Below are 115,343 nucleotides of genomic sequence, written 5' to 3' on the forward strand. Positions count from 1 at the left end.
GCCTCATCCCGGCGTCGCCCTCGACCTTCAGACCATCGCCGAGGGCCTCGATCGGCCGCTCTTTCTCACCGGTCCCAGCGCCCTTTCAGACCAGTTATACATCGTCCAGCAAAGTGGCGTGATTCGGCTCCATTCGGGCGGTGAACTGCAGGAACAGCCCTTTCTCGATCTGACCGAGACGATGGGAAGCAGCAGCGGTGAGATGGGCCTGCTGGGCATGGCGCTCCATCCCGATTACCTGCTGAATGGCTTTTTCTATGTCCACTATACGAACGACGACGGAAACTCGACCATTGCACGGTATCGCCGTTCCCTGCTCGATCCGAATGTGGCCGATCCCGGCACGGCCACAATCCTGTTGACGGTGGAGCAGCCCTTCTTCAACCACAAAGGCGGGATGCTCGCCTTTGGCCCGGACGGCTACCTCTACATCGCGCTGGGTGACGGCGGCGGCGCCAACGACCCGAACAACAACGCCCAGTCTCTGGAAACGCTGCTCGGCAAGATTCTTCGCATCGACGTTGATGGCGACGCGCCCTATGCAATACCAGAGGACAACCCTTTCATTAACACGCCCAACGCCCGCCCCGAGATCTGGGCCTATGGCCTGCGCAATCCCTGGCGCTTCAGCTTCGACCGCCAGAGCGGCGACCTCTGGATCGGCGATGTGGGCCAGAACGCCTTCGAGGAAATCAATTTCCAGGATTCCACCAGCGGCGGCGGCATCAACTACGGCTGGCGTCAGCGCGAAGGCTACGTCTGCCGAACGGGAGAAGACAACTGCGAACTGCCCGGCGCAACCGACCCCCTTCTGGCCTATTTCCGCCTGGGTGGACAGTCTATCGCCGGAGGCTACATTTACCGGGGCAGCGCCATTCCGGCCCTGAATGGCACCTACTTCTTCTCCGATTACAGTGCGAAGGCCATTTTTTCTCTCACGCAACCCGGCGGCGAGATTGAAGTGCTGAATGAGACCCAGAATCTTGAAGGTGATACCGTAGACCTCGGCGCGGTCGCTTCCTTCAGTGAAGACGCCAATGGGGAGCTTTACGTGCTCGATTATGAAAATGGGGATGTCTACAAAATCGTCGCGGCGGAGTAAGGCGGCCTGCGGCAGACCTTCGAACGAACTCGAAAGCAAACGGGCCAGCGCACAAGCGCTGGCCCGTAATTCATTTGTATCTGTCGGGGTCGACGGACTTTCGGAGGGCTGATCGATGCCTATCGAGATGACCTGCGCATACAGCGCGCGGCAAGTCCGACCAGGCCCAGGCCCAGAAGGCTCACGGTCGCCGGTTCCGGTATCGGCAGACCAACCGGATCGTAGTCGTCCCGGTATTCCCAGCTCACGATGTCGTGGTTGCCCCAGTCCGCGCCCGTGCCGGAGGTGAAGCCGACGAAGGCCGATGACTGGCCCAGCAGACTCACGATGTCGAGGTTATAGCTCAGCGTGCTCGTGCCGGGGCGAACGCCCGTCTGGTTGGTGCGCACTTCCAGCGTCGTGCCGTCGTAATCCACCCAGGCGTGCCAGAGATTCTCATCGTCGAAGCGCGTTGCGATGCTTTCAGTGGCCACCGATACCATGTTGCCGTTGGTGTCGATACCCAGGTGATTGGAATCGGGATCGTTGTAAGCGGAATTGTGCCACGTATCAAACTCGATGCCCACGCTGGTGCCGATGCCCTCATAGCCAATGCCCTGGCCAATACCGCCGATGCTGCTGGAAACCGACTGGATTACAAACACCAGACCGTCCGCGCCCGAATCCGTATTCCCGTCGAAGGGTGAACCGCCCGGTTCGGTAATACGGAACGTGAAATAGGAACTGAAGGAACTCGCATTGATCGCGGTCGAGCTGAAAAAGCTGCCACTTTGCGAGGGCGACGCCGGGGTGAGCCGGAGGACGTCGCCGTCCGACGTATTGACCACGGCGGCACTGCCGTTCAGCGTCAGGCCCGTGGTCGAACTGAAATCGCTGAAACTCACGGTGAGCGCGGACGCGGTCGAGCCACACGCGGCCAAGCCAAGGGCCAACATTGCCGCGAGCGGTTTACGGGAATTCATTGACAGGTTCATTGGAGATGCGTACTCCTTATCTGTTGAGGGGTTAAAGGACCTGAGCTGTCCCTCTGTGGAGCAAGTCATATGCCACAAGCAAAATCCCGCAAATCCCGCAGTGAATGCGGCATAAAACCCGAATGTGTACTTGTACGCGGCGGGCGAGAGTTTTTCAGCACTTGAGATTGGTCAAAACCGACAATTTTCTGTCGCCGATTCAGTCAACGCCACAGCGATGGGCACGAGTCGCCCTACCCCGCCACCACCCGGAGCTTCACCTCGCTCCCCTCGATCTCCACGACTTTCGCGCCTTCGCCCGCCGGACCGCATTCGAGCGCGCTGGCGAGCACTTCCTGGGCGATGTAGTTCTGGAATTCGGCGATGGCACCGTTCAGCGCGGCGTCGGCGGTCTCGATGGTCACGCTGATCCGCGCATCGTAGGCGAGATTCTGCTCCTTGCGGATGTCCTGCAGTGCCCGGACGACTTCGCGCACGAGGCCTTCGCGTTTGAGGGCTTCGGTTATTTCGGTGGAGATCACCACCACGAGGCGGCTGCCCTGCGCGGCGGCGAAACCTTCCTTCGGGGTGAGGCGCACGTCCACTTCTTCCTGGCTGAGGGCCTCCTGCTTGCCGTCGATTTCGATGTGGATGCCGCCGCTCTGCAATTGCGCGAAGAGCGCGGCGCCGTCGGCGTTGGCCAGGGCCTGGCGCGCCTGCTGCACATTCTTGCCGAAGCGCGGGCCGAGCACCTTGAAGTTGGGACGGATCTCGTAGGAAACGTATTCTTCCGGACTGTCGGTGAAAGCCACTTCCTTGATGTTCAATTCTTCCTTGATGAGGTCGAGGTGATTCGTCAACGCGGCGCGGTGCTCGGAGTTGGCAACCACAAGCTCGCACAGACCCAAAGGCTGGCGTACTTTGATGTTTTCCACGCGGCGCGCGCTCAAGCCCAGATTCACCGCTTCGCGCGTGAGGGCCATCTGATCGAGCAGCGCGCGGTCGATGTTGGCCGCATCGGCCTGCGGATACACCGCAAGGTGAACGCTCTCCGCCGCACCCGCGACGGGCTTGGCCAGATTGCGCCAGGTCACTTCCGCAAAGAAAGGCACGAAGGGCGCCGCCAGGCGTGCGAGTTTTACCAGGCACTCATAAAGCGTCCAGTAGGCGTCGGCCTTGTCCGCACTCCAGCCGCTGGCCCAGAAGCGCGCGCGGCTCCGGCGCACGTACCAGTTCGACAGACTGTCCACGAAGCCCGAGATCTCGCGCGCCGCCGGATAGGTCTCGTAGGCATCCAGCGATGCGCGTGCGTCCACGATCACGCGATCCAACTCGTTAAGGATCCAGCGATCCAGTTCCGCCCGCTCGGCGGCCGGTCGCCAGGGCGCATCGCCACCCGTGCCGCCTGCGGGGGCCGCTTCGGGATCGGCAAAGAGCTCGCGCAGCACCGCATTCGGCGCGGTGGCGGGATCGAAGCCGTCGAGGTTCGCATAGATGACAAAAAAGCTGAAGACGTTGTACCAGCGCATGAGCAGTTCGCGCTGGGCCTCTTCCACGATGCGCTCGGACAAACGGCTGCTGTTCGTGGGCGGGTTCTTCGCGATAAAGCTCCAGCGCAAGGCGTCTGCGCTGAACTTCTCGAAGAGCAATCCCGGCTCGCTGTAGTTTTTCAGGCGCTTGGACAGTTTCAGGCCGTCTTCGCCGAGGATGTGGCCGAGGCAGATGCAGTTCTTGAAGGGGTGGGGCCAGCCGCCCTTTTCCTTGCCATGGACCACGGTGCTGATGGCCAGCAACGCGTAGAACCAGCCTCGGGTCTGGTCGATGGCTTCGCTGATGAAGTCCGCCGGGAAGCGGTCGTTGAATTTCTCCTCCGAGCCCGGCACATGGGGATAGCCCCACTGCGCGAAGGGCATGGAGCCCGCGTCGAACCACACGTCGATCACTTCCGTGACCCGGCGCATGCGGCCCGCCGCATCGTAGGGGCTCTGGTAGGTCACCGCGTCGATGTAGGGCTTGTGGACCTTCAGGTGCTCGCTCAATTCGGGCGATTCCGCCTTGGCCTTCGCCCACACCTCCGTGCCTTCCACGCCCGGCTTCGCCAGCAGTTCCGCGTAAGACGAGATGCAGTCCATCTGGCCGGTCTTGTCGCAGATCCACACCGGCAACGGCGTGCCCCAATAGCGCTCGCGCGAGAGCGCCCAGTCCACGTTGTTCTCCAGGAAATTGCCGAAGCGGCCATCGCGGATGTGCGCGGGCTGCCAGGTGATCTCCTTGTTGTTCGCCACGAAGTCGCCCTTGAATTGCGACGTCTTGATGAACCAGCTCTTGCGCGCATACTGGATGAGCGGGTCGTTTTCCGCGCGGGGACAGAAGGGGTAGCTGTGCTTGTATTGCTCGTGCTTGAAGAGCTGGCCGCGCTCTTTGAGGATGCGGATGATGCCCTTGTCCGCCGCCTTGCAGAACTGTCCGGCGATCGGGGCCTTGTCAAAGGGATCCACATCCGTCACGCGCGCGTCGAAGGTGCCGTCCGGCTTCACGAAGCACAGGAAGCCGATACCCTTTTCCTTGCATACGCGATAGTCGTCCTCGCCGAAGGCGGGCGCCATATGGACGATGCCCGTACCCGTTTCGAGATCGACAAAGTCGCCCGCGATCACCACCCAGTGCTTGCCGGAGGGCTGGTCCGCCGATTCCATGGAAACGGGGCCGTCATAGTTGAAAAGGGGCTTATAACCCAGGCCGAGGAGGTCCGTGCCCTTGAAGGTGTCCAGCACTTCCGCGTCCTCGCCGAAATACTTCGACACGAGTGCGCTCGCGAGAATCAGCACTTCATGGCCGCCCTCCGTCGCGTGCTTCACCGCCGCATAGTCCGTGTCCGGACCTACGCAGGCCGCGCAGTTGCTCGAAAGCGTCCAAGGCGTCGTAGTCCAGATCAGCAGACTCGCGTTTTCGCCTTCCAGGTTCAGCGCCTGCTTCGCCGCGTCGGTCAATGCGAGGCGCACGGTGATCGCGGGATCGTCCACATCGCGATAGCCCTCGCCCACCTCGCCCGAAGAAAGCGCCGTGCCGCCCTGCGCCCACCACCACACCACCTTGTGGCCCTGATAGAGCAGGCCGCGATCGAAGAGCTGCTTCAAGGCCCACCACACGCTCTCCACATAGCTCTGGTGAAACGTCACATAGGCCTCGTCCAGGTCCACCCAGAACCCGATGCGGTCCGTGAGCTGCTCCCACTCCTTCTTATAGCGAAAAACCGACTCGATGCACGTGCGGTTGAACTTCTCCACGCCGAAGGCCTCGATGGCCTCTTTCCCGCCGTCGATGATGCCCAGCTCCTTGCAGACCTCGATCTCCACCGGCAGCCCGTGGGTGTCCCAGCCCGCCTTCCGCTCGCAATAATAGCCCGCCATCGTTTTGTAGCGCGGGAAAATATCCTTGATCGTCCGCGTCAGGCAATGCCCAGGATGCGGCATCCCATTCGCCGTCGGCGGCCCCTCATAAAACACAAAACGCGGCGCCTCGGAACGCTGCGCCAGACTCTTATGGTAAGTCTGGCCCTCCTTCCAGAACGCAATAATGTCCTTCTCCGCCTGTGAAAAATTAAAGGGCGACGGGACCGGATCAAAAGCGTTTGTACTCATCGAATCATCTTCCTTCGCAAAAGTGCGGCGGGGATCACAGCTATAAGTCAAGGCAGAATGCGCACTTCCGAAGAAAAAGGCTGAAATCCGCAACGGGGCGAACGAATAGCGCGGAAAGAACGCAGTGAGGGCTATATGATCGCCTTTTAGGGCGAGGAGGTGCAAATTTTGGGTGGGATTCCTGCGTTCAGTTATACGCATTCACCCCGAACGCCGCCGAGACCAAAGCGAAAAGCGATTCGCACTGCTGCGATAGGCCGAAAAATCGGTTCGCGTAGATTTTTATTGACAAGCGATGTTAAGCTTGCCAAACTTATCAGGTCAGGACGGGAAGACAATGAATCGACTACAACTAGCAACACTATTATCCTGGGCTGGAGAGCCCGGAATCCAAGGGCGCAAGCGCTTGCAGAAGGTGGTCTATTTCCTGCAGCAAGCAGGCTGTCCGCTCGGATGCGCGTACACGCTCCATCACTTTGGCCCGTATTCGCGCGACGTCGCGGATGCCTGCGACGAGATGGTGGCTGCCCGTCTGATTGATGAAACCGTTAGTCTTCAACAATGTGGCCCACAGTATGGCTACAAACTCAAGCCCCAGACGCAAGAGTTTCTAAATCAGGCCAACGATCAGTCCATGGAGTCTTATAGGACACTTGGAGCCGACTTGATCTCACAGGAAATCTGGCCATTGGAACTTGGTTCGACGATCCACTTTTTTTTCACGCAGACGGGAGACTGGACCGCCGCACTCGAAAAGGCCTGTGAATTTAAGAAAGTGCGAACCAGCGACGAGGGTAGCCAAAAAGCGCTGGCGTTGGCAAAGCGGGTGCGGGCGCAATCGGAAAATTAGCGACGGAGGGGCAGCATGGCGGCCAAGCTTTTTCGCGACCCGCTTTATAATTACATAGCGATTGATCGAAAGAAGGATGGTTGGTTGATCGATCTCATCAACTGTCCAGAAGTCCAGCGGCTCAGGCGCATTCATCAACTGGGCGTAAGCAACATCACCTATCCGGGCGCGGATCACACGCGCTTCGCCCACAGTCTGGGCGTCACCCACCTGATGCAATTGGTTTTGGATCACCTGATCCGGCAGAGCGACAAGGAAAGCATCAGAAAAGCGCGCCAGGCACTGCTCGCCACCGCGTTGTTGCACGATGTGGGGCACGGCCCATTTTCTCACCTGTTCGAGACATGTCTGAACATCAACCATGAGCAATGGTCGATTGCAATCATCCGGGACGAAAATTCCAAAGTCAATCAGGTCTTGAAGGGGCAGGACACCTACCTTCCCAACCATGTCGTCGACCTGATTGATTCCAACGATACGAAACATCCCGAATGGCAGCGCGCTTTGATGTCGAGCCAGCTTGATGTGGATCGAATGGACTACCTGCGCAGAGACAGTTTGTTCACTGGTGCGGGATACGGGCACTTTGACTGGCACCGACTTCTGACCACGGTGGAGTTCTACCATGGCGAAACCGACCTGGTCTGGCCGGAGAAGTCGGCGCTGGCGATTGAAGAGTACATATTCGCCCGGTACTACATGTATCAAAATGTTTACCTGCACAAGACGACCCGTGGCTTTGAGCAATTGTTACAGGCGATGTGGACCAGAGCCAATCAACTCAGGCTCGACGGGATACACATCGACGCGAATCCGGTACTTGACCGTTTCTGGAAAGTCGACAACCCCGAGCCGGGCACGCTCCCAATCGAAGACTACCTCAGATTGGAGGAGTTCACGGTGCTGGAGCAGATCCAGCGCTGGAAAGGGCATTCCGACAAGTCGCTGGCGGATTGCGCAACGCGATTTCTTGACCGAGATGGCTTCGCCATGGTGGAGCCACCCCCGCCCCCAAATCCGCTCAAAGCTGATGATTTCGGTGAGTGGGAACCTGAAATGCACAAACTCTTGCGTCGAAATGGGTATGAAGAGCCGACGATGTATTGTCTGAAGGATTGTGTGAAAGGCAAATATCGCCAGCCCTACCGGGAGGAGAAGGAGGCAGAAAACCAGTCGGCGGTCAATACAATCCGGGTAATTGTTGATGGCGAGCCTGTGGCGATTGGCGAGCATCTACCCCGACTCCGCGCAGTTATCAAGCCACCCGAGGATCGTATTCTCTACTACGTCCCGAAAGAAATCCGCGAGGACGCAGTGAATTTGAGTCGACGCTTGAAAGAGTCCGCAAACCATTCATCCGTGTGAACAAGATTATGAATGAATCCATTTAAAGGCCTCTCCAAACAAAAAAGGCTGTTGCATGTGACCGGAACTAGCGGGGTTGTGTAGGAATGATTCAGATTACTGATAAAGATATCGAGGGCACTACTGGAACAGGCGATTGCCTCAACCTTCCCACTGCGGGCGAGTATCATGTCAATGGCCTAAGCAAGATAAACATCGTTATGGGCAAGAATGGATGTGGCAAGAGCACGCTCCTTCGCAATATCGAGGATAGTCTACAAACCGGCACGGAGTACATCGGCAGGACTAGATATATCACTCCGGAACGAGGGGGGGCCCTAATATATGAGGCAGGTATAGAACAGAATATAGTCGGCAACGACAATTGGCTTCAAGGCCAGCGCAGAAGGAATCAAACGATCAATTTCCGACAGCAAAGCGTTGCCCAATACCGTAAGCTTGAACTACTTGTGCTTCGCGAAATTGAAAAGCCTAAACGAAGCGATACGGAATACACTTTTGATGCCTATATAAAAGAAATAAATACGCTCTTAGATAATATCGAAATTCGACGCCATCACCAGTCAAGCTTCAAGATATTCGAAAAGAACACAGAAAACGAACTCCCTCCGGATAGGATAAGCAGTGGTGAGAGCGAACTTATATCACTCGGGATAGAATGTTTGATATTCAGCAAAGAGCTCGATGAGTCTAAGCATAACTTGTTGCTCTTGGACGAGCCCGATGTTCACCTTCACCCCGATCTCCAGGTTCGCCTAATGCAGTTTTTGCATAAGCTGGTATCTGCAAGCTCGTTTCGAGTGGTTGTTGCTACTCACAGTACAGCAATTTTGGGCGCGATTGAGAGTCTTAGCCACACTCGGATTGTGTTCCTCACATTTGGCCAAAAGGAAATTTTTTTCAAGTCAATATCGGCAATCTACAAAAAGATCCTACCGGTATTTGGTGCACATCCCCTTTCAAACGTGTTTAATCAGGCACCATTGCTGCTGCTGGAAGGAGAGGATGATGAGCGGATCTGGCAGCAAGTAGTTCGTTCGGCGAATGGTCGAATAAGTTTATACCCATGTTCTGTCGATGGGTTGGGAGATATGAACAAGTTTGAAACTGAAGCGATTACGGTTATGCGCTCAGTCTATGACAATGCACGTGCCTTCTCGCTACGGGACATGGATCTGACGAGTGATGAGATCCAGTCTATGGCCCCAATGGTTAGGATGCGGTTGTCCTGTAGAGCAGCGGAAAATCTGATGCTGACTAACGAGTCTTTACAATCGATGGGGTTGTCATGGGAGGATTTGAAATCAAGAATTGAGCATTGGCTACAAACTAACCGTGAGCACGTTCACTTTGGCGTCATGGAGAAGTTCAAGTTAGGAGGATTTGATAGAAGAACCTTTGATCTTAAAGTCATTCGAAACGACTTGATGGGTGTCATGGGCAGTTGTAAGCCATGGGAAATCGTAGTTGGCAAAGTTATCGCAAAAGTGGAATGGGATGGAACAACTACGTTTGACCAAGAAGGAACTATTCTTGCGTATCTTGGCGAGAAAGTTGTAAAGCATCTGTTGCCCAACAAGTCCGATGCGTGATGTTTTCCAAATTCTCGTGCGCCAAACAATCCAGAGCAGTGATCTCCGTGATTCATACGCGTATTTGCAAGACGAGCGTTATAAGACAAAATTGACCAACGGCTCGGAGCGAATGCATTCTGATTTACACAGAGAGCATTCTCGATCCTCTACCGCATCAGCCCGCGCAACATCTCCGCATCCTCCGCAGCGCCAACGTAGACCAGCACACCCGCTCCCGCCGCGATACTAACCTTGTACCCACCCTCGCCCGAGATCTCCGCCCCCGTTTTCAGGTCGTAGACACCGCCCCCAGCCCCCTTCTCCGACACCGAAAACCGAACTTCCATGTGATCGGAGAAAGGTACATACCCCACCATATTTCCATCGTCGTCGACTTTAATCGGGTCGTCGTCTTTGAACATCGTCCGGCTCTCGGCGGGCCAGATGCCGACGTTGGCATTCTGCATCACGATAACGCGCCCCTTGAGTCCGGGGAAGGTGAAGGCGTTGGCGTGGATGTTCTTGTCGTCGGTCTGGACGGGGCAATCGGGGGCCTTGGCCATCCGGGTGATGATCTTTTCGTAGGCGCGGATCTCGCGCGATGCTTCCGCGAACTCCGCGAGCTGGGGGTTGTCCATGTCGGGGCGTCCGGCCAGGGTGACGTATTGGATCTCTCCGAGGCCGGAGCGCGCGGCCTGCTCGGCATTCAACATCCGATCCGGATTGCCGACGGGCTCGTAGTGCCACAACAGGAACAACTTTGCGCCTTCCAGCACACCGGTCCAGGCCATGGCCTTCACGCAGTTCTTCGGGGCGCGGTAGTATTTCCATACGTTGTAGAAATCGCCGTCGGGCGTCGTGAACTTCCGCCAGCCCATGCGGCCTTCCTCCGCAAAGGCGAGGACCTTCTTCTGCATGGCCAGTTGCTCGTCGGGCGTCGTGGGGTAGGCCACTTCATGGGGCTTGTTGGCGAGGGTGTTGGCCCATTGGGGCATGAGCATGCCGCTGGCCGTGGTCACCAGCATGAAGTCCGCGCCGCGCCTGGCCGATTCCTCGTAGTACACCGCCGCCTCGCGCCGCGTCCAATCCAGGGCGAAGGCGGGAGAGGCAAGATAGCCGCCACCGGAGAATTCCCACCAGAACGCATAGCGGTCGGTCCCCGAGATGATCGGATCGGGCACGGGTTGATCCTTCGCCGCGCCCAGAGCATTGTGGAGCGTGAAGAATTTCGTATCCGGCGCATGCTGGAGAATCTGGAAGTAATACTTCGCCAGGCGATTCACATCGGCGCGGAAAACTTCCTCCTTCACGCTCCACGCGAGTACGCGCGGATCTTTGGCATGTTCAAGCAGGAACGCGCCCGCCTGTTGCGCCCTGGCCTCCTGGGCTTCGTCGCTTTCCGCCGCGTTGAAGTACACGAAATCCAACTGGGGCAGGAGCTTGATGCCGTACTCTTCGGCCAGGCGCAGATGCTCGCCAAACTGAGCGGGCTTTGAAACCGCCAGGTGGATCACGTTAACGCCATGGTCCTGGAGGATTTTGAGGTGTTCTTCCAGAAAGGCAAAGTAGTCTTTCCCCACGCTCTCGGCCGCGGCGGCCAACTGGTAATCGTACACGTACACGCCCATATAAAAGGGCTTCGACTCTTCCGCGTGGCATAGACTGGCAACGATAAGAACGGTCAAGACCAAGAGGTGCTTCATCATACTCTTATATACTCCAGTCTTGAGAAAGTTTGTGCGCTGTTCCGTCCCCTGCATGCGTGTCACCGCTTCGCGTTGGATAGTGCGCTGGAGGAAACCCCTCACAGGCCCTCCAGCAACTTCGCAATTTCCTCGGGCGACGGCAATTGTCCCTTAAGCGCTTTGGGCAAGGTCTTGCGTATTTCATAGGTCGCCACGCCGATGGGCTTCCTCGCATCGTGGAGCGCGTATTCGACGACGGTGCGGTTCTTTTCCTTACAGAGAATGATCCCGATGGATGGATTCTCGCCTTCCTCGCGGACCAGGCGGTCCAAAGCGGCAAGGTAGAACTGCATCTTGCCGACGTACTCCGGCTGGAACTTACCGATCTTTAGATCAAGCGCCACCAGTGCCCTCAATCGCCGGTGGAATAGCAGGAGATCGATAACGTATTCATCACCGTCCACGTCCAGTCGAAACTGGCTCCCAACGAAAGTAAACAAGCCGCCCATGGCGCGGAGAAAGTCTTCGATTCGAGAGATGAGCGCGCGTTCCAGGGTCCGTTCGCTGTGTTCCTCGGCCAGATCGAGAAAGTCGAAGGTGTACTCATCCTTGACCGCCAGTTTGGCCTGCGCGCGCAACTCCGGTGTCAGCGCTTGATCAAAATTCGTCTGGCCAAGCAGCGATTTCTCATAGCTCTGGTTTTCGATCTGGTGGATCAGGACATTCTTCGACCAGCCGAACTTGCGCGTCATACGAAGGTAAAATTCGCGTTCCTGAGCGTCCTCGCAGCGCTCCAGAATGAGCAAGTTGTGGCTCCAGCTAATTTCTCGCACCAGTGGTGCGAGTTTTTCTATCCGCGCATAGGCATCGAAGAAGGCCCGCATGCGCCACAGATTGGAAGTCGAAAACCCTCCGACGCCCGGGAAGGCCGACCGGATGTCTGAGGATAGTTGTTCAACGACCGCCTTGCCCCAGCCCTCGTTGGCCTGCCGCGTCACAATCAAGCGCCCGATATCCCAGTACAGTCCGACCAGCTCCGTGTTCACCGCCTTCAGCGCCTCGTACTGCGCCTTGCGGATGCGCTCCTTCACCTCGGCCAGCAGACTTGGGTAGTCGCCGTTCGTGTCGCCTGAGTTTCTCGATACGGGTTTCCGCTGCTTCATGATTGCCCTCCAACTCTTATTATTACACCTCGCCACGGCAGCCGAGTATATCAGAATGTTCCACCGCGTAGACGTTTCGAGTGTCAAAGCGTCGTGGAATCGGGGGGCGAGACGTAGACCCTACTCCCCCTCATCCACCCGGTCCACCACATACACCGGTCGACACTTCACCTCATCGTAGATCCGCGCGATGTATTCACCCAGCAGCCCGATGCCGAAGAGGTTGATCCCGCCCAGAAATGACGTGGCGGCAAGGATGGCCGGCCAGGGGCCCACGTCGTTGCGGGTGAGGTGGAGGTAGACGGCGATGGCGATGAGTACCAGACTCAGGAGTATGCTGAGCACGCCCGCGATGCGGAAGACGAATAGAGGCACATAGGAAAAGGAGAAGATGGCGTTCATCCCCAGGGTCCACAGGCCGCGCAGGCCCACGCGCGTGTGGCGGTCATAGCGGGCGCGACGGGGAATGGGCACGCCCGTCTGGCGAAAGCCCACCCAGGCGCGGAGCCCGGGCAGATATCGGTTGCGTTCGGGCAGCTTGCCGAGCTGATCGACCACGCGGCGGTCCATCAGGCCGAAGGTGCCCGCGTCCAGGGGCGACTGGGTGGCGGCCACCCACTTGAACACGCGATAGAAGAGCCAGAAGGCACCGCGCGCCAGCGGGTTTTCCTGACGCGACGCCCGCTCGACATAGACCACGTCGTAGCCTTCGTTCCACTTCGCCAGCAGCGGCGCAAAGGCGGCGGGGTCATCCTGGAAATCGGCGTCCATCAGGATCACCGCATCGCCCCGGGCGTGATCGAGCCCGGCGGCCACGGCGGCGCCATGGCCGAAATTGCGCGCGAGATGGACCACGCGAATCGCACCGTGGTCGGAAGCGGCCAACCGATTGAGGATGGCCCCCGTGCCGTCGGTGCTTCCGTCGTTCACCAGCACCAGCTCAACCCGTCCGCCACATTCCAGCGCCGCCGCGTGTTCCCGCACTTCCCGCACGAAGCCCTCAATGCCCTCGGCCTCGTTGTACACGGGCGCAACGATCGACAGCAGGAATTCAGGTCCGCAGGCGCGGCTGGTGTTGGGCGGTGGCGTGGTCAAGGGGAATCCTTCCCTGGCGGTAGTGCCGCATTATAGGGAAAGTGCGGTCGCAGTTGGAAGCAGGCAGGTGTTTAGTGACCGTGGTGGCAAATGGGTCGTATGGGACCAATGAGTCATAGGACATCGACTCCCATACGACTCATACGACCCATACGACCCATAAGAACCCTTGCGCTATCCCTGATTCGCGCGGATGTATTCCGCCGTTTCGCGCAGACCGGCTTCGAGGCCGACTTCCGGTTTCCAGCCCAGCACCCGCGCAGCCTTATCGCCGGTGATGTAATTCTCCTTCACTTCGCCGGGGCGCAGATCCGCCAGCACGGGCTCGCCCTCGAAACTGAGGGCATCTTTGAAAATATCGAAGAGTTCCCGCACCGAGGTGCCCCTGCCCGAGCCGAGATTGATGATTTCGCCATCGCCCTTGTCCAGGGCCAGCAGCGCGCCCCGGGCGATATCCTTCACGAAGACATAGTCGCGCAGGGGCGTGCCATGGCCGAAGAGGGTGGGCGTCTTGCCCGCGAGCATCAGCCCCGCGAGGATGGAGCATACACCCGCTTCGCCGTCGGGGCGCTGCCGTGGCCCATAGACATTGGGGAAGCGCAGTACCGTGTAGCGCAGGCCGTAGAGGCGCTCATAAAGCGCGATGTAGTATTCGTAGGCGAGCTTGCTCGTGGCGTAGTGACACTCCGGCTTGGGGACGGATTCCTCCGAAGCGGGCAGATGCTCCTGCTCGCCGTAGATCGCGCCGCCGGTGGAGGAGAAGAGGAACTTCGTAACGCCGTGCTTCACGCTCAGTTCGAGGAGATTCAATCCGCCGAGTATATTAATCTCCGCGTCGAAGATGGGCTCGCGAATGCTCCGCCGCACGTCCATTTGCGCGGCAAGATGAATAACGTAGTCCGGCTTCTCCGCCTCGAACAACTCCGCCACGGCGGGCGCGCGCAGGTCCATTTCATAAACCGTAGCCGCAGGATTTACATTGGCCCGCGTTCCCGTGCTGAAGTCGTCCAGAATCGCCACGTCGTGACCCGCGTCGATACACGCGTCCACCACGTGGCTGCCGATAAATCCGGCACCGCCGGTTACAAGAATCTTTGCCATGAATTGCTCCTGTCGATTGCCCTGCAAGTTTTCCGTAGTCTACCCGATGGGCCGCCAGCCATGCTATCCGTGACGTGGTCCCGCCGCGTTCTTCAAGATCAGGGACATCTCCTCCACCATGCGGTCCAAAGAAAAGCGGGTCGTCGCCCGGTTCCTTCCCGCTTTTCCCATCGCCCGTGCCCGGTCGGGATTGGCGAGGAGATCGTGAATCGCGGCGGCCAACGCCGTTGCATCGCCCGGTGCCACCAGCACGCCGTTCACGCCCTCCTCGATGATTTCGAGCGGTCCGCCGGCCGCCGTGGCGATGGGCGGACAACCCGCCGCCATGGCCTCCACCAGGGTCCGCCCAAAGGGCTCCGGGTCCACCGAAGGCAGCACCAGCAGCGTGGCCATGCGTAGAATTTCAGGAACATCCATTCTTGGTCCGGTGAAGATTACCCGCGCCACGATGCCCAACTCGGTGCAGCGTGACTGCAGGCCCGGAAGATATTCGGGCTTGTTTACCGCCGGGCCACCGACAAACCAGGCCCGCGCATCGGGGTGTTTTGCAAGAATCTCCGGGAGTGCCTCCACCAGCACATGCTGCCCCTTCCACGGTTCCAGGCGCCCCACACAGGCGATAAGTGGCTCCCGTGGCGTCGTGCAGTCCGGATCGGGATATTCGCAGAGATCGATGCCGTTGTAAACCACGCGGACTCGATCACCACAGGCCGCGAGACTCTCCGCCACGGCGTTTGAATTGGCCACGGCGATGTGGGCCAGCCGCTCCACAAGCCCGCGCATGGCGCGGCCAATCCGGCCCTCGCCCGCGATTTCCCGCACATGCCACACCAGTGGGCGGCCCGCCAGCCTCGCCGCCACCGGCCCCTGGAGATTGTTAATCGTATTAACGTGGACGACCTCAATCCGCCATTTTCGAAGCAGCCGCGCCGCACGCAGAGCATGGGGGAGGAAGGTGATGAAGAAGGCCGCGAGCTTTCGAAACGCCAACGCTTTGCGCGGCGGAACGAACGAAATCTCCGCCACCGTGCAGCCCGCCTTGCGATAGGCACCCGCCAGGGGATCGCCCGAGCGCAGGATCATGAACGGGGTGAACTGAGTCCGGTCCAGGTGGGTTACCAGATCGAAAAGGGAGCGGTCCGAGCCGCCGCCGACATCCGAGGTGTAATGACAGAACGCAACGCGTAACGGTGCCTGGGCCATGGAGCGATCCTCATGCGCCGCCGGGCGCGGGCTTCAGGGGGTGCCCTGTCGCGCCGCATCGGCGGCGATCTGTTCCAGCAAATGCCGCCCGGCCCCCTGAAGTGTGGGGCTGTCCGTATTCTTTACCAAAGCCTCCGCATGTGTCCTGGCCTCTTCGAGTTTGCCCTGGCCGCGCAGGATCCTCGCGACAGTGACGCGCGCGTCGCTGCCCGGCTCCAGCGCGAGTATCGCGTTGCCCTGGGCGAGCGCGCCTTCCAGATCGCCCCTCGCATTCGCCACCTGCATGAGCACATTCCGCGCCCAGACCTCTTGGTCCCGCTGCGCTTCTTTCTCGGCCAATTCGAGCCAAACCTGGCCCAGGCGCGCCGCATCGTCCAATTGGCCCGCGCGCCACAGCGATGTCACATACCCCGTGTAGGCCCCCGAACGACCGTACGCCTCCTCTGGCAGGGCCTGATAGGCCTCCAGCGCCTCGCCGAAGCGGTCCTGCCTGAAGAGTAGGTCACCGATAGCCAGACCGCACTGGGTGCGCAGGTCCTCGCTGGCAAACTGTCCCTCCATCGCCTGGCGATACTTCTGCACGGCGGGGGCGAGGTTACCGCTCGCCTCCAGTTTCTGGCCCGCGTCGAAAGCGGCCTCCGCGCAGGCTTCATCCAGCCCGGCGGTCAACTGCGCCCCAAAAACCCGGTAGACGCCCAGGCAGAGAATCATGGCGACAAAGGCGAAGCCGCCCAGGCCCCAGAAAATTTCCTGGGCGCCCTTTGGCGCGATCGGGGCCTGTTCCGTCGGCATTTCATGGTCCAGCTCGGTCATGGTTCTCAGGTGTCCGGAGATTGAAGGAAAAACCGGGGCGCGGCCCGATACGACGCCGCCGATCCTAGCAGATTCATCCCGTGTGTTGAAAGGCGAAGTGGCGAAATACGACCCGACGGGCGTCTCCTCCGGCCGGGCGAATTGCGATGCCGCCGGGGCCAGTGCTAGCATGGGGCACCGATTCCCCCGCAACCCGCTTCAATGGAAGTCTCCCGTCGGGCGTCTCGGGCGCATCCAATTCATTGCCGCCATCCGGTTGGAGGCGTGCCCGCGCAGGGCCGGCCCCGTTCCAGAGCGGCCACCCCCAACAGGAGATCCACGTGAGCCAGCGGCATTTCACGGTTCAGCGTTTCTATCGTTTCGCACTTGGCACGTATCTTTTCGTGCTGGTGCTGGCGCTCTACGCCGGCACGAACGACCCCACGATCCATGTCAAGCACCTGCTTACGGCCTGGGCGGCGGGGCTCCTCGCGGGCAGCTACCTCCTCGTCGCATCGTTCCTGCGCATCCCCCTGCGCAGGCCGGCCGTCTTCCTGGAAGTGAGCCTCTGCCTGCTGGCCTTCTTCCTCATCAGTTCCCTCTTCTCCGAGTTTCGCGCCATCAGCCTGCTGGAGACCAGCCGATTCTTCTCCCTCTTCGCCCTGTACTGGCTGGCCACCCAGGTCTACGGTTCCACCGCCCAGGTTCTCCGCCTCTTCGCCGTTTTCTGCTGCGCGGTATTTTTCGCCGCCATCTATGCCGTCATGCAGGCCGCCGGACTCGATCCCTTTCCCTGGACCGACACCACCAGCGACACCTACACCAACCTCCCCGCGACCTACGGCAATCCGAACTTCGCGGCCCACGCGCTGATTCTCGCCTTTATCATGCTGGCCTGCCTCATTCGCTCCAATTTCCGCTGGGGCTTCTGGATCGCGCCGCTCCTTTTCTTCCACTTCTACAGCACCGACCAGCGCGCCGGTTGGATTGCCCTTGCGGGGGCCGCCCTGCTGGTCGGTCTCGGCGTACTTCTCCTGCGCCGGCCCCGGCGTCCCGTGGCGCGCGTCGCGGCGCTTCTGGGCGTATTCGCCCTGTTGGGCGTAGCGGGACTCGGTGCGGCCATGTTCCTGGTTCACGCGCGCACGGGGCACATCTTTCCCCTCGATCTCTCCCTGCTCCTGCGCTATCAATCCTACGTAAGCGCCACCCGAATGCTCTTCGACGCGCCCATCCTCGGGCACGGCCCCGCGGTTTATGGCCTGGCCTACGCGCCCTACTGGACACCCTTCGAGCAAGCCTGGTTCGCCCAGGAAGTGCGGATGAACGCGCACGTGCACAATGATCTGCTTGAGATCGCCATCGACGGCGGACTCGCCGCCGCCGGGCTCTATCTGACCCTGCTCGTACTCGGTATGGCCTATGGGCTTCTTCTTGCGGCCCAGTCCAGCACCCCGGAACAGCGCCGTGTCGGTTTTACCTTCGCCGCGCTGTTTTGCGCCTTCGCCATCGACGGGCTCTTCGGCTTCAACCTCCGTGTGCCGGTTACCGCAGCCCTCTTCTTCCTGATGATGGGAACACTGGATGGAATCTGGACCGCGGGGCGACCGGTCCAAGTGCCGGCGCGGGCGCTTCGGCCCGGTCAGTTGTTTCGACTGGCCTTTCTGGCCCTGCTTGTCGTGTGCACCTGGTTTGAAACGCGGACCTTCGCCTCGGAGTACCACATGTACGCCGGCATGAAAGCGCAGGGCAAAGAACAATACGAAATCGCCAGGGTGGAATTCGAAAAGGCGGGCAAGCTGGCCCCGTGGAACTGGCACTATGCCCGGCGGCTGGGCCTCGTCGCCCTGGATCAGGGAAAACTGGACGAAGCCCTGGCCAACTTCGATCGCGCCCTGGTATTGAATCCGCACTATGTGCTGACCCACCTGCCCATGGCTCGCGCCAATTTGATGCTCGCCCAGCAGGCCGTCTCCGCAAAAGGTGCGGGGGCCGACGCGGCCATTGAAAAGTTAAATCTGGCCCGCGCCCATGCGGAAGCGGTGTTGAAGATTGCGCCGGACTTCCCCTCCGCCATCGACGTACTCGGGCGCATAGAGTCCATCGCGGCGATCATCAACCGCGATCACTCGGCGAGCCCGGATCCCGCGGTCCAGGCAAAGCACTGGGAAAACGCGCGCCAGTATCTGCGCCGCGCCATCGATCAGGGGCCGGAAAATTCCGGTGAGCTCTACCGCATGCTCATGCAGGTCGAGCTGGGGCTCGGCAATGTGGAAGCGGCCGAATCGGCGCTCATCGGCGCCATTGAGGTGGCCCCCGAGGATCCCAGCCACTGGCCCGCTTTCCTCAAATTCGCCCGCCAGCATAAACGCTTTGATCGCCTCCGTGACGTCCTCTTTCAGCAGATCGATCGCCTTCTGGCCGTTGAAACACCCACCGACGAAGCGCGCGGGCAGTTGGCCACCGCCTATGGCTGGCTGGCTGTGGTTCTCGATACCGGCTTCGCCGATGTGCAGGGCGCGATGGATGCCTACAATGGGGCCGTCCAGCATGGTCCCCTGCGTCCAGAACTCTGGAGCAATTTTGCCGCCTTCGCCCGAAAGAATGATCGCCTGGCGGATTTCAGCGGCCACTTGCGTGCATCCTGCGCCCGTGTTCGAGAGCAGGGCGGCAAACCGCTACCCCAGGTTGAGGCGGTCGACGCCGTCCTGAAAGATCCCGGGGCCCAATTGGACCAGGCAAGCCGTGTGCTCCTGGCCGGCGTTCGCTCCCATCCGCGCGACGGCGGACTATCCATAGGGGCCGCGTATCTCTGGGCCGCTCAAATGTTGCAGGAGGCCTACGATACCCTCGCCGCGCAAGGTGCGGCCCCCTGCGAAAGCGCCCTGAATCTCGGGGTTACGGCGGCGGGGCTGAACGAACTCTCCCTGGCCAACATCCTCTTCGAGAAGGCCATGGCCTGCCTCTCCGACGAGCGGCGCGCCTCCGCCGCGGTCCATTGGGCGGACACCCTCGTCCGGCTGAATCAGCGGGACAAGGCACTGGCCATTCTGGAGGAGGTCGAAGCGCAGTTTCCCGGTCATTTCGACACGCGCTGGGCGAAGGCGCGCACCCTCGTCCACCTGAAGCGCCCCGATGAAGCACGCGTCATCTACGAATCCCTGCTGGGAGAAGCGGACCTGCCCCAGGAGGGAAAAAATCAACTGGAAGCCGAATTGAAGGCGCTTCAGCCCGCGAAATAGCGCCTCGGACTCACCCCGAAAGGGGATCAGGAAAGTCGTTCAGGTCCAATTCCCGCCCGGAGATGCCACTGATACTCGTAGGTCAGTCGGCCAAGCCGGGTTACCTTGGGAATTTCCTTGCGTTGAGTCACCGTATAGCCCCGGAACCGAACCAGGTACCAGGCCCGCAGCCAGGACGAGGTTTTAGTTTCCGTAGTCTGCGACAATTGAAAATTGTCCAACCCGTGCTGCACGTCAATCTCCTGCCAGAGGGATAGTGATTGTCGCCCAAGGACCGTTGCGCCCCTGCCTGGGAGCGTACGATCAAAGGCTCTCTCTGGAGGAAAGAGCAAGAAGCAGGCCACCGGATAGTCCATCACGGAAGGCGCCAAAACCAACACAAACCGATTGGGCCGGGGTGAAAATCCCAAGAAAGTCGCGCAGGGCGCACGACGGAGAGTCCCGATTCTGGAATATCAAATTCCCATTTTGAGAATCCGCCCCAAAAATTCCATCAAATCTAGACCGCTAGAGCATGATATTGTAATCGCTCACCTTCCGATACAGCGTGCTCCGACCGATGTCGAGCAACTCCGCCGCAGCCTTAATGTTGCCGTCGCAACGGCGCAGGGCTTCGCTGATCTGGCGCTTCTCGGCTTCCGCCAGACTCAGGAATGGTTCCCCGTCTTCCTGGTTCGTTGGACGTCCACCGTCCCGCTCCAGGTCCTCGGGCCGAATCGCGTCGTAACGGGCCACGACCATCGCGCGTTCCACCGTGTTCTTCAATTCGCGCACGTTACCGTTCCAGGGAAGCGTGTTGAGATACTGGAGGGCTTCCGGGCTGAATCCCGCGGTGCGGTAGCCCTGGCGTTCCCGAGCGCCGCGATGGAAATGCTCGGCCAGGAGTGGAATGTCGCCGCGCCGCTCCCGGAGCGGGGGGATGACGATTTCAAACATATTCAAACGGTGGTACAGATCGCGGCGAAACAGGCCACGCTCCACCTCTTCCTTGATGTCTTTGTTGGTGGCCGCAATGACGCGGACATTCACTTTGATATCGGCCTTGCCCCCGAGGCGCCGGAAGACACCCGTTTCGATGGCGCGGAGAAGCCGCGCCTGATTGGGCAGGCTCAAGTCGCAGAGTTCGTCGAGGAAGATGGTGCCCCCATCGGCTTCTTCGAAGACCCCCGTTTTCTGGCTATGTGCGCCGGTAAATGCGCCGCGCTCATAGCCGAAGAGCTCGCTCTCCAGGAGTTCCGCCGGAATGGCGGCGCAATTGACCACGGTCAGCGGGGCCTCCGAGCGGGCCGAGAGGCGGTGGATAAGCTTGACCACCAGCTCCTTGCCCGTTCCGGTTTCGCCGAGTATGACCGCATTCAGATCGGAGCGGGCACAGTCCCGGGCGAGGGTACGCACCCGGTTAATGGCGGGGCTGTCGCCGATGATGGCCGCGCCCTCCGCCGCGCCGGATACGAGCAGGGTATTTTCCCGCTCCAGCAGCTCCATCCGTTCGAGAGCGCGAAAGTAAGGGGCCGCCACTTGCGCCTGGGCAAGCAGAAATTCGAGATCCACTTCATCGTAAATGCGGTGGGGTGATTCCGTCTGCACCACCAGCGCGCCGATGGCGTCCTTCCCCAGTATCATGGGGGCCGCCGCCGTGGTGCGGATACCGGCGCCACCGTCTATCCGGCAACTCTCCGGAATCAGGACGCCCTGTTGTTGCTCCAGAATCTGTTTGACGGTACCCCGAATTGAGTACTTCGGCCCAAAGATCGATTCCGCCCGCCGGGGATAGAGGGAGAACCCGTTGTCGCTCGGATGATTCGAGGCGATACACACGGCGCGCGGCTCGAAGCGCTCGGTGATCCGCTGGACAAGGGCCGTAATCAGTCCTGACATCGTGCTGGCTTCGCTGAGCGCCCGGCCCAGGGTGAAGAGGTCCGCCAGGTCTTCCGCCGTCCTCGGGCGGCCCTGCGCCACCAGGGCAACCCGGTCCCGCGCCATGTAAAGGGGCTCGCCAATGACCAGCGAGCAGGTGGCCGGGGGCGAGTTGGGCGGCAGGGGGGTATTCATGCCCACTTCGCGTACACGGGTGACGAGGAAGATGGCGCTGCCGACGGCGACCTCGTCTCCGGCCCGGAGCACGGCCTGCGTCACGGGATCGCCGTTGACGAAGGTGGCGTTGCTGCTTCCCAGATCCGTGAGAACCACCGAATCGCCGTCCAGCGTAACCTCACAGTGGCGCCGGGACACGAGGGGATCGCTTACTTTAATATCACACAGGATATCGCGTCCGAAGACAAGGGCGCTGGGTGTGACAACCCAGGAAGTGCCCTTGGCGCTCCCAGTTTTGGCGGTGATCTGGTACAACGGACCCTCCTTCTTCCCGTCTATCTTAGCACATCTACACAAATAGAATACACGCTACCATTCCGCTTGCCGCCACGGGAATGGGGTGCCGTTCCCGTGGCGGCAAGCGGTGCCGTCTGAGATCCGAAATCCTGGCAGGTTTTCGCGCCGGGGAGATAGTGATGCCATCGGCGGGATTCGTGTCGGTTCCGGCGGCGGCGCGCGAGATGGCGACGCGCGTAAATCGACCTTGCGCCCCTCGCCTCATCGGGGTACACGGGGGCCAAACGCCGCGGGCGGGGAGGGAAAACCCGAAGGTCCCGCTCCCCGCCCGCGGCGGCAATGTTGTTCGAACCGGTGGGAGTTCACGAGGCCCCGCGCCCGGCAAAGACGGCCCGGAAAGTCATGAAAAGAATCTTGATATCCAACCAGATGGACCACTGGTCGATATAGTTCAGGTCCAGTTCAACCCACTCCTCAAATCCGATGTTGTTGCGGCCGCTGACCTGCCAGAGCCCGGTCATTCCAGGGCGTACGCTCAAGCGGCGGCGCTGGCTCCAGGTGTACTGTTCCACTTCAGAGGGGATGGGCGGGCGGGGCCCTACAAGGCTCATCTCGCCTTTCCACACGTTAAAAAGCTGGGGGAATTCATCCAGGCTGTACTTGCGGATAAAGCGCCCAAGACGGGTAATGCGCGGGTCGTTCGTAATCTTGAACACCGGCCCGTCCTGCTCGTTCAGGGCCATAAGCGATGCCTTGATCTCTTCCGCGTTCGTCACCATCGAGCGGTACTTTATCATCTTGAAACGGCGCTGGTTCTGGCCGACCCGTTCCTGTCGGAAGAAGATGGGCCCTTTGGAATCCAGCTTGACCAGCAAGGCCAGCAGGGCCAGCATGGGCGAGAGCCCCACAATCAACAGGCTCGAACCAATAAAGTCCACCGCCCGCTTCATGAAAACTTTCCCGTGCGCCTCCGGAATGGTGGAAAGGTTCAGCAGCGGTATGTCTTCCAGGTGCATCAGTCGGCTGGTGGCCACCCGCATGGGGAACAGATCCGCCACCATGTGAACCGGGAGCGCGGCCCCCTCGCAGAGGTGGGCGATGCTCTGAATTTCCTCATACCCGGAGCGGACCGGCAAGGCAATGTAGACCTCGTCCACCTCCCCGTTTGCGATCATGTCTTTCAACCGTTCGACCGAACCCAGAAAGGGTATGCCGGTGCCTTCCAGCAATCCGGCGCGATCCAGTTCCTTATCCAGAACCCCGATGATGGCATAACCCAGCCCGGAGTTTTCCTGAAGTACCTCGATTAAATGGCGGCACCGCTCATTCGCGCCCACGATGACCGCGCGCTGCTGGTTATAGCCCAGATTGCGCAATTCATGAATGGCCAGACGAAGCCCAAAGCGGAAAACCAGCAGGAACACCAGCGTGAACAGGCAGAATACCACCAGAAAGGTGTGATCCAGCCCCTCCCGCGAATTCTCCGCATCGCTTCGAGTAAACAGCACCATGACGAACACGCAGAACACGCAGGCGTCGCCCACAGCCTTGGTTACCGTCGTGAGATAATGGACCACATCCTGGCGATTGCGCACCCCCCACAGATTACGCTCGACCGCCGCGCTGTACCAAACCAGAATGACCACGATGAGATAGGGGAGATTCTGGAGGATGGGCGGCATCAGCGGTTTCGTCATCGGCGTCGACCAGTGAATGGCCAGCGCAAAGGCTCCCACAATGCAGCACGTGTCTAGAAACACCAATACGGCAGGCGGCACAATTCGCTTTCGCGGTTTATTTGAGATCTCCATGTCCCTTCCCTTGGGCCTTCCGCTAAACCGGGCTGTCCATCTTTGAAGCCTGACCCCGATCATGGACCGGTCCGGCCAGGCTGATCTCCCCAGAAAGAACGTTTAACAACTGGGGTAGCTCGTCAATTCCATATCGTCTCAGGACACTGCCCACCCGGGTCAAATTCTCCCCACCGGGTTCCCATGATGCTCCATGGGAAGTGCGAAATACAAGATCACTGAAAATAGCGCCGCCCGGCGCCCGCCGGGGGCGGCGGATCAGCAGGGGACCGCGAGAATCCACTTTGATGGCCAGCGCCACCGCCAGAAGCACCGGGGAGAGCACCACAATCAAAAGCAGCGACACACCCATATCCACCGCACGGTGCAGGGCAAACTGAGGGCGGCTGTCGGATTCTATCGAAAGGGAGAGCAGGGGGATGTCGCCCAGCCGGCTCAACTCGCTCGTGGCCATGCGGAGCGGAAACAGATCCGCCATGAAACGGACCGGCACACCGACGCCTTCGCACAGGTGGGCCGCGCTTTGAATCTTTTCATAGTACGAGCGAACGGGCAAGGCGATGTATACCGCGTCGATCACCCGATTCACCAGAATCTTGTCGAGCTCGTCCAGGGCCCCGAGATAGGGGACGCCTCGGGCTTCGAGCATTTCCCGCCGCTCCGGCTCGATTTCCAGAAAGCCCTCAATGTGGTAGCCATATTGTTCGTTCGCGTGGAGAATGTCCACCAGCTTCTGCGTCCGCTCGTTGCTGCCCACAATGAGGATCCGCCGCGCGTTGAAGCCGCGCCGGCGCAGGTTCCACAGGCTCAGACCCAGGCTCAAGCGGAACAGGAGAAGCCCACCCAGCACGAAGATTCCAAATACAAACAGGAAGGTGCGGTTCAGTTCCTCGCGCTTAAAAAGGGCCACGATGAACACCGTGAAAAGAAACGCGGTGAAGAACGCCTTGGCCACGGAAAAAAGGAGCGCCACCAGGGCCTCGCTTCGCCGCGAGAGGAAGAGTCGCTGGTCGGTTGCCACCATGAACCACACGGTCACCAGCGTGAAATAGTAGGTGAGGTAGCTCTGGAAGATTTCGACCGTCACGGTCGGGGCGAGCAGCCAAATGGTGGCCACAAACACACCGGTGATACAACTCAAATCGAGGAGCACGCGCATGATGGCGTTGAGGAATTCATGGCGTCTGGAATATAGGCCCAATGGAGGACTCCCGTGAGTCCACCGCAGCAATGCGGTGGCTGGGCGTTGCCGCCCGCCCGGACGGGCGAGCAATTACAAGCTTGAGACAAATCTCATGTTCAAATAATTCCCCGAGTACGACGAGTCGCCGGGGTGTACCGGAAGTATGGAACTCACTCTACTGCGAACGTTAGATTCCTGTCAAGAATTTACCGACGAATCCAGTGCCAATTCAAGCGCTGGCCCGTGCTTCTAAATCGAACAAATCGGCAATACTGCTGAAATTGCCGCCGCGATTTCCCTTGATCGAGGCCTGTTTGACGAACACCATCCGTCTCAATCCTTCGGGCTGCCCTGTTCCAACCAGTAGCGGCTCGGCAAGTGGAAATAGGTTATCGCAAAGGAGAGACCGCAAAGCAAACCGCCATAGAGCATATTGCCCGTGAGCAGCATCAATACGAGCCCGAGCACCGCGCCGGATTCCGATAAGGCCATGCAAATCAGCGTCGCCTTGAAACGGGCCGCGGCGTCCTGTGTCTCAACCCCCAGTTTTTCCAGAAGAACCTTCTTCAGCACCATGGAGGTCAGCGAACTTGTCGTACCGAAGGCCAGCAGGGCCAGTGAAATGGGGGTGACCATCGCGGGGTCGAGTTGCCCGATACCGGATGCCGGCAAGGCGCCAGTGATTTTCATGATGTTGGCCACGGCGACATAGACCAACGGCATAGCCGCGATGGCGCCGGAGACAATCCGGTAAGAGGTAATGGGGTCATTCGCCTTATGGGCGGGCATATTGGGAACTCCCTGGGCACGGTTCAGTTAAGGGTGCGCGATTGAGTTGGGATTATATCATTTTTGTCATTAACATCACGAGCACCAGGACGCCCAATATGATGCGGTACACCCCAAAGGCGCTGAACGAGTGCCTCTTTATGAAGGCCATGAGAAAGGCGATGACGCCATAAGCGACAAGGAAAGAGACCACGGAGCCCAGCGCGATGAGTGCCCACTGATGCCCGGAAAAGCTCAGTCCGTTCTTCAGAATCTTCAGGGTAGTAGCACCCACCATGGTGGGGATGGCAAGGAAAAAGGAGAATTCCGCGGCGACCACCCGGTTGGCCCCGAGGAGGAGCCCGCCGACGATCGTGGCGCCCGAGCGCGAGGTGCCCGGAATCATGGCAAGGCACTGTATCAGACCGATACCCACGGCCTGCTTATAACTGAGTTCCTGGATGGAAGCCGTTTCCCCGGCATGTTTTCGGCGCTCAATTAGAATCAGGATGATACCGCCGAGGATGAGGGTGACCGCCACGACGGTTTCGCTGTCGAGGAGGGACTCAATGTAGTCATCCAGGAGCAGACCCAGTACGGCGGCGGGAAGAAAGGCGACGACGACCTTGATCCACAGGGCGATGATGTCCCGGTCCAATCGGCCTTCGCGCACGGGCCAGAGTTGCCGCCAGAAATAGAGGCACACCGAGAGGATGGCGGGGAATTGTATGATGACGATGAAAGCCTTGTTAAAGGCTTCGTCATCTCCCAGACTCAGGAGCGATTCCACGAGAATGAGGTGCCCGGTGCTGCTGATGGGCAAGAACTCGGTGATCCCCTCCACCACCGCCAGAATGAATGCGTTTACGAAATCCACCAGGTACTCCCGGGTCAAGAGGGTTGCGCTGCGACTACCCGCAAAGGGTAGCACACGTCATGGCGGTTGCGCCATACGGCGGTTATTCCACAGGGGCCTCGGCTTCGCTTTCCGGTTCCGCCTTTTCGGTGCCGGGTTCCGCGGCACTGGAATCTCCTTCGGTCGGCGCCTTGGAAGCTTCGCCCTTCTGTCCCCGGCCGAAGCGTCGCTCCTGGGCCTGCTTCAGCAGGCGCCGCATGTCGCTCTCGAAGTCGACGATGAAGAGATACAGCTTGGCCTTCTGCCAGGTGGTCAATTCAAAGCCGTCGAAATCGATGATTTCGCGGCGCGCTTCCGCGGCTTTCGCTTCGTGGGCGACCACCTCTTCCAGTACCTTGGCGATGGCCTCTTCATCTTTGCCCTCGCGCACGGCCTGGCGGAGATTACGCGCAAGCGTCAGGCGTTCGCGGCGCAGGGCGGCCATTTTGTCTCTGAATTCCGCCAGGTGACGCACCATCAGAACGGTCTGTTCCTCGTCCAGCGCGAGTTCCCGGGTGAGCCGGGCCATGAGGACTTCCTCCAGAAGCTTCCGGCTCTCGGTCGATCGTTCTTCCCGTGCGGCGCTCTCCGCGCTTCCGCCCTTTGGGGCGGGCTCATCCGCGAACGCTGGCGCGACGGCCAGGATCAGGGCCAGCGTACAGCAACAGCGATTCCACCAGCGCATTTTCATACCTCGTTTCCGGCTGTTGCCAGCAAGTTGTCCAATAGCTCCACGTCTTCTCCTTCAAAGGCGTCCATCATGCCATCGAGATCATGGTGGGCAAAGGGGTCGACAAAGTCCGCTTCCGAAGAGGCGTCCGCGAGGGCTTCCAGCACGGAATCCAGGGCGACGTCGGGCTCTTCACCCTCGGCAGTCTCATCCAGATCGCCAAAGACATCCACCGGGATGCCGGCGTCCATCAAGCGCCCCAGGGCTTCCACCACCTGGGCATCGTCCTGCCAGGCGATATTGACGCGCTGTGCCGCGGTGGGCGTCTGCGCGCGGGGCGCGGACTCGGGAAGCCATCGCCAGCCGCCGGCGGCCGCAAGGCCGATCAGGCAGAGCGCCGCGGCCCATCGCGGGGCGAAGGCGGGGAACCAGACCCGGGCGCGGGGTACCTCCGCGGTATGGGCCATGACGCGGGTCACGAAGGCGGGATGCGTCTCGGGGGCCTCCAGGGCTTTCAGATGCCCGGACAGTTTCAGAAGCTGGAGATGGTGCCGGGCGCATTCCGGGCAGGATTGGAGGTGCCGGGCGATGTACTCGGGATCGCGGCTTTCGCCGTCGATGTACGCCGAAAGCTCATCCACCACGTGGGGTGACTTTTTCATAGCAACTCACCTCCTTGTTCAATTAGAACGATGCGCAACTGCTCGCGCGCCCGCGCGAGCCTGCTTTTGACCGTGCCCTTGCGGCAGCGCAGGACTTCGGCAATCCCGTCATAGTCCATCCCCTCCACTTCGCGCAGGTGGATGATCATGCGGTGTTCGGGGGAGAGGCGCTTCAAGGCCGCTTCCACGTGGGATTCAATTTCCTTCATTCGTGCTTCGTGCGCCGGACGACCGGACTGGGACTCCAGTTCCGCCATGCCGTCCAGGGGCTGACTTTTTCCCCGACCCCGGCGTTTCATATCGCGCAGGTAATTCAGGGTCAGGTTTCGGGCGATGCCGAAGAGCACCGTGGAAAACTTCGCCTGCGGGTGCAATCGGTTCAAGTAGCGGTGCAGCCGCAGAAAGACCTCCTGGGCGACATCCTCCGCGTCCTGCCGGGATCCCGCCATGCGGAAGCAGAAGTGGATAATCGGGGCATGATAGCGGTGCACCAGGAGCGCGAAAGCATCGCTGTCACCTGATTGCGCCCGCGCTACAAGCGCCCAGTCATCCAAATCCCTCATGCGGGGGGAACCTCGTTGTCATAGGCTTCAACCCGAAGGCGGAAAAAAAGTTCCACGTCGTCCACGCCGAGGCGAAACACCTCGCTCAGGCCCGCTTCACCCTGGGGCCGCCGGGGGTGTCCTCCAGGATCCAGCCCTGCGCCGCCAGGGCGTCGCGGATCTCGTCGGAACGGGCGAAATTCTTGTCCCGGCGGGCCTGCTGGCGCTGGCTGACCAGATCCAGGATGTCGGCGGGGATTTCACCCGCGCCCGAACCCGCAAAAAGCCCCGTGACCTCATTGAGCCGGTCCAGCAGGGCCAGGGCGTTTCTTGCGCCCTGCTCCCCCGTGCCGCCTTCGTCGAGTTGTTTGTTGGCGGCGCGAACAAAGTCGAAGACCGCGCCGAGCCCGCCGGAGATGTTGAGGTCGTCGTCCAACGCCTCGATGAACCGGTTTTCGCATTCCTGGCACAGGGCGGTGAGGTCCTCTCCCGGCCCCCGGATCTCCTCGAGGCGCTGGCGGAAGTCCCGGATGCGTTGCAGCGCGTTACCCGCGTCCTCCACCGTCTTGAGAGTGAAGTTGTTGGGCTGGCGGTAGTGAATGGCCAGCAGGGTCCAGCGGATGGCCACCGGGTCGATGCCCTTTTCCAGCAGGTCCCGCAGGGTGTAGAAATTACCCAGAGACTTGGACATCTTCCGACCGTCCACCATCAGGTGGGCGCAATGGAGCCAGTAATTCACGAACCGCGCGCCGGTGGCGCAGCAGGACTGGGCGATTTCGTTTTCGTGGTGGGGGAAAATGTTGTCCACGCCACCGCAATGGATGTCGAAATGGTCGCCGAGAAATTTCATGCTCATGGCGGAGCACTCGATGTGCCAGCCGGGGCGGCCCTTGCCGAGTTCCGTTTCCCAGAATACCTCGCCGTCCTCCGGCACATAGGCCTTCCAGAGCACGAAGTCCCGGGCGTCTTCCGCCTCATACTCGTCGTTGTCCACCCGACCGCTGGCGCCGTCCTGGAGTTGGTCCAGATCCATGTGACTGAGCTTGCCGTAGTCCTTGAAGCTGGACAGGCGGAAATAGATGCTGCCATCGGCCTCGTAGGTGTGGCCCTTCTCACGGAGCTGCTTGATCATCTCCACCATCTCGGGGATGTGATCCGTTGCGGCGGGGTAGGCCTCGGCCGGTTTAATGCCCAGGGTCTTGAGGTCCTCAAAGAAGGCCGCGGCATAGCGTGCCGTGACGGCCTTGAGGGGTTCCCCGGTTTCTCGGCAGGTGCGGATCAGCTTGTCTTCCACGTCCGTGAGATTCATGATATGCCGGACCGCATAGCCTCGAAAGCTGAGGTAGCGGCTGAGCAGATCCTCGAACATGTAGGCCCGCAAGTTGCCGATATGGGCGAAGTTATAGATGGTGGGGCCGCAGGTGTACAGGCCGACCTTTCCCGGAACCAGCGGGGTAAAAGGTTCCTTCGTTCGGGTAAGGGTGTTGTGGAAACACAGGGCCATGGAGCTTCTCCTTGGGGCTTGGGGTAATCGAATCGGCGCGGCCCATAGTTTAGCGCATCAGAGGTGGCGGGATCACGTGGGGGACGGAAATCACGGCGGGAACGCCCATCTCCGAGAGTCGCCACCGTGCTGCAAGCGAAAATGTTCAAGGCGGTGTTGCGTCCGGCGCGCGCTACTCCATCACCTGAACGCCCTTTACGCGGGCAAATACACGGGCGCCCTGCGCCAGGGCAAGGGCCTCGCAGGATCGGGAGGTCACCAGGGCCATCAGCACCGGTCCGTCGGGCCTTCCCGGCGGCGTCATCTCCACCAGGACCTGGCCGGGGCCACGCCCCGAAATCGTCGCGATCTCCGCCTCAAACTGATTGAGTATGCTGCACTCGCGGTCAAAATGCCGCCCGAGAGAAACATCCCGGGCCGCTATCTGGAGGCGGCGCGACTCTCCCGCGCGGGTGTCTCCGGCGGGCAATTGGAACTGGCCGAAGCCGGTTTGGATCGTGCTTAAGTGATAGTGGCTGTCGTGCGCGATGATCGTACCGTCCAGAATCGCCACCGGGTCATCTTCGTGGTCTGGTGATCGGGCGATATGCCGCAGCACGGCGGAGGCGGGCCCCACCGCAACCACGACGCCATCCCGAATCTCCACAATGGCCCGTGACAGCCGCGCCACCTCGCGGAGATTGTGGCTCACATACAGAATGGGCAATCCGGCACTGGACTGCAATCCTTCGATGCAGGGCAGGACTTCCGAGCGGCTTGCCTCGTCGAGGCTGGCCAGGGGCTCGTCCAGGAGCAGCAGGCGGGGATTGGACAGGAGCGCCCGCGCCATGGCCACCCGCTGCCGCTCGCCACCGGAGAGGGTCGCGGTGTCCCGCTCGAGCAGGCCGCCCAGGCCGAGGTGATCCACGGCGCTTTCGAAGGTGATGGTCTGGATTCCCGGGCGCGCGCGCCGGCGCGCATAGTGGAGATTTCCACGCACATTCAGATGGGGAAAGAGGCTCGCTTCCTGGAAAACGTAGCCCGCCCCGCGCCGGTGGGGCGGCAGATCGACCCCGGCATCGGAGTCCAGCCACGTTTCGCCGTTTACACGGATAGTCCCCCGCGCGCGGCGCTCCAGCCCGGCGATCGCGCGCAACACGGTGGTCTTGCCCGCACCGGAGGGGCCGAAGAGGCTGGTAATGGCGCCGTGCGGCGCATCGAAGCGCGCGTTCACGGTGAAGGCCGACAGGGCCACGCGGATATCGATGGAGATCGGGCTCATGGGAAGGGCCGCGCGCGCCGGTTGAGCGCGTAGACCGCGGTCAGCACGGCGAAAGAAAAGACGACAAGCGATGCGGCCATGGCATGGGCGGCGGGGAAGTCCAGGGCTTCCACCCGCTCGAAGACCGCGATGGACACCACCTTTGTCTGGCCCGGGATGCTCCCGCCGATCATGAGCACCACCCCGAATTCCCCCACCGTGTGGGCGAAGCCCAGCACCGCGCCGGTGAGCAGACCGCGCCGTGCGAGCGGCAGCGCCACGGTGAAAAAGCGGTCCAGGGGCGAAGCCCCCAGGGTGGCGGCGACTTCCATGGGGCGTGGTCCCATGGCGGCGAAGGCATTTTGAATGGGCTGGACGACGAAGGGCAGGGAAAAGAGTACGGAGCCGATGACGAGACCGGGAAAGGAAAACACGAGCCGCGCGCCACCGAGGGATTCCCAGAGTCCGCCCACCGGGCCTCTCGGGCCGAGGAGGAGGAGGAGATAGAAGCCGAGGACCGTGGGCGGGAGGACGAGAGGCATGGCGACCAGGCTTTCCACGGCGATGCGCAGGCCGGAGCGCCGTTGTTCCAGCCACCACGCCAGCGGCGTGGCCACGGCCAGCAGTATGACTGTGGTAACCGACGCGAGTTTCAGCGTGACGCCGATGGCCTGCCAGTCCACCAGACTACTCCGCGCCGCCGGGAAGGGTATAGCCCCCGGCGGCGATGATGGCCCGCGCCTCCGGCCCCTTCAGGAAGGTGGCGAAGGCCTCCGCCCCTGGGTTGCCCTCGCCGTTCTTCAGCAGCACGGCATCCTGGCGGATCGGGTCGTGCAAGTCGCCGGGCACCCGCCACATTTGCTCCGCGGGCCGATCCAGCACCTGGGAGAGGGCCACAAGTCCCGCCTCCGCATTGCCCGTCTCGACGAACTGAAAGGTCTGGGTCACATTGTCACCCTGGACGAGTTTTGGTTGGATGCTTTCCCAGAGTCCGAGCTTTTCGAGGGTTTGTCGGGCCGCCAGACCATAGGGGGCGAGCTCCGGTTTACAGATGGCCAGGTGTGGACAGGCGCCCGCCTTCAGAAGCTCCTCTCCATCGCCCTGAGGCACGCCTCCAGGCACATAGAGCGCGAGTGCGCCCAGCGCATAGGTGAAGGGTTCGCCCGAGACCAGTCCCTCCTTCTCCAGGCGCTCCGGACGCTCAGAATCCGCCGAAAGAAAGACCTGGAAGGGTGCGCCATTTGCGATTTGGCTGTAGAGCGCGCCCGAAGCGCCAAAACTGGATTCCAGAGCGATACCGGTCTGTTCGGTAAACGTGGAGGCCAGCTTTTCTTGCGTGGCGGTGAAATTGGCCGCCACGGCGACACGGACAGGTTCGGAGGATTGCCGGGCGCCCCCGCATCCGGCCAGGAGGAGGCCAACAGCCGCCAGGACGGGAAGCGCCGGTGTCGCGCGTAGAACTGAGTCGAGACAATTGAACATTCAGGATGGGTCCCGGACTGCTTGTTGATCGGCCCTGCGAATACTTGGGATTAGTTCTTGAACAGGAAAACCGCACACGACGAATCTTCCAGACGTTACCATACAGGTAATCAGAGCCAATTCCAACCCGGTCATACCGCCATCGCACCTGTGGGACCGCGATACGGCGCGGGAATCGACGGAAGCAGGGCTTCTGAAGCCCGTCGTTCGTTGGCGCCCTATTGTTCGCCCGGGTGAATTCTTCGGCTGGCTCCCGTCGGCCCGGGCCGACTTCTCCCGCCTATCCGGCCACCTCGAAGAGGGCTTCGAGGGTATCGCTCAAGTCCACGCGGAGGGTTGCCAGTTTGATATCCGAGAGGCCCAGGGCCACGGAGGAGGGGTTGGACGCGAGGAAGGCCTCCGTCTTTCCCTGCCCCATCCCATAACCTTCGACTTTGGCCAGGGTGTTGGCGAGGGCCGTAATATGGATGGCCTGCATCCAGTCTTTGACGGGGCAGATGGCGGGGTTGTGGTGGAAGTACACGGCGGCGCGAAAGGATGGGGGGAGGTTCCAGGCCTGGCAGATGATAAGCCCGAGCAGGGGGTGGAGGTTTTCGAGTACTTCGTTCAGGAGCTGGGGGTTGCTCTGAAGGGCGCGCACGACGCCGGAGCGCGGGGTGGCGACCAGTTCCAGCAGCATGACCTTGCCCACGTCGTGGATCAGCCCGGCAAGGAAGATGGATTCCAGGTTGGGCACCATGGTGAGGCGCGCGATTTCATTCGCGCAATGGGCCGTGGCCGCGGAGTGGCGCCAGAGCCGTTCCATACTTTTCTTGAGCAGGGTGTTTCCGGTGATAAACAAATTGCGGTTGGCCACCAGTTGAACCGTGTTGGCGATTGTGCGCATGCCCAGGCGGGAGCAGGCGGCGTTGATATCGCGAATTTCGTGGAGGCCGCCGAAGGCCGGGCTATTGGCCTGCTTCATAATGGCCAGGGCCAGGACGGGGTCCTCGCGGATGATCGCGGCGAGCTGGGAAATGTTGAACTCGGGATCCTTCAAGAGGCCGAGGATTCGCTGGGAAATCTCCGGGAGGACGGGCAAGTCATCGAGCCCGGCGATGGATTGGGCAAGCAGCTCGGCGCCGATGGAGCCGGCGGGTGCGATGCGACGGATGTCCGGGGCGTCGGGCAGAGGTTGGGCGAGTACGGACGCGCCGCGCCACTCCACCAGGAGAGGGTTGAAACAATGGTTGCAGACGCCGAGGCTGGCCGCGCCCCCCGCGGCGGCCTCCTCAGCGAGCGGGGTCTGACATATCGGACACGGATTCATTAACTTCTCCCTGTTGGGCTCGGTGCCGACACGGGGCTACTCCGACAGCGAAAGAATCTGCCGCAGGGGGCGGACGCTGAAGGTGCGCGGGGTGTGCCGGAGTACTTCATCAAAGGTGGTGTAGCCGCGGACGACCTTGGCGCACGCGTCTTCGCGCATGCTTATGAGGCCGGTCGTTTCCACGCTCAACTCACGGATCGTGTGGGCGGGCTTCTTGGCCAGGATGGCTTCCTTGACGGGATCGTTCAGGACCAGGAGTTCGTAGGCGCCGATGCGGCCCCGGTAGCCCGTATAGGCGCAGTGGTTGCAGCCCCGTCCGCGCTTGTATTCGTACTGGCGGAGCTCGTCCAGGCCCAGGCCGACGGATTGGGCTTCTTTGGCGGCGGGCACGTAGGGCGCCTTGCATTCTTCGCAGATCCGGCGCAGCAGGCGCTGGGCCACGACGGACACGACGGTGGACGAAATGAGGAAGGTCTCGATGTCCATGTCGATCAGGCGGAGGAGGCCGCCGATGGTGTCTTCGGTGTGGAAGGTCGAATACACCTTGTGGCCAGTCAGGGCGGCCTGGATGGCAACCTCGGCCGATTCCTTGTCCCGGATCTCGCCCATCACAATGATGTCGGGGTCCTGCCGCACAATTTCGCGCAGGGTCGAAGCGAACGAGCGCCCCATCTTATCGCTGATGCTGCACTGGATGATCCCTTCGATCGTGAACTCGACCGGATCCTCCGCGGTGATGATCTTGGTGCTGATGTTGTTGCAATAGGCGATGCTGCTGTAGAGGGTCGTGGTCTTGCCGGAGCCTGTCGGGCCGGTATAGAGCACCACGCCGGTGGGGGAGTGGAGCACATCTTCCCGGTAGCGGGCGAGCATATTGGGGGCCATGCCGAGCTGGTCCAGGGTGACGAGGGCCATTTCGCGATTGAGAATGCGCATCACCGCGGATTCACCGAAGACGGTGACATAGAGGGAGAGGCGCAGGTCCACCTCGCGGCCCTTGAACTCGTATTGGAAACGACCGCCCTGGTGGCGGTGGTGTTCGGCTATGTTCAGTTCGGACAGGATCTTCAGGCGCGAAATCAGCTTGATTAGCAGTTCCTTGGGCAGATCGGTCTTGTAGACCAGGACTCCGTCGATGCGATAGCGAATACGTACGAGGGACTCCATGGGCTCGATGTGGATGTCGCTCGCACCTTCCTCGATGGCTTCATTAATGAGATGCTCCAGAATCGGGACGATGGTGTCTTCCTGATTGCGGCCCGCCGTTTGACCGGCGTGTTCACCCCGCGTCCGGAGGTTCTGGATGTCGTGGATGCACTGGCGGATGGCTTCCCGGGGTCCGAGGGCAAACTTGACGTCCTTCCGGTAGAGTTCCTGGATTGCCTGTCTCGTCTCGGTATTGCCCAGATCCGACACGATCACGGTGACAATCCCGTCCTCTCCCCGGATAAAGGGGATGAACTGGCTCTTGAGGAGGAATTCCGGGGATATGCCGCGGAGCAGATCGGGCTCGATCATGTTGAAGTTGGGATCGATATAAGGCACATTGGACTGGTGGGCGATATTTCTCAGCAGGGTGCGCTCGTTAATGGCGCCCAGGCTGATCAAGGCTTCGCCGAGACGGACGCCCTGCTCCTTCTGCGTCTGGAGGGCCATCGTCAGCGTGTCGGCCGTGATGAGGCCCTGTTCCACGAGGAGATCGCCAAGGCGCAGGTGGGAACCCTGTTGTGCGATGGCGTCATTAAGCGACTGGCGCGTGCCGTAGCCGAGTTCGACCAGCACTTCGACCAGTTGCTTCGGGTCTTCCAGCAGGGACTGCACCCGAAGGGCGCGCGTCAATTGCTCGGGGGTGATAGCCCCGGCGTTGACCAGAGCGTCGCCTATTGCGGAGTGGAGTGCTTTCTCGGCACGGGGGGATGTCATGGGCGCCTCGCTCTCTAAAGGACACACGCTCGCGTAACCTCGCCTGAAGGGCACGCGACAACCGTCGTGGTGCGACCCTTACGAAAACAGTGCTTCCACGAACTGGTCGGCATCAAATACTTCCAGATCTTCGACACCCTCGCCAATACCGATCATTTTGATGGGAATGCCCAGTTCCCGTTGGATGGCCACCGCCATGCCGCCTTTGGCGGTGCCGTCTAGTTTCGTCAGTATTATACCAGTAACGGTCAGTGCCTGGGTAAACTGCCGGGCCTGTTCCAGGCCATTCTGGCCCGTGGTGGCGTCCAGCACCAGGAGTACTTCATGGGGGGCGTCGGGGATGCGCTTCCGCACCACCCGCTGGATTTTTCTCAGTTCCTCCATCAGGTTCACTTTGTTGTGGAGGCGGCCGGCCGTGTCGATGAGGAGGTTGTCCACCGACCGGGCCACGGCGGCATCGGTCGCGTCGAATGCGACGGAGGCGGGATCGGCGCCCTCGGCGTGGCGAATCAAGGAGGCGCCCGTCCGCTCACTCCAGATGGCGAGCTGCTCGCTTGCGGCGGCCCGGAAGGTATCGGCGGCGCCCAGCATCACGTTTTTTCCGCCGCCGCGGAGTTTGGCGGCGAGTTTGCCGGCCGTGGTCGTCTTGCCCGATCCGTTGACGCCCGCGACGAGGGTAACGTGGGGCCCGGAGGGGTGGTCCCAATTGATGGCGTGGTTGCCTTCGGAAAGGAGGGCCTTGAGTTCGGATTTCAGCAGGGCAATGAGGGCCTCGGACTCCTGGATCCCCTGTGCCCGAACGGCCTGACGCATGTCGGCGATGATCTTCAGGGTCGAATCCACGCCGACATCCGCTCCAATGAGGATTTCTTCGAGCTGGTCGAAGACCTCGTCATCGATGAGGGGGCGTCCGAGCACCCGTTTCACATTGCCCACGAGGTTGGTGCGGGTCTTTTCCAGCTTCTCGCGAAGCCGGTTCATAAAACCTGAAGATGTCATTTCTGCGGGGTACTCCAATGAGCCGGCGGGCTCAGGCAAAGGTGGTCGGGCCTTGGGGCGATGCTCCCGCTCCGGGCCGGCAACACCCCGGGCCGCTGCGCCGAAGGGCCCTTATACCGGGGAGAAGTCTGGCCGCTCACTGGTCCGGAAGGCGGAAGGCCATGAAGCTGGAACGTTCCTGTCCATCGTCGCCCATGCATTCCACGGCCCCATTTTCCTGTGGGATGGCCACGCCGGAAATTGGCGTGACGTTGCCGCGGTAATCGATGCCCGAAAAGTCGGGTAGCGCTATATAGTTGTTTGCTTCGAGCCTGGCGACACCCCGAACTTCGCGGTCATTTTCGAGCCGGGCGGCAAAATAGGCGTCCTGCCCCTCGATTCGAAAACTCGCGGTTCCGAGAAAGGTTTCTCCGTTGAACAGGGCGTAGATGCCTTCGAGCGTGTCGGCGGGGGCGAAATTCTCCACCGCGGCTTTGGCGGCTTCGGGCGTCAGCCCGACCGCGTCAATTTCTTCAAACATGGGCCGGAAGTAGGCGTCGTATTGGCCCGTCCACAAGAGATCGGTCGACGGCGCTTCTTCTTCGATGAGCCAGTCCACGATCATTTCCTGGTTCATGAGCGTGGAGGCGATGAGCGCCAGCGCGAGAACGAAAAAAACACCGGAAAGCCAGGCGCGTCGACGCTGGCCCGTATGTTCGAGATCCATGGCCTGATCGGCCTGCATGCGGCGATTGCGCTGGTCTCGAAGGTTGTTCCCACAGACCTTGCAAAGGAGGGTACCCTCCGCATTTACGGTGTTGCACTGGGCGCATACGGCATCCGCATCCAGCTTTTCGACCGGAAATGCTCCGCCAAGATTCACATTATTCATGAGTTCACTTTACTCCAGAGGACCCCTCTATAATGCCTTGTCCGCCGGTGTCCCGTCAACAACTTTGCATGTTTTGACGGGTTTCGCACTTGTTTCGCCGGGATTTGCACGACTTTTGGCGGCTTTGGGGTTCCCAGAGTGCGCGTGCGCCTCCTGGCGGGTGTTGGGGGACAAAAAAATGAGACGCGCCCAATGGGGGCGCGTCCCGAGGGGGGGAGGGCTTATGGCGGGATCAGGAAGCGGACTTCGCGGCGGCGATGGCGGCTTCGTAATTCGGGTGATCCGTCATTTCGGGCACGTATTCAACATGTACGAGCTTGCCCGCGCCGTCCACGACGAAGATGGCGCGCGTGTCCAGGCGCAGTTCCTTGATGTGCACGCCATAGGCGTTGGCGAAATTCATGTCGAAGTGGTCGGAAAGGGTCTTCACGTTGGAAATGCCCGCCGCGCCGCACCAGCGGCCCTGGGCGAAGGGCAGGTCCGCGCTTACGGTAAGCACCACCACGTGGTCGCCGAGTCCGGTGGCCTCTTCATTAAAACGGCGGGTCTGCTGGTCGCAGACGCCGGTGTCCAGCGATGGCACGACGCTGATCAGGCGGACTTTGCCCGCGCTGTCGGCCAGGGTGACGGGGGAAAGGTCGTTGGCCAGCAGCCGGAATTCCGGGGCGGCGTCGCCCACGGAAAGTTTGTTGCCCAGTAACGTCAGGGGGCCACCCTTGAACGTCAGTTCGCCAGTGCGTTCACTCATGTTTCGTTCTCCTGCTTGGTTGGGGTTGGGCGATTACTATAACCTCGCAAGGCCGGGCGTGGCAAGATTGGAATGGAGGTGAAGGGGGCGGGATTGTGGAAGCCGCGCGGTCAAGGTCGAAGGCTTCCCGCGCGCATCAGGTGTCGCTGACCTGGAATTGATCGCCCCCGGCGCTCTTGGCGCGGTAGAGGGCGGTATCGGCAAGGTGTATCAGCGCTTCCGGGGTGTGGCAGGTGGGCATGCCGGTGGTGGCGATGCCGCAACTGATGGTGGCGTGGCTGCCATTGCGGTTTCGCCGATGGGGGATCCTGATTGCGCTGAGTCCGTCGATGACCACGTTGGCGACATGTCGCGCCCCGTCGAGGTTGGTATTGGGCAGCAGGATAGCGAATTCCTCGCCGCCGAAGCGGGCCGCGAAATCCGTGGGCCGGGCGGCGGCGGCTTTCAGGAGGCGTGCGGTTTGCTTCAGGCACTCGTCTCCCGCGAGGTGGCCGTACTCGTCATTGAATCCCTTGAATTGATCGAGGTCAAAGAGGAGGAGAGAGAGGGGTTCTTCATGGCGCACGGCGCGGCTCCATTCCCTGGCCATGGCTTCATCGAAGGCGCGCCGGTTGGCGATGCCGGTGAGCCCGTCGGCCTGGGAAAGCTGGAGCAGCTTTTCCTGCATTTGTTTGTGGGCGGTCACGTCCTGGATGGCCATCTGGATGCCGACTTCGTCGTCGTAGAGGATGCATCCGATGTGCAGCTCCACGTGGCGCACGGCCGGATCGCCGGCGGAGAGGAGCTTGCATTCCAGGGGTTCGCTGCGTCCTCCGCAACGGGCGATGTGTTCCAGACGATCGCGGACCATGGCCCGATCGGAGTCGCACACGAATTCGTGGAAGGGTCGGCCGCACATTTCCGTGTCGCTGGTGAAACCGAGGATCTGGGTGGCGGAGGCGTTATAGTAGACCATGGCGCCGCCGACCTGGACGACGATCGGCTGGGGCGAGAGGCTGATCAGGGAACGATAGCGGATCTCGCTTTCCATCCGTGCTTCGTCAAGGGACCTGAGCTCTTGAATGAGCTTCTCCAGGTCTTTGTTCTTCTGCTCGACTTCGGCGAATTGCCTGCGGATCTGCTTTTCTTTTTCCTGGAGCGCGCAGAAGATCTGTACCTTGCGGCGGACGACGGCGGCGACAACGGGTTTGACGAGATAGTCGACGCCACCCGCTTCATAGCCGTCGAGCACATTCGCTTCATCGGCCTTGTTGGAGGTGACGAAGATGATGGGCATGTTGCAGATACGGGGGTCCTTCTGGATTTGGCGGGCCACATCGTAGCCGTCCATCGATGGCATCTGCACATCCATCAAAACGCAGGAAACGTCCCGGTTGCGGACAACTTCGAGCGCCTCCTGACCGGAGTGGGCGGATACGAGGTCGTAGCCTTCTTTCGAAAGCATTTTCTCCAGGATTCTGACGTTGGACGGTGCATCGTCCACCAGGAGAATCGTGTGGTTCATGGAGCTTCAGTCTCCCTACCGCCCAGTAAAAGGTACTAACTACGTCATCCCCCGTTACTATAGCATAATCTTCCAGTATTCATAGTTCCTTTTGAGTCGCGATCGGTTCCCGGAGCCTCAGTAGGCCAGCATGTTGGCAAAGCAGCGGAGCGCGCCGGGGTGCAACTCGCGCAACTGCCGATACCAGGCCAGAGCGGTGTAGACGTAGTGGCCCTCTCCGTAGGGCGCCACCAGGAGGGCGCCCGGGGGTATTTCTTCGCCGGGGTCGGCCATCGCCAGGAGCGGGGAGAAGTCCTCGCTCCAGGTGTCGGGGAAGTAGAGGCCCCGTTCCTGGATCCAACCGTCCCAGTCTGCGGGCTGGATGGCGTTTGGCGTGTTGAACAGGGGATGATCGGGGACCAGCAGCGTGACCGGGGCGTCTTCCCGCGTAACGCGATTGCTCGACAGGGTCAGCGCGTAGGGCGCGAAGTCGGGACTCCAGTCGAAGGTTTTCTGGTACATGACGATCAGGGTGCCGCCCCGCTGGACGAAGTCGAGCAACGCCGCGTTGTTGGCGGCGAGATCGGGGCGATACTGGTAGGCCCGAATATCGACGATGATGGTGTCGAAGGTGTCCAGATAGTCGGGTCGGTAGTCGTTGGCGCCGATGAGGGCGAAAGACGCTCCCATCCGCAGGAGGGTATTGGAGAAGGTGTTGTCGTAGCCCTGGATCAGGCCGGTCCGGCGGTTCTCCGCGAGCTGGAAGTCCACGGCGCGCATCTTCACTTCCGCGCGCGAGGGAGAGCCCGGTATCTGGGCAACCGCGGTGTAGTCACCCGGCGCGACCGGGGTGGGCGGGGTAAGGGTGAAGCTGACGATACGTTTCCCCCCTTCTTTCGCGAGGGATACCGAGGTCCGTTCGGGGGATACCCGCCAGCCTTCGGGTGGTGTGAGGGCGATGTATTCCGAGCGGGGCTCCGGATCGTTGTTGGTGGCGAGCACCTCCACACTAAGCGGGGCCCCGGAACCGGCGCGGAGGAGCAGCGGGGGGCCGGGGACTTCCATGGTGATGGATTCCGCGATATCAACATAGACCGGGCTAACCATTTCCAGGGTTGCGTCGCCGCAATTAACCTGGGCGAATACTTCGAGCTGGGGCTCCAGGAAATGGGGGTCAAAGAGGCGGGGCGCCAGGGGCAGGGTCCGGGTGGCTTCGACCGGAATCTTGAAGGTAAATGTGCCTTCGCCTTCGCGCAGCGACTTGAAGGGGATTTGCAGGCGGTGGTTGCCGATCTGGCCCAGCCCGTGGCGCTGGCGCAGTTCCACCTCGGCCACGAGGGCGTTGGGCTCGCCATGGTCCGTGAGGGCGATCGACAGGTTGAGGTTCTGACCGGGTGTCAACAACGTGTCTTTCGTGGTGGCCGTCAGGCGAAGGTCGGACGCAACGATGGCGGCGCGATTGGCCTCGCGCCAGCGATCCCGCAGGTCGGGCGCCCCTTCCTTATCGGCGGCATTGTTCTTCAGCCACGTGTAAAGCGCGGCACGGGCCTCCGCCCGATTGGCGCAGGGCAGCATCAGGGGCTCCAGCGGCAGGGGAAGGCCGTCGAAGAGCGCGCCGTAGCGGCTATCCGCCACCGCGCCCGGCTTCGCGACGGCGGACTGATTCTTTACCAGGTTGTAGTAGGTCCGGTGGTGGGAGGAGAGGAGCAGATCGATGAATTGCTTCATGCCCTGAGATTCGTGCACCTGGAGTGCGCTCGCCGCGATCTCCGCGATGGTTCGGCCGCGGAGGGGCTCCAGGGCGGCGATCTCGGTGGGAATGGTGCCCTCGCCGCCGCGGAAATCGCGGATGTAAAGGCGTTCGACCTGCCACGGCGCGAGGCCCAGCCGGGCGTGATCTGGAAAGCGCGCGGGGTCCGCAGCGACATCGAAGGCCTCTTGCAGCACGGCGCCGATGGCCTGGTGGTGTCCGTGATCCTTCATGCGCCCGTGGTTTGTGATGACAACATGGGGGCGGATCTCGCGAATCTTTCGCACCATGCGCTCCAGGGCCACCTCTTTGTCCCATTTTTCGTAGGTTTCTTCGGGGGTCTTGGAGAAGCCAAACTCCGGGAGGTCGAGGAAATGGAGGGACGCGCCCTCAATCTCCGCGGCGGCTTTCATCTCGCGGGTCCGTATGACGCCGAGCTCATTGTAGAGTTCGGGGCCGATCTCGTTCTGGCCGCCTTCGCCCCGTGTGGCGATTACGGCGAAGGTCCGCGCCCCGTGCATCATGCGGTAGTAGGCCAGGGTCGCACCGTCTTCATCGTCGGGATGGGCGGCCACGCACATAAGGCGAAAATCGTTGCCGAGATCTTTCATGGCCTGCTGGAAGGCAACTTCGCCCAGATCCTGCGCGGTCGCGCCGAAGGACGAGAATATCAAGGCAAGAAGACCGAAGAAGGGAATGCATTTTTTCATGGGAATCGGGTGCTCTCGATGCTTGCGGTTCCGGCGGCGCATGAGATGCGGCTCCCCGCGCGGATTTGCGATACTGTCGTTTCAACCAGGCTCAAACAGCCAGCATAGCACAGCCCCGAGGGGGCGCGGTACGCAAGCAAACCGGGAGAGAACGACCATGGACCGCTACCAACGAATTCAATACCTTAAGGACAAGGGGATCGTGGCCATCATCCGCGCGGATGAAGGGGGAGACGCCCTGGTGCGCACGGTGGAGGCGCTGGTGAAGGGGGGCATTCATTGTGTGGAGATCACCATGACCACGCCGGGCGCGTTGCAGTGTATCGAGGCGGCCAGCCGCGAACTTGCGGGCCGGGATGTGCTGCTCGGTGTGGGCAGCGTGCTCGATGCGGAGACGGCCCGCCTGGCCATCCTCGCGGGGGCGCAGTATGTGGTATGCCCGGTCACTTCGGCCGCGACGATTACCATGGGGCATCGCTACGGCGTTCCGGTGCTTCCGGGCGCGTTTACCCCGACGGAAATTTTCACGGCCTGGGAGCTCGGGGGCGATCTGATCAAGGTCTTCCCGGCCACGCTGGGCGGACTGGAATATATCAAGGCTGTAAAGGCGCCGATGCCCCAGATTCCCCTCGTTCCCACGGGCGGCGTGGACGCGGACAACCTGCACACGTTTGTCGAGGCGGGTGTGGCGGCGGTCGGCGTGGGCACCGCGCTTGTCAATAAGACCCTGGTGGCTTCGGGTGACTTCGCGGCAATCGAAGCGCGCGCGAAGCGCTTTGCGGAGGCCTACGCGAAAGCGAAGGAGAAATGAAAGATGAAAGATGAAGGATGAAGGATGAAGGATGAAGGATGAAGGATGAAGGATGAAGGATGAAGGATGAAGGATGAAGGATGAAGGATGAAGGATGAAGGATGAAGGATGAAGGATGAAGGATGAAGGATGAAGTGTGAAGTGTGAAGGGTGAAGGGTGAAGGGTGAAGGGTGAAGTGTGAAGTGTGAAGGGTGAAGGGTGAAGGGTGAAGGGTGAAGGGTGAAGGGTGATTGGGGGGAGTTAGGATATGGGCAACAATATGGGGGATGAGGACTTGCGACGATTATGGAGAAACGCAGGGAGCCTGTGCGGGACATACAAGCAGGTACGTTGGCGTAGGCCGTTCGTGCTGTTCGACTTTATCAGGCGTTACAAGAATCGCGAGATGGTGCGGCGTGGGTTATTGGGAGGCAGTTCTTAAGGTCTGCAACCTCGATAGGTGCCAACGTTGCGGAAGCGCAGTCGGCCGAAAGTCCCGCAGACTTTGTTCACAAGTATGGTATCGCTCAGAAGGAGGCGCAGGAGACTGACTACTGGTTATCTCTTATGGAGGCTTCGGACTTGCTTTCCGAAGCACGACTTGCACCAATTCGACAAGAAACGAATGAGATCACTGCCATTATCACCACCATTATCGTAAATAAGAAGAAATCGATGAGGTCCAACGATCTACCGTGAATTTTTTCCTTCCGGCCCCCTTATGACTCTCGCTCCTCACCTTTCCATCATCCATCACCCTTTACCCTTCATCCTTCAACCTTCATCCTTTCCCCTGCTAAAGTTTCCTCGCTCCCCGTCGATAACTCTGTTACCACATGGGACCAATCGATGAAAGGGACGAGGCAATGCCAGCAATACTCGAAATGAACGAAGAAGTGAAGGCGACCGCGGCGGACATCCTCAAGGCGCAGCCCGCGCTGGAATCCACGTTGAAGCGCTACGCCAGCGAGCTTGGCGTCTCTCTCGAACACCTCGTCCTTGGCTCTCTCATGGCCGTGGCGGAAGAGTATCGCGTGGCCACGGGCAACGGACAGATTCCCTGCCTGTACTGAGTATACCTCGCTCCCCCTCCGGGCTTGCGCGGCCACCGTCGCGCGGGCCCGGTTTCGTTTTCAGGGCTCCGCGGGGCCGTCGTTCACGGCAACTCGGGCGGGCGACAGCGTTACCGGCACCGGGCCGTTGGTGTCGAGGTGAATATCGCGCTGTGGGTAGGCGAACGTGATGTTTGCCGCCTTGAATCGCTCATAGATGCGGTGAAGCAGGTCGCTCGTTACCACGCGGGCGTCGGGCTGCGCGGGCAAGTCCACCCAGAAGTACAGGGCGAAATTCATCGCGCTCTCGCCCAGTTCTTCAAAAAGGGCCAGGGGTGGGGGATCGGCAATGACGAGGGGATGTTCTAGGGCCGCTTCGGCCAGCAGCTCCTGCACCTTGCGCGTGGGCGATCCGTAGGCGACACCGACGGCGATGCGCGCGCGGACGCGCTGATCGGAGTGGGTCATGTTGGTGACGCTCTGTTCGAGCAACTGGCTGTTCGGGATCAGGATTTCGATGCCGTCGAAGCGGCGCACCCGGGTGCAGCGCTCGCCGATGGCCTCGACCTTTCCCCGGGTTCCCTCAACCTCGATGATGTCGCCGGTTCGAATGGGGCGCTCGGCGAGTAGAATGAAACCGCTGATGAAATTGTTGATCAGGTTCTGCGCGCCGAAGCCCACGCCGATGGCGAGCGCGCCGCCGAGAAACGCGAAGACGGTGAGGGGTATCTTCACGGTGATCAGGGCAAGCACCACGACGGCTACGACCGCGCCGGCGTGGATCACCCGCTCGATGATGAGGCGATTGCCCCACTGGCGACGATAAATCGGGGCGAGTAGAAATCCCGCGCCGCGGCCGATCCAACGGGCCACGACCAGGCCGGCGGCGAGCACCAGCAGCGCGAGCACGACCTTCCCCACGGTGACGGGGCGCTCTTCCACGATGACCTCGCCGTCCACCATGATGCGGTCTTCCACCGCGAAGAGCTCGAAGTGCCAGAGATGTTCGACGTCGCTCCTGCGTGCGGCGAACCAGGCCCCGGTGCGCTCGCCGAGGTCCAGCGATTCGCTGGCGGAAGCCAGTTCGGCCTTCCACAGCGACAGGAACGCCACCACGCCGCGCGCCAGTTCACCGCCACGGGTCAGGCGTTCGGCGCGCCGGTTCAATTCCTGTCGGTAGGCGTCGTGCTCGGGACCCTGCGCGGTTGCGTTGGCCAACTGCCGATTTACATCCTCGCGGGTCAAATTGACCAGGCGGATCAGATCGGCGGCCTGGCTGAGGCTGGTGTCGATGCTGTAACTCGACTGCCGCAGCAAATCGGCGGAGGGATTCGTGTCGTACTGATGTCGCCGCTGCCACCAGGTCAGTTCGAGGTTCAGCCAGACGAGGTGGATGGTGATCAGGTCATCGATGGTGGCCCGGAGATTTGCGGCGCGATCGAGGAGCAGGTGCATGTCCGGGGCCGGATCCGCGAGGGGTTCCGTTTTTTCCGCGGAGAGTGTGGACGCCGCCTTCGCGCGTTGCAGTTGATCCTGCAGCACTTTGTCTTCTTGCGCCAGCACGACCAGTGTCGCTTCGATTTCCGTTATTTCCGCCCGAATCGCCGCCTCCCGCGCCTTTAGATCGGCCTCGGGAAGCGACAAGCGCCCGACCACCCTGTCGAGGCGCCAGGCGGCCTTGCGATGCTGGATTTCATTGCGCGCCGTGATGTCCACGTGGGCCTGCTCGCGGGTCGCGAAGTAATAGACCCGTTCACGGGCAAATTCCCGGGCCGCGCGCTGCAGCTCAACCTCGGCGCGGGCCAGCTTGATGGCCTCGTCGTTCCTGGCGCCTTCCAGGGATTCCAGCGCGCGGCGATAGTCCTGCGCGGTCCGCTCCAGCAGGATGTCGGCTTGCTCCCGGCCGCGCGTATAGGTGTTTATGCGGAGCTTATCGGCCTCCTCCCGCTGCTTCAACTCGTCGAGCTCCTGCCAGATTGCCAGGGCCGCCATGATACCGCCCGCGCCCGCCGCCTCGGGCACGGCCTCGGGCCCGGCCTCCGGTCCGGCCTCCGTCATTTCGTCGGCGCGAAGCTGCCTCAGTTCCTGTCGGGTCACTTCGACTTCGGCCAGAAGGTCCAGGTGCTGCTTGAGGCCGAGGGCGCGATACCCCTGGATCGTGACCAGTTCCTTCAGGCTGCTCTCGATTCCGTCGGGCGCCCCCGCATCCAGACGCGTGACGGCGGCCCGGGCGTCGGCCAGGCCCGCACTCGCCTCTTCAAACCGTTGCTGCGCCCAGGCCCGATCCGCTTCGATGTCGTCCAGCGGGACGGGCATGGTGGTTTTTTCTTCCTCCTGCGCCGTGGCTTTCGCCCCCATCGGGCCGAGCTGGGCCGGGGCGGGCGTGGCGAGGAAGATTGCGGCAAGCAGAGCAATCGCATGGGGGCGGAGATATTGTGGTGAATTCACGGAAGTTCGATCTCGGTCATGCTGACCAGCGTCAGGGTGCGCGCGGTCTCGCCGTCCGTCAAGTGGTAGGTCAACTGTCGCATGGGGCCCGTCGGCGCGTTATCGGGGTCACCCTCGCGAAAGACCCGAAAGCGGCGCCCGAGGCTGGTTTCGATGATCGTGAATTCATCCCCCCCGCGATACCCGATCCGGGCCTCTTCCGACAGGGGTGGGATGGTGATGGCGCTCATGGACTTGCCGCCATTCACCGAGTAGCCGATGATGCCGCCCGCCGCGCCGGGTTCGATGCCGCGAGAATAAATGAAGAATTCGGGCCATCCATCCGCGTTAAGATCTTCGATTTCGGCCCCGGTCACCATTCCCTCCACCTGGGTCACCACGAGCCGGCTGTCCTCCGTCAGACCTTCCGGGCGGATGACCACCGTGGCGCGGGGTAGCGTATCGTTTGCTGAAATCTGAAAGGTCACCTGCTGCAGCGAAAGGGTGGTGGAATAGGCTTCCCGCGCCACCTGCGCCGCGTCCATTGGTTCGGAAATCTGGACGAAGGGGCCCTCCAGTGTTGCCCCGCCCGAGCAGAAGTAGGAAAGGAGATAGCGGTCGTCCTCCGCCGTCACGGCGGCGGTGAGGGCATTGCCCGCGAGCGTGAATCGGAGCGGATGCCCGTCCACCTGGACCTCCAGCGTGGTGCCGTCGACGGGCGTGCCGACGCCGTCGAAGGTGCAGGTGGGATTCTTTCGGTCGCCACGGGAACGCACCTTGACGTACGCCGAATGGTCATCGATTTTTTCAATGTCGACGGCGACCCAGTCATAACCCTCGCTCCGGCGAGCGTAGTCTTCCGTGGCGTAGTAGCCAATAAATGGGTCCACCGATGTTTCGAGGTTGACGACAACCGGCTCTGTCGGCGCTTCCGGCGGAGACACCGCGCCGGCCTCGGACGAATCTTCGGTGATTCCGGGCGCCGACGCCCCATCGTTGGCGGGTGTGGCGGGGGGAGCGGCGACTGCCACCGGGGGCGTGGAAGGCCCGGAGCACGCGCTGAGTGCGAGGACCACAATGACAGCAACAAGGCCGGAGCGACGGGTGTTCAAGAGTTTAATCCTTTATACGTGAAATAGTTCGCGGGCCAACATGATAGAAGGGCGCGGTCACGCCAATCAATCGCGGTGTTGTGATAGATATTTAATTTTGCAGGGCCGGTGTGTACACTATGCCCATGCGAATACTCATTGTTGCCGATCTACATTACAGCCTCAAGCAGTTCGACTGGGTAGCGGGCGCCGCGGCGAACTACGACCTGGTGGTTATCGCGGGCGATCTCCTCGATCTGGCCGGGCATGTCGATTTGGACGCCCAGATCGTTGTCGTGCTCAAATACCTCGACCGAATCCGCGCTCAGGTGCCCGTTTTTGTATCCTCCGGCAATCACGACGGCGATACGCAGAACGAGCAGAACGAGTTTGTGGCCCGCTGGCTGAAGAAGGCCAGGCGGGAGAACCTCCACGTCGACGGCGACAGCGTCACGCTGGCCGACGACCTTTTCACGGTCTGCCCCTGGTGGGACGGGCCCGTGACCCGGGAGGCCATGCGCGAATTTGTCCACGCCGAGCGCGAAAAACCCCGCAAGCGCTGGTTCTGGCTGCACCATGCGCCGCCGGACGCCAGCATGGTGAGTTGGACCGGCAAGAAGCACTTTGGCGACGCTCACCTCAACGAGATTATCGCCGCGCACAACCCCCAGTTCATTTTCAGCGGCCACGTGCACAATTCGCCCTTTCAGCGGGAGGGCTCGTGGGTCGACAAGATCGGCGATACCTGGGTATTCAATCCCGGTCACGAAACCAGTGCCGTGCCGTCCTTCATCGAGCTTGACCTCGACGCCATGCGCGCCACCTGGGTCTCCTCCATGGGCACGGAAGAGGTGGATCTCAACGCGCCCCTGATGGCTCGAGCGGAGTATTAGCAAACCGGAGCGCGGGTATTCCCGCCCGCGTATGGCGCAACGGAGTTGCGCGAAAAAAGAAAACGGACAGGAAAGTCCGTTCTCCCGCTTAACTTCGCCTGCGGCGGTCGATATCGCGCGGGTGCTTGTTCATCAGCGCGCCAAGCACCTCGTCCACCATCCCCAGGTGATCATCCATATCTGAAAACTGGTGCTTTATGTCCACCAGGTACCGGTTCAGTGAATTCAGCCGCCGCGCCAGAATACGCGCCACATAGAGCGCCACCTCCGGGTTGTCCCGCAGGAACAACTCCGGATCCATCGCCACCCGCACCTCCACATCCGTCGATGCGATTACCGCCGCCGTATGCACGGTGCGCAGCAACACCGACATCTCCCCGAAGACCGCCCCCACCTCGCTCACCTCCGCAAGCTGCACCGCGTCCTTGCGAACTTCCAACGTACCACTATCCAGAAAATACAGCGCCCCCGATACGGAGTTTTCCTCGATCAACACCTCACCCGCGGGAAGGGCCCGCACCGGTAACGCCGCAATACACGGGGGAAGGGAATCCGCCACCCGTCCCTGACGCCGCTCAGGTACGGCATCAACACGATCTTCAGACATCGAAACGATCTCCACCAAACCCCGACGGTACGGTTGAGTCTCCCGGAGAGAACTATAGCGCGACTGGGACCGCGGTATCCAACTGACAATGGACAATGGACAATGGACAATGGACAATGGACAATGGACAATGGACAATGGACAATGGACAATGGATGATCGTTGTCAACTGTCAACTGTCAACTGTCAACTGTCAACTGTCAACGGTCATACCCCAGCACGCTGATTTTTCCATTCGTCTCCAACACCGCGAGCCGCACGTCCTTCACTGAAAAGAACCCGGCTTCCCGTAGCGTCGTGTCCAGTTCTTCCCGCGTGATGTTGCCCGAGCGCATCACATCCTCAAAGACCCTGCCGTGGTGGACAATCAACTGGGGACGCCCCTCCACCAACCGCTCCAGCCGCTTGCTCCGGAAGGTCGCCATCGCCAGGGCATAGTTCAGCACCACCAGCGTCGTGGCGCTGATCATGCCGCCCGCAAGGGAGTTGTCTCCCGCGTTCATCGAATTCTGCACCGCGTTCGAGAGGATTAACAGCAGCACGAGATCAAAAGGCGACATCTGGCTGATCTGGCGCTTCCCCGTGACGCGCAGCAGCACCAGGAGGAAGACATAGATGACGACACCGCGAACGATAAATTCCCACCAGGGGACGGCGAGATTGAACATGAGTTGGGACCTCGGTCGGTACGGGGAAAAGCGACATTGCCTCGGGTAAGAGCGCCGTGCCGCGCCGGATTATACCCCAAGTTGCGAAGTAACGGGGCGCCACCCCGACAAGTCGAGCGCACGCCGTGCCGCGTCAGACCCAGCGAGGAACCGCTGCTTCGACCGGCGTGATCGCTTGACTCAGAAAATTCCTCTGGGGCGCATTGTCCTGTTGCGGAAAAACGGTTAAAATGAGCTTTGGTTGAACGTATTCGATACAGTACTAGAACATAATGTTAAGTCCCACGCCTGTCGAATCATGGCGCTGGGTTAAGGCCGCGCAAGGTCACATCGTCCCCGGAAAGGTAGGAAACCCATGAGAGTCGCCATCGCCCTCATTACCGTCGCACTCGCCCTGTGCGGCATGATCTCCACGGCAAGCGCCGAGGATGCCGCCAAGCCCCGCGTCTTCGTCTCCACCGACATCGGCGGCAGCGACCCGGATGACTTTCAATCCATGGTGCACTATCTGGTCTATGCCGATCACTTCGACACCGAGGGCCTGATCAGTTCGCCGCCGGACAAAGGCCGCGCGGAACATATCCTGGAAGCCATCGCGGCCTATGAAAAGGACTACGACAACCTGCGCACCTGGTCGACGGATTACCCGACGCCGGATGCGCTGCGCGCCGTGGTGCGCCAGGGCGCGATCGATCCACAGCCGGGCGACGTGCCGGAAGCGCCGAGCGAAGGGGCAAAGCTGCTCGTCGAACGCGCCCTGGCCGACGACCCGCGTCCGCTCTACGTGCTCGTCTGGGGCTCCATCACCGATGTGGCCCAGGCGGTCCATGCGAATCCGGCGATTAAGACGAAGATTCGCGTTCATTTCATTGGCTCCTGGAACACGTCGCAGGACCGGAAGTCGCGCAATTACCTCTTCAACAACCACCCCGATCTGTGGTGGATCGAAAGCGACTTCACCTTTCGCGGCATGTACATGGGCGGCAACCAGGACGGGGAATGGGGCAATGTAGAGTTTCCCAGACTCCACGTGGCGGGGCACGGCGCGCTGGGCGAACTGTTCATGGTGCAGAAATCCGACATCAAGATGGGCGACACGCCGAGCGTGCTCTATATGCTTCACGGCGATCCCGCCACGCCGGAAGCGGAGCATTGGGGCGGTGCCTACATCCGCCCCGAACCGGAAGCTCGCCCGACCTACTGGCACGACAGCCCTGATCCGGCCTTAAAGCACAAGGACAAGCCCGGCGCGGTGACGGTGAACAAATGGCGCGTGGACTACCTCGAAGACTGGAAACACCGCATGGACCGTGCGCAAGCGAAGAAGCCGACGCCATAAGGTTCGGGATCCTGCGAATAGCGCGTGGTAAATCGCTCGCCTATCTGCTGTGCGCGATAGTCGTCGCGCTGCTCGGGTTGGCGTCGCGGCGCTTCGGTGACTCGCTGCCGGCCTTCCTGGCCGAATACGCGGGTGACACCCTGTGGGCGCTTCTCGTTTTTCTCGGCGTCAGCGCCCTGCGCCCCGATGCCCGGCTTTGGATCCGGGGCGCGATGGCGCTGGGGGTTGCCTTCCTGGTAGAACTGAGCCAGCTCTACCACGCCCCCTGGATCGATGGGATTCGCGCAACAACGATTGGTGGTCTCGTGTTGGGTTTCGGTTTTCTTTGGAGTGATTTGGTCTGCTATGCCGTGGGGGTGACTATCGGAATGTCTCTCGATAGGGCTGTGCGAAGGGACTGACGCGGACCGGTGCACTACGGTCGCGTCGGCATAGTAGACCTAAAGATATCCGCATCCGAGCGACAGTGACTCGCATGTCCGTGGCTGCTCTGAAAATACACGGGCGGCGGAACCAGAATTTCGAGAAGATCTTTACCAAACGCGGGAGTTTACCCCCCTGGCCCCCCGCAAGCGGGGGGAATGCTACTCACCAAAGGGCACCTCTTGGTCCCCCCCGCTTGCGGGGGGGTAGGGGGGGTAGAACCCGGCACGATTTTCATCCTCTATGGGTGAGGCGAAGCCTCATGAAGGACTGTCCCGTCGTCAGGGAAATGCACGGGATATACCAGCACGCACCCCAGTCCGCGACACCGGCCCTGAATACGGGCGTTGCGTTTGCGCGGGGTGCGCTCGGGCCACGACGGGACAGCCACGGACCTCGCGGCATACAATGCCCGTGTAAGAACCCCTTAAATTTATCGGCTTTTCCGCTACCACGGAACATGGGTCCGCGTCAGTCCCTATGGAGTGCCATGAACGATTACGAATCAAGTCGTTCAACTTCCACTTCTGGTAGAATAGGGCATACATAAAGGAGACCCGGCAAATGACAAAAGCCGAAACAACGGCAGAGGGCTTCGTGGCCGTACTGAAAGCGTTGCCTAAATCGGAACGAGACGCCGTCATAGTTCGAATTGCACAAGACAAAGAATTCGGGCGCGACTTGGCGGACCTTGCGATTGTTGCCGGGCGCAAGGACGAGCCGAGCCGTCCGTATCGCGCGTATATCGCAAACAGGGCCGCACGATGATTCCACTTCACCCACAGTACATTGTTGATGAATCGCACGCGAGGAGATCGATCATTCTGCCGCTAGGCGAATGGGAGAAAGTTCTCGATGACCTGGAAGAGTTGGACGACATTCGGGACTATGACGCTGCCATGACCGAGCCCGGTGAACCCTTGTCGTTTGAGCAAGTGGCACGTGAAATTCGCGAGCAGTACGGCGCGTGAACTACACGGTCGAGATCGTAGCGCTCGGGCAGCGCAGGGGTGTCTAAAGGGGCCGCTGATATCCCTTGTTTTCCCGCCTTACCGCGGGGAGAACAGTGGTAACGTGTGGAAACCTCATTCCCCGCCCAGTAACTCTTGCGCTCTGTTGCGTACGTCGGCACTTGGATGGGTCGTTGCAATTTCTTCGACGAATCGAGTGGCCTCCGGTGTGCCAAGCGAACTTGCGGATATTATGGCCGCGGTAACCTGCGCATCATTTCCTTGAAGTCCGCGAAGCATGCGCCGCGACTCTGCATCGTCATGGATCAAAGCGAGCGCGACAAGTGGGGCCAAAATGCCCCTGCTCGAAGACCCGGACTCCAGTGACTGGTCAATATACTCCCGGATCTCTGGAATATACGCCGCGACGTCACCGGTAGGAAGACGTTCGAGGAAGGGGAGAATCCCGTCGTCGCTCAATTCGGTAAACCCGGCATAATCGAGTTCGGCATGAGGCTGCATGAGAAAGTCCAGGCTGGCTTTCGTGGGAAGATAAGTAAGCATATTAATCGCCGACTCGCGGTCTTGAGGACTTACAATTGGGTCTTGTAGATATGCAATCAGACCTTCGACTCCGGCATCGCCCATCCGACTAAGATCATGCAATAGCAACAACATATCGGAAAAGCCGCCAAACATTTCACCGCTCCGAAGGCTCGCACGCCGCGCCGTGTCTGCTGTCGCTTCCTGAGCGCCGATGGCTGCGGCCTCATTGTCGTCGATCCGTTTAGCCATCGAGGTAAGAAAACCTTGAACGGCGGCTTTCTCTAGTTCCGACATTTCGGCCTGTAATCGAGCCAATTCGCTCTGTAGTCTCTCGATCTCCACATGCAACGCCTTACATTCATCAGTAGGTAGCGCTGGCGCGGGAGTTACCACTTCCCGCTCGAATTTGGCTCCAGTTGATGAAGTTGCCGATGTTCCAGAAGGGAAAGTGGGTTCAACAAGCGCGGGAGAGCGAGCAAAGTACGTAGCAGCAAAAGTGAGAACACAAAATAAACCCGTAGTCAAGACGTGCCGCAAAGAGATTCTCACAGTCAACTCCCCGTTATATTGGAAACCGCATAGAAATTATCACGTGGTTATTCGAGATCCGACATGCTCTTCCCGCAAGTAGCGATCATGATTCTCGGACCAATCCGAAGGTAGCTGCTCCGCCTTGCCGATGACACTCGCCAATTGCTCTGCCAGGCTTGGCCCCTGGCCGGAATCCACCGCCGCAGTTGAGACGGATAGAATTTCAATACGGACCCGCGTGCCTTCCGGAATTCTCGCGGGTTCGTCAAGCACCACTTTGCCTGCCTCGATATGACCTGTGTATGTCATGCTGACCGTCCTTTCTGTTCACCTTTCTCAGTATACCCGATGAGCCGGAGGTTGTCACCGAGCGGCAGCAGTTCCGTCCTCATTGAAAAAGCCCGGTGCGCAACCGCGCACCGGGCTCTTCAATCTCAATCCAACCGCCGATTAGTAGCGGTAGTGCTCGGGCTTGTAGGGGCCTTCCACCGGAATGCCCATATACTTGGACTGGGCGGGGGTGAGCGCGTCGAGCTTCACGCCGAGCTTTTCCAGGTGGAGGCGGGCCACTTCTTCATCCAACGTCTTGGGCAGGGTATAGACCTTGCCGATTTCGAATTCGCTGGTCTTGGTGAAAAGGGCGATCTGGGCGAGGGTCTGGTTCGCGAAGGAGTTGGACATCACGAAGGAGGGGTGACCCGTGGCGCAGCCGAGGTTCACCAGGCGGCCCTTGGCCAGCACGATGATGGAGTTGCCGTTCGGGAAGGTGAACTTGTCCACCTGGGGCTTGATTTCCAGTTCGGTCACGCCGGGCTCGCGCTCGAGGGCCGCGATCTGGATCTCGGAGTCGAAGTGGCCTATGTTGCACACGATGGCGTTGTTCTTCATGGCCTTCATGTGGTCCAGGGTGATCACGTCGCAGCAGCCGGTGGTGGTGACGAAGATGTCGCCCTGGGGCGCGGCGTCGTTCATGGTGAGCACCTGGTAGCCTTCCATCGCCGCCTGAAGCGCGCAGATGGGGTCGATTTCGGTGACCATCACGCGGGCGCCCAGGCCCTTCATCGCGTCGGCGCAGCCCTTGCCCACGTCGCCGTAGCCCGCGACCACGACCACCTTGCCGGCGATCATCACGTCGGTCGCGCGCTTGATGCCGTCGGCGAGGGACTCGCGGCAGCCGTAGAGGTTGTCGAACTTCGACTTGGTGACGGAGTCGTTCACGTTCATCGCGCGGGTGCGAAGCTTGCCCTCTTTCATCATGTGATAGAGGCGGTGCACGCCGGTCGTGGTCTCCTCGGAGACGCCGATCCAGTTTTCCACCGTGCGGTGCCAGATGTTCTGGTCGTCGGCGTGGACGCGGTGCAGCAGCGAATCCACGATGCGGATCTCGTCGTTGTCCGTGCAGATGTCGGGCAGCACGCCGTGGGCGTTGTAGTGCTCTTCGAAATCATAGCCGCGGTGGATCAGCAGCGTAGCGTCTCCGCCATCGTCCACGATCATGTTCAGCGTGCGGCCGCCGGAGAAGAGCATGGCCTGGTAGGTACACCACCAGTATTCCTCCAGCGTCTCGCCTTTCCACGCGAACACGGGCACGCCCGCCTTGGCGATGGCCGCCGCCGCGTGATCCTGCGTCGAGAAGATGTTGCAGCTCGCCCAGCGCACTTCGGCACCCAGGGCCACCAGCGTCTCGATGAGCACCGCCGTCTGGATGGTCATATGGAGCGAACCCATGATGACCGCGCCGGTGAGGGGCTTGTCCTTGGAATAGCGTTCGCGGATGGCCATGAGACCGGGCATCTCGATCTCGGCCAGGTCCAATTCCTTCCGTCCCCAGTCGGCCAGGCTCATGTCGGCGACTTTGTAGGGCAGTTCGGCGTCGATGGCCGGGAAAATGTCGATTTCGGCGATTGCCATGGGGTGTTCTCCTTGTATCGGTGCTATGGTGGCTGGCACCGCCAGCGATGGTTCTCGGGCAAACTGCAACTAAAGACCCGCACGGGCGGCAACGAGATACACGGCGGGGAAAATCTGGGAAGGGCGTGGGGGAAGTATACGGCTTTGGGGGCATTTCGAGCAAGTGAAAGAAGACTGATTGGACAGGATATACAGGATGGACAAGATTGGACACATACCCGTGAGGTCGTGAAAACCAACCCAGGGTGCCACCCGCACACGCGGGAGCCTGAGCGACCAAGTTTGCGGGTGATGGAACTGCAATTAGGGAAGATCTCTCCGACGGACAGTGGCGCCCCTCGCCAAAGTCATCTCACCCGTAAGCTCCCCCGCTTCGCTCCGCCGCGTACGGGTGGCACCCCGTAGTCGGCTTTTCGGCCTGAGCAAATTGCGCTGATGCCCTAATTCGTAATTCTCAATTCTCAATTCTCAATTCTTAATTCCCCTTCCCCACCCCCATCCGCCCGCCGTGGAGATACAGCAGCCGTGCGGCGCTCTCGCGCCCGAAAAACAGCGCCTCTTGGAGGGGCGTCTTCCGAAACATCCGGTCGCAGCGGTTCACTTCCGCGCCCTGGTGGAGCAGGAGCCGCACAAGGCCGTCCTGGCCGCGTACCGAAGCCGCGTGGAGTGGTGTAAAGCCGAAGGAACCCGCGTGTTTGTCGATGGTGCCCGGCTGCTGCGCCAGCATCTCCAGCAGGGCCTCGTTGCGCCCGAGGGCGATGGCGCTGATGGGATCCAGCTTGGCCCCGCGCGCGATCAGGTACTCCGCCAATTCCTCGTGTCCGCGCTCGGCGGCGATATTGAGGGGCGACGCACCGATTTTCAGGCGCTGGTTCACGCTGTCCGAATCCCGCCGTATCAAGCGGTGGGCCAGGTCCAGATCGCCCAGCGAAGCGGCGGCAAACAAATCGAGCGAGAGGCCCGCGTTACGCGCAATACCGATAAGTCCCCGGCTCGGGTGTCCCGCCGCGAGGTGCATGAGGCCCTTGCCGTTGTTCATCACGCGGCGCGGATCGCCGCCCGCGCCCAGCAGGAAAGAGAGCACATCACCGTGACCGAAGTCCGCCGCGAGGTGAACCGCCGTGCAGCCCCATTGATCGGGCAGGTTGGGATTGGCGCCGCGCAGGATGAGTTCCTTCGCGAGTCCGAGATGTCCGCCGCACACGGCCCAGTGCAGCGCGGTGCGCCGCCAGGGTCCGGCGAAATCTATCGTGCCGGCCAGCGGATTGGAGGGGATACCCAGCGCGCCCCGCTCGAAACGCCCCGGTCGCACGCCGCGCGACAGGAGCATCTGCACCACGCGATCATTGCCGGAGTAGTGGGCCGCATGAGCCGCAAAAAGCAGCAGAGAAAGGCCCTCGTCGTTAGTAGCCTCGGCCAGCTCGGGCGATTCCGCCAGCAGCGTCTCCACGCGGCTCGCATGGCCGTGCCACGCCGCCATGAAAATCTGTACATCGCGCGGAAAGGCCTCGCTCTCGTCGGGCGCATCGTCGCGCTCGTTCGCGGCGGTCTGGCCGAGAAACTCCGCCATCTTCTGCCGCGCAGTGTAGAGGCGCTTCTTCACCGTGGTCAGGGGCAGGCCCAGGCGCTCGGCGAGGTCTTTCTGGGGCTCATTTTCCCAATAAACCGCATGGATCAAATCCCGCTGGTCGGGGGAAAGGGTCGTGAGGGCCAGGGCGACGAGCGAGTTGCGACCGTCCGACGCCATGCGCGCCGGGGCCAGAGGCGCCAGGTCCTGCGCGCCCGACGCCGCCGTCAATTCCACCGTGGGGTGGGATTTGAGCCGCGTCACCCGGTCGCACTGCTTCACCACAATCCGCTTGAACCATGAGGCAAAGGCCACGGGCGTATCGAGCTGGTGCAGCTTCAGGGCCGCCTCCAGGAAGGCCTCCTGCACGATTTCCTCGGCCCGGTGCCGATCATTGACCCAGGCATGGGCGCGATCCAGCGCAAAACGCTCAAAGCGCGACACCAGCGTCGTAAACGCTTTGGTGTCGCCTTCTTGCGCGGCGCGGACTATCTGTTCAAGGTCGTTCATGGGGCTTCCGTCGGGGTTCTGCCTATTATACCCGGAAAGTCCCGTCGGGCGCTCGGAAAGATACCGTATATCAGACGAATCGGACTGATCTGACCGATCAGATCGGTCCAATCCGTCAGATCAGTCAGATTCCTCCTCAATCCGCCACGCTCATCCCCTTGATCGAGCCATTGGTCTTCAGGTCCGTGCCAAAGTGCATCTGCGCCGCCACGCGAAGGCTGGGGAAGCCCGAGACTCTTATCGTCGGCGGCGTGGTGTAGCCCGCGCCGCCATCCTCAATCTCGAAGCCAATGATCTGCCCCTGCTTCACCAGGGCAACCGCCTCCGCCTCGCGCACCTTCCAAAGTTCGCCGGGGCCCGGCGAATAGCGATAGTAGTCCGAAACCTCGTCCAGCCGCGCATTGGTCACGCCAAGGGGACCCAGGGTCGCCAGCAGCACCGCCTTGTTCTCGTGGACCCGCTCGCCGCTCGGCGCCGTCCCCGCAGGCGCCGGATTAACGCCGCTGAAGGCCTGTCGGAACACGTCAGGCTCGACGCCCAGGGCCGCCGCGATGAGCACCACGGGACGACCATGATCCACGGGGTCGGTGTCGTGACCGCCGGTGAACTGGACCGGAATGCGGGCGATTTCAGGCGGGGAACAGGAACTCAGGCAAGCGGTGATCAGTGCAAGCGCGCATATACCAAGGCGCCGCAACGACAATAGTGGGTCATGCATGACGTGAATGCTCCTGAGCAGTTGATGACCGTGGGGACCGGCAAACTTCAGTGCTGCCGTCTCAGTATACCGTATAACCTGCCCTGGCCGTCGCTTCGGTCTTCGTCACTACCAACACGAGCCCAAATAGTTTAAGCTAAGCCCCATGAAGCAAGTGAACCTCCCCGCCCACAAGGCCTTGACGCACCGCGGCAAGGGCCTGTAGGATGGGGGGTGGGTCTAACGACCGGTAAGTACGCCGCAAGGCACACGGGCGAGTCTAAAAGGAGAAGCAAATCCATGAGTAATATCAAGCGCGTTGCCGTGCTCGGCTCCGGCGTGATGGGTGCCGCCATTGCCGCGCACCTGGCCAATTGCGGTGTCCCCAGCATCATGCTGGACATCGTGCCGCCGAACCTGCCGGAGAAGGACCAGAAGAAGCGTGCGAAGCGCAATGCCATCGCCGATGGCGCGAAAGCCGCCCTGCTGAAGGCAAAGCCGGCCCCCGCCTATTCGCCCTCCGTCCTCGATATGATCGAGACGGGCAACTTCGACGACGACATGGCGAAGATCGCGGGCTGCGAATGGATCATCGAGGTGGTGAAAGAAGACCTGAACATTAAGAGGAAGGTCTTCGAGAGCGTGGCGAAGCACCGCACGCCGGGCACCATCCTCAGCTCAAACACGAGCGGCATCCCCTTCAAGGCCATGGCCGAGGGCATGGACGATGAGATGAGCGCCCACTTCGTGGGTACGCACTTCTTCAATCCCCCGCGCTACATGAAACTGCTGGAAATCATCCCCGGACCAAAGACAAGACAGGAAGTCATCGCCACCATGGCGGACTTCTGCGAGAACGTCCTGGGCAAGGGCATTGTCTACGCCAAGGACACGCCCAACTTCGTGGCGAATCGCCTCCTGACCTTCGGCTTTCAGTTCACCGCCCATGAAATGGTGAAAGACGGCCTGAGTGTGGAAGAGGTGGACGCCCTCACGGGGCCGGCCATTGGCCACGCCTCCTCCGCCACCTTCCGCACCGCCGATCTGGTGGGCCTGGACACCCTCCACGCCGTGACGGGCAATGTGCGCAATGGCTGTCCAAATGACGAGCGCCACGATATCATGTCGGGCCCCGCCTGGTTCGACGGGATGGTCGCGAAGGGCCTGCTGGGCGACAAGAGCGGTTCGGGTTTCTACAAGAAAACGAAAGAGCGCGACGAAAAGGGCAAAGCGATCATTCTGGGCATCGATCTGGAAACCCTGGAATATCGCGCACCGATCAAGCCGCGCTTTGAATGCACCGGGGCGGTGCGCAATCTGGAAAAAATCGAAGACAAACTGAAGGTGATGTACCTCGGCGAGGACAAGGGCTCTCAGTTCGTCTTCAAACAGTTCGCCAACCTCGCGCAGTACGCGGGCAATCGCATTCCCGAGATTGCCGACGACATTGTGAATATCGACAATGCGGTCAAGTGGGGTTTTGCCTGGGAGAAGGGCATTTTCGAAACCTGGGACCTCCTGGGCTTCGATGTGGTCGCGGAGAAGATGGCCGCCATCGGCGTGGAGTTGCCCGCCATCGCAAAAGCGCTGAAGGCTTCGGGCAATTCGAGTTTCTACCGCGTGAACAACGGCGTGGAAGAATTCTTCGACGGCAGCGGCTACAAGGCCGTACCGAAGAACCCGAACGAAATCCGCCTGGCCAATATCAAGACAACTTCCACCAATGTAGTGAAGACGAACGACAGCGCAAGCCTCGTCGATCTCGGCGATGGCATCGTCTGCTGCGAATTCCACTGCAAGATGAACGTCATCGACCCCGACCTCACCGCCATGCTCAACGCGGGGGTGGATCTGCTGGACGAGGGCCAGTTCGAGGGCATGGTCATCGCCAATCAGGGCCCCCACTTCTGCGCGGGTGCGAATATCTTCCTGATCCTCGGCGAAATCATGCAACAGAACTGGGAGCGCGTGGAGCAGGCCGTCCGCGCCCTTCAGGGCACCGGCATGCGGATGAAATACAGCCGCCGACCCATCGTCGCCGCGCCCCACCACTACACCTTCGGCGGCGGCGTGGAAATCTGCCAGCACACGGCGAAGGTCGTGCTCGCGGGCGAGACCTACGCCGGCCTCGTGGAAATGGGCGTGGGCCTTATTCCCGGCGGCGGCGGCTGCAAGGAAATGCACGTTCGCGCGATGGAGTATTGCCCGGACAACGTCTACACCGATCCCTTCCCCTACCTCCGCCGCGCCTTTGAAGCCATCGGCCAGGCCAAAGTGGGCACCAGCGGTCGCGAGGCCATCGAACTGGGCTACTTCCGCGAAAGCGATATCGTGCTGCCGAACTACGAACACCAGATCGCCAAGGCCAAGGCCGTATGCCGTGGTTTGGTCGTGAGTGGTTACACGCCCCCGCGCCCGCCGCGATTGAAGGCCTTGGGCGATGGCCCCGCCGCCGCCTTCAAGGCCGCCGTGTGGAACATGCAGCAGAGCGGCTGGGCCACCGAGCACGATGCGCTCATCGCCAGCAAAGCCATCAACGTGCTCGTCGGGGGCAATCGCCTCGCGGGAACGCCGATCACCGAGCAGGATCTGCTTGATCTCGAATGCGAAGGTTTCCTCAGCCTCTGCGGCACCGAGAAAACCACCGAGCGCATTCAATACATGCTGATGAACAATAAACCGCTGCGCAATTGATCGCGGAAAGGACATAACGATGAACAACGTATACGTAGTATCCGCCAAGCGCACCGCCGTGGGAAAATCGGGCCGGGGCGTCCTCCGCCTCACACGCCCGGACGACCTCGCCGCCTTCGCCATCAAGGGCGCCGTCGACGCCGCCGGGATCGACCCCGCCGCCATTGACGACGTCGTCATCGGCTGCGCCACGCCCGAAGCCGAGCAGGGCATGAACGTGGCCCGCATCGCCCTCCTCCGCGCCGGACTCCCCCAGAGCGTCAGCGGCCTCACCATCAACCGCTTCTGCTCCTCCGGCACCGAGGCCCTCGCCATCGCCGCCGCGAAGATCGAATGCGGCATGCTGGATGTCGCCGTGGCCGGCGGCACCGAATCCATGAGCATGGTTGGCGGCGGCGGCAACAAAGTCACCCCCAACCCCACCCTCGCCGAAGAACTGCCCGAGATTTTCATCGCCATGGGCAACTGCGGCGACAACGTAGCCCGCGACTTCAACATCACCCGCGAGCAGGCCGACGCCTGGGGCGCCCGCAGCCAGCAGCGCGCCGGGGCCGCCGTAGCCGCCGGAAAATTCAAAGACGAGATCGTCCCCGTCGAAGTGCGCACCCCCGATGGCGGCACCTTTACCTTCGACACCGACGAAGGCCCCCGCCCCGAAACCACCGCCGAAGTCCTCGCCGGACTCCGCCTTGCCTTCGCCGCCTCCCATGATCGCGGCGTGTGCACCGCAGGCAACTCCAGCCAGACCAGCGACGGCGCGGCCGCCTGCGTCCTCGCCAGCGGCGAAGCCGTGAAGAGGCACGGCCTCAAGCCTCTGGGTAAAATGCGCGCCTGGTGCGTCCAGGCCGGCGACCCAAAATACCTCGGCCCGCCCCAGGTGCCCGCCATCAAAAAAGCCTGCGAACAGGCCGGCATCAAGCCTGAAGATCTCGGCCTCGTCGAATGCAACGAAGCCTTCGCCACCCAGACCATCCACGTCGTCCGCGAGATGGGCTTTTCCGAAGACATTGTCAACGTCAACGGCGGTGCCATCGCCCTCGGTCATCCCCTGGGCTGCACCGGTGCAAAGTTGGTGGCCACCCTCCTCCACGAAATGAAACGCCGCAACGTCAAGTACGGCCTCATCACCATGTGCATCGGCGGAGGCATGGGCGGCGCGGGGATTTTTGAGTTGTGTGAGTAGTACGCGCAGCAGCGCGATAAAAGAATGTGGCATCCGCCGAAGGCGGATCACGGCTGTGAAAAACGCCCCGCTGGACACCCTCCAGCGGGGCGTCTCCATTCAGAGATGGCTTCAAATCAACAGACGTGCCACGCGATTGCGAGGAACGAGCATTCGTGTGCCTCTCGCGGTTGAAATCCGATCCACCACCGACCATTCGAACGAGCGGTGTGTCCCAACCGCCAAACGCAACGCCGAGTGCCACCCAAAGTCACCGGCGAAAAGGATCGGATTAATACTGTCCATCACCGTGGCGCGCGACACAATGCATGACCTATTCGGCTAGCCTTTGATTGAGATACGCAATTGCCTTCTCAGACAACCTCAGCGGCTGCGGCCCACCTCCGACAATGAACTCGACCATGCGCCCCACTGGGTCGTCTTCGGCTATTCCGTTGTTAAATTCAATGCCGTGATAATCGCCGCGATAGTCGTGCCAGTATTGCGCAATCAAGTGACCATCTTTGTAGATGTTGTACCAATAATCAGCGAAGGACTCGCTTCTATCCTCAGCGTGCTTAATCTCAAACCCCATGGGAAACTCCCCACTTTGATTGCCCGGAGCCGTTCCCTCCGGCGGGGCCCTTCATTCATTTGGTCTTCAAAGTACAAACGTGCCACGCGAGCAATTTACTATCGACGCCCCGGAAGCAACCCAAATCCCGCCTGCTCAAAATGGTGGTCAAAAGAAAGCGTCTCGACGATGCCACGTTGCTTCATCATTGCAAAAGACACACAGTCGGTCAATGACCATTCTTTATCCAACCTGTCCGCAAAAAGCTCAAGTCCCGCTTGAAAACTCTCGGGAGACGCAGCACTGACCTCCACCAGATGCGACGAAGCGAGTGCGCCCACAAACTCGACAAAGACTCGGCGCAGATGGGGCGGCGACATCAGCGCCCCGAGCTCGCAGAGGACGTACTCGGAGGTCACCGTATTTCCCCGAAACTCCCTCGAAAAAGCTACAGCAATTCCGTGCCACTGGTCGCGCGGGTTAAGGAGCGCCTGATAAAACGATGTGTCCACAAACACGAGGCTCATCCGGCATGTTCTTCCCGCAAGTACCGGTCATGGTTCTCCGACCAATCCACCGGAAGCTGTTCCGCCTTGCCAATGACGCCCGCCAACTGCTCCGCCAGGCTGGGAACTGGACCGGCCACCGTTGCCGTGGCGGGTAAAGACAGAACTTCAATCCGGACGCGAGCCCCCTCTGGAATCCGTGCGGGTTCGTCTAGAACCACTTTGCCCGCCTCGATATGGCCTGTGTATGTCATCAGAAGAGACCTTTCTCATAAATCCTGTCCAAAGTATAACCCATTCTACGCCCGCTGTCATCGTGTCATGATGAGTCCGCAAAGAGCGAAGTTTGAGTCGGCTCTCTGGGTCAGTGACGCGAAGACCGGTGGCGAAGAGCGTCGCGCCGGGACTTTCCCCGATGTTACACTTCACTCGTTCAAGTATGTTCAAGAGGAATTCCCTTCAAGTATGGCCACCCAATCCTCCATAGAGTGGACCGAGTCCACCTGGAATCCCCTCACCGGCTGCACCAAGATTAGCCCCGGCTGCAAGCACTGCTATGCTGAGCGCATGGCGAAGCGATTGCAGGCCATGGGCTCCCCAAACTACCGCAACGCCTTCAAGCTGACTCTGCACGAGCACGCGCTGGAATTGCCGTTGACCTGGAAAAAGCCGCAGACCATCTTCGTCAACAGCATGAGCGACCTTTTCCATAAGGATGTTCCCTTCGAGTTCATTTCGAGGGTGTTCGATGTAATGAACAGGGCGGATTGGCACCGGTATCAATTGTTGACCAAACGGCCAGGACGTTTGGCATCCCTGAGCGACCGCATCCCCTGGGCACCCCATATCTGGATGGGTACCAGTGTCGAGAACGAGGACTACTTGCCGCGAATCGACGAATTGCGCGAATGCGGGGCGCATGTGAAATTCCTCTCCTTGGAGCCGCTCCTCGGGCCGCTGCTCAATCTCGCCCTAGACGACATCGACTGGGTAATCGTCGGCGGCGAATCCGGCCCGAAAGCCCGAGAAATGAAACCGGAATGGGTAACGGCAATTCGGGACAAATGCGTGGCCGCCGATGTGCCGTTTTTCTTCAAGCAATGGGGCGGAAAGAACAAGAAGAAGGCCGGGCGTGTTCTGGAGGGTCGTACTTGGAACGATATGCCAGCGGCGGTGTAAAAACATCCTCCGTGACCCCTGCGCCAAGTCCGGGAGCCGTGGGAGATCTGCCACTCTTTTGCGAGACCATAACCGATGACGGCCATAGTACAGCTCATTGAAGTGCAATGGACTAAAGCATCCCGTGGCGCCCCGGCGGCAGTAATTAGAAACTCTGTTTCGGACCGATTTCCATTAAGTGTTGAAATCGACGAAGAAGGCATTTTCCTTCAGCACATCTCTTGCCGTGAATCAGAGGGCTTCCGCATTCCACATGACAGAAGTTTAAAGGCCGTGCATGATCTGCAATTGAGTAAGATCGGGGTGCGGTGCACAGAAATAGACAATACACTGAAGATATGCTACCTGGGTCTGCCACTTCTATTGCCAAAGGAGCCTGGATTCAAGCTCTAAGTGCAACATGCTGTTCTTTTCGTTGGGAATAGAAGACTTCATTTGGCGTTCGGTAGCCTAACTTTTTTCTTGGCCTGTTGTTCAGGTAGTCCTCGATGATGTTTATTTGTTCCGGGGTGATGCTGTCGAAGCGGGTTTTCTTGGGGAGAAATCTTCGTATGAGTCCATTGGTGTTTTCGTTTGTCCCCCGCTGGTAGGAGCTGTAAGGGGCGGCGAAGTAGATGTCGGCTCCGGTTTCCCGCGCTATTTTTTCGTGCCACGCGAACTCGGATCCGTTGTCGAAAGTAATCGTCTTTATCCAGGATTTTGGCATGTCCATAAAGACATCGATGGCGGCTTCCGCGGTCTGTTCGGCGTTCTTCGTATCGAGCTTTCGAATCATGGTATGCAGGGCCGTCCGTTCGACGAACGTGAGCAGGTAGCCCGACTGGCCAGCGCCTACAATGAGGTCGCCTTCCCAGTCGCCGTGGCGTTTGCGTTCGTCCACTTCGGGCGGGCGGTGTTCGATGCCCACTCGGTTGGGAATGACAGTTGCACGCCCGGTCTTTCCCTGCCCTCGCTTCCTGCGCCTGGGCCTGGCCTGGGGTAGTTCCTTGATGAGGCAGTGCATGCGCTCGTCCCCATAAATGGACTGGTAAATCGCTTCGTGGCTGATTCGCATCCTGGGGTCCTCTGGAGAATCCAGCGGCAGGCGTCCGGCGATGGTTTCGGGGGTCCACCCGTCCGTGATGCGGTCGAAGACGTAAGACCGAAGTGGCGCATAGTCGAGTTTCCGCGCGGGCCTGCACTCCTTGCGCCGCTCGTTGTAGCGCGCCTGAGCCCGGAGTGGGTCGTAGACGCCGTTGGTCGAATTCCGCTTGATTTCCCGGCCAACGCTGGACCGGTCACGGCCAAGCTGAAGGGCTATCTGCGCATTGGAATAGCCTGCGGCCAGGTAGGCGCTTATTTCGCCGCGTTGAATTGATGTAAAATGAACATAGGACATCGTGGTGTTCGCTTTCGGGTTCGGATTTCTAGCAGATGAAGAATACCGAAAGTCCAACGCGATGTCCTCTTTTTTTGCCTGCGATCCCCCCGGAAACGGAGCGACCGCTTTTATGGGGCGCTCCACTTCGCCCTTGCCCTTCGGGCAGTTCGCCTGCGGCGAACACGGGCTACGCTCCGCGCCCCATAAAAGCCCCCAAGAGCGCCTTGTTGCTCCCAGAGGGGCCATGTCCTACATTCGGCAAGCCATGACCACAGTGACAAACAGGGAAACGAGACCCTGTTGCACTTAGTTTATGAATCCAAGCCGGCGTGGCGCAACTATCACGGCCGTGCCCGATTCGTGTACAATGCGCGGCAGTCAAAACCGCAGTTTACACAGCCGGGGAATTCTCGACCGACGTGCCCATAGCAGATGATGATCTCCCCTATGCCCCCGATGCCCGCACCACCATCCCGTGGAGTGCGGGCTGATGGCCTGGTACCTCGCACTCGAAGGCGGCGGCACCCGAACCAGCGCCGGACTCTACGAGGATGATCGCCTCGTTGCCGAGTCGGTCGCGGGGCCCTCGAACCCCCTGGCCTATGGCGTAGCCACCACGGCGGGTGTCATTGCTTCCCTGGCCCGTGAGTTGATTCCGCCCGATGTGCACAACGTGACCGTCCTGGCCGGCGTTGCCGGTGTAATGTCGCGGCGCATCGCCCAGGACATCGCCTCCCAGCTCGCGGCCGTGCCCCGCCTGGGCGCCCTCTGTATCACAACCGATCTCCATCCTCTTGCCTACGCCCATTTCCCCGACAGCCCCGGCATGCTCGTCATCGCCGGTACCGGGGCGTCCATCCTGGTGCACGACGGTACCCATCGCTTCGTGCGTGTCGGTGGCAGAGGGCCCGTGATGGGCGATGAGGGCAGCGCTTATCAGATTGCCGTCGCCGCGCTGCGGGCCATCGCCCGTGCGGAAGACGGGGTGGGCGCGAAAACTCCCCTGCAGCAATTGCTCCCGGAAGCCTTGAAGCTTGCCGATTCCGAAGCGCTCATTCCCTGGTCCCTCGTGGCGTCGCGCCAGGAATTGGCGGCGTTGGCCCGGGTGGTGGACAAGGCCGCGCAGGAGGGCGACCCGGTTGCCCGCGCCTGCATCACGGCCCAGGCGCGCCAGCTCGCCTCGCTCACGCTGGCCGCTTTGTGGCAATTGCCCGGCTCGGATCCCGTGCCGCTAATCGTGCAGGGAAGCGTGATCGAAGATTGTCGTCTTTTTCGCGACACTTATCTGGACGGCGCCTGTTGCGAGCGACGTCTGCAGCTCACTGAATTACGCTACAAGAACCATCGCGCCGTACTCGAGTTGAGACATCTCGCGGGCGATGAAGACTGGTGTCATCGCTTTGCGCCGACCACTTCGGCCGTCGCCCCCACGGAAGGGGCCTGCCGGGGTATGGAGCCGCTGGACCGCATGTCGCCCGCCGCGCTGGTGGCGGCCATGATCGGACACGAAGCGATGGTGGGCCGGGCCCTGCGGCAGCAGGCCAGCCACCTGAGCGACGTGGTCAAGTTGGCCGGGCAAACGATCAGTCGGGGCGGTCGAATAATATACATGGGCGCCGGAACCAGCGGACGCCTCGGGGTGCTCGACGCATCGGAGTGTCCGCCCACCTTTGGCGTGGACCCTGAGCGTGTGACGGGGATCATGGCCGGCGGGGATGCAGCCCTCCGGGAGGGCGCGGAAGGTGCGGAAGACGACGCCTGCCAGGGGGTAGCGGATCTCTTCCAATGCAAGCCCTCTCCCGACGACCTGGTTGTAGGCATCGCCGCGTCGGGTACGACGCCTTATGTCCGCGCCGCACTGGATGCGGCACGGGCGGAAGGGATTCCGACGGTGCTGCTGTGCTGCAATCCCCAGATCCCGGAGAACGCCGCCGACCACTGCATCACCCTGCCCACGGGCGCGGAAGTGCTCCCGGGATCCACCCGGCTCAACGCCGGTACGGCGACCAAGGTCGCCCTTAATATTATTTCCACCGGGGCCATGGCCCTGTCGGGTTTCGTTTATCAGGGGCAGATGGTCTGCATGCGGCCCACCAACGCCAAACTGCGCAAGCGTGCCGAGCGCATGGTGGCGGCCCTCGCCACGGTTTCTGAGGAGGAAGCCCGGCGCGCGTTGGAAGTCGCCGATTTCCAGATCCCCATCGCCCTGATCATCCTTGCGCGAACGTGCACCCGGGAAGCCGCGATGGAACTTTACGCCGCCCACGGCGGACAGCTACACGCCATCCTGAACGGGGAAGCGACCGCGTGTCCCGAGTGAGTTTCGACGCCCGCTGGACAGGGCTTGCGTTGCTGATATGTGGTGCGGCCTGGGTCGGCACTGGCTGCGCGCATCGCGCCGATGTGGACGACGTGCGTCCGCCCCAGCCCGCTACGGCCCCGGCACCCGCCCCGGCGGCTCCGCCGCCGCCCAAGGCCCCCCCGACCCCGTCGCTCCCCCCGGAGCAGTTCCCCGTGCGGCTGCAATATGTACAGACGACAGACTTCCAGGATGTCACGGCCAATCGGGAGCTGGTGGTCACGGCGCCCGGTCTCGGCCTGAAGCGCCTGCCTCCCGGCAATTGGCGCGTCTCGGCAAAGCAGACTGCCCCGCCCCAGTTCACCTACCCCGTGTACGTAAAAGCCTACGAGCACAACGAAACCGGCGCACTCCAGGAGGCCATGCGAACCTGGCAGGCGCAGGGCTATACGCCCTTCGTGACGACGATGGGGCGGGTTATCGAAGGGACCGGCGGAAGTCGCCACGACAATCGCCTCTACTGGCTCGCGCTCAAGAAATTTCCCACCCGGGAAGAAGCGGAAAAGCTCAAGACCCGACTTCATCGCGACAAGACCTGGGCGTGGGTGAAAGAAGAGGTAACCCGGCCCGCCGAAGCCGTGGTCACGGTGAGCAGCTCACTGGGTCAGGCCGTTGTTCAGGCCCGCGCCCCAGTCGTGTTCCGCACGGAAGGCAGCTTTGCCCTGCCCGAGGCGCGGCGTGGGCAGGCGCCCGTCGAGGTGCCTGGACCGCTTGATATCAGCATCGATCAGACGGGCCACATGGCCATCTGTGGTGAATTGCCACTGGAAGAGTACCTGCGCGGTATTCTGCCGGCGGAGATGTACCCCTCGTGGCCAATCGAAGCCCTGAAGGCCCAGGCGGTCGCGGCGCGGAGCGAAATCATCGTCCATGCCAGGGGCAAGCACTACTTCGACGGCTATGACTTCTGTATCGAACAGCACTGCCGCGCCTTCGGCGGTCGCGCGGGGCACGAGGCATCCACCGACCGGGCCGTGGCCGAGACGACGGGCATGGTCATCGTCAACCCCGACAACAGCATCGTCCCGACCGTGTTTTCGGCGAACTGCGGCGGCTATACGGAAAGCAACGAGAATGTCTGGGAAGGCGGGCCCGAAGAAGCCCTTCGCGGTCGCTTTGACGGTGCGGAGAAGGTCGAAGCGCCCGGTGATGTCGCCCGCTGGATTGCCCGCTCGCCCGACGCCTATTGCGCCCGCGACACCGCCAACTTCCGATGGACTCGAGAGATTCCCGTCGCCAAGATCTCGGCGCAATTCAACAATGAGCACGGAATTGGCAAGCTGAAATCCATCGATGTGCTGGAGCGCGGCGTAAGCGGGCGGGTGAAGTCTCTCCGCGTCACGGGAGACCGGAAGAGCGTGGTGATTCAGAAGGAACTGAACATCCGCCGGGCATTCGAAAACCTGCCCAGCGCCCTGTGCACGTTCACCATCCAGAACGGGGTCGTGCAGATAAAAGGGGCCGGGTTTGGTCATGGGGTCGGACTCTGCCAGCATGGGGCGCACGGCATGGCCCTCGACAAGTACCCCTACGACGCCATCCTGCGCCACTATTTCACCGGGGTCGCTCTGGTCCACCTCTAATTCCAGGCCAATCCACCGGCTTTGCCGGTTAGAATTCATCAGGCTCCGCCGTTCCACCGTCAATCTCTGTGACGATAATGCGGGAGGCTGACCGCCGTTGACGGTATACGCTTCCGCCGTCTCCGGAGGCGCTACGATATGCCGTCCCTGCGGTTCTAAACCCAAAGAGACTTTACACTCAATACACCGTGGCTCCTTTCAGGGGCCTTTCTCATACCACCGGCGCTACCGGTCACTTGTCTGTTCACATAAAACACACTATTCATATCTGGCGCAGTGGGGCCATATTTAGCCAATTGTAATTTCGCCCAAACTCTTATATTATTACGATCAGATACTGTGAATAATTTATTCCCGTCAAGCGATCAGCACCGCGCTCCTCGCTTCTGGCGTGTTTTTTCCGCCTGAGCCTCTGTGGTAAGGAATCAGTCATGACCTGTGCAAAACGGTTTCGGGGATCATTTCGATGGCACTGCTAGACCCCTATGAAGTAGATGTGGACGGACCCTGGTCCGCCCGGGAAGCCGCCCACCTGCTCCGGCGCGCCACTTTTGGCGGAATCCCCGCCGAGATCGATGTGGCGGTTGGTGACGGCACGCAGGCGGCCATGGAAGCGGCGGTAGATGACCTGGTCACATTTCTGCCCCTCGATCCCCACCTTTCGGGTCCCGCCGGCCCCGACGGCTTCGGGGGTTCCATCGCGAGTCTGCCGAATGACGATTCCAACGAGGGCAAGACGCGCAGCCCGGTGGACGCTCGCTCCCTTTCGGCTCACCTGTTCTACCGCATGTTTTTTACCAGCCAGCCGTTCCAGGAGCAGTTCAACCTCTTTCTCCACGACCACTTCGTGTCCACCTATGCCCGAGTGGATCAGGTCATCCACCAGTTTCAGGCCACCGTGGATCGCGGCGAGGCGACGTCACGCGTTCTGCTGAAACAAAATCGGCTCCTTCGAGAGATCGGGGCCGACAGTTTTCGTGAAACGCTGATTCAGATCTCCCGCGAGACGGCGATGCTGATTTTCCTGGACAACTGGGTCAACGGTCTGGGTGAAGGACGCGCTCAGGAGAACTACGCTCGGGAAATTATGGAATTGTTTTCCATGGGCGTGGACAATTACAGCGAAGAAGACGTCCGCGAGATCGCCAAGTGCTTTACGGGCGAGGGCCTTCCCAATTTTCGGGACGATGGCGCTCCGGACGCCTTTGACTACGGATTTCGTGTGGGTAATCACGTACGTGGGACCAAGACGGTTTTTGGGATCCAGGTCAGCGAGGATCTCAACGGGGGCGAGCTTGAACAGGTCGTGGACCTTATCCTGTCCCGCGTGAGCGTGAATCCCGACGTGAGCGGACTCGAGTCGCCCTACAACACGCTCCCCGCGGCGGCGGTCTACATGTCGTGGAAGCTGCTCCGGTGGTTTTTGAACCAGAATGTGGTGCTTGATCCGCCCGACCCGATCGTGCTGGAGCTTGCGGACTACATGCGGGGCACGGACGATGGCGACTACCCCTTGCGGCGCTATCCTTATGATTTCCGGGCATGCATGCGAAAGCTCTTCCTGTCGAAGACGTTTCAGGATGTCGAGAATTACTTTTCCATTGTGAAGACACCGGTCGATTTCTGTATCAGTGTCTTGAAATATACCCAGGCCGCCGTGGGCCGCGGGCCGGACACCTTCGACTATAATTCACAATTCTTCGGGGGCCAGGCACCCGTCAGTCGTTTGCGCGAAATGGGGATGGAGCTCTTCAATCCTCTGGACGTATCAGGTTGGCGCCATGGACTTGCGTGGATCAACGCGGAGTATCTGCTCAACCGTTACGCCTTTGCCGAGAACAATCTCCTTCGCGCGCCGGTGGATGCGGAAGTCAACGCGCTGAACACCGCCAACGGCGGGTTCCTGGATCCGACGGACCATGGGGGGATGATCGCCTATTTCACGGAGCTGTTTCTGCAAGACGACCTCGAGACCTGGGCGCCCGGCGCGACCGCCGAACTGACCGCGTTTCTGCAGGAGGCCGAAGCCACCATTTTCAGCACGGAAACCCGCTTCGAAGCCCAGGTGCGCGGCCTCATGTTTCTTCTCATGTCCCTGCCCGTGTGGCAGATGAAATGACCGCCGGCCTCTGGCTCGGGAATAGAACCCCCGGAAGGATCACAAGATGATATTGACGCGACGTGATTTTATAAAGGCGAGTCTGGGCAGTCTGGCCTACGTAAGCGCGGCCACCTCTGTGCCCGTCTGGGTGGCGAAGACGGCCCAGGCCCTCACGGGCACCGATCTCGGCGACCGGATCCTCGTCTTTATTCAAATGGCGGGCGGTAACGACGGGTTGAACACCCTCATCCCCTTTCAAGACGACAACTATTTCAATGCGCGCCCCAACGTGGCCATCCAGTTGGACAATCAGATCGACATCGGGGACGGATTGAACGCGTTTCATCCGCGTCTGGTGGGGATTCGTAGCTGGTACGACGAAGGCAACGTGGCTTTCCTGCAGAATGTGGGCTATCCCAACCCGAACCTCTCCCATTTCCTCTCCACCGACTACTACGAATTTGGCGGATCCCCCGGGAGCCGCATTCCCCCCGACGGGCAGGGCTGGATATCCCGATTTTTCGACAATGCGTGTTCAGGGGTGCCAGCGGAGAATATTCCCGCGCTGGCCATGTTGTCACTCAATACCGCCGTGCTGCCCGATTCAATGAACGGCAGCGACTTCTACCTGGCGCCCAAAGTGAACAACCTGGGCCAGTTCAGCCTTCGCTCGCTTGAAGATATCCGGGGGCGCTATATTTCCGCCGTTAACCGGCTCAACGTGCCCAATTCCGATCTGGACTATATCCAACGCGTCGAAAACGTCGTAGAGGCGACGATTGCGGATTTCGCGGAGGCCAACGCCGTGCCGGATCTCCGGAATTACTCCACCGGCGTGCTCGGCACGGGGCTCAAGTCGACGTCCAAGCTGATTCGCTCCGGGGCGGACACGCGTATCTATTATTGTAATCAGGCGGGCTACGATACCCACGCCAACCAGTTTCGCGGAACCAGTGTGGGCGGCGATCACGCCGACCTGTTGGGCGAATTCGACAATGCCGTGAACGCATTCCTGCAGGACATGAAAGACTCCGGCAATCTGCACCGGGTACTCGTTCTGACCTTCAGCGAATTCGGGCGGCGCGTCGCCGAGAATGGCAGCAACGGGACGGATCACGGCGGCGGCAATTGCCTCATGGCCTTTGGCGGCGGCGTGGTTGGCGGCGTCTATGGTGGCCAGCCCGATTTGAATCCCGACAACCTCTTGCGCGGGAATCTGAACCACAAAGTCGATTTCCGTTCTATTTACGCCAATGTAATCAAGGACTGGTTTGGTCAGGACCCGTCGGTGACCTTTGGCGCGGACTTCACCGATCCCATCTTCAAGATTGAAGCGGGTATGGCGCTCATGCCCTTTGTAAATGTAAGTGCCGGTCCTGGCGAAGGTGAGGGCGAGGGTGAAGGTGAGGGTGAGGGTGAGGGTGAAGGTGAAGGTGAAGGTGAAGGTGAGGGCGAGGGTGAAGGTGAAGGTGAAGGTGAAGGTGAAGGTGAAGGCGAGGGTGAAACACCCGTGGGTTGCAATTTGTCCCGATAATACAGAGCAGTCACACCATTGGCCCGCGATGGAACCATCCATCGCGGGCCTTTCAAATTTGGTCCGGTCGGTCGTTAGTTGATTCAGTGTTGGGCTTTATGCTATTAATAATCATTATTAATTAGGAGTTCCCGTGAATCCCCCGTTGCAACGCATGACCCGCCAGCGCAGTGTCATTCTGGACACGCTGCTCAACATGAGGAGTCATCCCACCGCCGACGAACTCTATGCGGTGGTGCGACGCCAGTTGCCCAGCGTAAGCCTGGGCACCATCTACAGGAATCTGGATGTTCTCGCGCGTTCCGGACAGGTGAGAAAGCTGGAGGCGGGGGGTAGCCAGGCCCGTTTTGATGCGGAGCTCGAACCGCACCACCATGTGCGCTGCGGCGTTTGCGGTCGGGTCGATGATGTCGCCATCGGGCATGAAACAGCAATGGTCCGGCCCGAACAGAGCCTGCACGGCTTCAGCATCACGGGCTATCGGATTGAATATGAGGGGCTCTGCCCCGACTGCCGCGCCGGAAGTCGGGGGAGTTTCCCAAAGCCAAAGGAAGGAAACGAAACGCCATGATCAGCCAGGCCATGCAGGACGCACTGAACAAGCAAATCAACGAGGAGCTTTACAGCGCCTACGTCTATGCCTCGATGGCAAACTATTTTGAGTTTCGCAGTCTCAAAGGTTTTGCGAACTGGATGCGCAACCAGTCCGAAGAAGAACTCGGACACGCGCGCCGTTTCGTCACCTTTATGAATGATCGCGGCGGGCGCGTGATCCTCGACGCGGTGAAGGCTCCCCGGATAGACTGGGAATCTCCCCTGGACGTATTTGAAAACGCTTATGCCCATGAGTGTCACATCAGTGCCTGCATCAACGATCTCTCGACTATGGCCATCAACGAAAAGGACCACGCCAGCCACGCGTTTCTGGAGTGGTTCGTGACCGAGCAGGTGGAAGAGGAGTCTACGGCGGACGAGATCGTGCAGCAATTGAAGCTGATGGAGGGCGCGCCCGGAGGCCTCTTCCTGATGGATCGTGAGTTGGCCCAGCGATCGACCCCGAAGGAACCCACGCCCGCGTAGGTTTTCCCGTCGCGCGCGGCGACGATTCCGCGTAACCCCTTGCAATCGCGACATTGAGAGTGACGGCACGGCCCTTGCTCTTCGATGGTCGATTCCTATAAGCGCCACGCTCCCCAGCGGGAGCGGTGTACCCCCTTAACCCCCCATTAAACCATTCAGGAGTACGTAGTAATGAGTGTATGTGTGACCAAGCCCGCGCCGGATTTCACCGCCACGGCCGTTATGCCCGACAACAGCTTCAACGACAGCTTCACCCTTTCCAGCCTGAAGGGCAAATACGTCGTCCTGTTTTTTTATCCCCTGGACTTCACCTTCGTGTGTCCGTCGGAAATCATCGCATTCGACAAGAAGCTCGCCGAGTTCCAGAGCCGCAACTGCGAGGTGGTTGGCGTTTCGGTGGATTCCCACTTCTCCCACTGGGCCTGGAAGAACACCCCCGTGAACAAGGGCGGCATCGGCAACATCCAGTACCCCCTCGTGGCCGACCTCACCAAGAATATCGCCCGTGACTACGGCGTGCTTATCGACGACGCCATCGCGCTGCGCGGCCTCTTCCTTATCGACAAGGAAGGCGTTGTCCAACATGCGCTGGTGAACAACCTGCCCCTGGGCCGCAACGTGGATGAGGCCATCCGCCTCCTTGACGCGCTCCAGTTCACCGAAGAGCACGGTGAAGTCTGCCCCGCGAACTGGAACAAGGGCGACGAGGCCATGAAGCCCTCCGCCGACGGCGTGGCCGACTATCTGGCCAAGCACGCTTCCTGATCGTACCGAGCCATACGCAGCGGCGCCACGTGTCAACGCACATGGCGCCGCTTTCGTTTTATACAGGGAAGGGTCCACTGGAGTTTTTCGCACGGAAGGCGGCCAAAGGGGAATTGAACATGCCTCGTCTGTATCGCAGTACCCGAATCCCTCTACTGATTCTGGCGATGGCGGCGCTCGGCCTCGCGCGAATTGCGACGGCCGCCGCGGGGCATGATGTGCAGGCGCGTATCGACGGCGATCTTGACGCGGGCAAACCGGTGGTTGTTCACGTGGTGGTGGCGCTCTGCGACAACGTGAATCAGGGAATCGTACCCGTGCCCAAAGCTATCGGAAACGGGCAGGATCCCGACAACAATCTCTATTGGGGCGCCATGCACGGGGTCCGCCACTTTCTGCCGAAAAAAGCGGGCTGGACAAAGGTCGACTCGTCGGCGAAGCAGGATTCCAGGATACTGGAGCGCGCGGTCTTCCACACCGAGGTGCGGCGCGGCCCGAAGAGCTGTCCTGTTTATCTCGTGGCCGACGCGTGGGACGGAGCACGCATTCGGGATGCGATGACGGCCTATTTCACCATGACGGCGGGCGCCCTCGAAGAGCGGGTCTCGATAAGAAACGATGATACCGACCTCACGATCGACGCGGGAGGAGCGGCTCACCTGTTGGTCTTCGTGGGGCACAATGGCTTGATGGACTTTGATCTCAATGCCCCCGCCGCGTCGTTTCCAGACCTTCCGCCCCGGTCCGCCGCCGCCCTGGCCTGCGCAAGCAAGCCCTACTTTGAGGAGCGCCTGACTGCGGTTGGCGCCCACGCGCTCCTGCTCACCACCGGGTTAATGGCCCCCGAGGCCTACACGCTTGACGGGGCGATTCGCGCCTGGGCCTCGGGCGGGGATGTGGCGGCCACGGTGGAGGCGGCGGCGACCAGCTATAACCAGTACCAGAAGTGCGGTATGAAGGGAGCCCGGCGACTCTTCTGGGGAGCGACCGAGTAGCGCATTCGCTGGCGAAGAGCGAGCCGTTCAACGGACGGTCCGAAGCAAGACGCAAACGGGGAACAAGACCGATCACGACGAGATGGCAAAGCTGGGATACGCGCCTGTCACCGTTGCCGGGCGCTCTCAGGGCTTGGACTTCTCCGTGTCTTCCTTAAACTTCTCATGCAGCGGGTAGCTCTTGTTGTCCGCCAGGTCGTCGAACTCCTTGAGCAAGTCTCTTTGCTTGCGCGAGAGCTTCTGCGGGGTTTCCACCAGCACGCGAACAATCTGGTCGCCCTGGCGGTAGCCGCGAAGGTCGGGCATGCCCAGACCACGCAGGCGAAGCTGGGTGCCGGTCTGGGTGCCGGGCGGGATCTTGAGCTCGGCCTCGCCTTCCAGTGTGGGCACGCGGACGGAGTCGCCCAGAGCCGCCTGACTGAAGGTGATGGGTACTTCGCAGAGGATGGTCGTGCCGTCGCGCTCGAAGAAGGCATGTTTGGCGACTTCGATGAATATGTAGAGGTCGCCCCGGCGTCCGCCGCCCAGGCCCGCTTCGCCCTCGCCCGTGACGCGAAGTCGTGACCCGGAATCAACGCCCGCGGGGACGTCTACCGACAGTTCGCGGACGGATTTGTTCTGGCCCTTGCCCGCGCACGTGGGGCAGGGCTTGGAAATGGTCTTGCCGGCGCCGTGGCACTGGGGGCAGGTGCGGGTAACACTGAAGAAGCCGTGGGCGACGCGGACCTGCCCGGTACCCTGGCACTGGCCGCAATTCTCCGGTTTCGAGCCGGGCGCGGCGCCGGAGCCCTTGCAGTCGTTGCAGGATTCGCGGCGGTTATAGCGGATTTTCTTCTTGGTGCCAAAGGCGGCGTCTTCGAGGCTGATGGTGAGGCGGAGCTCCAGGTCGTTGCCGGGTTTCGCGCCACCGCCGCCCGCCTGGCCGCGTTTGCCGCCCTGGCCGAAGAGCATGTCGAAGAAGTCTTCGAAGGGGGCTTCGTAGCCGGCCCCCCCGCCGAAGCCGCCGCCGCCAAAACCGCTGAAGCCCTGCCCGTCGGTGGAGCCGAAGCGATCATACTGGGCGCGCTTCTCGGGATTCTTCAGGATGTCATAGGCCCCGTTGATCTTCTTGAGCTTTTCCTCGGCTTCCTTGTCCCCGCCGGTCTTGTCGGGGTGGTACTTATGGGCGAGCTTGAGGTAGGCCTTCCGGATTTGCTCCTGGGAGGCCGAGCGGTCCACGCCCAGCAGTTCGTAAAGGTCAGTCGATTGTGCCATTGCGTATGATTCCAGAAGGGCAATTTACAAGGTAAACCCATGACCCCGTGTCGCGGGGTCATGGGTAAGTCTACTACACAGGCGGTGTCCCGCGGTTACTCACTTTTTGTCGTCGTCATCGACCACGGTGAAGTCGGCGTCCATCGCATCGCTGGGGCCGTCTTCGGGCGCAGCCGAGGCCTGCGGGCCGGGTGCGGCGCCTTCCGCGCCCGCCGACTTGTACATCGCCTCCGCGAGCTTGTGCGAGGCCTGCGTCAGGTTTTCCGCCGCGCGTTCGATAGCGCCGGTGTCGGTGCCTTCCAGGGCCTTCTTCACGTCCGCGATGGCGGCTTCCACATTCGTCTTGTCCGCGGCGTCTATCTTGTCCGGGTTTTCTTTCAGGGTCTTCTCGACCTGGTAGACCAGCGTATCGGCGTTGTTGCGGATCTCGATTTGCTTGCGGCGTTCCTTATCCTCGTCGGCGTGGGACTCCGCTTCGCGCACCATCTTGTTGATCTCGTCTTCCGAGAGACCGCTGGAGGTTTCGATCTTGATCTTCTGCTCCTTGCCCGTGGCCAGGTCCTTGGCGGAAGCGTGGAAAATGCCGTTCACGTCCAGGTCAAAGGACACTTCGATTTGCGGTACCCCGCGCGGCGCCGAGGGAATGCCCATGAGGTCGAAGTGGGCGAGGGTGCGGTTGTCCGCCGCCATTTCCCGCTCGCCCTGAAGCACGTGGATCGTCACCGCCGTCTGGTTGTCCGCCGCCGTGGAGAAGATCTGGCGCTTGGTCACGGGGATCGTGGTGTTGCGCTCGATGAGCTTGGTGCACACGCCGCCCAGGGTCTCGATGCCCAGGGAGAGAGGCGTCACGTCAAGCAGCAGCACGTCCTTCACTTCGCCGGAGAGCACACCCGCCTGGATGGCGGCGCCGATGGCCACCACTTCGTCCGGGTTCACGCCGCGGTGGGGGACCTTGCCGAAAATCTGCTCGACGATCTTGCCGACGGCCGGCATGCGGGTCATGCCGCCCACGAGAATCACCTCGTTGATCTCGGAGGCGCTCAAGCCGGCATCTTCAATGGCGCGGTGGCAGGGGTTCTTGCTGCGCTGCAGCAGGTGATCCGCCAGTTGCTCGAACTTCGCCCGGGTCAGGGTGTAGTTCAGGTGCTTCGGCCCGGAGGCATCCGCCGTGATGAACGGCAGATTCACGTCGGTCGTCATGGCGCTGGAAAGTTCGCACTTCGCCTTTTCCGCGCCTTCCTTGAGTCGCTGAAGGGCCATGGCGTCTTTGCGCAGGTCAATGCCCTGTTCTTTCAGGAACTCTTCCGCGAGCCAGTCGATGATGACCTGATCGAAGTCGTCGCCGCCCAGGTGCGTGTCGCCGCTGGTGGAGAGCACTTCGAAGCTGTCGTCGCCGATGGCCAGGATGGAGATATCGAAGGTGCCGCCGCCCAAGTCGTAGACCGCGATCTTTTCGTCCTTCTTCTTCTCAAGACCATAGGCCAATGCGGCGGCCGTAGGCTCGTTGATGATGCGCAGCACTTCAAGGCCGGCAATCTTGCCCGCATCCTTGGTTGCCTGACGCTGGGCATCGTTGAAGTAGGCGGGTACGGTGATAACCGCCTGGTTCACCGAAGTACCCAGGTAGGCTTCCGCCGTCTCCTTCATTTTCTGAAGGATCATGGCGGAGATTTCCGGGGGCCGGTAGCTCGTGCCCATAATCTCCACCTGGCAGTCGCCGGAAGCGGTCTCACCCACCTTATAGGGGACAAGCTTCTCTTCCGCCTTCACTTCGCCGTGGGTGCGGCCCATGAAGCGCTTGATGGAAAAGATGGTGTTGGTCGGGTTGGTGACGGCCTGGCGCTTGGCCACGGCGCCCACGAGGCGCTCGCCGTCTTTATTGAAGGCGACAACGGACGGGGTGGTCCGGTTGCCTTCGGCATTTGCGATAACCACGGGCTCCCCACCTTCCATCACTGCCACGCAGGAGTTGGTGGTGCCCAGGTCGATTCCTATCACTTTGCCCATGGTGTGTTATACCTCCGCAAGTATCAGGCCCTCGGGGCCTGCTGGTTCGTTGAACGGTTGTCTATTCGCCGGGACAGTGGCCATTGCCGCGTCCGTCAGTCGTCTTCACTTGATCCGCCGCCGGCATCCGCGGTCACTTCTGCGGAAGCAGGGGGGCCGCTGCTCACCACCACCTGGGTGGGGCGCAGCACGAAATCGCCCAGGCGATAGCCGCGCTGGAACTCTTCCATTACCGTGTCCGCCGGATATTCCATCGAAGGCTGATGGGTCAGCGCTTCGTGCACGTTGGGGTCGAAGGGCTCGCCCTTTGCGGGGATTGGCTCCAGACCCTGCGTCGAAAGAACGCCGGCAAACTGCTTCAATATCATCTCAACGCCGAGGGCGAGGCTGCTGGTCTTGTCTTCCACATGGCTCAGCGCCCGCTCCATATTGTCCACGATGGGCAGGAGGTCGCGCATGAGGCCCTGGGCTGCTGTTTTCCTGAGCTGCTCATTTTCCCGCGCCACGCGCCTGCGGAAGTTGTCGAACTCCGCACGGGCGCGCAGGAGCTGGTCCTGCAGGGTGTCGCGCTCCGAACGGAGCGTGGCCAGGGCCGGATCTTCCGGAGATGCCGCTGTTTCGTCCGCGTCGCTGATAACCGCATCGGGGATGTCGCTTTGATGGGCGGCATCCTCCTCGGAGACCACCGGGGTATCCTCAAGGGATTCCACAGGTGTCACCGTTTCTTCGTTCGCGTGTTGATCGTGCTTCTTCATCTTCTTTTTCATCAAGAACTGCTTCTGGTTGCTGGTTTCGGTCGAGGGCGCCAGGCCCCGTTGGCGCGGGCATGCTTCGATAGGGCTACTGGGCCAGCCGGGTGAGGATTCGCCCCACCATGCCCGCGGTATAGTCCACAATCGCGGTCAGCCGGGAGTAGGGCATACGCCTTGGACCCAGCACACCGATCATGCCCACCGCTTCGCCCTTGCAAAAATAGGGCGAGGCGATAACGCTGATATCGTTCAGCCCGGGCGTGCCATCGAGGCGCCCGATATGAATCGCGCTGTTGACACGATCACGGTCGGCCAGCGACCGCCGCAACATGTCCATCAGCGCACTACGTTCTTCAATCAAACCAAATACTTCCCGCGCCTTGCCCGTATCCTGGAATTCGGGCTGCTCAAAAAGCTGCGAGGCCCCTTCGAGAAAAAGCTGTGCGGGCCGGTACTGGGGCGCGAGCCCGAGGACCATCAGGGCCAGCTCGGCGATCTTGCGCTGTTCATCGAGGAAATCCTTCAGACGAACTTCGATCGTCCGCGCCAGGCCGTCCAGCCGTGCCCCCCGAAGGTGCTCGTTCAGGAAGCGGCTCAGCACCTGGAGACGATCCGGGTGCACCGGCTCGTTCAGATTCACCGTCATGGTGCGCACACGGCTGTAGTTGTCCACAATCAGCATGGCGATGCGTTCCGGGCCCACCGGCATGATCTCGATACGATTCACGTAGGCGTGGTCATCGCTCGGCGCCTCGGCCAGACCCGCCTGGTTGGTAATCAGGGCCAGGAGCTGGCTGGTGTGATGGAGGACCTCGTCGGCGTCATTCAACTTTGCCGTGAATTCATCCTCGATCCGGCTTCGCTCGCGCAGGGTCAGCTCGTGGGCCTGCATCAGAAAGTTCACATAGTAACGGTAGCCGGCATCCGTGGGGATCCGGCCCGAACTGGTATGGATCTGCTGCAGGTAGCCCATCTCCTCCAAATCCGCCATCACATTGCGGACGGTGGCCGGGCTTAACCCCAGGTCGAAGCGTTTCACAACGGAGCGCGACCCCACAGGATCGGCGGTTGTAATGTAGCTGTTCACAACCGCTTGCAGGATCAGTTGCTCGCGTTCATTAAGATCTCGGGCTTCACTCATAGCGTGTATCCACCCTTAGCACTCAACCTGTGAGAGTGCTAACAGATGTCCAAAGTCTAACACACCCACCCGCACGTGTCAAGTCAGCGTCCCGTTGCAAGTACCCGCTGCGGCGGTATATAACCATGCAACGCAGGGCGTATTTCCATACGGGTCAGGGGTCGGAATTATTCGATTGAAGGACAGGTGCATGGCACAGGATATCGGGCAACTTCAGAAGACGATGCGGGCGGCGGGATCGCCCCGGGAAACCATGCTGTCCCTGATGGCGATCGTGGATATTCAGGAAAACGGGAGCCGCCCCTGGGATATTCAGGTGAACGAACCCAAGGTATATCAACGCTTTATGAGCGAGGGGCGCCTGGGGCTCGGCGAGGCCTATATGGATGGCGACTGGGACTGCGAGGATCTCGCAGATTTCTTCTATCGGATTCTCGTCGCCAACTTCACGGATCGCGTGGACTGGTGGCGCATGATCATTCCCTATTGCCGGGCGCGTTTTCTGAACCTCCAGAGTGTATCTCGCTCGAAGCGCGTGGCCGAGACCCACTACGATCTTGGCAACAGCCTCTACCAGAAGATGCTCGATCCCCGAATGGTCTACTCCTGTGCCTACTGGAAAAACGCCACGGATCTGGCCACGGCCCAGGAGCATAAATTGGATCTCGTCTGCCGAAAGTTGGGCCTCCAACCGGGCATGCGCGTGCTGGATGTGGGCTGTGGTTGGGGATCTTTCGCGAAATTTGCGGTAGAGCGCTACGGCGTGGAGGTGGAGGGTATCACGATTTCCAGGGAGCAGCTCACCCTGGCCAACGAGATGTGCGCGGGCCTTCCGGTGAACCTTCACTTGAAGGACTATCGCGAACTGACCGGCCAGTGGGACCGCGTGGTCTCTATTGGCATGCTGGAGCATGTGGGCCGGAAGAACTACGATGGATTCATGGGGCGCGTGCGGGACTGGCTTACGCCGGAAGGAATGGCGCTGATTCACACCATCGTAGGCCGATACCCGGTTCGGCGCAGCGATCCCTGGATGACGAAATATATCTTCCCCGGTGGCATGGTGCCCACGCCGGGCCAGTTGGGGGCATCGGTGGAGGGGAAGCTGGTGATGGAGGATGTGCACAACATCGGTGCGGATTACGATAAGACCTTAATGGCCTGGTGGGCCAATTTTGAGCGACACTGGCCGGAATTACAGGACCAGTACGGCGATCGCTTCTACCGGATGTGGCGCTACTATCACCATTACTGCGCGGGTTCCTTTCGGGCTCGGTATAATCACGTGTGGCAGATGGTGCTTTCGCGCCATGGCGTGCCCGGGGGATATGAGGCCGTGCGTTAGATGCGCGTCCTCATCAACGGAATGCAGGGGGGCAACCAGAGTGGCACGGGCCGCTACACGGAAGAGTTGATCCGTCATCTTACGGCGCTCGACCGCGATTTGGAATTGACGGTCTGGTGGCCTTCGTGGATCGAGCCCGGTGACTGGGCCGAATCCGTGACGCTGGAGCCCCAGCCCTCCGGGGTATGGGCGCGGCTCCGGCTTGAGCGGCAGATTCAACGCGTAGCCCCCGCCTATGACGTGGTGCACTATCCAGCCAGTATCGGGCCGCTGGACGGCGGCGCCAATGTCGTCGTTACAGTTCATGATTGCATCTTCATGCGCCATCCCGACTGGTTTCGGTGGGAGCGTGCGGAGTATTACCGCTGGGCCGGCAGCCGAAGCGCGCGCCGGGCCGGGCGGGTTATTGCCGACTCAGAAGCCACGGCCCACGATCTTCGCGAGCTGATCGGTGTGCCTAATTCACGTATCGATGTGGTCCCACTGGGGGTTGGGACTCAGTTTCGCCCCGCATCTGCGGGGGAAATTGACGCGGCGCGGGAACGCTACAAGCTTCCGGATCCCTGCTTTCTCTATGTGGGCACGCTGGAGCCGCGCAAGAATATTGCCGCATTGGTGCGCGCCTGGGACCGTATCGCCGGGGAGATTCCGGAGCACCTCGTGATCGCGGGACGCACGGGCTGGAAGCCGGAGGAGATGCTTGCCGCGATTAACGGGGCAAAACACAAAGAACGCATCCACTTGCCCGGCTACGTCGAAGATCAGGATCTCGCCGCCGCGCTGACGGCGGCGCGCGCTTTTGTCTGGCCAAGCCACTTTGAGGGATTCGGCTTGCCCGTGCTGGAGGCCATGGCCTGCGGCACGCCCGTGCTCACCTCGGATGTCTCCAGTCTGCCCGAAGTCGCCGGGGACGCCGCGCTGCTGGTGGATCCCGAGAGTGACGACGCCATCGCAGAGGGCTTGAAGCGCCTCTCTCGCGACGATGTGCTGCGGGCCCGCCTGTCGGTCGCCGGACTCCAGCGCGCGGCGGAGTTCACCTGGGCGAGGACGGCGGAAATGACGTTGGAGGTGTATGATCGCGTGGTAAACGGGCCGGCCGCGGGTTAGGGTCACGCGACCGACTTTCTCTCCCCAAGGTCCTAACGAGGCTGTGTTATAATTCAGCTGTTAGGTGAGTCCTAATAGAAAACCAGCACTTCAAGGAGAAGCGGCACCCATCAACGCAGTCAGGTGGGGCGCTACCGGAAGGGTTTCGTGAGCGTACTACCAACTGTTTACATTGAGACGACAATCCCAAGTGTCCTCGCGGCGCGACCATCAATGGACCCGATAATCGCGGGACAGCAGGCCGTCACCCGCCAATGGTGGGACGACCGGAGATCGGCGTTTCGGCTGTTCGTATCCGATTTTGTTCTTCAGGAGGTTTCGAAAGGTAATCCTGAAGTTGCAGCCCGGCGGCTACAGTTGCTTGAGAGTCTTCCAGCGCTGGAAGTTGACGGCGAATCAATGGCGCTTGCAGCCCAAATTTTGGAGAGCGGTGTGATTCCACCCAAAGCGGGAACCGACGCGGCCCACGTGGCACTTGCATCTCGACACAACGTCGACTATTTGCTCACTTGGAATTGCAGACATATCGCCAATGCCGAAATAATAAAGTCGTTGGAATTGATTGTGGCCAAGCAGGGTTATGCGCTGCCAGTCTTGTGCACCCCATACGAACTACTAGGAGGTCAGAACGATGTCTAACCATCCGATAATTGACGAAGTGCGTCGTGCTCGCAAGGATATACTGGATTCATACGGCGGCGATGTTCAAGCAATGATGCGCGACAGCATGAAGCGCCAGTTCGAGCGAGGCCGCGAGGTTGTGAGCTTCGTTCCCAAGACGACCCACTACATCGGCCCGGACGGCGAACTCAGACCCTTCTTTCATCCCGAAAAAGCGGACGAATCCGAGTAAAGTCCCCAATCCGTCCGATCACCCTTACAGCGCGGCCACCCGCTTGATGTGTTCCCAGGGGAAAATGCCCGAACTGTGGCCGTCGCTCCAGACGATTCCGAGCGCATAGTTCCCCAGCGTGGCGAAGGACTCCACCTTGATGTCTTCGGGCACCGTATCGGGATTGAGCAGGGGCTGACCGGTGAATTCGTTCACGCAGAGGGCGCACTGGCAGGAGACGCGCAGGGTCTTGTTGGCCACGCGGATCTCTTTACCGTTGCCCAGCTTTACGATGATCTCGCCGAAACCCGCAACTACTTCCGGCGGGGCTTCTTCTTCCAGGCGGCGCTTGCCTACTTCACGGTGGAGTTGATCGGCCATTTCGCGGAAGGCCGCGATGTCTTCACCGGCTTCTTTGGTGGACGCGTCGGTCACGCCCGCCATCAGCGGGAGCTGGGCCAGGGTGTCGAGGCCAAAGCGGGCCTTCAAGGTCGCCGTGCTGCTGCCGAAGATGAAGTGCTTCTTCTCGCAGTTGTCGCAGAGGAAGTACGCCATGTTTTCCACCATGCCAAGCACCGGCACTTTCACCGACTCGAACATGAGGATGCCTCGGGCCACGTCGACCAGGGAGAGGGCCTGGGGCGTGGTGACGATGATCGCGCCGTCGAGCGACGCCTGCTGCACCAGGGTAAGCTGGATGTCGCCCGTGCCGGGGGGCATGTCGATGATAAGGTAGTCCAGCGTGCCCCAGTCGGTCTGCTGGAGGATCTGGGAGGTATAGTTCGAAACCATCGGCCCGCGCATGACCGCAGGGCGATCGCCCATGACATAGCCCAGTGACATGGTCTTCAACCCGTCGACCATCACCGGCTCGATAAGGTTGTTTTTCATGTAGACCTCGGGTTGGTGGACCCGGAACAGCGTCGGCACGGACGGGCCATAGATGTCCACGTCGAGCAGGCCCACGCTGTGGCCTTCCCGTTGGATGGCCCGGGCAAGATAAGCCGCCACGGTCGATTTGCCCACGCCGCCCTTGCACGAAGAGACGGCGATTACGGCGCCCACATTCTTCAGGGTGTCTACCCGCGGGCCACTCCGTTCCTTCGGTTTCATGGCGGTCATGTTAACCTGGACATTCTTCACGCCGGGCAATTGAGCCACGGAGGACTCGCAGGCTTTCTGGAACTGCTCCTTGACGGGGCAGGCGGGCGTGGTCAGTTCGACGGAGAAGGAAACGGCCCCATCGTCTATCTTGATGTTCTTGATGAACCCGAGGGAAACGATGTCTTTCCCAAAGTCGGGATCGATTATGTGACGCATGGCGTCGAGCACCTGGCTTTCGGTGATCATGAAAAACTCCTGTGTGACGTGTTCTGGGGCCGAACGGGCAAAACCCATGATCTTACGCGCCAGAAGGCGCTAAAGTCTAGAAATCGGCACCCCGCTTGAACGCATGTATTCCAACCCCCGGTGAGATTAAACAACCGAGAGTCCGAAATTATGCCTCAAACGTCAAAAGGAGACCCGGTCTCACCCGAAGAGGGGCTTCTCAAACAACTCGCCGCAGTACAGGCACTTGAAGTGCTTGGCGTTCGAGACCCGGTGGCATGTGGGGCAGGCAACAGCGCCACCGCCCATCTTGCCGTCGGCAACGCCGTCGCGGAGGTCGATCTCATTGGCCATGCGCTCCAGATCCGCGTCCGTAAGGCCGGCCTTGCCGCGAATCAGCTCCCAGAGGGCCTGATTCAGCAGCGACAGTCGCTCCACCTGGTGGCGGAGTTCCTTCACACTTTCCATCGATTCCAGAGCCAGGCTTTCGCTGTTGCGGGCCCGCGAGGCGGTCGTGCTGTCTGCGCGGCCCACCGGGAAGCCACCCAGGCCACCCATCCATAACTCGTTCATGATGATTACTCCCAGATATGCGCCAAGCGCGCTCCCAATTCTGGTCCGAAGTGGACGTCTCTGTCATACCCCCTGGCATCGAAATCTATTCGGCATCCAAGCTACTATGATTTCATGACGGGACAGGATTTACAAGTGAAACTCGACGCCCTCCTCGCGGAAGTCCGGGCCTGCACCCACTGCAGGGAAGTATTGCCCCTCGGCCCCCGGCCCGTGCTCCGCGCGAACAGCGCCGCCCGAATTCTGATCGTGGGCCAGGCGCCGGGCACCCGGGTTCATGCAACCGGAATCCCCTGGAACGACCCCAGCGGCGTGCGGCTCCGCCAATGGCTGGGGGTGGCCCCGGAGACCTTCTACGACCCGACCCGATTTGCCATCATTCCCATGGGCTTCTGTTATCCCGGTCGGGACACTCGCGGCGGCGACCTGCCCCCGCGTCTGGAGTGCGCGCCGCTCTGGCATGATCGCCTGCTGGCGATGCTGCCGAATCTGAAACTGACGCTGCTGGTGGGCGCCTATGCCCAACGCTACTATCTTGGTAAGCGAACCGGCAAGACACTGGGCGAGACCGTATCTCGCTGGCGCGAATTCGGGCCCACCATGTTACCCCTGCCACATCCGTCGCCGCGGAATCGGCTCTGGCTGAGGCGCAATCCGTGGTTTGAGGAGGAAGTGGTGCCGGAATTGCAGGCAAGGGTAGATGCGCTTCTGAACACGTGACCGATCAGGAGTGCCCTGGCTCACGCTTCGGGTTCAGGGTCTTTCGGGGACCGAAATCACGCCAATACCATAAGATGAAAGCAATGAGCAGCATGGTCGCCATTACGGATGCGCCGTGAACTCTGGCCCAATCCGATAGTTCGGGAGGCAAGCCGATTTTGGATAGCCTCGGCGCAATTTGATACGACTTATCCCCGACAAGCATGCAGGCGAACACGGTCGCGCGCCGGGTCCAACCCGGCATCGCCCAGAGTGTGATTACAATGAAGTACTGGCCGGTCAGGTCGTAAATGTGAACTGGCATGGCGGCCATCGCGATGATCCAAACCAGTTGCTGATGCCGCAGCCGGTTGGAAAGTGTATCGTTAAGTTTTGCGTTGGCGCGAGCGACCCAGGCGGTCCCGGCCCCACCCAGAGCAATGCCCAGCAACATGAAATATTTCCCCCAGGGAGTCGCCCCAAACAGTGCGGGTACGCCGCAGTACCACGACCAACTGTTGAAATACTGGTACTTCAGATGGTTTTCCATCGATCCATCGTAGGCAGCAAAGAGGTCGGGCGTTGGTACAGCGATGAGCATGAAGAGTGATACCGAAGCACACAACATGACGCCGTAAGTGAACCATCGGACATTCCCGGAGAAGAGGATGTAGAGGAGTGGAATCAGGCTGATTTGCGGCTTGATGCTCGCCAGCAAGAATCCAAGCAAGAACAGCCATAGAATCCTGCGTTGATGCCCATACCACGCAGCCAGGCACCCGAACACGACGATTAACGAAAGTTGCCCCTGAAATATCGCCTGATGTGCCGAACCAAGTAAAGCGCATGCGCCGGCGTACCAACCCAATGGACCTAGCAGCGGCGATTTCTCTGTACTTTCCGATCCGAGCCTTGCTGCAAGCAGGCAGATGCCCGCGGTCGCCAGGAAGCTGGTAAATCGAAACGTCCAGGCAGCAATTTTCCACGGTAACAGGGACATGGGCAGGCTTATGACGGCAATGGTCGGCGGGTAGACGAAAGTTGCCTTGTCCATGGGCGGAACTTCAAAGAAAGATACCCATGTACGAGTATGGACTTCCTGATCGTAGGGTGACTCCCCATTCCACCAGCAAACACCCCCCGTGTACCAGAATCGGGCATCATAGTCCCATATATTCTTACCCTTGTTTCGGATCGTGCTCATGTAGAACAGGATTGCGAAGGCCAATAGCAAAAAACAGCCGGTTGCCCACCGACTTCGAAAAAGCGCGCCCCACCGTGCTTCATCCATGCATTCATCCTCCCCGGCGGCGCTTTCGCACCGCCGCCACTATGAATTGCGCTCAAGCACACCAAGCCGTCTTGCGCAGCCTCGAAGCGGGTGCCCCGTCGCGGCGTCAGGGTGGCGTGTCTCTCGACTCCAACGCATCCATCATGCGTTGGAGGGCTTGCCCAAGTCCAGTGGCATAGGGCGGTCGAATCATGGCCATGTGGTTCCCTGGGACTTCCACAATGCGCACACCCTTGAGCGCAATACGCCCCCAACCATACGTGGGGTCCCGCCGTTCAGACTTGTAGGGGTTGTGTTGTGCTCTAAAGAGCGTTATTTCGGCCTGGATGGGCACCATCCTGTAGTCGCCAATTGCCTGCCGGCTGGAACGCATGACTTTTGTCCTGGAGCGGACGAGCTGATCAAGAAAAAGTCCCACCCGGCGCTCGCTGATGGTTGGCTTTGAGAGGCCCGCCTGAATAAAGTAGTACTGGACAGAGGCATCGACCCAGATCCAACGAAGGAACTCCGACAAGCGCAAGGGAGGAAGATCTGAATCTCGATACCGGCTGGAACGCCGCGCAAATAGTCCGATGCCATCACGCAGGTAGCCCACATGCAGCTTCCAGGTTCGGGCAAGAACGTGGCATCGTGCCCGAATCCGCTCGACAAGGCATTTCAGGTACAATTTGGATAGCGATGCCTTGATTCGATAGTGATCGGTAGTTGAGCCGTCGATAACTGCGATAAAGGGGACTTCTTCGCCCGCCTCGATGAGTTGCCGTGCCATTTCATAGGCCAAGGTGCCGCCGAACGAAAATCCTCCGAGGTAGTAGGGGCCGGCGGGGCGTACCATTTTCATTCCTTCGATGCACCGTCGCGCCACCTCCTCAATTCCGTTGGGACCGCCCAAGTCGGCGTCGAGGTTGGAAAATCCCCAAAAAGGCTGATCCGAAGAAAGTGCTTCGGCGTAGGCGTCATAGATTCCACCAGAATCACCTGCACCGGGAAGGCAGAAGAATGGGATCCGGATGCCTGACTTTACTTCTCGGAGTTGAATTCCGCGCAGGGGTTCATTCTCACCCGATCTGGCTCCAAGCTTTCCCGCGAGTCCGGCGACCGTTGGATTGTCAAAAAAGTCCGACAGGGTCAATGTGCTTCCCCAACGTCGATTTACTCGGTCGAGCACTTTGACTGCAAGTAGTGAATGGCCACCGAGCGTGAAAAAATCCGAGTGAATACCGCCGCCATGGGTATCAAGACAGGAGTGCCAGATTTCAAGAAGTACGCGCTCACACTCGTTTCGTGGGCCTGATGCTTCAACGTTAACGCTCGGTGAACTGGGCTCCGGTAGGGCTTTTCGGTCGAGTTTTCCCTGCACGGTTCGGGGGAAGCGGGCGAGGGGCACGAACTGAGCCGGGCACATATGGGCGGGCAGTTGCCCCTTGAGGAAATCGGCGAGGTGATCGGTGTTCAGGGTGTCCGGGTTCTGTGTGGCCAGGTAGGCTACGAGTCTTGGGCCTGCGCTACCTTTCTCATTCAACAGCAACACGGCATCGTCAACGCCCGGAAACTCGCGCAGCGCGCTTTCTATTTCTCCCGGCTCGATGCGGTAGCCGCGCAGCTTGATATAGCGGTCCATGCGGCGGACGAACTGAATGTTCCCGTCACCCTTGAAGTAGACGAGATCGCCGGTGCGGTAGAGGCGTTTGCTGTCCAGTTCCGTAAAGGGGTCGGGCACGAACTGTCGCGCGGTCAGCTCCGGGGCATTATAGTAGCCTCGGGCGAGCCCCACGCCGCCGATGTAAAGTTCGCCGGGTACGCCCACAGGCACGGGATTCATGGCGGGGTCAAGCACGTAGATGCGGGTGTTGTGGATTGCCTTGCCTATCGGGGCGTTCCCCGTCGGCCGGGGATGGGTGTCGTGCGCCTGATATAGGGTGACGTAGATCGCCGCTTCGGTCGGTCCGTAGAGGTTGAGCAGTACGAGGCCGGGTGTAGCTTCCACGATGTCGCTCAGCAAGGCCTCGGACAGGGGCTCCACGCCGACCAGCAGCCTGCGCCACGGCAGGGGCGCGCGCCGCTGGGTTTCCAGCAACGTGGGCAGCATGAACCCGGGGATGTACCCCGTGACAACCTCTCGTGCCCGGAGCCATTCGAGGCATGCCTCCGGATTGGCCCGCACGCGCTCGGGAATGATGTGCAGGGTGGCCCCCGCCAGAAGGCTGGTCCACGATTCATAGACGGACACGTCGAAGCTGAAGGCGGTCCAGATGCTGCACGCGTCCCCCGGCCCGATGGGAAGTCGCGACTGCAAATCCTGGTAGAGGTTGATCACGCCCTGGTGGGTGCAGCATACGCCCTTGGGCTCGCCGGTCGAACCGGAGGTGAAGATGACATAGGCCAGGTTCTCGCCGCTTGCCCCGATGCCGGGAGAGTCAGTCGCCAAATCCTCCAGCAGCCCCGGCCCATCCAGACACACGCATTCCGCCGCGACGTCGTTCAACTGGGGGGCGAGCTCGCTTTCCGTCAGGAGCAGGCGGGGCGTCAGCACGGACAGAACCCGGCCGCGCCGCGCCGGGGGATCGAGCAGATCCAGCGGCACATAGGCGGCTCCGGCTTTGAGGATGCCGATAATCGCCACCATCACCCGCACAGTCCGCCCCAGGAAGAAGGGCACGGGCTCTTCGGGCGCCACGCCCCGCGCCAGCAGGTAGTGGGCGAGCTGATTGGCTCGGGCGTTGAGTTCACCATAGGTCAGGGAAGTCTCGTCGTCCGCCACCGCGACGCAATCGGGAAGCTCCGCCGCACGTGCCTCAAAGAGGCGGTGCAGGGACAGTGTACGGTCCAGCGGGTAGGCCGTGTCCGTCCACGTCTCCAGCAGCAGCGTCCGCTCGGGGCCGTCCACGATCTGGAAGTCACCAAGCCGACCGCCTGGGTTCTCAAGAATGGACTTGAGCAGCGTCTCATAGCTGCGCAGCATCCGCGCCGCCGTTTCCGGCAGGAAAAGCGACGTGTTGTATTCAAGATTCAACAATAGTTCGCCATGCCGTGGCTGGACAGTAAGACTAAGGTCGAATTTTGCGCATCCATTGCTCAACTCCTCGCCAGAGATTTGCAGGTCGCAAAACGAAGCCTCGTAGCTTGGGGTGTTGTGCAAGACGAACATGACTTGAAAAATGGGAGCACGGCTCGGGTCCTGCTCTTCACGCACTTCCGCGACGACTCTATCGAAGGGAAGGTCCTGATGCTCCAGCGCATCGAGTACAACAGTGTTGAGCCCTCCCAGGAGCTCGGTAAGCGTCGAGTAGTCAGCCAGCTGCGTCCGCAGCGCGACGGTGTTCACGAAAAAGCCGATCATCTCCTCCATTGCGGGATGATTACGCCCCGCGGATGCGCAACCGATGACAATCTCCTGTTGACCGGAATAGCGATGAAGCAGCAACTGCCACGCGGCGATCAGTACCGTGAAGGTCGTCGTATGGTGGTCGAGTGCCAATTGCTCCAGCTTGGTGGTGCCGGTATCGTCCACGCGACCGCGCGCAACCGCACCTTTCCAAGTCTGACGGGGCGGACGGGGAAAATCGGTGGGTATTTCCAGTACGGGTAAGGGGGCGGCGAGCTGTTGTTTCCAATACGAAAGTTGATGCTGCAGCGCACCGGATGTGTACTGGCTGCGCTGCCAATGGCTATAGTCCGCATACTGGTACTGCAGCGGCGCCAGAGGATGGGGAGCGTCAGAATCATATGATGTGTATGCATCTGCCAAATCTTTGAGCAGGACGCTGATGGACCACCCGTCGAACAGGGTATGATGAACAATGAGTCCAAGAAAACTATGCTTGGTTCGATGGGTGTAGTAGAAGAACTTTGCGAGGGGACCCTTTTCCAGATTCATCGGATTTCTGGCCGTCTTGCTCAGGTCTGCCCGAATCTGATTCGCAACGTCTTCATCTTCCGTTGTCGAGTTCAATTCCAAAACGTGAAAAGTCACATCGGACTCAGGCTTGACAAGCTGAAACAGCCCTTCTTCAGTTCTTTGAAAAGTGGTACGCAGAACTTCGTGCCTGGAAACGACCGCTTCCACGGACTTTCTCAGCTTTGGCAGGTCGACTGCCCCATTGATTTCGAAGAGTATTGGTATTATATAAGCTGAATTCCCCGGATCGAGATGCTCGATGAACCACAGTCTTTCTTGTGCGAAAGAAGAGGGCAGGGGCAGCGAGCGGGCGGCCAGCGGAAACTCGGTCCCGACAACAGCCTTGTCATCATGACTAATCCTGCCCAGGGATTCGGCGATACCGACGAGCGACGGGGCTTCATAGAGATTGCGCAGTGATAATCGAACACCAAACGCTTCTTGAATCCGGAGGAGAAGTCGAGTCGCCAACAGGGAGTGCCCACCCAGCGCGAAAAAATTGTCGTCAGCTCCGACTACAGGAACCTGGAGCAACTCTTGCCAAAGCGAAGCGAGCTTGCGTTCGACCTCGCTGTCTGGCGCGACGTATTCCACATTCCCGCGTTCGAACACGGGCTCGGGCAGGGCACGATAGTCGGTCTTGCCATTGCCCGTGAGGGGCATGGTGTCGATACGGATAAATGCCGAAGGAACCATGTAGTCCGGGAGCGATCGGGTCATATGCTCGCGAAGGGAGGCTACAGGTAATGCCAAGGTCGAAACGTAGTAGGCCACGAGACGGAGGTCGCCCTGGTCTGTTGTGTGTGGAAGCGCGGCGGCTCCCTGAACACCTTCAAAAGTGACCAACGCGTTCTCTATTTCGCCCAATTCCACACGAAAGCCTCTGAGCTGAACCTGCCGGTCAATGCGCCCCAAATAGACCATGTCCCCGTCAAGACGTCGAACGAGGTCACCTGACTTGTATAGTATGGCCCCATTATCCTGGGGAAACGGACTTGAAATAAATCGCTCAGCGGTCAAGTCCGGGCGATTCATGTACCCTCTGGCGTTGCCAGCTCCGCCGACATAGAGCTCGCCTTCTTCCCCAATTTCGGCGATCAGTCCGTCGCGGGTTACGACGTGGCATGGCTGGTCCGGAATTGGCACACCAATGTAACTGGGTGTCCCAGGAACGGCCTCATGCTGACGCACTCGACGATATGTGACATGGATGGTAGTTTCCGTGATCCCATACATGTTGATCATCTGTGGATTCTCATCGCCATGGCGCTCGAACCATGGCGCGAGGCTCTGATAGGAAAGGTTCTCTCCTCCAAAGATTACGTAGCGTAATTCCAGCGGCCTGGGCAATTCCTCGGGTTGGGCGAGAACGACGGCCTGAAGCTGTGCAAAAGCTGAGGGAGTCTGGTTCAACACAGTGACTCCCTCTTCAACAAGTAGACGGTGGAAATCGTCTGGAGAACGACTTAGCCAGTAGGGCACCACGACCAACCGTCCGCCATGGAGGAGCGCGCCCCAGATTTCCCAGACAGAGAAATCAAAGGCAAACGAGTGGAAGAGAGTCCAGGTGTCGCGCGCTGAAAAGTCAAACCACGCCGCCGTGGATGTGAACAGTCGCGTCACATTTCGATGCGCAATGGGAACACCCTTCGGTCTGCCCGTGGATCCGGATGTATAGATGACGTACGCGAGCTCATCGCACAGCGCCACCGGCTCGGGGTTCGTCTCCGGGTAGTCTTCCCAGGGTTGCCCCGTGTCGTCCAGCGCGATAAGGGTACTGCTATCGGTGAAGCGATGCCGCTGCGCCTCAAGGATGATGACCACCGGGCATTGCGCGTCTTCAACGATCATGCGCACGCGTTCTGGCGGATTCGAGGGATCCATGGGCACGTAGGCTGCGCCCGCCTTGTGTACGGCCAGGATAGCTGTGACCGTATCGAAGCTTCGCTCGAGGCAGAGGCCCACCAGGGTTTCCCGTCCCACACCCCGCGCTCTCAGCAGGTGGGCGAGTTGATTCGCACGCCGGTTCAGCGCGTCGTATGTGAGTGTCTCTCCTTCGAACGTAACCGCGGGGCGATCGGGCCCTTCCACCACCCGTTGCTCAAAGATCTCGTGTAGACACAGCATCCCTTCACGCATGCTCTCCCGCTCCCAATACTTGATACAGATCTATGACACCCTGGCGGCCCCGTAATCTCCCGCGCTGCTCCCAGGATTGCCTTCATTTATTCAGATGGTCTTGGATTCCAATTCATCGATGACGCGTTGCAGCGCCCTGCCCAGCCCGACCGCGTAAGGATGGCGAATGATTACCATGTGATTTCCCGGCACTTCCACCACGCGTACACCCTTGCGGGCGTAGCGGCTCCAGCCGTAGGTCGGGTCCCTGCGCTCGGATCGCCACGGGTTGTGCTCCGCGCGAAACAGGGTGATCTGCCCCTCAATGGGCTCCATCACATATTCCGCCACGGCGTTCTGGCTTGAGGCCATGCTTCGCGCGCTGTAACGCACCAACTGGTCTTCCACCATTTTCAGGCGGCGCTCCGCAATGCTCGGCGAGGCAAGTCCCGCCTGGATCAGGTAATACTGCACGGAGGTGTCGAAATGTATCCAGCGAAGATAGTCGCGCAGTTGCACCCGGTTTGCATGGGGAGGCTTCGCGCCGAAGGCGCGTCGGGCCAGTAGCGCCATGCCGTCCCGGGCGTACCCAACGTGCATTTTCCAGGTGAAGGCCAGGGTGCGAAGTCGTGCCCGGACGCGCTGCACAAAGTGCCGCAAGTACTCCAGCGTCATGGCCCGTCGCACATGGTGGTGGTCGGGCGTGGCGCTGTCCAGCATGGCGATGAGGGGCACATCGTCGCCGCTTTCCAGAAGCTGGCGGGCCATCTCGTAGGCCACGATACCCCCGAAGGAATAACCGCCGATGTAGTAGGGTCCCTCGGGGCGCACCCTTTTCATTTCCTGGATACAGCGCGATGCCAGATACTCGATCCTGGCGGGCCCTTCGTCGTCAAAATCTAGATTGGGGAATCCGTAAAAGGGTTGTGAATCCGCGAGGGCGCCGGCAAAGGTTTCATAGGATCCGCCCACATCACCGGCTCCCTTGAGGCAAAAGAAGGGCGTGCGCGTGCCCGATTTGATCTCCAGGAGCTCGTTCCCCCGCCGGGAAGGCGCTTTTGCCCCCTGGGCAACACGCACCGCCAGCGCGGCGACGGTGGGGCTGTCAAAAAAGTCCGCCAGAGTTAATTCGGAAGAGAAGTACTCATTGATACGGCCGATAACCTGAATGGCGAGGAGCGAATGGCCGCCCACGGCGAAGAAGTTTACGTGCCGGCCCGAGCAATCGCTTTGCAAGCAGGCCCGCCAGATGGCCAGGATGGCGGTCTCCGTATCGTCGAGCTCGTCGTTCGATTCGTCGTCCACGCGCGGCGCGGGTGGCGCCGGAAGCGCCCGGCGGTCCAATTTTCCCTGGACCGTGCGCGGGAAGGCGGCGAGGCGGATGTACTGGGCGGGGCGCATGTGGGCCGGCAACTGATCCTTGAGAAAAAAGTCGAGTTCCGAATCGGAGGGCGCGGTCTCCACTCCGATTGCGAGATAGGCCACGAGGCGTTGTTCCTCCGGTGAATCGTCGGGGACCAGCACCACGGCATCCCGAACCGCGGGATGGGTGCGAAGCAGGCTTTCGATCTCGCCCGGATCGATCCGGAGGCCGCGCAGCTTGATGTATCGCCCCATCCTGCGCACGAAAACGAGCTGGAGGTCCTCCCGGAGATAAACCTGATCACCGGTGCGATAGAGCCTGTCCGCGCGGCTATCGCCGAAGGGACTGGAAACGAATTGCGCCTCTGTCAGCTCGGGGTCGCGATAGTAGCCCCGTGCGAGGCCGGCTCCGCCGGCGTAGAGCTCGCCGGGAACGCCGATGGGCACCGGGTTCATGGCGGGGTCCAGCACATAAAGGTGGGTGTTCCGTATGGCCGTGCCGATGGGCGTGTTGCCCTGCGGCCGTGGCGCGCCCTGCAGCACGGGGTACAGGGTGACGTATACGGTGGCTTCGGTGGGGCCATAGGCGTTGACCATCATGAGGCCGGGCGTCGCATCGACAATGGCACCCAGCATCGATTCAGGCAGCGGTTCCACGCCCACCATCAGGCGACGCAGGGGAATGGGATCCCGCATTTGCCGGTCCCGCAGCGCGGGCAGCATGTAACCCGGAAGGTACGCCGATGCGATCGCATGCTCTTTCATCCAGGCGAGGCATTGATCGCCGTCAAGGCGAACGCGCTCCGGAATGATGTGGAGGGCCGCGCCGCCGAGAAGTCCCGTCCAGATCTCATAGACCGTCGCGTCAAAACTGAAGGCGGCCCAGATCGAGCAGGCTTCGCCGGGTCCCACAGGCTGGCGGTCGTGGAGATCTTCGAATAAATTCAGGACGCCGCCGTGGTTGCAGCACACGCCTTTCGGCTCACCCGTGGAGCCGGAGGTAAAGATGATATAGGCCGCGTCGCTTCCCGCATGGGTCAGTCCGGGCGCGCCGACATCAAGAGACTCCAGTAGTTCCGCATCGTCCAGGCAAACGATTTCGACGCCCGCCGAAGCCAGACCGGCGCCCATGGACCGTTCTGAGAGTATCAGCCGGGGATTGAGCGCGCCCAGTATGCGATTGCGCCTTCCCGCGGGGTCCTGAAGATCCAGCGGGACGTAGGCCGCGCCCGCCTTGAGGATCCCGAGTACGGCCACAATTGTGTGTATGCTCCGGGAGAGAAAAAATGGAACCGGCTCGTCGCGGGCGACACCCCGGTCGAGGAGCAGCCGGGCGAGCTGGTTGGCCCGTACTTCCAGCGCGCCGTAGGAGAGTGATGTGGTGTCATCGGTGACCGCGAGCGCTTCGGGGTGACGGTGTACGATCGATTCAAAAGCGCTGACAAGTGAGGCTGAGGGGTCCAGGTCCACGTGTGGCCCCACAAGCCCAAGGACCTGGGCCGTTTCGTCGGGGCTCAAGAGTTGAAGACGGGCCACCGCGGTCTCGGGGGCGTCAAGCAGCGCGCCAAGGAGCGTTGCATAATTGTCCAGGATTCGATTGGCGGTGGATTCACGGAAGAGCGCGGTGCAGTATTCGAGGTTCAAGACGAGCTCACCATCTCTGGGCTGGACAGACAAGGTCAAGTCGAACTTCGCCCCTTCATTGCTCAGTTCTTCTCCGGTCATGCGCAGACCGGAAAATTCCACCTCGTAGCGCGGCGTATTGTGGAGAACGAACATGACCTGAAAGATCGGGGAGCGGCCGGGATCCCGTTCATGTTGCACTTCGGCCACGATTTGCTCGAAGGGCACCGCCTGGTTTTCCTGGGCGGCGACCACCGCGGTCTCGACCACGTCAAGATAGTCTACAAAACGTTGGGCGGGGTCGATTGGGGTGCGGATGACCACGGTGTTTACGAAGAAGCCAATCAGCGCTTCCAGTTCCTGCTGGTTTCGGCCGGCGATGGCCGTGCCGACCACGATATCCTCCTGACCCGAATAGCGGTAAAGGAGTACATTCCAGGCGGCCGCGAGTACCGAGAAGAGCGTCTTGCCGTGACGGCGAGAAAACCGGGCCAGCGCCTCCGACGGCGCCGCCCCCAGTGTGCGACGGGCCACCCTGCCGTGCCAGGCTTGACGCGGTGGACGCGTGAAATCCGTGGGAAACTCCAGCACCGGAAGGGGCCCCGCCAAGTGCGCCTTCCAGTAGTCCAGTTGGCGCGTGTAGTCGGCTGTTCCCACGCTTTCCCGCTGCCACGCGCTGTAGTCCGCATACTGGATGGACGGTACCGACGGGGGGGCTTCGCCGTCAAGCGCGTAGCTGGCCGCCAGATCGTTTAAGAGCACGCTGATGGACCATCCGTCAAAGATCGCGTGGTGTATGACGAGGCCTAGACAGCCGTGACCCTCCCGGTGGGGGAAATAAACAAACCGCAGAAGCGGGCCGTTCTCCAGGGAAAAGTGCGTGGTGGATTCCGCGCTCAACCGGTCCCGGACCTGGGCCAGAAATACTCCGTCGTCGCCGGCCTCCCCAATATCCACGGTCGAGAAAGGGAGTTCCAGTTTCGATAGAATCTTCTGGCAGGGCACCGGCCCCACAGCCGGAAAGACGGTCCGCAGAATCTCGTGTCGGTCCACTACCAAACCGATGGCCTGGTGTAGACGCGCCGCGTCCACGCGTCCATGGATCTCAAACAAGATCGGTATATTGTAGGTGGTATTTCCCGGGTCGAGTTGCTCGATGATCCACAGGCGTTCCTGCGCGAAGGACAGGGGAAGGGGCGCGCCCCGGTCGGCGGGGGCGATGGGGGGCGCGGCATCGGTCGTACCCGCGCCGAGCTTCTCCGCGATCAACGCGGCGTGGGCTCCAATGGTGGGCGATTCCATCGCCGCACGCAGCGAAATTTCCACGCCGAATTGCTTCCGTATCCGTACCAGGAGTTGTGTAAAGAGCAGGGAGTGACCGCCCAGGTGGATGAAATTGTCCCTCGTGCCCACCCGCGGCACGCCGAGCAATTCACGCCACAGGGTGGCGAGGCGCCCTTCATTGTCATTCGCCGGGGCGACATATTCCGCATCCGACTGGATGAAGTCGGCCGGCGCGGGCAGGGCATCGTTCTCGATCTTGCCGTTGTTGTTCAATGGGAAGGCGTCGAGGTGCACGAAGGCCGAGGGGACCATATAGGGCGGAAGGGTCCGCAAGAGGTGATCCCGGAGCGTGCTCAAGGCGACGGATTCCCGAGCCAGATAGTAGGCCACCAGGCGCGGATCGCCGGGGATGTCCTCGCGTAGGCGCACAATCGCGCTGCGGATGCCGGGAGCCTCGCTGAGTTCAGCCTCGATCTCGCCGAGTTCCACGCGGAAACCCCGCAATTGCACCTGATTGTCGTTGCGCCCAATGAATTCGAGATCGTTTTCAAACAGGCGGACCAGATCGCCCGACTTGTAGAGCGTTGGGGGGTAGGCCGAAGTATCAAAGGGGTCGGGAAGGAAACGCTCCGCCGTCAGGTCGGGACGATTCAGATAGCCCAGACATACCCCCGGGCCGCCAATATAGAGCTCGCCCACTTCGCCTACTGCGACAGGTCGCCGATCTTCGTCGAGGATACGGAGGTACAGGTCCTTGATCGCCAATCCGATGAAGCTGGGCGTGCCGGGGGCGGCATCGGCTTTGGTTAAGAAGCGATACGTCACGAAGACGGTCGTCTCCGTAATCCCATAAACATGGACTATCCGAGGCTGTTCATCCCCGTGACGTTCGAACCAGGGCGCCAGGCTGGAGAGGGACATGTATTCCCCGCCCACCAGCACATAACGTAGCGCCAGACGGCGGGACTGTTCCAGCGGAAGGGTCTCATCGTGGTGCTGGATCTGCTTGAAGGCGGAAGGCGTCTGGTTGAGCACCGTGACCCCTTCGTCCACCAGCAACTGATAGAATTCGTCCGGGCTGCGGCTGAGCAGATAGGGGACCATGACAATACGCCCGCCGAAGAAGAGGGCCCCCCACATTTCCGAGACCGAGAAATCGAAGGCATAGGAATGGAAAAAAGTCCAGACGTCGTCGGAGCGAAATCCGAAATCCGGTTGCATCGCGTCAAACAGGCGGTACACATTCCAGTGGGTTACGAGCGCGCCCTTGGGCTTGCCCGTGGAGCCGGAGGTATAAATGACATAAGCCAGATCGGAAGGGGAGACCGCCACGTCGAGATCGTCCGGCGATTCCCGTTCCCAGGGGCGCTCCGCGCCATCCAGCACCACCACCGCCGCCTCGCCATCCGAAAAACGGTCCCGATGTTCGGCGTGGGCCACCACGATGGGGCACTGGGCATCTTCGACGATCATGCGCACCCGTTCCGCGGGATAAACCGGGTCCATGGGTACATAAGCGGCGCCGGTTTTGAGCACGGCGAGAATCGCGATGACCGGATCAAAGTTGCGATCAAGGCACAGGCCCACCCGCTGGCCCGGTTTCGCCCCGCATTGGCGCAGATGGCGGGCGAGCTGGTTCGCGCGGGCGTTCAATTCGCCGTACGAAAGCGTATCCCCCGCGAAAGTCAACGCGGGCGCCCCGGGGGACGCCGCGACTTGTGCTTCAAACCGCACGTGAAGGCAATTATTCTCACGAATCATAGATCGGGTTTCAGATTCTCTCAAGCCGAGGCAGTCTCTCAGCGCCTCATGCCCCCGGTTACTTCCTGCATATAGATAATATCAGGCCCGTAAGGGTTGCCGCCACTACCACGTGAAACCCGTTGCGCGAAACGGTGGACACACGGCACCGGCGCGGGATCTTCGGCCCATTTGACACGATTTTGCCCGCGACAACGTGCCGCGAACCTACCGGCGAGTCTAATGCAACCCAAACAATGGAGCTGAGCGGGAAGGAGAGGCCATGTGCTCGGGGCGGGGAAAGGCGCTATCGCCCGTTGGCGGACGGGTTCAGCGTTCGGGGGATCCGGATAGAGAATTCCGTCCCTTCCGCCTCGGAGGTGGTGAAGTAGACATGCCCACCAAGGTACTGGTTGCCCAGCAGCCGCATGCTGTAGGTGCCGATCCCCCGTCCCTGCTCACCTTTGGTGGTAAAGGAGCGCTGGAATATCTGCGCCGCCACGGACTCCGGGATATAACCTGGATTCCACACGGAGAAGATCGACGTCCCGTCCATCTGTTCAAAGCGGAGCTTCACCGTCTCGCCCTTCGCCACCGCCTCGAACGCGTTCTTCGTCATGTTGATCAGTACCCGGCGCAGAAGGCGGGCATCGCTCTCCAGCCGCGTCTCGCTGGATAGGCACAGCACGCGAAGGAACTTGCCCCGGGATGAGGGGTGATGCTCGAATACTTCGCGGACCTGCTCCAGAATCGCACCCGCGTCCACGGAGGCATAGTTCACATCCAGCTCGCCCCGTTCCGCTTTCATGAGGCATTCCTGGCCTTCCACTTCCTCGTTCAACTGGTTGGAAAGCGCCAGGATCATGTGCGAAGCGAAGGAGGCGTCTCCCGTATCCATCAGCTCGCTGAAACCCATCAGTCCCTGGAGCACATTCCGCAGATCATGCATGAACACCTTTTCCAGCACATCCCGCCGCTTTTCCGAGCTGATGTCCTGGAGCACAAACGCCATAACCGGCTCGCCCGCGAGGGTAATTGGCGTGCAGCGCACGTGAAAATCGGCGGCCTTCAGCTCACCATCGTTTTCCATGGTCAGGGAACATTCACCTTCGGCAGGTTCGCCGCTGTTCTGGCATGAGAGAATCGTAAGTACCGCGCCGCACTTGCCGCACTTGCGGGATGTGCCGCATCCACCGGGCCCAAGGTGGGCGTTTTCGCAATGGAGCAATTCGCCGGGCCGGAGCCCAAGCATCTCCTCCGGACTGCGGAGGCCGAGGGCGTGGAGCAGCGTATCATTCGCGGCGATGATCTGCCGGTGCTGATCCAGGATGAGAAGGTACCCGTTCACCGCTTCCAGGACCACCTGAACTATGGGATCGGCCAGTGCCGCGCTGGCCAGTGCCCTTAACGCTTCGGGGTCCGCTCGCCCGGCCGGCGCGTGGAGGGTGTCCATCCTGTTTCGGACAGGCTCGGAAAGCGCGTCGGGTTGTGGCACTTTGTCGGACATGAGAACTCCAGCAAAAGGGCGTGACCAAAGAGATAAAATTGTAGCGTTCTACAAAATATCTGCTCGTCGGATTATGACACACTACCGCCATACCGTCAACGGCCTTGCGTTCGCCGGGCAATCACCCCAAGCTTTTCGGGGGCCGCCCCGGTGCAGCATCCCTTTTTCCTGGGGGGCAACGGCGCGTTCTGGCCCGCCATGACCGCACTGTGGGCCCAAATGAGGTGTCGCAATTGCCCGGACATCCCCGCAGCGCCCTCTTGCTCGGTAGCCCGCCTGAACACCTTGCCGGAAAGGCGCGCGAAGGCACGGGGCCGGCACAAAAACGAAGTGGCCGCCAAGCGGAAGGTGGCGCCATCGGAATGACGATTTTTTCCCAGTCGCCATGCTAGTATAACCGGCACAAGGCCGTAGCGTTCGACCAGAGGACTCCGATGACCACCACCACCCAGATAGCGCCCGTGCGCGTGCTTGCCGAAGATGTGGCGAACAAGATCGCCGCGGGTGAGGTCGTGGAGCGTCCCGCATCGGTGGTGAAGGAACTGCTGGAGAACGCGCTGGACGCCGGATCAACCCGGATTACCGTGCGGGTTGTAGCGGCCGGGCGTCGCCTTATCGAAGTGACCGACAACGGCCACGGGATGTCGGAGCAAAACGCCCTCCTCTCCATCGAGCGCCATGCCACGAGCAAGATCCGCTCGGCGGAAGACCTGGAGGACATCCGCACCATGGGTTTCCGGGGCGAGGCCCTGGCAAGTATCGCCTCGGTATCCCGCTTCGAAATGGTAACGCGGCGGGAACAGGACGACAACGGTACCCGGATCCGCATCGACGGTGGCATCCTGCGGGAGGTAGAGCAGGCGGGGGCGCGGCCCGGCACTCGGGTGACGGTGAACCGGCTCTATTTTAATACGCCCGTCCGGGCGAAGTTCCTCAAGGGGCTTACCACCGAGCTGGGCCACTGCATTGACGTCGTCCAGCGACACGCGCTCGCTCGTCCGGGCGTCGGTTTCCAGTTCCTGCACAACGACAAGATGCTGCTGGATATCCCGCCCCATGCCACCCTCCGCGAGCGTGTGGCCATCATCTGGGGCCTTTCGACGTCCAAAGACATGATCGAGGTTCAGGGCGAGCAGGCGGGTTATCGCCTGCAGGGCATCATTGGCCTGCCGGGACTGACCCGCTCGGCCCGCTCCCACCAGTTTTTCTTCATGAACCACCGCCCGGTTATCAATCGGTCGCTCCAGTACGGCTTCGAAGACGGTTACCGAGGGCTGGTCACCATCGGCCGCCACCCGGTTGGCGTGCTCATGCTGGAAACGAATCCCCGCTTCGTGGACGTAAACATCCATCCGGCCAAGCGCGAGATCCGATTTCGCGATGAACGGGTCGCCCGGGACGCCGTGCGCGATATCGTGCGGAATTGCCTGGCGGAGGCCCATGCGCCCGCCCAGCGGCCCTCTGCGATACCGGAGCCGCCCCAGCCCCGCTTCGAAGTTTTGCACCTTGCCGAAGTGGAAGCCGAGACCCACATGCCGGTCGACGAACCGGAATCCGTGCCCGAATTGCATGCCCCCGATCCCGTGGTTCCCGCCCCGCCGATCCGGCGTTATGAGCCCGCGTCGGCGGCGCGGCCAGAGCCCATCGCTCGGCCCTTTACTACGCCTCAGCCCCTGGAGATGCGTGCTGAACCTTCGTTCGCCCAGAAGAACGACGTGGAACAGCCCGTTGCCCCGCGCCGCGCCGAGTTCACGCTTGCCTCGCCACCGCCGCCCACACCCCGGAGCGCCGCCCGGCAGGGCGAGTTTCCCGAAATGGCGTCGCCCGCCACCGAGAATGTTGTGCCCGAGGCGGTCTACCGGCCCGTGGACAGTATCGGCGACGCGCCCATGCAGCTCTTCGATACGTATCTGCTGGTGCCGGGCGACGAGCGTCTGCTCATCATCGACCAGCATGCCCTCCACGAGCGCCTGAACTACGACAGCCTCATGGCCGAATTGGCGGACCACCACTATGAATCCCAGCAGTTGCTGGTGCCCATTGTCATCGAAGTGGCTCCGGCCCAGGTGCGCCTGCTGGAGAGCAACCTGAGCATCTTCCGGCGGATTGGCATCGAGCTGGAGCCCTTCGGCGGTAATACCTTCCAGGTGACCGCCATCTGCCACCTCTATGAAGAAGCCAAAGTGCGCGATCTGGTCTATCACGTGCTCGACGAAATTGGCCAGGGGGATCTCTTCGACAGCGAGAATGTCATGGCGGATGCGCTGCGCATGGCGACCCGGGCCTGCAAGGCCTCCGTCCGCGCCGGCGATCCATTGACACCCCAGGAGCGCCGGGGACTGCTGGAAGGATTCCAGCGCCTGCGTCCGCCCTACACCTGCCCCCATGGCCGCCCCATTATCGTGGAGCTTACCCAGAACCAGATGGAAAAAAGCTTCCGGAGAATCCAGTGAGCCATACCTCGGGCGGCCCGCCGCCCCTGATTGCCGTCGTTGGGCCCACGGGTTCGGGCAAGTCCGCCCTGGCCTTCGCGCTGGCGGAGCACCTGGCCACGGAGATTATCTCCGTCGACGCCATGCAGTTCTATCGCGGCATGGAAATCGGCACGGCCGCCCCGAGTCTCGCGGATCGCGCCCGGATACCCCATCATTTCGTGTCTTTTCTCCAGCCAGGCGAAGAAATGGCCGCGGGGATCTACCAGCAGATGGCCCGGACCGAGATCGCCCGCATCCACGCCACGGGGCGCTCCGCCGTGGCGGCTGGAGGTTCGGGGATGTACGTCAGCGCCTTGCTCGATGAAATCTTCGATGGCCCCGGCCGCGATCCCGTGGTGCGCGCGCGCCTGGAGGAGGAAGCCCAGTCCCTCGGCAACGACGTGCTCCTGGCGCGGCTCCGCGCCGTCGATCCCGACTACGCCGCCAACCTCACCAGCGTCAACGACCGGGTGCGCATCGTCCGCGCGCTGGAAGTGTATGAACTCGCCGGCCGTCCCTACAGTGAATTGCACCGGGAACACCGACAACACGCAGCCTCGCTCCCGGCGATTCAGTTTGCCCTGCGCTATGAAGACCGTCAGGATCTTTACGATCGGATCAACCGGCGCGTGCTCCAGATGATCGAGGAAGGCTGGGTCGACGAAGTCCAGGCCCTGCTCGACAGCGGGCAGCGGCCCCACGTGGAGCGACTGAAGGCCCTGGGCTACCGCGAGATCATAGCCCACCTCGAAGGAAAGCAAAGCCTCGACGCGGCCATCGCGGCAAGCCAGATGCATCACCGGCGCTATGCGAAACGACAACTCACCTGGTTCAACGCCGACCCCCGTATTCACTGGCTGCCCGCCGGACCGGGAGTCGGTCTGGACCAGCAACTGGAAGCCCTGCTGGAGGTCGTGCACAATCAAGAGGCGCCGGAAACCGGGATGCACCGCTACCTCCAGGCGAACGCCGGTCGCGTGTGAGCGTACAGCAGCGTTGAACCACGAATGGACACGAATCAACACGAATAAGAAAGGCGGAACATATCTTTCAATGGCCTGTCATCCTGGAGTGCTTGTTTCCATACGAACCCATCCGTGTAATCCGTGGTCAAGAAAGAAAGAATTTTCGACCACGGATTACACGGATATCCACGCATAGGTAACAAACAGAGGAGGATTGACCACGAAAGGTCACGGAAATTCACGGAGACGAATATGTTCAATTCGTGCAGGAAGACCAATTTGCAAATGTAAAGGGTAACTGAATATTCGCGTCCATTCGCGTTCATTCGCGGTTCAAATCGCTTTCGTTTTTTATACTCAATTTGCGAGAATTTGCGTAAATTTGCAGTTCAACACTTTTGGTTGCGGCCATCGGCTGCTCTTAGTCGATTCGTGGTTAAGACCTTCGGTGGAGTTGCGGTACTGGAAAATGTATGACGATGGTAACAACGAGCACGTTGGCGAGGATGCCCGAGCGCGCGCGAGGCCGGTATAATGACTAAGGGCCTGCCACGACTCGTCTGGCGCTGTGTGCTCTTTGCGCTACTGAACGCGGTGCTCGCTGTCGTCGTGTTGAAAATTCACGAGTCCACCCTCGACCTTGCCCGCTGGGAGACGGACTCCATCCTGCTGGTCATGCCCCGGAACGAGCACCGGGACGTGGTCATGCTTGGCACCTCACACGCCTACGTCTGTGCCCGCTTCAAGGAACATCAGGAGGCCACGGAGCGGGAACTGGGCCGCACCGTGTTCAACATGGCCATCGCCCAGGGGGGCGGCATCGTCCCGGCGCGCTTCTATCTGGAGACCTATTTCGATCAGGGCAACACGACCGACCGCGTCGTCTATCTGCTCGACCCCTTCGTGTTTTTCAACATCGGCTCCAACGAGCAGCACAGCTTCGTGGAAATGGAGCCCTTCCGTTTCCACTTCCTGGCGAAGATGCTCCGAAACCTCTACAACTACCAGCAGCTTGTCTCCTATATCCGCTCAAAGTTCAGCGGCCGATGGCTCCTTCAGAAACCCGAGTTGCTCATCCACCATGTAAAGGGTTACCCGCCTGAACTGGTCACACCGGAGCGGATCACGAAGCGCATGGGCACTTTGTATCCCGATGGATTGCGTGACGACGTCTTCAAACGATATCAGTCCGAATTTCTCAATATCGTGGCACTGTGCAAGGCGCGCGGCGCTCATTTGAATGTCGCCGTGCCGCCCACCATGCTCGGCCCGGAAACCGGTCACGCCGCCATGATGGCCTGGCTGGAGACGCTGCGCGATCGGGGAGACATCACGCTGAGCGACTGGTCGAACGTCATTAAGTCCCCCGAGCGGTACTACAATCTCGATCATCTCAACCTCAGCGGCATCCAGGAATTCATGGGCCAGTACCTGCGGCCCATGCTGGACGCGGAAGACGAAAAAGTCAGCGGCGCGGATGGAGTGCGGTCACGATGACGCTTGAACAATTCCGCAAGCGCGCCCTGGCCTTTCCGGAAGCCTCAGAGGAACCCCACTTTGAGAAGACCTCCTTCCGCGTGCGGAAGAAAATCTTCGCCACCATGTCGCCGGAAAAGGCGGAAGTAGTGTTGAAGTTGCCTCCCCTGGAGCAGGCGGTTTTCTCCGATGCGAGCGGCGGCGCCATCTACCCGGTGGCGAATAAGTGGGGACAACAGGGCTGGACCGTGGTGTTGTTGAAAAATGTGAAGACGGGCCTGCTCCAGGATGCGCTCACGTGTTCGTATCGATGCGTCGCGCCGAAAAAGCTGGGGGAGCTGGTGGGGTGAGCGGGAGGCATGTCTACGGACGTCACTCGGCGGAGAAAGGACTACGTTCTTTCGGCCCACCGCGCGGCCGTCAGCCGCAGTTTCTCCACCATGAGGGTGGCCCGATCCCGGCAGGCACGATAGATCTCCAGGGTGGTCTTCGCCAGCAGTTTGGGGTCAGCGCCGTCGAGGTTGTCGCGTTCGAATCGGGCCATCAGGATTAGGGGACGACACGGCGGATTCACCTCGCTGAAGACCCGCGCCTCTTCGTCCAGCGCCATCAACTGGGCCACCAGCGTCCGGGCCTCATCGAAGCGGTCCCGCTTGAGCGCCTCCAGCAATCGCGAAGTGACAGACTCGCCCCGGACCGAGATGGCCGCGAGTCCCTCGAAATGCTTCGCGGTCTCTTCCGCCCAGGTCGACACGATCTCCGGATCCGGACCGCCGTAGTGGCGGAGCATCTGGTCGAGACTTTCCAATTCGCCCTCGGGCGTGCCCGTGCGGGAAAGATGGGCAACCCACATGGCGCGGTAGGCAATCCGCATGAAATCCCGCTCGTCCATGGCGCGCTGAATAACCGGGTAATACTCTAGAAATCCGTCGGGTGCGAAGCGCGTAATGTAAAGGTCGACATTGTCCAGCGCTCCCTCGTCCGCAATCGGGGGCAGAGGGCGATCCTGCCCGTGATGGCGCGCGTAGTCGATGGCGGCGAGGACCTGATTCGCCTTGATCAACTCGCGCTCCTCTTTGCCTGAGGGCACATAGTCCGAGCGGCCGAGATTGGTGCGGCGCGCCTCGATGGCGCAATGGCCCTCGCCATAGGGGCCGGTTTCACGGTAATGGACGTTGCCGACGGAGACCAGGGTAATCGGGCAGCCCACCGACGCGGCGATGTGCATTGTGCCCGTGTCGTTGGTAACCAGAATCGTGGCGCGCTTGAGCAGGGCGGCCACCTGCGCCACGGAGGTCTTCCCGAAGAGGTGGGTGGCCAGGCCGGGGGCGAAGGACTCAAAGCGATCGCCCAGGGGCTGCTCGGACTGCACGCCGAGAAGAAATACCTTCGCCTGGTGCCGCTCGACAAGCAGACGCCCTAGAGAAGCGAAATTCTCGATGGCCCAGCGCTTGCCCTCTTCGCTGGCGCCAAGCTGGAAACAGGCCACGTAGTCGTCGCCCTTCACGCCGTGCTCTGCGAGCAGCGCCTCGGCAAATTGGTGGTCCTCGTCGTGGAGATTAAAGTGAAGTTCTCGCGAGGGAGGCGCATCTTCCACGATGTTGCGCGTGATATCGCAGAGATTCAGATCGTTGTATTCGCGGCTGAATACGCTGGTGAAGAAATAGGTCGTCCACCGGCCCCGGAGGATAAACTGCCAGTCGTCGCCCAGGTGCGCGCCGTAGACTTCGGGAATCTCGGCGATCTTGATCAGCATGGCGGAACTGACGCTGTGGGTCACATTGTAGGCGATGTCAAAGTTGCACGCCTTGATGGCCTGAATGCGCTTGTCGGTAAGCTGGTAGGCCTCCAGCAACTTGTTCGAATCATCCGCTACGAGCCTCCGGTACAGCTCGTCCTCATCGTAGATCATCACGTCGTTGATGTCGTGATTGCGATCCGCAATCGCCCGGCCCATCTGACGCACCAGCAGCGTGATGTGGGCGTCGGGATGCTTCCGGCGCACCATGTGTATCAGGGGCGTCGTTTGAAGCACATCGCCCAGTCGTGTGGTCTGTACAATAAGGATCCGCATCAGCGCACCAGCTTCAGGACCGCATCCGCGTCCTGCTTCACCTGCCGCATGTAGGCGATGACCTGCTCGGGATAGAGGTGGCCCTGGCCTTTTTGCAGCGAGAGCTGCGTGAGAGCGTCATAGGTGAACGGTGTCTCTTCCGGGAAGTGCTCCAGCCAGCGGCGCAGCGCGTCGGACTTGTCCAGCCGTGTCTTGATCTCGCCGATAGTGTGGCGCGCCCGGATGCCCCGCTCCAGCATGGCGGCGCCGTGGGCCCGGTAGATGTGGCGCAGCATGGCCGCCGCGCGATGCTCGTAGGTATGTTCGGCAAGAACCCGGCGTTGCGCCGCCTCAGCACAGGCTTTTCGCTGGTCGGGATGGGCGAGGAAATAACTGATGCGCTCCCGCAACTCTTTCAGGTCGCGGTAGACCGGCAACTCCGTCTCGAAGTCAAAGAGCGTTTCCAGGCCGATGCAGGGGTCGCAGAGCTGGAATCCCCCGGCGGCCGCAATCTCAAAGACCCGCGGATTGATGGCATCGCAATCGGGATCCACGCCCGGTTTGCTGCTGCTCGAGTGGAGGTTGAGATTGATGGCGCTCGCCGCCACGATCTTCATGAAGGTCTCTGAATCGAAGCGGCTTTCTCCGTCCACCAGGCGCTGGGCCACATAGCGATCCGTCCAGTTCACGCCCCAGATCTTGAAGTTATAATCGCTCAGGCCTTTGAACAGCTCCACGCGGTTGTAATAGCCCGCACCCGCAAAACTCAGGTCGCAGCCGTAATGTTTACGGTCCTCATCGCTCAGCGTCACCCCCCGGTGCAACGCCGGATCGCAGGCCGTCTGCACATAGGCGTGATGGCGGCAGCCGGCCTCGTCGAGCTTTGCCTCAAATTCGCCCGGCTGAATGTGGAAGAAGAAATCATAGTGGCGGGCGATGTCCCGCCAGTAGGGCAGGTGACGCCAGTTCTCCACATACCAGTAGGCGGTTACGATTCCGTTCTTTCGGAGCCGCTCGGCGAAGTTCGGGGCCACGGGCGCCTGGGCAAGCACGATACAGATTTCAGGATTGAACTCGGCCACCTGGGCATAGGTCCATTCCGAAAGGAAATTGGTGTACATCCCTGTAAGCTGGCCCTGGGGTGTGGCGCCGGTCACCGTGGCCTGAAGTTTCTCATACAACGGCCAGGCGGACTCGTGATCGATCAGGCGCACGTGATGGCCCAGCCCTTCGAAGGCCCGGGTCAGGTAGCCCGCGATGGGGAGAGACCCGCCATACATGGGGCCGACCACGGCAATATTCAGATGCTTGTCCGCGAGTGCCCCGACGTAAAGACTCCCCAGCGCCGCGTCGACTTCTTCGCGGTGCAGTTGGGCCGTGGGCGGATGTACCATCACGTGGGGCTTGCCCGCCATGAAGTCCGCCAGCGCCGATGGAAAATCCGCCTCGTGTGGGGACCCCGCGCCGATGAGGCAGGATGCCTGCGCCAGGGGGCCATCCACGGCGAGTTTCACAATGTCCCGCTCGGGCTCGATGACGATTACCTCGTGGCCCCGGGCCACGAGTTCCAGCACGTGGTAGCCCAGGCCGCAGCCGAGTACAAGCACCGGGCTGCCCGCCGGGATATCCGCCGACTCCACCAGGCGCCGCGCCTCCTCTTCGGGATTGTAGCGGCTGTGCATCTGGATGCCGCCCGCGCGCAGGGTGGGCGAACCAGTGCGCCCGGCCTCCACCACGCGATCGGGGGAAACCGCGTGGTCGGCGAGGGCCGCGCGCCATGCTTCGGGCGATCTGAGATAGGGTTCAGTCATGGGGTCTACAACGTTGAAGAAAAGAGTTTCACCACGAAGGACACGAAGTTCACGAAGGGAAATCGTTCTCGGTATGCGGGCACTTGGGTAGTTCAAAAATCATTTTGCATTGGGGTGCGCCTTTGCTCAGCGGTGCGCGAATACTTCAGATCTATTGGGCAATGGCGAAAAGTGTGAGGCGTTCAGGAAAAGCTCGCCGCGCCCTTTCTTTATAATCACTTCGTGCGCTTCGTGTTCTTCGTGGTTCAATTTTCTCGCAATTTGCTTTTCTTGCCGGTGTCTATTCGTCTGGTTCGCCTTCTTCCCGCATTGCCATTGCCTCCGCCAGCAGTTTCGCGCCCGCGTGTTCCGGGTCAAAGAGCAACACCAGCTCCACCAGTTCACGGGCACCGTCGAAATCGTTCAGCTCGCACAGGACCCGGGCATGGGTCACTTTGAGGTCCAGATTGCCGGGATAAAACTCCAGGTAGGCCGTCATCGTGGGCAGCGCATCTTCCAGGCGATTCACCCGCTTGGCCACGTCTACAAACGATTCCAACAGGGCGCGGTTGGCGAAATTCGCGTCGAGCGCCCGTTGAAGCCGCGGGAATGCGGCCTCGTGATTGCCGGCCTGGTACTCGATAAGGCCCAGGGCCCCATCGGCCCGATCAAAATCGGGCTGATGCGACAGGGCGTGCTCCAGCAGGGGCCGCGCCTCGGCGGCTTTGTTCATGGCCAGCAGGAGAATCCCGTATTCGCCTTCCAGGGTGGGGGAAAGGTTCGTCTCCAGGAGCTTGCGATAGGTTTCGGCGGCTTTTTGCAAGTGACCCAGCCGCGCCATGCCCTTGGCCACGATCCCGTAGCGGTCCACGTCGGACACACCCACGGCATCCAGCGCGTGGGCCACCGCCGCTTCGTACTCGCCCGACTCGAGAGCCTTGCGCGCAAACTCCAGCCGATCAATCCCCGGCTTGCAGGCGATACCCAGCCACTGATAGGTCAGGAACTCGCCATAAGCCTCGTCATCCACCGCCTCCATCGTAACCAGCCCCAGCGTGATGGAGCCGTCTTCGTTTTTCGGAAGAAAGGAGGGTGGGCGCTGGTTCAGCGGGATAATCTCCACCGCCTCCATACCGCCGTTCTCGACCATCGTGCGCAGGCCGCTCCGCGTGAAGAAGCGCAAGTGCGTGGCGTCCATGATGCCCTGCTCGTAATAGGTCCAGGCCCCGTGGGAAAGCATATGGATGACTTCGTGAAAGCGAATGTTGGGCACGGAAATCACGATGACGCCCCGGGGCGCCAGGACGCGGCTCAGCTTCGCCATCACCGCCGATGGATCGACCAGATGCTCCAGTACGTCGGCGCAGACGATGCAGTCGAAATAGTCATCTTCCCAGGGCAGCGCCATTTCCTCGATATTGCCGTGGAGCACGCGATCCAGCACCGTCCGCGCGCGCTGGTAGGCTTCTTCGATGAACTCGATCCCGCAGACCTCCTCCACGTTGCGCTCTTCCTTGAGCACGCGGCCCAGGGCGCCCGCGCCGCAGCCCACATCCAGCACGCGTTTCGCCGACAACGGAATGGCGGGCAGCAGTTCCCGGCGGGGATGTTCGTAGTAGGCTTCGGCGGTTTTCGGGTCGTGGTGCAGCAGCGGTTTCGGGCGAGACGCCGCGATCTGGCGGGCTTCTGCCAGGATTTTCTCGGCGCGGACCTCATAGCTGTGGTACTTCAACGCCGTGGCCTGTCCCGTCGCGGCGATCCGCTCCCGCGCCGCGTCATCGGCGAGATACTTTCGTATCAGCGCCAGGGCCTCGTCCACGGTCCTGTAAATGACAAGTTCCCTGCCATCCGTGAACAAATCTTCCAACCCGATGGCGGGGTCCGTGATCAGGAGCGCGCCGGAGGCCAGGGCTTCGAAGACCCGCATGTTCACGTCCTCGTTGAGGCACATGTTCACCACAATCTTCGCGTTCGCGTAGTGTTCCGCCATTTCATGGGGCCAGGCGTGGCCGATGAAGTGGTTGGGAAAGGCGGCACGCACCGCTTCGATGAAGTGCTGGCGCTTCTCGCCGCTCGCACTGGTCAGGCTGCCAACAAAGGCAATGTCCAGATTCCGCGGGCGCGGGGGCACATCGTGCAGCGACGGCGAACAGCCCAGGGGAAGCCAGGCCACCCGGGGAATACCCGCAGCGCGGAATTCCTCGATCTGGGCTTTCTGCGCGAGGTATACCAGGTCGAAGTGCCGCGCGATTTCAATTCGGTGCGCGGTCGAAATGTGCGTGTCGATGAACCACGCCGCCTTCACCGCGTCGAGGTCGCGATACGCCGACGGCAGCATCGGCTGGCCGGAATCCACCCACACCAGAAGCTCCGGCGAGAATCCAGCCGGCAGGGCCCGCATCAGTTCGGGCAGCGCAGGTTCGGGGGACGTCACCACATCGTGTCGCGCATAATCGGGTACGGGCGGGTCAAAGCCCCAGCCGAGTACCACGCTGTCCGGTACTTGAGCGCCCGCCGTCACCACCGTATTCGATTTTCGGAGCGCATCGCGCACATAGCGTCCCGTGGTGTGGGGGGTGGAGGCGAAGGTAACCAGTGTCGAAAGGCCCTGCCGCGTCGTGGCGCTCCGGCCCGCGCGCCGCGTGGACGCATGGCGATCGGCGGCCTCAAAAATCGCCTCGCGCCAGCGCTCGCGGAAGGCTTCCAGCGGAAAGGTCCGCGCGATGCACTCGCGCCCTTTCGCGCCGATTTTCCGCGCCAGATCCCGGTCTGCCAGCAGGGCTTCGATACGCCCATGAAGTTCCGCGCTGTCGTAGGCGGTGAAGCCGTCCACGCCGTTGGTGAGGGGGGAGGTCGGGTTGGCCAGAGATACTACGGGCATCCCGCAGGCCATGGCTTCCAGCATGGCGAGGTTGTAGCCGTCCTCGTAGGCCTCGCGTGATACATGGAGGAGGCAACGATTGGTCCGGTAAATTCGGAGGAGGTCCTCAAACGAGCTGCTCGGTTCGCTGCCGGGGATCAGGGGGTTCATGCCCACGACGCGGTTCGGGAGACCGGCACAGCAGGCCTCCTGGAAATCCACATCGAACATGAGATCGCGCTGGCGCATGGTGTTGCCCACGCGGATCGCGCAGGGGGTCTCGCCCGTATAACCGCCCCAGGCCTCCACATCGAAGCCGGGCGGGATCACGCGGCCCGGCAGGCCGTAGTCCGCCTTCTTGGATTCGGAGATGAAAACAAACTCGAAGCGCTCCGCCAGCGTGTCTACCACCTCCGCATAGGCCGCCTGGGCCTCTTCGCCGCCCGTGATCGTGGTCTTCAGGAAGGTGCGGCGGTTGTGGCAGATCAGGAGACGGGCGGCTTCGGCCCGGGCCACCTCCATGGCATTGCTTTCGTTCTGGGCAATGACCACATCGTAGTAGCCCGATTCCAGCCGCTCGCGCCAGGCCGCCTCCCGGATAAAGGTGAGATTGGTGGGGGCCGGTCGAAACTGGGCGTGCCAGGCGCGTGCCAGGGGGCCGTGTTCATAGACGCCCAAGTCGATGGGCAGGCCCGTCTCCGCCATGAGGCACAGGTAGGGCTCGTGAAAGTTAAAGGTCAGGATGCGCGGCGTGGCCATTGCTACTCGGCGCTGGCGGGGATATGTGCCTGCAACAGGGAGACGATGGAAACTTCCAGCTCGGCGCGGGGCGCCAGCTCATACTCCAGGAGGTCGGCCAGCAGAATAATATCGCCGTCTTTCAGGGCCTGCTCGGCTTCTTCGAGGAACTGGTTCAATTCGGCGTGGATGGACTGCACCGTTTTGCCGTCCACTTCAAGCCCGCCCAATTCCAGCTCCAGCGCATTGGCCACAAGGGATTCGCGCGACTTGATGTGGCCCCAGATCTCCGCCAGTTCCACGAAGGGGTCAAAACCTTCCTCGGGCTTTTCCCCCTGAAAGACTTCCGCGAGATTACGGCATACCTGGGGAAGTTCCGGCAGAAACTCCTGAAGTCCCGAGAGGCACGCTTCCACCAGGGAAGAGGTCAACTCCGATCCGATCTCCAGCCGGCCCACGTCCGCCAGGGCCTTGCCCTTCAGCCGCTCGGCCATGTTGTCGGGGGATATCTCCGCCCCGTCCACTCGGACGGAAAGGACCGAGCGCCCCTGGCCGCGCAGGAAATCGGCGACGGCGCCCACCGCGC

Annotated in this window: 86 protein-coding genes and 1 pseudogene (2 of these 87 cut by a window edge); 33 read left to right on the top strand and 54 right to left on the bottom strand. The window is 60.9% G+C overall.

All coding sequences use genetic code 11. The features are described from left to right. Positions 1-1,102: the 3' portion of a PQQ-dependent sugar dehydrogenase gene (locus JNK74_01550; protein ID MBL7644850.1), read on the top strand. Its footprint begins 56 nt before the window's first position; 1,102 of the gene's 1,158 nt are visible here — the last part of the coding sequence; the start codon falls outside the window, past its left edge; its stop codon occupies positions 1,100-1,102. A gap of 119 nt (positions 1,103-1,221) precedes the next feature. Here JNK74_01550 and JNK74_01555 read toward each other — a convergent pair whose 3' ends face one another. Both JNK74_01555 and JNK74_01560 read right to left on the bottom strand, forming a co-directional pair. Next, a complete protein-coding gene (locus JNK74_01555) occupies positions 1,222-2,064 on the bottom strand; it encodes a PEP-CTERM sorting domain-containing protein (GenBank protein MBL7644851.1) in 843 nt (280 codons plus the stop codon). 245 nt (positions 2,065-2,309) lie between these two features. Continuing rightward, positions 2,310-5,696 (bottom strand): isoleucine--tRNA ligase, encoded by a 3,387-nt coding sequence (locus JNK74_01560; GenBank protein ID MBL7644852.1) that lies wholly within the window; start codon positions 5,694-5,696, stop codon positions 2,310-2,312. A 337-nt stretch (positions 5,697-6,033) separates the two neighbouring features. Between JNK74_01560 and JNK74_01565 the strand changes: the two genes are divergently transcribed. From JNK74_01565 to JNK74_01575, 3 genes are all read left to right on the top strand, one after another. After that, complete coding sequence (locus JNK74_01565; protein MBL7644853.1) at positions 6,034-6,546, top strand: hypothetical protein; 513 nt, start codon at positions 6,034-6,036, stop codon at positions 6,544-6,546. 15 nt (positions 6,547-6,561) lie between these two features. Then, on the top strand, positions 6,562-7,911 hold the full coding sequence (locus JNK74_01570) for an HD domain-containing protein (protein ID MBL7644854.1): 1,350 nt from the start codon (positions 6,562-6,564) through the stop codon (positions 7,909-7,911). Positions 7,912-7,997: 86 nt separating this feature from the next. Further along, on the top strand, positions 7,998-9,503 hold the full coding sequence (locus tag JNK74_01575) for an AAA family ATPase (protein ID MBL7644855.1): 1,506 nt from the start codon (positions 7,998-8,000) through the stop codon (positions 9,501-9,503). Positions 9,504-9,652: 149 nt separating this feature from the next. Here JNK74_01575 and JNK74_01580 read toward each other — a convergent pair whose 3' ends face one another. The 6 genes from JNK74_01580 to JNK74_01605 form a co-directional block, all read right to left on the bottom strand. Continuing rightward, positions 9,653-11,191 (bottom strand): hypothetical protein, encoded by a 1,539-nt coding sequence (locus JNK74_01580; GenBank protein ID MBL7644856.1) that lies wholly within the window; start codon positions 11,189-11,191, stop codon positions 9,653-9,655. 98 nt (positions 11,192-11,289) lie between these two features. Continuing rightward, the gene (locus JNK74_01585) at positions 11,290-12,333 is read right to left on the bottom strand and encodes a DUF1016 family protein (protein MBL7644857.1); all 1,044 of its coding nucleotides are present in this window, start codon (positions 12,331-12,333) and stop codon (positions 11,290-11,292) included. 120 nt (positions 12,334-12,453) lie between these two features. Further along, positions 12,454-13,428, bottom strand: coding sequence for a glycosyltransferase family 2 protein (locus tag JNK74_01590; protein ID MBL7644858.1), 975 nt, complete (start codon positions 13,426-13,428; stop codon positions 12,454-12,456). A gap of 174 nt (positions 13,429-13,602) precedes the next feature. Then, on the bottom strand, positions 13,603-14,529 hold the full coding sequence (locus tag JNK74_01595) for an NAD-dependent epimerase/dehydratase family protein (protein ID MBL7644859.1): 927 nt from the start codon (positions 14,527-14,529) through the stop codon (positions 13,603-13,605). Positions 14,530-14,592: 63 nt separating this feature from the next. Next, positions 14,593-15,732, bottom strand: a complete 1,140-nt coding sequence (locus tag JNK74_01600) for a glycosyltransferase family 4 protein (GenBank protein ID MBL7644860.1) — start codon at positions 15,730-15,732, stop codon at positions 14,593-14,595. 33 nt (positions 15,733-15,765) lie between these two features. Continuing rightward, a complete protein-coding gene (locus JNK74_01605; protein MBL7644861.1) occupies positions 15,766-16,716 on the bottom strand; it encodes a hypothetical protein in 951 nt (316 codons plus the stop codon). Between the two features lie 149 nt (positions 16,717-16,865). On the opposite strand from JNK74_01605, the gene JNK74_01610 reads away from it, so the two are divergent. Beyond that, on the top strand, positions 16,866-19,763 hold the full coding sequence (locus JNK74_01610; GenBank protein ID MBL7644862.1) for a tetratricopeptide repeat protein: 2,898 nt from the start codon (positions 16,866-16,868) through the stop codon (positions 19,761-19,763). 507 nt (positions 19,764-20,270) lie between these two features. On the opposite strand, the gene JNK74_01615 is transcribed toward JNK74_01610, so the two are convergent. From JNK74_01615 to JNK74_01705, 19 genes are all read right to left on the bottom strand, one after another. Next, on the bottom strand, positions 20,271-22,112 hold the full coding sequence (locus tag JNK74_01615) for a sigma 54-interacting transcriptional regulator (protein MBL7644863.1): 1,842 nt from the start codon (positions 22,110-22,112) through the stop codon (positions 20,271-20,273). Positions 22,113-22,456: 344 nt separating this feature from the next. After that, positions 22,457-23,905, bottom strand: a complete 1,449-nt coding sequence (locus tag JNK74_01620) for a sugar transferase (protein ID MBL7644864.1) — start codon at positions 23,903-23,905, stop codon at positions 22,457-22,459. Positions 23,906-23,927: 22 nt separating this feature from the next. Further along, entirely contained in the window at positions 23,928-25,106 is a 1,179-nt protein-coding gene (locus JNK74_01625) for a sugar transferase (GenBank protein ID MBL7644865.1), read from the bottom strand. A 315-nt stretch (positions 25,107-25,421) separates the two neighbouring features. After that, entirely contained in the window at positions 25,422-25,877 is a 456-nt protein-coding gene (locus JNK74_01630) for a hypothetical protein (GenBank protein MBL7644866.1), read from the bottom strand. A 52-nt stretch (positions 25,878-25,929) separates the two neighbouring features. Then, positions 25,930-26,736 carry an undecaprenyl-diphosphate phosphatase gene (locus tag JNK74_01635; GenBank protein MBL7644867.1) on the bottom strand — a complete coding sequence of 269 codons (807 nt, stop codon included), beginning with the start codon at positions 26,734-26,736 and terminating at the stop codon, positions 25,930-25,932. 79 nt (positions 26,737-26,815) lie between these two features. After that, positions 26,816-27,442 carry a hypothetical protein gene (locus JNK74_01640; GenBank protein ID MBL7644868.1) on the bottom strand — a complete coding sequence of 209 codons (627 nt, stop codon included), beginning with the start codon at positions 27,440-27,442 and terminating at the stop codon, positions 26,816-26,818. After that, on the bottom strand, positions 27,439-28,083 hold the full coding sequence (locus JNK74_01645) for a hypothetical protein (protein ID MBL7644869.1): 645 nt from the start codon (positions 28,081-28,083) through the stop codon (positions 27,439-27,441). The genes JNK74_01640 and JNK74_01645 overlap by 4 nt, the downstream gene beginning before the upstream one ends. Next, entirely contained in the window at positions 28,080-28,646 is a 567-nt protein-coding gene (locus JNK74_01650) for a sigma-70 family RNA polymerase sigma factor (GenBank protein ID MBL7644870.1), read from the bottom strand. The genes JNK74_01645 and JNK74_01650 overlap by 4 nt, the downstream gene beginning before the upstream one ends. Positions 28,647-28,731: 85 nt before the next feature. After that, complete coding sequence (locus tag JNK74_01655) at positions 28,732-30,129, bottom strand: cysteine--tRNA ligase (protein ID MBL7644871.1); 1,398 nt, start codon at positions 30,127-30,129, stop codon at positions 28,732-28,734. Between the two features lie 172 nt (positions 30,130-30,301). Continuing rightward, positions 30,302-31,390: a molybdenum ABC transporter ATP-binding protein gene (gene modC, locus JNK74_01660; GenBank protein ID MBL7644872.1), complete on the bottom strand. Its 1,089-nt coding sequence runs from the start codon at positions 31,388-31,390 to the stop codon at positions 30,302-30,304. Beyond that, positions 31,387-32,052, bottom strand: a complete 666-nt coding sequence (gene modB, locus JNK74_01665) for a molybdate ABC transporter permease subunit (protein MBL7644873.1) — start codon at positions 32,050-32,052, stop codon at positions 31,387-31,389. Before modB ends, modC begins: the two co-directional genes overlap by 4 nt. A gap of 4 nt (positions 32,053-32,056) precedes the next feature. Next, the gene (modA, locus tag JNK74_01670) at positions 32,057-32,851 is read right to left on the bottom strand and encodes a molybdate ABC transporter substrate-binding protein (GenBank protein MBL7644874.1); all 795 of its coding nucleotides are present in this window, start codon (positions 32,849-32,851) and stop codon (positions 32,057-32,059) included. Between the two features lie 280 nt (positions 32,852-33,131). Next, complete coding sequence (locus JNK74_01675) at positions 33,132-34,160, bottom strand: HDOD domain-containing protein (protein ID MBL7644875.1); 1,029 nt, start codon at positions 34,158-34,160, stop codon at positions 33,132-33,134. A gap of 36 nt (positions 34,161-34,196) precedes the next feature. After that, positions 34,197-36,083 carry a Flp pilus assembly complex ATPase component TadA gene (gene tadA, locus JNK74_01680; protein ID MBL7644876.1) on the bottom strand — a complete coding sequence of 629 codons (1,887 nt, stop codon included), beginning with the start codon at positions 36,081-36,083 and terminating at the stop codon, positions 34,197-34,199. 78 nt (positions 36,084-36,161) lie between these two features. Further along, positions 36,162-37,082 (bottom strand): signal recognition particle-docking protein FtsY, encoded by a 921-nt coding sequence (gene ftsY / locus JNK74_01685; GenBank protein ID MBL7644877.1) that lies wholly within the window; start codon positions 37,080-37,082, stop codon positions 36,162-36,164. Between the two features lie 136 nt (positions 37,083-37,218). Then, positions 37,219-37,953, bottom strand: coding sequence for a hypothetical protein (locus JNK74_01690; protein MBL7644878.1), 735 nt, complete (start codon positions 37,951-37,953; stop codon positions 37,219-37,221). Between the two features lie 232 nt (positions 37,954-38,185). After that, positions 38,186-38,701 carry a thiol peroxidase gene (tpx, locus tag JNK74_01695; protein ID MBL7644879.1) on the bottom strand — a complete coding sequence of 172 codons (516 nt, stop codon included), beginning with the start codon at positions 38,699-38,701 and terminating at the stop codon, positions 38,186-38,188. A 136-nt stretch (positions 38,702-38,837) separates the two neighbouring features. Next, positions 38,838-40,205: a diguanylate cyclase gene (locus JNK74_01700; protein MBL7644880.1), complete on the bottom strand. Its 1,368-nt coding sequence runs from the start codon at positions 40,203-40,205 to the stop codon at positions 38,838-38,840. A gap of 117 nt (positions 40,206-40,322) precedes the next feature. Then, on the bottom strand, positions 40,323-42,686 hold the full coding sequence (locus JNK74_01705) for a PIG-L family deacetylase (protein ID MBL7644881.1): 2,364 nt from the start codon (positions 42,684-42,686) through the stop codon (positions 40,323-40,325). 115 nt (positions 42,687-42,801) lie between these two features. Between JNK74_01705 and eda the strand changes: the two genes are divergently transcribed. From eda to JNK74_01720, 3 genes and pseudogenes are all read left to right on the top strand, one after another. Further along, complete coding sequence (eda, locus tag JNK74_01710; GenBank protein MBL7644882.1) at positions 42,802-43,455, top strand: bifunctional 4-hydroxy-2-oxoglutarate aldolase/2-dehydro-3-deoxy-phosphogluconate aldolase; 654 nt, start codon at positions 42,802-42,804, stop codon at positions 43,453-43,455. Between the two features lie 286 nt (positions 43,456-43,741). Beyond that, positions 43,742-44,134, top strand: a pseudogene (locus JNK74_01715) (four helix bundle protein). 167 nt (positions 44,135-44,301) lie between these two features. Beyond that, positions 44,302-44,508, top strand: a complete 207-nt coding sequence (locus tag JNK74_01720; GenBank protein MBL7644883.1) for a hypothetical protein — start codon at positions 44,302-44,304, stop codon at positions 44,506-44,508. Between the two features lie 60 nt (positions 44,509-44,568). Here JNK74_01720 and JNK74_01725 read toward each other — a convergent pair whose 3' ends face one another. Both JNK74_01725 and JNK74_01730 read right to left on the bottom strand, forming a co-directional pair. Continuing rightward, positions 44,569-46,935, bottom strand: coding sequence for a mechanosensitive ion channel (locus JNK74_01725; protein MBL7644884.1), 2,367 nt, complete (start codon positions 46,933-46,935; stop codon positions 44,569-44,571). Continuing rightward, positions 46,932-48,026, bottom strand: a complete 1,095-nt coding sequence (locus JNK74_01730; GenBank protein MBL7644885.1) for a hypothetical protein — start codon at positions 48,024-48,026, stop codon at positions 46,932-46,934. The genes JNK74_01725 and JNK74_01730 overlap by 4 nt, the downstream gene beginning before the upstream one ends. A gap of 119 nt (positions 48,027-48,145) precedes the next feature. On the opposite strand from JNK74_01730, the gene JNK74_01735 reads away from it, so the two are divergent. After that, positions 48,146-48,898 (top strand): metallophosphoesterase, encoded by a 753-nt coding sequence (locus JNK74_01735; GenBank protein ID MBL7644886.1) that lies wholly within the window; start codon positions 48,146-48,148, stop codon positions 48,896-48,898. Between the two features lie 88 nt (positions 48,899-48,986). On the opposite strand, the gene JNK74_01740 is transcribed toward JNK74_01735, so the two are convergent. Together JNK74_01740 and JNK74_01745 are read right to left on the bottom strand one after the other, a co-directional pair. Further along, a complete protein-coding gene (locus JNK74_01740) occupies positions 48,987-49,505 on the bottom strand; it encodes a cyclic nucleotide-binding domain-containing protein (protein ID MBL7644887.1) in 519 nt (172 codons plus the stop codon). A gap of 200 nt (positions 49,506-49,705) precedes the next feature. Further along, positions 49,706-50,173 (bottom strand): DUF421 domain-containing protein, encoded by a 468-nt coding sequence (locus JNK74_01745; GenBank protein MBL7644888.1) that lies wholly within the window; start codon positions 50,171-50,173, stop codon positions 49,706-49,708. Positions 50,174-50,528: 355 nt separating this feature from the next. Between JNK74_01745 and JNK74_01750 the strand changes: the two genes are divergently transcribed. From JNK74_01750 to JNK74_01765, 4 genes are all read left to right on the top strand, one after another. After that, the gene (locus JNK74_01750; protein MBL7644889.1) at positions 50,529-51,512 is read left to right on the top strand and encodes a DUF1593 domain-containing protein; all 984 of its coding nucleotides are present in this window, start codon (positions 50,529-50,531) and stop codon (positions 51,510-51,512) included. Beyond that, complete coding sequence (locus JNK74_01755) at positions 51,440-51,913, top strand: DUF2809 domain-containing protein (protein ID MBL7644890.1); 474 nt, start codon at positions 51,440-51,442, stop codon at positions 51,911-51,913. The genes JNK74_01750 and JNK74_01755 overlap by 73 nt, the downstream gene beginning before the upstream one ends. Before the next feature lie 586 nt (positions 51,914-52,499). Then, complete coding sequence (locus JNK74_01760; GenBank protein ID MBL7644891.1) at positions 52,500-52,703, top strand: hypothetical protein; 204 nt, start codon at positions 52,500-52,502, stop codon at positions 52,701-52,703. Continuing rightward, on the top strand, positions 52,700-52,906 hold the full coding sequence (locus JNK74_01765) for a hypothetical protein (GenBank protein ID MBL7644892.1): 207 nt from the start codon (positions 52,700-52,702) through the stop codon (positions 52,904-52,906). Before JNK74_01760 ends, JNK74_01765 begins: the two co-directional genes overlap by 4 nt. 114 nt (positions 52,907-53,020) lie before the next feature. On the opposite strand, the gene JNK74_01770 is transcribed toward JNK74_01765, so the two are convergent. The 5 genes from JNK74_01770 to JNK74_01790 all read right to left on the bottom strand — a co-directional run bounded on the left by JNK74_01770 (position 53,021) and on the right by JNK74_01790 (position 58,668). Further along, entirely contained in the window at positions 53,021-53,980 is a 960-nt protein-coding gene (locus JNK74_01770; protein ID MBL7644893.1) for a hypothetical protein, read from the bottom strand. 39 nt (positions 53,981-54,019) lie between these two features. Then, complete coding sequence (locus JNK74_01775) at positions 54,020-54,271, bottom strand: hypothetical protein (GenBank protein ID MBL7644894.1); 252 nt, start codon at positions 54,269-54,271, stop codon at positions 54,020-54,022. A 141-nt stretch (positions 54,272-54,412) separates the two neighbouring features. Then, positions 54,413-55,873 carry an adenosylhomocysteinase gene (locus JNK74_01780; protein ID MBL7644895.1) on the bottom strand — a complete coding sequence of 487 codons (1,461 nt, stop codon included), beginning with the start codon at positions 55,871-55,873 and terminating at the stop codon, positions 54,413-54,415. A gap of 475 nt (positions 55,874-56,348) precedes the next feature. Continuing rightward, a complete protein-coding gene (locus tag JNK74_01785; protein MBL7644896.1) occupies positions 56,349-57,950 on the bottom strand; it encodes a sigma-70 family RNA polymerase sigma factor in 1,602 nt (533 codons plus the stop codon). Positions 57,951-58,086: 136 nt separating this feature from the next. Continuing rightward, positions 58,087-58,668 carry a hypothetical protein gene (locus JNK74_01790; protein MBL7644897.1) on the bottom strand — a complete coding sequence of 194 codons (582 nt, stop codon included), beginning with the start codon at positions 58,666-58,668 and terminating at the stop codon, positions 58,087-58,089. Positions 58,669-58,947: 279 nt separating this feature from the next. On the opposite strand from JNK74_01790, the gene JNK74_01795 reads away from it, so the two are divergent. Together JNK74_01795 and JNK74_01800 are read left to right on the top strand one after the other, a co-directional pair. Further along, on the top strand, positions 58,948-61,341 hold the full coding sequence (locus JNK74_01795) for a 3-hydroxyacyl-CoA dehydrogenase/enoyl-CoA hydratase family protein (GenBank protein ID MBL7644898.1): 2,394 nt from the start codon (positions 58,948-58,950) through the stop codon (positions 61,339-61,341). 19 nt (positions 61,342-61,360) lie between these two features. Then, on the top strand, positions 61,361-62,524 hold the full coding sequence (locus tag JNK74_01800; protein ID MBL7644899.1) for a thiolase family protein: 1,164 nt from the start codon (positions 61,361-61,363) through the stop codon (positions 62,522-62,524). A gap of 313 nt (positions 62,525-62,837) precedes the next feature. Here JNK74_01800 and JNK74_01805 read toward each other — a convergent pair whose 3' ends face one another. From JNK74_01805 to JNK74_01815, 3 genes are all read right to left on the bottom strand, one after another. Next, a complete protein-coding gene (locus JNK74_01805) occupies positions 62,838-63,098 on the bottom strand; it encodes a hypothetical protein (GenBank protein MBL7644900.1) in 261 nt (86 codons plus the stop codon). A 98-nt stretch (positions 63,099-63,196) separates the two neighbouring features. After that, positions 63,197-63,604 (bottom strand): type II toxin-antitoxin system VapC family toxin, encoded by a 408-nt coding sequence (locus JNK74_01810; GenBank protein ID MBL7644901.1) that lies wholly within the window; start codon positions 63,602-63,604, stop codon positions 63,197-63,199. After that, positions 63,601-63,837 (bottom strand): hypothetical protein, encoded by a 237-nt coding sequence (locus JNK74_01815; protein ID MBL7644902.1) that lies wholly within the window; start codon positions 63,835-63,837, stop codon positions 63,601-63,603. The genes JNK74_01810 and JNK74_01815 overlap by 4 nt, the downstream gene beginning before the upstream one ends. A 211-nt stretch (positions 63,838-64,048) precedes the next feature. Between JNK74_01815 and JNK74_01820 the strand changes: the two genes are divergently transcribed. Next, on the top strand, positions 64,049-64,762 hold the full coding sequence (locus JNK74_01820) for a phage Gp37/Gp68 family protein (protein MBL7644903.1): 714 nt from the start codon (positions 64,049-64,051) through the stop codon (positions 64,760-64,762). Between the two features lie 382 nt (positions 64,763-65,144). Here JNK74_01820 and JNK74_01825 read toward each other — a convergent pair whose 3' ends face one another. Continuing rightward, a complete protein-coding gene (locus JNK74_01825) occupies positions 65,145-66,368 on the bottom strand; it encodes an IS30 family transposase (protein MBL7644904.1) in 1,224 nt (407 codons plus the stop codon). A 244-nt stretch (positions 66,369-66,612) separates the two neighbouring features. Between JNK74_01825 and JNK74_01830 the strand changes: the two genes are divergently transcribed. The 8 genes from JNK74_01830 (at position 66,613) to JNK74_01865 (ending at position 76,539) form a co-directional block, all read left to right on the top strand. Continuing rightward, entirely contained in the window at positions 66,613-68,442 is a 1,830-nt protein-coding gene (locus JNK74_01830) for an N-acetylmuramic acid 6-phosphate etherase (protein MBL7644905.1), read from the top strand. Then, positions 68,430-70,064: a SpoIID/LytB domain-containing protein gene (locus JNK74_01835; protein MBL7644906.1), complete on the top strand. Its 1,635-nt coding sequence runs from the start codon at positions 68,430-68,432 to the stop codon at positions 70,062-70,064. The genes JNK74_01830 and JNK74_01835 overlap by 13 nt, the downstream gene beginning before the upstream one ends. A gap of 466 nt (positions 70,065-70,530) precedes the next feature. Further along, a complete protein-coding gene (locus JNK74_01840; GenBank protein MBL7644907.1) occupies positions 70,531-72,183 on the top strand; it encodes a DUF1800 family protein in 1,653 nt (550 codons plus the stop codon). A gap of 46 nt (positions 72,184-72,229) precedes the next feature. Beyond that, entirely contained in the window at positions 72,230-73,699 is a 1,470-nt protein-coding gene (locus tag JNK74_01845; protein MBL7644908.1) for a DUF1501 domain-containing protein, read from the top strand. A gap of 154 nt (positions 73,700-73,853) precedes the next feature. Further along, the gene (locus JNK74_01850) at positions 73,854-74,270 is read left to right on the top strand and encodes a transcriptional repressor (GenBank protein MBL7644909.1); all 417 of its coding nucleotides are present in this window, start codon (positions 73,854-73,856) and stop codon (positions 74,268-74,270) included. Next, entirely contained in the window at positions 74,267-74,779 is a 513-nt protein-coding gene (locus JNK74_01855) for a ferritin (GenBank protein MBL7644910.1), read from the top strand. The genes JNK74_01850 and JNK74_01855 overlap by 4 nt, the downstream gene beginning before the upstream one ends. 171 nt (positions 74,780-74,950) lie before the next feature. Further along, positions 74,951-75,544: a peroxiredoxin gene (locus tag JNK74_01860; protein ID MBL7644911.1), complete on the top strand. Its 594-nt coding sequence runs from the start codon at positions 74,951-74,953 to the stop codon at positions 75,542-75,544. Between the two features lie 119 nt (positions 75,545-75,663). After that, positions 75,664-76,539, top strand: coding sequence for a hypothetical protein (locus JNK74_01865; GenBank protein ID MBL7644912.1), 876 nt, complete (start codon positions 75,664-75,666; stop codon positions 76,537-76,539). A 126-nt stretch (positions 76,540-76,665) separates the two neighbouring features. Here the strand turns inward: JNK74_01865 and dnaJ are convergent, their stop codons facing one another. From dnaJ to hrcA, 4 genes are all read right to left on the bottom strand, one after another. Further along, entirely contained in the window at positions 76,666-77,793 is a 1,128-nt protein-coding gene (gene dnaJ, locus JNK74_01870; protein ID MBL7644913.1) for a molecular chaperone DnaJ, read from the bottom strand. Between the two features lie 99 nt (positions 77,794-77,892). Further along, entirely contained in the window at positions 77,893-79,800 is a 1,908-nt protein-coding gene (gene dnaK, locus JNK74_01875) for a molecular chaperone DnaK (GenBank protein ID MBL7644914.1), read from the bottom strand. Between the two features lie 95 nt (positions 79,801-79,895). Further along, on the bottom strand, positions 79,896-80,567 hold the full coding sequence (gene grpE / locus JNK74_01880) for a nucleotide exchange factor GrpE (protein MBL7644915.1): 672 nt from the start codon (positions 80,565-80,567) through the stop codon (positions 79,896-79,898). A gap of 73 nt (positions 80,568-80,640) precedes the next feature. Then, positions 80,641-81,693 carry a heat-inducible transcription repressor HrcA gene (hrcA, locus tag JNK74_01885; protein MBL7644916.1) on the bottom strand — a complete coding sequence of 351 codons (1,053 nt, stop codon included), beginning with the start codon at positions 81,691-81,693 and terminating at the stop codon, positions 80,641-80,643. 223 nt (positions 81,694-81,916) lie between these two features. On the opposite strand from hrcA, the gene cfa reads away from it, so the two are divergent. From cfa to JNK74_01905, 4 genes are all read left to right on the top strand, one after another. Beyond that, positions 81,917-83,038: a cyclopropane fatty acyl phospholipid synthase gene (cfa, locus tag JNK74_01890; GenBank protein ID MBL7644917.1), complete on the top strand. Its 1,122-nt coding sequence runs from the start codon at positions 81,917-81,919 to the stop codon at positions 83,036-83,038. After that, a complete protein-coding gene (locus JNK74_01895; GenBank protein MBL7644918.1) occupies positions 83,039-84,145 on the top strand; it encodes a glycosyltransferase family 4 protein in 1,107 nt (368 codons plus the stop codon). It begins immediately after the preceding gene. Positions 84,146-84,358: 213 nt separating this feature from the next. Then, positions 84,359-84,784 (top strand): type II toxin-antitoxin system VapC family toxin, encoded by a 426-nt coding sequence (locus JNK74_01900; protein ID MBL7644919.1) that lies wholly within the window; start codon positions 84,359-84,361, stop codon positions 84,782-84,784. Then, positions 84,777-84,998, top strand: a complete 222-nt coding sequence (locus JNK74_01905) for a hypothetical protein (GenBank protein ID MBL7644920.1) — start codon at positions 84,777-84,779, stop codon at positions 84,996-84,998. The genes JNK74_01900 and JNK74_01905 overlap by 8 nt, the downstream gene beginning before the upstream one ends. A gap of 24 nt (positions 84,999-85,022) precedes the next feature. Here the strand turns inward: JNK74_01905 and JNK74_01910 are convergent, their stop codons facing one another. Together JNK74_01910 and JNK74_01915 are read right to left on the bottom strand one after the other, a co-directional pair. Next, complete coding sequence (locus tag JNK74_01910; GenBank protein MBL7644921.1) at positions 85,023-86,327, bottom strand: P-loop NTPase; 1,305 nt, start codon at positions 86,325-86,327, stop codon at positions 85,023-85,025. 180 nt (positions 86,328-86,507) lie between these two features. After that, positions 86,508-86,879 (bottom strand): hypothetical protein, encoded by a 372-nt coding sequence (locus tag JNK74_01915; GenBank protein MBL7644922.1) that lies wholly within the window; start codon positions 86,877-86,879, stop codon positions 86,508-86,510. Positions 86,880-86,993: 114 nt separating this feature from the next. Here JNK74_01915 and JNK74_01920 point away from each other — a divergent pair, with 114 nt between their 5' ends. Next, positions 86,994-87,599, top strand: coding sequence for a uracil-DNA glycosylase family protein (locus tag JNK74_01920; GenBank protein MBL7644923.1), 606 nt, complete (start codon positions 86,994-86,996; stop codon positions 87,597-87,599). Positions 87,600-87,603: 4 nt separating this feature from the next. Here the strand turns inward: JNK74_01920 and JNK74_01925 are convergent, their stop codons facing one another. The 4 genes from JNK74_01925 to JNK74_01940 form a co-directional block, all read right to left on the bottom strand. Continuing rightward, on the bottom strand, positions 87,604-88,632 hold the full coding sequence (locus JNK74_01925) for a DUF2029 domain-containing protein (protein ID MBL7644924.1): 1,029 nt from the start codon (positions 88,630-88,632) through the stop codon (positions 87,604-87,606). A 343-nt stretch (positions 88,633-88,975) separates the two neighbouring features. Then, a complete protein-coding gene (locus tag JNK74_01930) occupies positions 88,976-94,906 on the bottom strand; it encodes an amino acid adenylation domain-containing protein (protein MBL7644925.1) in 5,931 nt (1,976 codons plus the stop codon). 90 nt (positions 94,907-94,996) lie between these two features. After that, on the bottom strand, positions 94,997-100,915 hold the full coding sequence (locus tag JNK74_01935; protein MBL7644926.1) for an amino acid adenylation domain-containing protein: 5,919 nt from the start codon (positions 100,913-100,915) through the stop codon (positions 94,997-94,999). A 286-nt stretch (positions 100,916-101,201) separates the two neighbouring features. Beyond that, a complete protein-coding gene (locus tag JNK74_01940; GenBank protein MBL7644927.1) occupies positions 101,202-102,401 on the bottom strand; it encodes a GHKL domain-containing protein in 1,200 nt (399 codons plus the stop codon). 434 nt (positions 102,402-102,835) lie between these two features. Here JNK74_01940 and mutL point away from each other — a divergent pair, with 434 nt between their 5' ends. The 4 genes from mutL (at position 102,836) to JNK74_01960 (ending at position 107,666) form a co-directional block, all read left to right on the top strand. After that, the gene (mutL, locus tag JNK74_01945; protein MBL7644928.1) at positions 102,836-104,854 is read left to right on the top strand and encodes a DNA mismatch repair endonuclease MutL; all 2,019 of its coding nucleotides are present in this window, start codon (positions 102,836-102,838) and stop codon (positions 104,852-104,854) included. Then, the gene (miaA, locus tag JNK74_01950) at positions 104,851-105,858 is read left to right on the top strand and encodes a tRNA (adenosine(37)-N6)-dimethylallyltransferase MiaA (protein MBL7644929.1); all 1,008 of its coding nucleotides are present in this window, start codon (positions 104,851-104,853) and stop codon (positions 105,856-105,858) included. The genes mutL and miaA overlap by 4 nt, the downstream gene beginning before the upstream one ends. A gap of 516 nt (positions 105,859-106,374) precedes the next feature. After that, the gene (locus JNK74_01955; protein ID MBL7644930.1) at positions 106,375-107,337 is read left to right on the top strand and encodes a hypothetical protein; all 963 of its coding nucleotides are present in this window, start codon (positions 106,375-106,377) and stop codon (positions 107,335-107,337) included. Then, the gene (locus JNK74_01960; GenBank protein ID MBL7644931.1) at positions 107,334-107,666 is read left to right on the top strand and encodes an MmcQ/YjbR family DNA-binding protein; all 333 of its coding nucleotides are present in this window, start codon (positions 107,334-107,336) and stop codon (positions 107,664-107,666) included. The genes JNK74_01955 and JNK74_01960 overlap by 4 nt, the downstream gene beginning before the upstream one ends. A 41-nt stretch (positions 107,667-107,707) precedes the next feature. Here the strand turns inward: JNK74_01960 and JNK74_01965 are convergent, their stop codons facing one another. The 4 genes from JNK74_01965 to JNK74_01980 form a co-directional block, all read right to left on the bottom strand. Continuing rightward, positions 107,708-109,390, bottom strand: coding sequence for a glycosyltransferase family 9 protein (locus JNK74_01965; protein ID MBL7644932.1), 1,683 nt, complete (start codon positions 109,388-109,390; stop codon positions 107,708-107,710). After that, positions 109,390-111,180 carry a glycosyltransferase gene (locus tag JNK74_01970; protein ID MBL7644933.1) on the bottom strand — a complete coding sequence of 597 codons (1,791 nt, stop codon included), beginning with the start codon at positions 111,178-111,180 and terminating at the stop codon, positions 109,390-109,392. The genes JNK74_01965 and JNK74_01970 overlap by 1 nt, the downstream gene beginning before the upstream one ends. Positions 111,181-111,460: 280 nt before the next feature. Further along, a complete protein-coding gene (locus tag JNK74_01975; GenBank protein ID MBL7644934.1) occupies positions 111,461-114,778 on the bottom strand; it encodes a glycosyltransferase in 3,318 nt (1,105 codons plus the stop codon). Between the two features lie 2 nt (positions 114,779-114,780). Continuing rightward, positions 114,781-115,343, bottom strand: the 3' portion of a protein-coding gene (locus tag JNK74_01980) for a hypothetical protein (protein MBL7644935.1). The gene runs 64 nt beyond the window's last position; 563 of the gene's 627 nt are visible here — the last part of the coding sequence; its start codon lies beyond the right edge, outside the window; it ends in the stop codon at positions 114,781-114,783.

Source organism: Candidatus Hydrogenedentota bacterium, from assembly GCA_016791475.1.
Taxonomy (GTDB): Bacteria; Hydrogenedentota; Hydrogenedentia; order Hydrogenedentales; family JAEUWI01; genus JAEUWI01.

Bases quoted from the DNA above. Each gene is read 5' to 3' on its own strand.
- JNK74_01690 (MBL7644878.1), bottom strand. From the start codon at position 37,953: ATGAATAATGTGAATCTTGGCGGAGCATTTCCGGTCGAAAAGCTGGAT.
- JNK74_01790 (MBL7644897.1), bottom strand. From the start codon at position 58,668: ATGCATGACCCACTATTGTCGTTGCGGCGCCTTGGTATATGCGCGCTT.
- JNK74_01630 (MBL7644866.1), bottom strand. From the start codon at position 25,877: ATGCCCGCCCATAAGGCGAATGACCCCATTACCTCTTACCGGATTGTC.
- JNK74_01830 (MBL7644905.1), top strand. From the start codon at position 66,613: ATGGCCTGGTACCTCGCACTCGAAGGCGGCGGCACCCGAACCAGCGCC.
- JNK74_01810 (MBL7644901.1), bottom strand. From the start codon at position 63,604: ATGAGCCTCGTGTTTGTGGACACATCGTTTTATCAGGCGCTCCTTAAC.
- hrcA (MBL7644916.1), bottom strand. From the start codon at position 81,693: ATGAGTGAAGCCCGAGATCTTAATGAACGCGAGCAACTGATCCTGCAA.
- JNK74_01800 (MBL7644899.1), top strand. From the start codon at position 61,361: ATGAACAACGTATACGTAGTATCCGCCAAGCGCACCGCCGTGGGAAAA.
- JNK74_01825 (MBL7644904.1), bottom strand. From the start codon at position 66,368: ATGGCCCCTCTGGGAGCAACAAGGCGCTCTTGGGGGCTTTTATGGGGC.
- JNK74_01850 (MBL7644909.1), top strand. From the start codon at position 73,854: ATGACCCGCCAGCGCAGTGTCATTCTGGACACGCTGCTCAACATGAGG.
- tadA (MBL7644876.1), bottom strand. From the start codon at position 36,083: ATGACATCCCCCCGTGCCGAGAAAGCACTCCACTCCGCAATAGGCGAC.
- JNK74_01565 (MBL7644853.1), top strand. From the start codon at position 6,034: ATGAATCGACTACAACTAGCAACACTATTATCCTGGGCTGGAGAGCCC.
- JNK74_01750 (MBL7644889.1), top strand. From the start codon at position 50,529: ATGAGAGTCGCCATCGCCCTCATTACCGTCGCACTCGCCCTGTGCGGC.
- JNK74_01930 (MBL7644925.1), bottom strand. From the start codon at position 94,906: ATGCGTGAAGGGATGCTGTGTCTACACGAGATCTTTGAGCAACGGGTG.
- JNK74_01820 (MBL7644903.1), top strand. From the start codon at position 64,049: ATGGCCACCCAATCCTCCATAGAGTGGACCGAGTCCACCTGGAATCCC.
- tpx (MBL7644879.1), bottom strand. From the start codon at position 38,701: ATGAGTGAACGCACTGGCGAACTGACGTTCAAGGGTGGCCCCCTGACG.
- JNK74_01805 (MBL7644900.1), bottom strand. From the start codon at position 63,098: ATGGGGTTTGAGATTAAGCACGCTGAGGATAGAAGCGAGTCCTTCGCT.
- JNK74_01855 (MBL7644910.1), top strand. From the start codon at position 74,267: ATGATCAGCCAGGCCATGCAGGACGCACTGAACAAGCAAATCAACGAG.
- modC (MBL7644872.1), bottom strand. From the start codon at position 31,390: ATGAGCCCGATCTCCATCGATATCCGCGTGGCCCTGTCGGCCTTCACC.
- dnaJ (MBL7644913.1), bottom strand. From the start codon at position 77,793: ATGGCACAATCGACTGACCTTTACGAACTGCTGGGCGTGGACCGCTCG.
- JNK74_01920 (MBL7644923.1), top strand. From the start codon at position 86,994: ATGACGGGACAGGATTTACAAGTGAAACTCGACGCCCTCCTCGCGGAA.
- JNK74_01965 (MBL7644932.1), bottom strand. From the start codon at position 109,390: ATGCGGATCCTTATTGTACAGACCACACGACTGGGCGATGTGCTTCAA.
- JNK74_01915 (MBL7644922.1), bottom strand. From the start codon at position 86,879: ATGAACGAGTTATGGATGGGTGGCCTGGGTGGCTTCCCGGTGGGCCGC.
- grpE (MBL7644915.1), bottom strand. From the start codon at position 80,567: ATGAAAAAGAAGATGAAGAAGCACGATCAACACGCGAACGAAGAAACG.
- JNK74_01925 (MBL7644924.1), bottom strand. From the start codon at position 88,632: ATGGACAAGGCAACTTTCGTCTACCCGCCGACCATTGCCGTCATAAGC.
- JNK74_01640 (MBL7644868.1), bottom strand. From the start codon at position 27,442: ATGAAAATGCGCTGGTGGAATCGCTGTTGCTGTACGCTGGCCCTGATC.
- JNK74_01560 (MBL7644852.1), bottom strand. From the start codon at position 5,696: ATGAGTACAAACGCTTTTGATCCGGTCCCGTCGCCCTTTAATTTTTCA.
- ftsY (MBL7644877.1), bottom strand. From the start codon at position 37,082: ATGACATCTTCAGGTTTTATGAACCGGCTTCGCGAGAAGCTGGAAAAG.
- JNK74_01840 (MBL7644907.1), top strand. From the start codon at position 70,531: ATGGCACTGCTAGACCCCTATGAAGTAGATGTGGACGGACCCTGGTCC.
- JNK74_01760 (MBL7644891.1), top strand. From the start codon at position 52,500: ATGACAAAAGCCGAAACAACGGCAGAGGGCTTCGTGGCCGTACTGAAA.
- JNK74_01600 (MBL7644860.1), bottom strand. From the start codon at position 15,732: ATGGCCCAGGCACCGTTACGCGTTGCGTTCTGTCATTACACCTCGGAT.
- JNK74_01555 (MBL7644851.1), bottom strand. From the start codon at position 2,064: ATGAATTCCCGTAAACCGCTCGCGGCAATGTTGGCCCTTGGCTTGGCC.
- dnaK (MBL7644914.1), bottom strand. From the start codon at position 79,800: ATGGGCAAAGTGATAGGAATCGACCTGGGCACCACCAACTCCTGCGTG.
- JNK74_01655 (MBL7644871.1), bottom strand. From the start codon at position 30,129: ATGGCCCTGTGTTTCCACAACACCCTTACCCGAACGAAGGAACCTTTT.
- JNK74_01845 (MBL7644908.1), top strand. From the start codon at position 72,230: ATGATATTGACGCGACGTGATTTTATAAAGGCGAGTCTGGGCAGTCTG.
- JNK74_01645 (MBL7644869.1), bottom strand. From the start codon at position 28,083: ATGAAAAAGTCACCCCACGTGGTGGATGAGCTTTCGGCGTACATCGAC.
- JNK74_01765 (MBL7644892.1), top strand. From the start codon at position 52,700: ATGATTCCACTTCACCCACAGTACATTGTTGATGAATCGCACGCGAGG.
- JNK74_01910 (MBL7644921.1), bottom strand. From the start codon at position 86,327: ATGATCACCGAAAGCCAGGTGCTCGACGCCATGCGTCACATAATCGAT.
- JNK74_01740 (MBL7644887.1), bottom strand. From the start codon at position 49,505: ATGTCTGAAGATCGTGTTGATGCCGTACCTGAGCGGCGTCAGGGACGG.
- JNK74_01735 (MBL7644886.1), top strand. From the start codon at position 48,146: ATGCCCATGCGAATACTCATTGTTGCCGATCTACATTACAGCCTCAAG.
- JNK74_01585 (MBL7644857.1), bottom strand. From the start codon at position 12,333: ATGAAGCAGCGGAAACCCGTATCGAGAAACTCAGGCGACACGAACGGC.
- JNK74_01745 (MBL7644888.1), bottom strand. From the start codon at position 50,173: ATGTTCAATCTCGCCGTCCCCTGGTGGGAATTTATCGTTCGCGGTGTC.
- JNK74_01970 (MBL7644933.1), bottom strand. From the start codon at position 111,180: ATGACTGAACCCTATCTCAGATCGCCCGAAGCATGGCGCGCGGCCCTC.
- JNK74_01865 (MBL7644912.1), top strand. From the start codon at position 75,664: ATGCCTCGTCTGTATCGCAGTACCCGAATCCCTCTACTGATTCTGGCG.
- JNK74_01815 (MBL7644902.1), bottom strand. From the start codon at position 63,837: ATGACATACACAGGCCATATCGAGGCGGGCAAAGTGGTTCTAGACGAA.
- JNK74_01775 (MBL7644894.1), bottom strand. From the start codon at position 54,271: ATGACATACACAGGTCATATCGAGGCAGGCAAAGTGGTGCTTGACGAA.
- JNK74_01675 (MBL7644875.1), bottom strand. From the start codon at position 34,160: ATGAATCCGTGTCCGATATGTCAGACCCCGCTCGCTGAGGAGGCCGCC.
- JNK74_01705 (MBL7644881.1), bottom strand. From the start codon at position 42,686: ATGCGCCGCCGGAACCGCAAGCATCGAGAGCACCCGATTCCCATGAAA.
- JNK74_01795 (MBL7644898.1), top strand. From the start codon at position 58,948: ATGAGTAATATCAAGCGCGTTGCCGTGCTCGGCTCCGGCGTGATGGGT.
- modA (MBL7644874.1), bottom strand. From the start codon at position 32,851: ATGTTCAATTGTCTCGACTCAGTTCTACGCGCGACACCGGCGCTTCCC.
- JNK74_01785 (MBL7644896.1), bottom strand. From the start codon at position 57,950: ATGAACGACCTTGAACAGATAGTCCGCGCCGCGCAAGAAGGCGACACC.
- JNK74_01575 (MBL7644855.1), top strand. From the start codon at position 7,998: ATGATTCAGATTACTGATAAAGATATCGAGGGCACTACTGGAACAGGC.
- JNK74_01580 (MBL7644856.1), bottom strand. From the start codon at position 11,191: ATGATGAAGCACCTCTTGGTCTTGACCGTTCTTATCGTTGCCAGTCTA.
- JNK74_01900 (MBL7644919.1), top strand. From the start codon at position 84,359: ATGGACCCGATAATCGCGGGACAGCAGGCCGTCACCCGCCAATGGTGG.
- JNK74_01650 (MBL7644870.1), bottom strand. From the start codon at position 28,646: ATGAGGGATTTGGATGACTGGGCGCTTGTAGCGCGGGCGCAATCAGGT.
- mutL (MBL7644928.1), top strand. From the start codon at position 102,836: ATGACCACCACCACCCAGATAGCGCCCGTGCGCGTGCTTGCCGAAGAT.
- JNK74_01975 (MBL7644934.1), bottom strand. From the start codon at position 114,778: ATGGCCACGCCGCGCATCCTGACCTTTAACTTTCACGAGCCCTACCTG.
- JNK74_01780 (MBL7644895.1), bottom strand. From the start codon at position 55,873: ATGGCAATCGCCGAAATCGACATTTTCCCGGCCATCGACGCCGAACTG.
- JNK74_01860 (MBL7644911.1), top strand. From the start codon at position 74,951: ATGAGTGTATGTGTGACCAAGCCCGCGCCGGATTTCACCGCCACGGCC.
- JNK74_01755 (MBL7644890.1), top strand. From the start codon at position 51,440: ATGGCGCGTGGACTACCTCGAAGACTGGAAACACCGCATGGACCGTGC.
- JNK74_01700 (MBL7644880.1), bottom strand. From the start codon at position 40,205: ATGAACCACACGATTCTCCTGGTGGACGATGCACCGTCCAACGTCAGA.
- JNK74_01940 (MBL7644927.1), bottom strand. From the start codon at position 102,401: ATGTCCGACAAAGTGCCACAACCCGACGCGCTTTCCGAGCCTGTCCGA.
- JNK74_01620 (MBL7644864.1), bottom strand. From the start codon at position 23,905: ATGGAGATCTCAAATAAACCGCGAAAGCGAATTGTGCCGCCTGCCGTA.
- JNK74_01955 (MBL7644930.1), top strand. From the start codon at position 106,375: ATGACTAAGGGCCTGCCACGACTCGTCTGGCGCTGTGTGCTCTTTGCG.
- JNK74_01570 (MBL7644854.1), top strand. From the start codon at position 6,562: ATGGCGGCCAAGCTTTTTCGCGACCCGCTTTATAATTACATAGCGATT.
- JNK74_01720 (MBL7644883.1), top strand. From the start codon at position 44,302: ATGCCAGCAATACTCGAAATGAACGAAGAAGTGAAGGCGACCGCGGCG.
- cfa (MBL7644917.1), top strand. From the start codon at position 81,917: ATGCGGGCGGCGGGATCGCCCCGGGAAACCATGCTGTCCCTGATGGCG.
- JNK74_01595 (MBL7644859.1), bottom strand. From the start codon at position 14,529: ATGGCAAAGATTCTTGTAACCGGCGGTGCCGGATTTATCGGCAGCCAC.
- JNK74_01605 (MBL7644861.1), bottom strand. From the start codon at position 16,716: ATGCTAGCACTGGCCCCGGCGGCATCGCAATTCGCCCGGCCGGAGGAG.
- JNK74_01935 (MBL7644926.1), bottom strand. From the start codon at position 100,915: ATGATTCGTGAGAATAATTGCCTTCACGTGCGGTTTGAAGCACAAGTC.
- JNK74_01960 (MBL7644931.1), top strand. From the start codon at position 107,334: ATGACGCTTGAACAATTCCGCAAGCGCGCCCTGGCCTTTCCGGAAGCC.
- JNK74_01895 (MBL7644918.1), top strand. From the start codon at position 83,039: ATGCGCGTCCTCATCAACGGAATGCAGGGGGGCAACCAGAGTGGCACG.
- eda (MBL7644882.1), top strand. From the start codon at position 42,802: ATGGACCGCTACCAACGAATTCAATACCTTAAGGACAAGGGGATCGTG.
- JNK74_01905 (MBL7644920.1), top strand. From the start codon at position 84,777: ATGTCTAACCATCCGATAATTGACGAAGTGCGTCGTGCTCGCAAGGAT.